105 protein-coding genes, 6 tRNA genes and 3 pseudogenes are annotated in these 110493 nt (G+C 62.9%); 56 read left to right on the forward strand and 58 right to left on the reverse strand.

The genetic code is table 11. The features are described 5' to 3' along the window. Window positions 1-88 precede the first annotated feature (88 nt). The 3 genes from tnpA (at window position 89) to tnpC (ending at window position 2513) form a co-directional block, all read left to right on the forward strand. Window positions 89-526: an IS66-like element accessory protein TnpA gene (gene tnpA, locus ACZ7GB_RS18245; RefSeq protein ID WP_472158834.1), complete on the forward strand. Its 438-nt coding sequence runs from the start codon at window positions 89-91 to the stop codon at window positions 524-526. After that, window positions 523-876 carry an IS66 family insertion sequence element accessory protein TnpB gene (gene tnpB / locus ACZ7GB_RS18250; protein ID WP_472158832.1) on the forward strand — a complete coding sequence of 118 codons (354 nt, stop codon included), beginning with the start codon at window positions 523-525 and terminating at the stop codon, window positions 874-876. Before tnpA ends, tnpB begins: the two co-directional genes overlap by 4 nt. 71 nt (window positions 877-947) lie before the next feature. Continuing rightward, window positions 948-2513, forward strand: a complete 1566-nt coding sequence (gene tnpC, locus ACZ7GB_RS18255; RefSeq protein ID WP_472158831.1) for an IS66 family transposase — start codon at window positions 948-950, stop codon at window positions 2511-2513. A 16-nt stretch (window positions 2514-2529) separates the two neighbouring features. On the opposite strand, the gene ACZ7GB_RS18260 is transcribed toward tnpC, so the two are convergent. Both ACZ7GB_RS18260 and ACZ7GB_RS18265 read right to left on the reverse strand, forming a co-directional pair. Further along, the gene (locus ACZ7GB_RS18260) at window positions 2530-3159 is read right to left on the reverse strand and encodes a caspase family protein (protein WP_472159867.1); all 630 of its coding nucleotides are present in this window, start codon (window positions 3157-3159) and stop codon (window positions 2530-2532) included. Then, on the reverse strand, window positions 3156-3731 hold the full coding sequence (locus ACZ7GB_RS18265) for a hypothetical protein (RefSeq protein WP_472159869.1): 576 nt from the start codon (window positions 3729-3731) through the stop codon (window positions 3156-3158). The genes ACZ7GB_RS18260 and ACZ7GB_RS18265 overlap by 4 nt, the downstream gene beginning before the upstream one ends. Window positions 3732-4364: 633 nt before the next feature. Between ACZ7GB_RS18265 and ACZ7GB_RS18270 the strand changes: the two genes are divergently transcribed. Then, window positions 4365-7658: an AAA domain-containing protein gene (locus ACZ7GB_RS18270; protein WP_472159870.1), complete on the forward strand. Its 3294-nt coding sequence runs from the start codon at window positions 4365-4367 to the stop codon at window positions 7656-7658. A gap of 362 nt (window positions 7659-8020) precedes the next feature. On the opposite strand, the gene ACZ7GB_RS18275 is transcribed toward ACZ7GB_RS18270, so the two are convergent. Together ACZ7GB_RS18275 and ACZ7GB_RS18280 are read right to left on the reverse strand one after the other, a co-directional pair. Continuing rightward, complete coding sequence (locus tag ACZ7GB_RS18275; RefSeq protein ID WP_472159872.1) at window positions 8021-8278, reverse strand: hypothetical protein; 258 nt, start codon at window positions 8276-8278, stop codon at window positions 8021-8023. A 26-nt stretch (window positions 8279-8304) separates the two neighbouring features. Next, window positions 8305-8559 carry a hypothetical protein gene (locus ACZ7GB_RS18280; protein WP_472159873.1) on the reverse strand — a complete coding sequence of 85 codons (255 nt, stop codon included), beginning with the start codon at window positions 8557-8559 and terminating at the stop codon, window positions 8305-8307. Window positions 8560-8821: 262 nt separating this feature from the next. Here ACZ7GB_RS18280 and ACZ7GB_RS18285 point away from each other — a divergent pair. Beyond that, a pseudogene (locus ACZ7GB_RS18285) lies at window positions 8822-9127 on the forward strand (transposase); the annotation flags it as partial. 67 nt (window positions 9128-9194) lie between these two features. After that, window positions 9195-10712 (forward strand): hypothetical protein, encoded by a 1518-nt coding sequence (locus ACZ7GB_RS18290; RefSeq protein WP_472159874.1) that lies wholly within the window; start codon window positions 9195-9197, stop codon window positions 10710-10712. Between the two features lie 379 nt (window positions 10713-11091). Here the strand turns inward: ACZ7GB_RS18290 and ACZ7GB_RS18295 are convergent, their stop codons facing one another. The 10 genes from ACZ7GB_RS18295 to dctP all read right to left on the reverse strand — a co-directional run bounded on the left by ACZ7GB_RS18295 (window position 11092) and on the right by dctP (window position 23940). Further along, window positions 11092-13452, reverse strand: a complete 2361-nt coding sequence (locus ACZ7GB_RS18295) for a DUF262 domain-containing protein (RefSeq protein ID WP_472159875.1) — start codon at window positions 13450-13452, stop codon at window positions 11092-11094. Continuing rightward, window positions 13449-15248 (reverse strand): DUF262 domain-containing protein, encoded by a 1800-nt coding sequence (locus ACZ7GB_RS18300; RefSeq protein ID WP_472159876.1) that lies wholly within the window; start codon window positions 15246-15248, stop codon window positions 13449-13451. Before ACZ7GB_RS18300 ends, ACZ7GB_RS18295 begins: the two co-directional genes overlap by 4 nt. A gap of 757 nt (window positions 15249-16005) precedes the next feature. After that, on the reverse strand, window positions 16006-17142 hold the full coding sequence (locus tag ACZ7GB_RS18305) for an ATP-binding protein (RefSeq protein WP_472159877.1): 1137 nt from the start codon (window positions 17140-17142) through the stop codon (window positions 16006-16008). Then, window positions 17139-18149 (reverse strand): ATP-binding SpoIIE family protein phosphatase, encoded by a 1011-nt coding sequence (locus tag ACZ7GB_RS18310; RefSeq protein WP_152845338.1) that lies wholly within the window; start codon window positions 18147-18149, stop codon window positions 17139-17141. The genes ACZ7GB_RS18305 and ACZ7GB_RS18310 overlap by 4 nt, the downstream gene beginning before the upstream one ends. Further along, window positions 18146-18565 carry an ATP-binding protein gene (locus ACZ7GB_RS18315; RefSeq protein ID WP_246832064.1) on the reverse strand — a complete coding sequence of 140 codons (420 nt, stop codon included), beginning with the start codon at window positions 18563-18565 and terminating at the stop codon, window positions 18146-18148. Before ACZ7GB_RS18315 ends, ACZ7GB_RS18310 begins: the two co-directional genes overlap by 4 nt. Continuing rightward, complete coding sequence (locus ACZ7GB_RS18320) at window positions 18558-18902, reverse strand: STAS domain-containing protein (RefSeq protein WP_232621759.1); 345 nt, start codon at window positions 18900-18902, stop codon at window positions 18558-18560. The genes ACZ7GB_RS18315 and ACZ7GB_RS18320 overlap by 8 nt, the downstream gene beginning before the upstream one ends. A 10-nt stretch (window positions 18903-18912) precedes the next feature. Continuing rightward, window positions 18913-19788 (reverse strand): STAS domain-containing protein, encoded by an 876-nt coding sequence (locus ACZ7GB_RS18325; protein WP_078523189.1) that lies wholly within the window; start codon window positions 19786-19788, stop codon window positions 18913-18915. Window positions 19789-20068: 280 nt separating this feature from the next. Beyond that, window positions 20069-21424 (reverse strand): TRAP transporter large permease, encoded by a 1356-nt coding sequence (locus tag ACZ7GB_RS18330; RefSeq protein ID WP_078572209.1) that lies wholly within the window; start codon window positions 21422-21424, stop codon window positions 20069-20071. Between the two features lie 3 nt (window positions 21425-21427). After that, complete coding sequence (locus ACZ7GB_RS18335; protein WP_472159878.1) at window positions 21428-22750, reverse strand: TRAP transporter small permease subunit; 1323 nt, start codon at window positions 22748-22750, stop codon at window positions 21428-21430. A gap of 92 nt (window positions 22751-22842) precedes the next feature. After that, window positions 22843-23940, reverse strand: coding sequence for a TRAP transporter substrate-binding protein DctP (gene dctP / locus ACZ7GB_RS18340; protein WP_472159880.1), 1098 nt, complete (start codon window positions 23938-23940; stop codon window positions 22843-22845). 644 nt (window positions 23941-24584) lie between these two features. Here dctP and ACZ7GB_RS18345 point away from each other — a divergent pair. The 8 genes from ACZ7GB_RS18345 (at window position 24585) to ACZ7GB_RS18380 (ending at window position 35154) form a co-directional block, all read left to right on the forward strand. Further along, on the forward strand, window positions 24585-25688 hold the full coding sequence (locus tag ACZ7GB_RS18345) for a transporter substrate-binding protein (protein WP_472159882.1): 1104 nt from the start codon (window positions 24585-24587) through the stop codon (window positions 25686-25688). Further along, entirely contained in the window at window positions 25685-26293 is a 609-nt protein-coding gene (locus tag ACZ7GB_RS18350) for an ANTAR domain-containing response regulator (protein WP_078541264.1), read from the forward strand. The genes ACZ7GB_RS18345 and ACZ7GB_RS18350 overlap by 4 nt, the downstream gene beginning before the upstream one ends. Then, the gene (locus ACZ7GB_RS18355; protein WP_078550588.1) at window positions 26271-27158 is read left to right on the forward strand and encodes an ABC transporter permease; all 888 of its coding nucleotides are present in this window, start codon (window positions 26271-26273) and stop codon (window positions 27156-27158) included. Before ACZ7GB_RS18350 ends, ACZ7GB_RS18355 begins: the two co-directional genes overlap by 23 nt. Then, window positions 27158-28078, forward strand: coding sequence for an ABC transporter permease (locus ACZ7GB_RS18360; RefSeq protein ID WP_078523182.1), 921 nt, complete (start codon window positions 27158-27160; stop codon window positions 28076-28078). The genes ACZ7GB_RS18355 and ACZ7GB_RS18360 overlap by 1 nt, the downstream gene beginning before the upstream one ends. Before the next feature lie 81 nt (window positions 28079-28159). Continuing rightward, window positions 28160-29791: an ABC transporter substrate-binding protein gene (locus tag ACZ7GB_RS18365; protein ID WP_083077947.1), complete on the forward strand. Its 1632-nt coding sequence runs from the start codon at window positions 28160-28162 to the stop codon at window positions 29789-29791. Between the two features lie 6 nt (window positions 29792-29797). Next, window positions 29798-30757, forward strand: coding sequence for an acetamidase/formamidase family protein (locus ACZ7GB_RS18370; protein ID WP_472159884.1), 960 nt, complete (start codon window positions 29798-29800; stop codon window positions 30755-30757). A gap of 5 nt (window positions 30758-30762) precedes the next feature. Next, the gene (locus ACZ7GB_RS18375; RefSeq protein ID WP_472159885.1) at window positions 30763-32577 is read left to right on the forward strand and encodes an ABC transporter ATP-binding protein; all 1815 of its coding nucleotides are present in this window, start codon (window positions 30763-30765) and stop codon (window positions 32575-32577) included. 357 nt (window positions 32578-32934) lie between these two features. Further along, window positions 32935-35154: a choice-of-anchor F family protein gene (locus ACZ7GB_RS18380; RefSeq protein WP_472159886.1), complete on the forward strand. Its 2220-nt coding sequence runs from the start codon at window positions 32935-32937 to the stop codon at window positions 35152-35154. Window positions 35155-35252: 98 nt separating this feature from the next. Here the strand turns inward: ACZ7GB_RS18380 and ACZ7GB_RS18385 are convergent, their stop codons facing one another. Together ACZ7GB_RS18385 and ACZ7GB_RS18390 are read right to left on the reverse strand one after the other, a co-directional pair. Beyond that, the gene (locus ACZ7GB_RS18385) at window positions 35253-36113 is read right to left on the reverse strand and encodes a polysaccharide deacetylase family protein (RefSeq protein WP_472159888.1); all 861 of its coding nucleotides are present in this window, start codon (window positions 36111-36113) and stop codon (window positions 35253-35255) included. A 12-nt stretch (window positions 36114-36125) separates the two neighbouring features. Next, entirely contained in the window at window positions 36126-36758 is a 633-nt protein-coding gene (locus ACZ7GB_RS18390) for a TetR/AcrR family transcriptional regulator (RefSeq protein ID WP_078523171.1), read from the reverse strand. Between the two features lie 138 nt (window positions 36759-36896). Here ACZ7GB_RS18390 and ACZ7GB_RS18395 point away from each other — a divergent pair, with 138 nt between their 5' ends. Genes ACZ7GB_RS18395 through speB form a run of 6 tightly spaced genes read left to right on the forward strand, consistent with a single transcriptional unit; the run spans window position 36897 to window position 42088 of the window. Next, window positions 36897-37958, forward strand: coding sequence for an ABC transporter substrate-binding protein (locus ACZ7GB_RS18395; RefSeq protein WP_472159889.1), 1062 nt, complete (start codon window positions 36897-36899; stop codon window positions 37956-37958). 58 nt (window positions 37959-38016) lie between these two features. Next, entirely contained in the window at window positions 38017-38817 is an 801-nt protein-coding gene (locus ACZ7GB_RS18400) for an ABC transporter permease (protein WP_078572202.1), read from the forward strand. A 2-nt stretch (window positions 38818-38819) separates the two neighbouring features. Continuing rightward, window positions 38820-39614 carry an ABC transporter ATP-binding protein gene (locus ACZ7GB_RS18405; protein ID WP_078601523.1) on the forward strand — a complete coding sequence of 265 codons (795 nt, stop codon included), beginning with the start codon at window positions 38820-38822 and terminating at the stop codon, window positions 39612-39614. Continuing rightward, window positions 39611-40378 (forward strand): SDR family NAD(P)-dependent oxidoreductase, encoded by a 768-nt coding sequence (locus ACZ7GB_RS18410; RefSeq protein WP_472159891.1) that lies wholly within the window; start codon window positions 39611-39613, stop codon window positions 40376-40378. The genes ACZ7GB_RS18405 and ACZ7GB_RS18410 overlap by 4 nt, the downstream gene beginning before the upstream one ends. Then, on the forward strand, window positions 40375-41106 hold the full coding sequence (locus ACZ7GB_RS18415; protein ID WP_472159892.1) for an SDR family NAD(P)-dependent oxidoreductase: 732 nt from the start codon (window positions 40375-40377) through the stop codon (window positions 41104-41106). Before ACZ7GB_RS18410 ends, ACZ7GB_RS18415 begins: the two co-directional genes overlap by 4 nt. A gap of 13 nt (window positions 41107-41119) precedes the next feature. Next, a complete protein-coding gene (gene speB / locus ACZ7GB_RS18420) occupies window positions 41120-42088 on the forward strand; it encodes an agmatinase (RefSeq protein ID WP_472159893.1) in 969 nt (322 codons plus the stop codon). Between the two features lie 16 nt (window positions 42089-42104). On the opposite strand, the gene ACZ7GB_RS18425 is transcribed toward speB, so the two are convergent. Next, window positions 42105-42428, reverse strand: a complete 324-nt coding sequence (locus ACZ7GB_RS18425; protein ID WP_472159894.1) for a hypothetical protein — start codon at window positions 42426-42428, stop codon at window positions 42105-42107. 650 nt (window positions 42429-43078) lie between these two features. Between ACZ7GB_RS18425 and ACZ7GB_RS18430 the strand changes: the two genes are divergently transcribed. The 3 genes from ACZ7GB_RS18430 to ACZ7GB_RS18440 all read left to right on the forward strand — a co-directional run bounded on the left by ACZ7GB_RS18430 (window position 43079) and on the right by ACZ7GB_RS18440 (window position 46639). After that, entirely contained in the window at window positions 43079-43954 is an 876-nt protein-coding gene (locus ACZ7GB_RS18430) for a Crp/Fnr family transcriptional regulator (RefSeq protein ID WP_472159895.1), read from the forward strand. A gap of 132 nt (window positions 43955-44086) precedes the next feature. After that, the gene (locus ACZ7GB_RS18435; protein WP_152845565.1) at window positions 44087-44521 is read left to right on the forward strand and encodes a hypothetical protein; all 435 of its coding nucleotides are present in this window, start codon (window positions 44087-44089) and stop codon (window positions 44519-44521) included. A gap of 159 nt (window positions 44522-44680) precedes the next feature. Continuing rightward, window positions 44681-46639, forward strand: coding sequence for a hybrid sensor histidine kinase/response regulator (locus ACZ7GB_RS18440; RefSeq protein WP_472159897.1), 1959 nt, complete (start codon window positions 44681-44683; stop codon window positions 46637-46639). Here the strand turns inward: ACZ7GB_RS18440 and ACZ7GB_RS18445 are convergent. From ACZ7GB_RS18445 to ACZ7GB_RS18485, 9 genes are all read right to left on the reverse strand, one after another. Next, the gene (locus ACZ7GB_RS18445) at window positions 46614-47327 is read right to left on the reverse strand and encodes a response regulator transcription factor (RefSeq protein WP_078541291.1); all 714 of its coding nucleotides are present in this window, start codon (window positions 47325-47327) and stop codon (window positions 46614-46616) included. The two genes, ACZ7GB_RS18440 and ACZ7GB_RS18445, sit on opposite strands and share 26 nt — an antisense overlap. Before the next feature lie 132 nt (window positions 47328-47459). After that, window positions 47460-48806, reverse strand: a complete 1347-nt coding sequence (locus ACZ7GB_RS18450) for a hypothetical protein (RefSeq protein ID WP_472159898.1) — start codon at window positions 48804-48806, stop codon at window positions 47460-47462. Beyond that, window positions 48793-49830: a helix-turn-helix transcriptional regulator gene (locus tag ACZ7GB_RS18455; RefSeq protein WP_472159900.1), complete on the reverse strand. Its 1038-nt coding sequence runs from the start codon at window positions 49828-49830 to the stop codon at window positions 48793-48795. The genes ACZ7GB_RS18450 and ACZ7GB_RS18455 overlap by 14 nt, the downstream gene beginning before the upstream one ends. Window positions 49831-50068: 238 nt before the next feature. Further along, window positions 50069-50470: a curli-like amyloid fiber formation chaperone CsgH gene (gene csgH / locus ACZ7GB_RS18460; RefSeq protein ID WP_143593938.1), complete on the reverse strand. Its 402-nt coding sequence runs from the start codon at window positions 50468-50470 to the stop codon at window positions 50069-50071. Window positions 50471-50543: 73 nt separating this feature from the next. Continuing rightward, window positions 50544-50957, reverse strand: coding sequence for a hypothetical protein (locus tag ACZ7GB_RS18465; protein WP_472159901.1), 414 nt, complete (start codon window positions 50955-50957; stop codon window positions 50544-50546). A gap of 93 nt (window positions 50958-51050) precedes the next feature. Next, window positions 51051-51407, reverse strand: a complete 357-nt coding sequence (locus ACZ7GB_RS18470; RefSeq protein ID WP_078550614.1) for a hypothetical protein — start codon at window positions 51405-51407, stop codon at window positions 51051-51053. Between the two features lie 744 nt (window positions 51408-52151). Next, window positions 52152-52517, reverse strand: coding sequence for a hypothetical protein (locus ACZ7GB_RS18475; RefSeq protein WP_078601534.1), 366 nt, complete (start codon window positions 52515-52517; stop codon window positions 52152-52154). A 108-nt stretch (window positions 52518-52625) separates the two neighbouring features. After that, the gene (locus tag ACZ7GB_RS18480; RefSeq protein ID WP_078605148.1) at window positions 52626-53060 is read right to left on the reverse strand and encodes a host attachment protein; all 435 of its coding nucleotides are present in this window, start codon (window positions 53058-53060) and stop codon (window positions 52626-52628) included. 8 nt (window positions 53061-53068) lie between these two features. After that, window positions 53069-53908 (reverse strand): universal stress protein, encoded by an 840-nt coding sequence (locus ACZ7GB_RS18485; RefSeq protein ID WP_472159904.1) that lies wholly within the window; start codon window positions 53906-53908, stop codon window positions 53069-53071. Window positions 53909-54108: 200 nt separating this feature from the next. Here ACZ7GB_RS18485 and ACZ7GB_RS18490 point away from each other — a divergent pair. From ACZ7GB_RS18490 to ACZ7GB_RS18500, 3 genes and pseudogenes are all read left to right on the forward strand, one after another. Continuing rightward, window positions 54109-54198, forward strand: a pseudogene (locus ACZ7GB_RS18490) (hypothetical protein); the annotation flags it as partial. 79 nt (window positions 54199-54277) lie between these two features. Then, entirely contained in the window at window positions 54278-54700 is a 423-nt protein-coding gene (locus ACZ7GB_RS18495; protein WP_472159905.1) for a c-type cytochrome, read from the forward strand. A 38-nt stretch (window positions 54701-54738) separates the two neighbouring features. After that, window positions 54739-55164, forward strand: a complete 426-nt coding sequence (locus tag ACZ7GB_RS18500) for a DUF2267 domain-containing protein (RefSeq protein WP_078523151.1) — start codon at window positions 54739-54741, stop codon at window positions 55162-55164. Window positions 55165-55177: 13 nt separating this feature from the next. On the opposite strand, the gene ACZ7GB_RS18505 is transcribed toward ACZ7GB_RS18500, so the two are convergent. Next, window positions 55178-55849, reverse strand: coding sequence for a phosphoribosyltransferase (locus ACZ7GB_RS18505; RefSeq protein WP_472159907.1), 672 nt, complete (start codon window positions 55847-55849; stop codon window positions 55178-55180). Window positions 55850-56075: 226 nt separating this feature from the next. On the opposite strand from ACZ7GB_RS18505, the gene ACZ7GB_RS18510 reads away from it, so the two are divergent. The 3 genes from ACZ7GB_RS18510 to ACZ7GB_RS18520 all read left to right on the forward strand — a co-directional run bounded on the left by ACZ7GB_RS18510 (window position 56076) and on the right by ACZ7GB_RS18520 (window position 58564). Next, a complete protein-coding gene (locus tag ACZ7GB_RS18510; RefSeq protein ID WP_472159908.1) occupies window positions 56076-56786 on the forward strand; it encodes an SDR family oxidoreductase in 711 nt (236 codons plus the stop codon). A 19-nt stretch (window positions 56787-56805) separates the two neighbouring features. Next, the gene (locus ACZ7GB_RS18515) at window positions 56806-57759 is read left to right on the forward strand and encodes an aldo/keto reductase (protein ID WP_472159909.1); all 954 of its coding nucleotides are present in this window, start codon (window positions 56806-56808) and stop codon (window positions 57757-57759) included. 67 nt (window positions 57760-57826) lie between these two features. Further along, window positions 57827-58564, forward strand: a complete 738-nt coding sequence (locus ACZ7GB_RS18520; RefSeq protein WP_472159911.1) for a sulfite exporter TauE/SafE family protein — start codon at window positions 57827-57829, stop codon at window positions 58562-58564. Here the strand turns inward: ACZ7GB_RS18520 and ACZ7GB_RS18525 are convergent, their stop codons facing one another. The 4 genes from ACZ7GB_RS18525 to ACZ7GB_RS18540 form a co-directional block, all read right to left on the reverse strand. Continuing rightward, the gene (locus ACZ7GB_RS18525) at window positions 58565-59164 is read right to left on the reverse strand and encodes a DUF2927 domain-containing protein (protein ID WP_083077871.1); all 600 of its coding nucleotides are present in this window, start codon (window positions 59162-59164) and stop codon (window positions 58565-58567) included. Window positions 59165-59325: 161 nt separating this feature from the next. After that, entirely contained in the window at window positions 59326-59763 is a 438-nt protein-coding gene (gene aroQ, locus ACZ7GB_RS18530; protein ID WP_472159913.1) for a type II 3-dehydroquinate dehydratase, read from the reverse strand. 64 nt (window positions 59764-59827) lie between these two features. Next, the gene (locus ACZ7GB_RS18535) at window positions 59828-60652 is read right to left on the reverse strand and encodes a glycosyltransferase family 2 protein (RefSeq protein ID WP_472159914.1); all 825 of its coding nucleotides are present in this window, start codon (window positions 60650-60652) and stop codon (window positions 59828-59830) included. Window positions 60653-60795: 143 nt separating this feature from the next. Next, window positions 60796-62454, reverse strand: a complete 1659-nt coding sequence (locus ACZ7GB_RS18540; protein ID WP_472159915.1) for a BCCT family transporter — start codon at window positions 62452-62454, stop codon at window positions 60796-60798. Window positions 62455-62802: 348 nt separating this feature from the next. Here ACZ7GB_RS18540 and ACZ7GB_RS18545 point away from each other — a divergent pair, with 348 nt between their 5' ends. Continuing rightward, window positions 62803-64005, forward strand: a complete 1203-nt coding sequence (locus ACZ7GB_RS18545; protein ID WP_472159917.1) for a M24 family metallopeptidase — start codon at window positions 62803-62805, stop codon at window positions 64003-64005. Window positions 64006-64111: 106 nt separating this feature from the next. Here ACZ7GB_RS18545 and ACZ7GB_RS18550 read toward each other — a convergent pair. Continuing rightward, window positions 64112-64201: transfer RNA gene (locus tag ACZ7GB_RS18550), tRNA-Ser, on the reverse strand. Window positions 64202-64380: 179 nt separating this feature from the next. Between ACZ7GB_RS18550 and ACZ7GB_RS18555 the strand changes: the two genes are divergently transcribed. The 7 genes from ACZ7GB_RS18555 (at window position 64381) to ACZ7GB_RS18585 (ending at window position 71308) form a co-directional block, all read left to right on the forward strand. Then, window positions 64381-65481 carry an AI-2E family transporter gene (locus ACZ7GB_RS18555; protein ID WP_078550739.1) on the forward strand — a complete coding sequence of 367 codons (1101 nt, stop codon included), beginning with the start codon at window positions 64381-64383 and terminating at the stop codon, window positions 65479-65481. Window positions 65482-65550: 69 nt separating this feature from the next. Next, a complete protein-coding gene (locus ACZ7GB_RS18560) occupies window positions 65551-66981 on the forward strand; it encodes a protein adenylyltransferase SelO (protein ID WP_472159918.1) in 1431 nt (476 codons plus the stop codon). A gap of 27 nt (window positions 66982-67008) precedes the next feature. Beyond that, on the forward strand, window positions 67009-67728 hold the full coding sequence (locus ACZ7GB_RS18565; RefSeq protein ID WP_078523140.1) for an endonuclease/exonuclease/phosphatase family protein: 720 nt from the start codon (window positions 67009-67011) through the stop codon (window positions 67726-67728). 64 nt (window positions 67729-67792) lie between these two features. Next, window positions 67793-68689: a DMT family transporter gene (locus ACZ7GB_RS18570; protein ID WP_274962550.1), complete on the forward strand. Its 897-nt coding sequence runs from the start codon at window positions 67793-67795 to the stop codon at window positions 68687-68689. 104 nt (window positions 68690-68793) lie between these two features. Further along, window positions 68794-70068 carry a phosphopyruvate hydratase gene (gene eno, locus ACZ7GB_RS18575; RefSeq protein WP_472159920.1) on the forward strand — a complete coding sequence of 425 codons (1275 nt, stop codon included), beginning with the start codon at window positions 68794-68796 and terminating at the stop codon, window positions 70066-70068. A gap of 140 nt (window positions 70069-70208) precedes the next feature. Then, complete coding sequence (locus ACZ7GB_RS18580) at window positions 70209-70883, forward strand: haloacid dehalogenase type II (protein WP_472159922.1); 675 nt, start codon at window positions 70209-70211, stop codon at window positions 70881-70883. Further along, window positions 70880-71308, forward strand: coding sequence for a cupin domain-containing protein (locus tag ACZ7GB_RS18585; RefSeq protein WP_078541337.1), 429 nt, complete (start codon window positions 70880-70882; stop codon window positions 71306-71308). Before ACZ7GB_RS18580 ends, ACZ7GB_RS18585 begins: the two co-directional genes overlap by 4 nt. On the opposite strand, the gene ACZ7GB_RS18590 is transcribed toward ACZ7GB_RS18585, so the two are convergent. Both ACZ7GB_RS18590 and ACZ7GB_RS18595 read right to left on the reverse strand, forming a co-directional pair. Beyond that, window positions 71309-71755, reverse strand: coding sequence for a DUF4405 domain-containing protein (locus ACZ7GB_RS18590; protein ID WP_472159923.1), 447 nt, complete (start codon window positions 71753-71755; stop codon window positions 71309-71311). A gap of 78 nt (window positions 71756-71833) precedes the next feature. Continuing rightward, window positions 71834-72943 (reverse strand): anhydro-N-acetylmuramic acid kinase, encoded by a 1110-nt coding sequence (locus tag ACZ7GB_RS18595; RefSeq protein ID WP_472159925.1) that lies wholly within the window; start codon window positions 72941-72943, stop codon window positions 71834-71836. Between the two features lie 59 nt (window positions 72944-73002). On the opposite strand from ACZ7GB_RS18595, the gene tyrS reads away from it, so the two are divergent. The 3 genes from tyrS (at window position 73003) to ACZ7GB_RS18610 (ending at window position 74731) form a co-directional block, all read left to right on the forward strand. Next, entirely contained in the window at window positions 73003-74253 is a 1251-nt protein-coding gene (tyrS, locus tag ACZ7GB_RS18600; protein ID WP_472159926.1) for a tyrosine--tRNA ligase, read from the forward strand. Between the two features lie 74 nt (window positions 74254-74327). Further along, window positions 74328-74510, forward strand: a complete 183-nt coding sequence (locus ACZ7GB_RS18605; protein WP_078523133.1) for a DUF4169 family protein — start codon at window positions 74328-74330, stop codon at window positions 74508-74510. Next, window positions 74507-74731, forward strand: coding sequence for a ribbon-helix-helix domain-containing protein (locus ACZ7GB_RS18610; protein ID WP_078523132.1), 225 nt, complete (start codon window positions 74507-74509; stop codon window positions 74729-74731). Before ACZ7GB_RS18605 ends, ACZ7GB_RS18610 begins: the two co-directional genes overlap by 4 nt. On the opposite strand, the gene olsA is transcribed toward ACZ7GB_RS18610, so the two are convergent. From olsA to ACZ7GB_RS18625, 3 genes are all read right to left on the reverse strand, one after another. Next, the gene (gene olsA, locus ACZ7GB_RS18615; protein WP_472159928.1) at window positions 74707-75534 is read right to left on the reverse strand and encodes a lyso-ornithine lipid O-acyltransferase; all 828 of its coding nucleotides are present in this window, start codon (window positions 75532-75534) and stop codon (window positions 74707-74709) included. The genes ACZ7GB_RS18610 and olsA overlap by 25 nt on opposite strands. Next, window positions 75531-76307, reverse strand: coding sequence for an L-ornithine N(alpha)-acyltransferase (olsB, locus tag ACZ7GB_RS18620; RefSeq protein ID WP_246831917.1), 777 nt, complete (start codon window positions 76305-76307; stop codon window positions 75531-75533). Before olsB ends, olsA begins: the two co-directional genes overlap by 4 nt. 165 nt (window positions 76308-76472) lie before the next feature. Continuing rightward, window positions 76473-76652: a DUF3553 domain-containing protein gene (locus ACZ7GB_RS18625; RefSeq protein ID WP_093477165.1), complete on the reverse strand. Its 180-nt coding sequence runs from the start codon at window positions 76650-76652 to the stop codon at window positions 76473-76475. A 25-nt stretch (window positions 76653-76677) separates the two neighbouring features. Here ACZ7GB_RS18625 and ACZ7GB_RS18630 point away from each other — a divergent pair, with 25 nt between their 5' ends. Next, on the forward strand, window positions 76678-77292 hold the full coding sequence (locus tag ACZ7GB_RS18630) for a histidine phosphotransferase family protein (RefSeq protein WP_472159930.1): 615 nt from the start codon (window positions 76678-76680) through the stop codon (window positions 77290-77292). Between the two features lie 24 nt (window positions 77293-77316). Here the strand turns inward: ACZ7GB_RS18630 and ACZ7GB_RS18635 are convergent, their stop codons facing one another. The 11 genes from ACZ7GB_RS18635 to ACZ7GB_RS18685 form a co-directional block, all read right to left on the reverse strand. After that, a complete protein-coding gene (locus tag ACZ7GB_RS18635; RefSeq protein WP_472159932.1) occupies window positions 77317-78582 on the reverse strand; it encodes a glutamate-5-semialdehyde dehydrogenase in 1266 nt (421 codons plus the stop codon). Further along, window positions 78579-78839, reverse strand: coding sequence for an RND transporter (locus ACZ7GB_RS18640; protein ID WP_078541348.1), 261 nt, complete (start codon window positions 78837-78839; stop codon window positions 78579-78581). The genes ACZ7GB_RS18635 and ACZ7GB_RS18640 overlap by 4 nt, the downstream gene beginning before the upstream one ends. Window positions 78840-78921: 82 nt before the next feature. Next, window positions 78922-78998, reverse strand: a tRNA-Asp gene (locus tag ACZ7GB_RS18645). Window positions 78999-79026: 28 nt separating this feature from the next. Further along, a tRNA-Asp gene (locus tag ACZ7GB_RS18650) sits at window positions 79027-79103 on the reverse strand. Between the two features lie 268 nt (window positions 79104-79371). Beyond that, window positions 79372-80313, reverse strand: coding sequence for a pirin family protein (locus tag ACZ7GB_RS18655; RefSeq protein ID WP_078539210.1), 942 nt, complete (start codon window positions 80311-80313; stop codon window positions 79372-79374). Between the two features lie 135 nt (window positions 80314-80448). Then, window positions 80449-80524: transfer RNA gene (locus ACZ7GB_RS18660), tRNA-Val, on the reverse strand. A gap of 42 nt (window positions 80525-80566) precedes the next feature. After that, complete coding sequence (locus tag ACZ7GB_RS18665) at window positions 80567-81280, reverse strand: dimethylsulfonioproprionate lyase family protein (protein ID WP_472159933.1); 714 nt, start codon at window positions 81278-81280, stop codon at window positions 80567-80569. A gap of 137 nt (window positions 81281-81417) precedes the next feature. Beyond that, window positions 81418-81492 (reverse strand) — tRNA-Val (locus ACZ7GB_RS18670). 14 nt (window positions 81493-81506) lie between these two features. After that, on the reverse strand, window positions 81507-81968 hold the full coding sequence (locus tag ACZ7GB_RS18675) for an HU family DNA-binding protein (protein ID WP_472159935.1): 462 nt from the start codon (window positions 81966-81968) through the stop codon (window positions 81507-81509). Window positions 81969-82079: 111 nt separating this feature from the next. After that, the gene (lon, locus tag ACZ7GB_RS18680; protein ID WP_078523364.1) at window positions 82080-84494 is read right to left on the reverse strand and encodes an endopeptidase La; all 2415 of its coding nucleotides are present in this window, start codon (window positions 84492-84494) and stop codon (window positions 82080-82082) included. Between the two features lie 210 nt (window positions 84495-84704). Continuing rightward, complete coding sequence (locus ACZ7GB_RS18685) at window positions 84705-86039, reverse strand: ATP-binding protein (protein ID WP_472159936.1); 1335 nt, start codon at window positions 86037-86039, stop codon at window positions 84705-84707. 36 nt (window positions 86040-86075) lie between these two features. On the opposite strand from ACZ7GB_RS18685, the gene ACZ7GB_RS18690 reads away from it, so the two are divergent. The 3 genes from ACZ7GB_RS18690 to ACZ7GB_RS18700 all read left to right on the forward strand — a co-directional run bounded on the left by ACZ7GB_RS18690 (window position 86076) and on the right by ACZ7GB_RS18700 (window position 88727). Beyond that, window positions 86076-86948, forward strand: coding sequence for an MBL fold metallo-hydrolase (locus ACZ7GB_RS18690; protein ID WP_472159938.1), 873 nt, complete (start codon window positions 86076-86078; stop codon window positions 86946-86948). 71 nt (window positions 86949-87019) lie between these two features. Further along, a tRNA-Asn gene (locus tag ACZ7GB_RS18695) sits at window positions 87020-87094 on the forward strand. Between the two features lie 124 nt (window positions 87095-87218). Further along, window positions 87219-88727 (forward strand): site-specific integrase, encoded by a 1509-nt coding sequence (locus ACZ7GB_RS18700; protein ID WP_472159939.1) that lies wholly within the window; start codon window positions 87219-87221, stop codon window positions 88725-88727. 368 nt (window positions 88728-89095) lie between these two features. Here the strand turns inward: ACZ7GB_RS18700 and ACZ7GB_RS18705 are convergent, their stop codons facing one another. Beyond that, window positions 89096-90388, reverse strand: coding sequence for a hypothetical protein (locus ACZ7GB_RS18705; RefSeq protein WP_472159940.1), 1293 nt, complete (start codon window positions 90386-90388; stop codon window positions 89096-89098). 4 nt (window positions 90389-90392) lie between these two features. Continuing rightward, complete coding sequence (locus tag ACZ7GB_RS18710) at window positions 90393-91910, reverse strand: ShlB/FhaC/HecB family hemolysin secretion/activation protein (protein ID WP_472159942.1); 1518 nt, start codon at window positions 91908-91910, stop codon at window positions 90393-90395. Window positions 91911-92116: 206 nt separating this feature from the next. On the opposite strand from ACZ7GB_RS18710, the gene ACZ7GB_RS18715 reads away from it, so the two are divergent. The 11 genes from ACZ7GB_RS18715 (at window position 92117) to ACZ7GB_RS18765 (ending at window position 100398) form a co-directional block, all read left to right on the forward strand. Further along, window positions 92117-92770, forward strand: coding sequence for a helix-turn-helix domain-containing protein (locus tag ACZ7GB_RS18715; protein WP_472159943.1), 654 nt, complete (start codon window positions 92117-92119; stop codon window positions 92768-92770). 225 nt (window positions 92771-92995) lie between these two features. After that, window positions 92996-93760 carry a hypothetical protein gene (locus tag ACZ7GB_RS18720; RefSeq protein ID WP_472159945.1) on the forward strand — a complete coding sequence of 255 codons (765 nt, stop codon included), beginning with the start codon at window positions 92996-92998 and terminating at the stop codon, window positions 93758-93760. A 25-nt stretch (window positions 93761-93785) separates the two neighbouring features. Then, window positions 93786-94046 carry a hypothetical protein gene (locus ACZ7GB_RS18725; RefSeq protein WP_472159947.1) on the forward strand — a complete coding sequence of 87 codons (261 nt, stop codon included), beginning with the start codon at window positions 93786-93788 and terminating at the stop codon, window positions 94044-94046. Window positions 94047-94318: 272 nt separating this feature from the next. Further along, window positions 94319-95416, forward strand: a complete 1098-nt coding sequence (locus ACZ7GB_RS18730) for an SH3 domain-containing protein (RefSeq protein ID WP_472159949.1) — start codon at window positions 94319-94321, stop codon at window positions 95414-95416. A gap of 42 nt (window positions 95417-95458) precedes the next feature. After that, entirely contained in the window at window positions 95459-95806 is a 348-nt protein-coding gene (locus ACZ7GB_RS18735; RefSeq protein ID WP_472159950.1) for a hypothetical protein, read from the forward strand. Window positions 95807-96117: 311 nt separating this feature from the next. Beyond that, window positions 96118-96465 carry a GlsB/YeaQ/YmgE family stress response membrane protein gene (locus ACZ7GB_RS18740; protein WP_472159951.1) on the forward strand — a complete coding sequence of 116 codons (348 nt, stop codon included), beginning with the start codon at window positions 96118-96120 and terminating at the stop codon, window positions 96463-96465. A gap of 54 nt (window positions 96466-96519) precedes the next feature. After that, window positions 96520-96822: a hypothetical protein gene (locus ACZ7GB_RS18745; protein WP_472159953.1), complete on the forward strand. Its 303-nt coding sequence runs from the start codon at window positions 96520-96522 to the stop codon at window positions 96820-96822. 104 nt (window positions 96823-96926) lie between these two features. Continuing rightward, a complete protein-coding gene (locus tag ACZ7GB_RS18750) occupies window positions 96927-97232 on the forward strand; it encodes a hypothetical protein (RefSeq protein ID WP_078547159.1) in 306 nt (101 codons plus the stop codon). Between the two features lie 553 nt (window positions 97233-97785). Beyond that, window positions 97786-98541, forward strand: a complete 756-nt coding sequence (locus ACZ7GB_RS18755) for a hypothetical protein (protein WP_472159955.1) — start codon at window positions 97786-97788, stop codon at window positions 98539-98541. An 86-nt stretch (window positions 98542-98627) separates the two neighbouring features. Further along, window positions 98628-99461: a hypothetical protein gene (locus ACZ7GB_RS18760; RefSeq protein WP_472159957.1), complete on the forward strand. Its 834-nt coding sequence runs from the start codon at window positions 98628-98630 to the stop codon at window positions 99459-99461. A 148-nt stretch (window positions 99462-99609) separates the two neighbouring features. After that, a complete protein-coding gene (locus ACZ7GB_RS18765; RefSeq protein WP_472159958.1) occupies window positions 99610-100398 on the forward strand; it encodes an outer membrane protein in 789 nt (262 codons plus the stop codon). A 291-nt stretch (window positions 100399-100689) separates the two neighbouring features. Here ACZ7GB_RS18765 and ACZ7GB_RS18770 read toward each other — a convergent pair whose 3' ends face one another. From ACZ7GB_RS18770 to ACZ7GB_RS18800, 7 genes are all read right to left on the reverse strand, one after another. Continuing rightward, window positions 100690-101730, reverse strand: a complete 1041-nt coding sequence (locus ACZ7GB_RS18770) for an aldo/keto reductase (protein ID WP_472159959.1) — start codon at window positions 101728-101730, stop codon at window positions 100690-100692. 8 nt (window positions 101731-101738) lie between these two features. Further along, window positions 101739-102371, reverse strand: a complete 633-nt coding sequence (locus ACZ7GB_RS18775) for a dihydroxyacetone kinase subunit L (RefSeq protein WP_143594644.1) — start codon at window positions 102369-102371, stop codon at window positions 101739-101741. A gap of 8 nt (window positions 102372-102379) precedes the next feature. After that, window positions 102380-103381 carry a dihydroxyacetone kinase subunit DhaK gene (locus ACZ7GB_RS18780; RefSeq protein WP_078547148.1) on the reverse strand — a complete coding sequence of 334 codons (1002 nt, stop codon included), beginning with the start codon at window positions 103379-103381 and terminating at the stop codon, window positions 102380-102382. Between the two features lie 4 nt (window positions 103382-103385). Continuing rightward, window positions 103386-104441 carry an ABC transporter permease gene (locus tag ACZ7GB_RS18785; RefSeq protein ID WP_166504566.1) on the reverse strand — a complete coding sequence of 352 codons (1056 nt, stop codon included), beginning with the start codon at window positions 104439-104441 and terminating at the stop codon, window positions 103386-103388. Then, window positions 104441-105970 carry a sugar ABC transporter ATP-binding protein gene (locus ACZ7GB_RS18790; RefSeq protein WP_472159961.1) on the reverse strand — a complete coding sequence of 510 codons (1530 nt, stop codon included), beginning with the start codon at window positions 105968-105970 and terminating at the stop codon, window positions 104441-104443. The genes ACZ7GB_RS18785 and ACZ7GB_RS18790 overlap by 1 nt, the downstream gene beginning before the upstream one ends. 121 nt (window positions 105971-106091) lie before the next feature. Next, window positions 106092-107099 (reverse strand): substrate-binding domain-containing protein, encoded by a 1008-nt coding sequence (locus ACZ7GB_RS18795; RefSeq protein ID WP_078539248.1) that lies wholly within the window; start codon window positions 107097-107099, stop codon window positions 106092-106094. Between the two features lie 32 nt (window positions 107100-107131). Continuing rightward, the gene (locus tag ACZ7GB_RS18800; RefSeq protein ID WP_472159963.1) at window positions 107132-108145 is read right to left on the reverse strand and encodes an ABC transporter permease; all 1014 of its coding nucleotides are present in this window, start codon (window positions 108143-108145) and stop codon (window positions 107132-107134) included. A gap of 172 nt (window positions 108146-108317) precedes the next feature. Between ACZ7GB_RS18800 and ACZ7GB_RS18805 the strand changes: the two genes are divergently transcribed. Further along, a complete protein-coding gene (locus ACZ7GB_RS18805) occupies window positions 108318-109385 on the forward strand; it encodes a LacI family DNA-binding transcriptional regulator (protein ID WP_208607933.1) in 1068 nt (355 codons plus the stop codon). Between the two features lie 276 nt (window positions 109386-109661). On the opposite strand, the pseudogene ACZ7GB_RS18810 reads toward ACZ7GB_RS18805, so the two are convergent. Continuing rightward, window positions 109662-110476: pseudogene (locus ACZ7GB_RS18810) on the reverse strand (IS5 family transposase); the annotation flags it as partial. Between the last annotated feature and the right edge of the window lie 17 nt (window positions 110477-110493).

Below are 110493 nucleotides of genomic sequence, written 5' to 3' on the forward strand. Positions count from 1 at the left end.
CGTAAGCGCTTTGCCGCCCCCCTCCTGCCGCTCTGGGATCATCTGTGGGAGTCCTGTGCCGAGATGAGGCATAGGAGAGGACGGCAAAATGGACGGCTCTTTAGGCAGCTCAGCGGATGGCTACGCGGGCAGGATCGAGATTTACGAGGGCCGGTCGGGCCGGCGAATGCGGAGCGAGGCGGAACGGGCTCGGATCGCGGCGGAAAGCATGGCGCCCGGAGCGAAGGTGGCGGATGTCGCACGGCGACATGACGTGACCCGCTGGCAGGTCTACGATTGGCGCAAGAAGTTGATGGCCGGGGCGCTGGCTCTGCCCGCTGGGGCAACTGACGAACCGATGTTCGCGGCGCTTGTCGTGGAGCCGAAGCCGGCTCGGCCTGCATCCATCCCGAAAGGGTGCGGCAGTGCGATCAAACCCGGCAGGATCGAGATGGTGGTCGACGGTGTGACCCTGCATGTGCCGCCGGATATCGACGACGCGCAATTAACCCGGATAATCCGCGCGATCCGGGCGGCATCGCAATGATCTCGCCGGCTGGTGGGCTGCGCGTCTATGTGGCCACGCGTCCGACCGATTTCCGAAAGGGCATGGATGGTCTGGCGCTGTTGGTTCAGGAGGCGATGGATCTCGATCCGTTCAGCGGCGCGGCCTTTGTATTCCGCGCCAAGCGCGCGGACCGCATCAAGGTGCTGGTCTGGGACCAGACCGGCATCGTGCTGATCCACAAGCGCCTGGAAGGTGCGAAATTCGTCTGGCCCAAGGCGCAGGAGGGTGTGATCAAGATATCGCCAGCACAGTTCTCGGCATTGTTCGAAGGGCTCGACTGGCGGCTTGTTCGCCCCGAGCGTGTGCGGCGACCAGACTTGGCGGGGTAGGAGCTGCGGCAGAATGACTCGGGGATGATTTGTCGGTGGCAGGGCGCCGCCCCGTGTGCTTGATCGCAGTCATGACCGACACCGCTCTGGCCGAAGAAAACGCACTTCTGAAAGCCCGCCTCGCCGAGACCGAGGCGGCGCTTGTCGATGCGGTCGAGTCGCAGCGACGACTGGAAAGCATCGTCAGCGAACTGCGGCGGGAGAAGTTCGGGCGGAGATCCGAGAAGCTCGATCCGGAGCAGTTCAATTTGCCGCTCGAAGATGTTGAACTGGCGCAGGGTGTGCTGGAGGCGGCGCAGGAGAAGGCGCGACGCGCCCTGAAGGGACAAGGCGCTGCCGAGAGCGGCAGGCCGAACCGAAACCGGGGTCACCTTCCAAAACATCTGCCCCGGATCGAACGGATCATCGAACCCGAAAGCACCCTCTGCCCCTGCGGTTGCGGCGAGATGGCCAGGATCGGCGAGGACGTTTCCGAGCGGCTCGACGTGGTTCCGGCCCAGCTCCGCGTGCTTGTCACCCGCCGGCCCAAATATGCCTGCCGGCGCTGCTCCGGCACGGTAGCGCAGGCCCACGCCCCGGAACATGTCGTGCCCGGCGGGTTGCCCACAGAGGCCCTGATCGCGCAGGTCATGGTGGCCAAGTTCGGCGATCATCTTCCCTTCTACAGGCAGGCCGAAATCTATACCCGGCAGGGGATCACCCTGGACCGGGCCACGCTCGGCAACTGGGTGGGACGCGCCTGTTTCCACCTGCGTCCGATCGCCGATCACCTGAAGGAGCGGCTGAAAGGTGCGGACCGGATCTTCATGGACGAAACAAGAGCACCGGTGCTCGACCCCGGGCGACGGAAGACGAAGACCGGTTACTTCTGGGCCATCGTTGCCGATGATCGGGGGCACGGTGGCGCAGACCCTCCCGTGGTGATGTTCCACTACGCGCCCGGCCGCGGTGCCGTGCATGCACTTCGATTCCTTGAGGGCTATCGCGGGCGGTTCGTGCAATGCGACGGCTATGAAGCCTATGACAAGCTCACCAAGGTCGACCGGCCTGAAGGCCCATGGACGCTCGTCCATTGCTGGACGCATGCGCGTCGGCGGTTCGTGAAGCGTCTGGAAAAAGATGGGTCGCCGATTGCCGAGGAAGCTCTGCGCCAGATCGCCGAGCTCTATGCCGTCGAAAAATCCGTGCGCGGCTTTGCTCCAGACGCCCGACTTGCTGCCCGGCGCGACCTCTCGGCACCGGTCATCGCCGCTTTCCGTCCCTGGCTCGAGGCACAGCTCTCGCGCATCCCGCGTTCATCCAAGTTGGCCGAGGACATCCGTTACACTCTGGCGCGCTGGCCCAGCCTCACGCGTTTCCTTGAAGACGGCCGTCTGGAGCTGGATACCAACCCGGTCGAGAACCAGATCAGGAAGATCGCTCTGACACGGAAAAACGCGCTCTTCGCGGGGCACGAGGTCGGAGCAGAGAACTGGGCATTGCTCGCGAGCCTGATCGCAAACTGCAAGATGTGCGACGTCGATCCGGTCAGCTACCTCTCCGACACCTTGCGCGCCTTGCTCGATGGGCATCCCAAAAGCCGCATCGACGCACTCATGCCCTGGAACTACCAGATCCCGTCAAGCATCGCCGCGTAGGGGATCGGCAAAACGCTTACATGGCAGCGCCCATGTCATCTAGGCTCAAGTACTCCTTTGAGACCTTGCAGTCTTTGGTCCCGTCAATGCAACTAAGCAGATAAGTTGTTCCAATACCTCCAGCGTCTGTCTCGCCCGCAGGACGGTCTGCTGCGCTTGCGGCAAAGATTGATATGCTTGCGCTCTGCGCTTTACCTAGCTGCGATGGCCGTAGAAGGCTTCCAAGGTCTGCGACCATGCCCGCAGCTTGGCACGCGTCAAGAATAATGTTGCTGTGCCTTGGTTGTGCATCGTTAAGTATTTGGAAAACTTCTGTTATTGGAAGCGCGGTCGCCATGAAGCGATCACAGTTGGCGTCAGTTCCACATAGCGCATAGGCCTCGTTGCTAACGCCGCCATGACCCGCAAAAAAGAAGGTGAACGTATCAACGTCACCGCCATAGGCCAGGTCTGCAATCTTTTGCGAGATTTGTTGCCTCGTCGGATCAAGCAGTAGGACAGACTGATCTGGATCGTGTTCACCACGTGAGGGATCAGTGAGCGCCGCAAACATAGACTTGGCATCAAACTCAGCGCCATTTAGCTGTCCAAGCCGCGGGTCAGTGTGGTTGGTCACTCCAACGCAGATACAAACTCTCTTGCTCATCCCTCTCGCCTTTCAAAGCGCCCTTTGCGGTCCGCTTCTTTTTGTGTAGCCTCCTCCAGCTTCTTGGCCTTTATCCCTTCAATTCGCTCGTGCAGCTCAGGCGGCGCTGCTTCAATCTCCTTCATGAGCTTCTCTTGTTGGCTGGGGTGAATGAAGAATGTTGGGAGGTTAAGGTTCCCTTCGTCATCAACCGACATCTCAATGCGCTCAAGCGATGCAGCAAATGCTTCGAGCTGGCTGTTGTGGTCCGCGGCGTTAACCACATTCCCAGTCTTTTGGGTCACCTCATTCATCTTGGAAAAGATCATCTTTTCAACGGACGAGTTCATCGCACGGGCAATTTCATTGGTGTGTTTGAAGGTGAGAGCTGGGTTGCCTTTGACTATGTCCGCTAAGGCAAGCGTGCTTTCCACGCTATGCTGCTCCATCTCGCCTGACTTGTCACCCAAGTCGTTCGCAGGAGACACCCAACGCTGTCCGTGCTGGAACGTCATCGTGTTGCTTGGATCTAGGTAGACTCCCTGTTGGCGCCGCACCAAATCCGCGATTTCTTCCATGAAGGACTTGGCCACCGCATCCTGCAGCCTTCCACTAACGAACGGTGTTCGCGGTTCTGACAAAGCTTGCATCCTCCAACTACTGCATATCGGTGAAGATATAGTGAAGCGTGCCATATTTTGAAGACCGAGGACTTGTTCTGAACGACAAGAAACACCCCAGGCTGTACGCAAATCTGCACACACCCCTATGTATCAGCAACGGTAGCTTCAGTCCGGATAGCCGCCATTCGCCTCGGGTGCAGCGAATGTCCGCTCTCCGCCCAGACCACCGGACCCGTCGCGAACGGCCCACACCGGACCTTCGCAGCAATCGCCATCGCCGAGGCTGCCCCCTCCCCCGGAACCTTACGTTGCCACCCCGCCGACCTGTCGCCCGGACCTCTGGTGAACAATCTTTGTCTGATATGGAACACGGCTGTTCCTCGCTGGTGAGACCAGTACTTGTCCTCCTTTTCCCGAAAGGCCAATAATCAGGGAAACTATGGGCAAGCTTAGGCAACGGCTCAGTTTTCTATCTGAGCAATTGTAACGAGGCGCTTCGTCATGTCTGCATCCCTTTCCAACGTCCTTCGGTATTGGCGGACATCGCTTGCAGATGGCGCACTCGGAGAAGGAACGTTTCGGGCCGCGGACCGAAAGCGCTTCATGGAACTGCCGAACGAGGCGCTTAAGACAGGATGCGTGCCAAATCAGCTTGTGCAGGCGCTGTTCCGTGGCATGGACGGCGCGGGCACCGTATCGGTTCGCTTTTGGCCCTTGGTGACTGCACGGAGGGGCTCGCATGTTGCCTCGCGCGCCGACGGCATGCCGGAGATTGTCGCCCCGGTGGTCACGGAGGGCTTTGTGGATCGGGCAGGACGACTCGTGCCGACGCGCAATGCCATAGCGCGCGATCTGCTGACACCCTTGCCCCGAGGTGCGTTTGCCCTCGGATCGGTGGAGGCGCTTGATGAATTCCTGACGACGACCCCCTTGCCAGAAACGACGACCGCCGACGGCTGGCAAGACTATCGCCAGCATTGCCGGCAGATGGTCGACGCGCTTTCGCCGGGTTGGCCCTCGAGGGAAACCGAATACCTGCCGACCGGGAACGGCTTCATCGAAGTGTCTGAAGGGGCCGATGCAACGGTGCGAGGGATGTTGGATCTCTATGACAGCCTGCTGGCTCAAGAACCGGATACGCCGCTTTTGCACCAGATCGGCTGCCCTGTCAGGTCCCAAAAGGAACCGGATGTGTCCATCGAGCAGGCGTACGCTCGGCGTCTTGGACATTCGAACCCGCATTTTCCGCTGGCCGAACACCAGCGGCAGGTGCTGGCATGGCTCGATGCCGCGGAACCTGGCGAGGTGATCGCGGTAAACGGGCCGCCCGGGACCGGAAAGACAACCATGCTGCTCTCGGCCGTGGCGGGGCTATGGGTGAAAGCCGCGCTCGACGGTGGTAACCCGCCGGTGATCGTGGCGGCATCTTCCAACAACCAGGCGGTCACCAACATCATCGACGCCTTCGGTAAGGATTTTGCCACGAGCGAGGGTGCATTCGCGGGGCGCTGGCTGCCGGACATCATGAGCTACGGGATGTTCCTGCCGTCGCATTTCCGGCGTATGGAAGCCGCGCAGCGCTACCAGACGGAGGCCTTTCAGGCGAAATGCGAGACTGTCGCCTACGTCGACCGCGCGAAAGCCGCGTGGCTGGAGGCCGCGAGAAACGCCTTTCCGGAGACCGAGGGGGCGGATGTCACCGGGTTTGTCGAAAGGCTCCGGCAAAGAATTATCGATAAGGTCAATAAACTCCGAAACCTCGATATGGCATTGGACCGCCGCCAATCCTGCGCTGCCGCCCTCTTGTCGGAACTCGGCGAAGATCCGGAAGCAGAGCAGGCGCGCCGCGCAGATACAGTCACCGTCAACCGCAAAGAAGCCGATCGATTGACGGAGGCACAGACGGCACTCACTCAGTATCTCGCCTCGGAATCCTGGCTCATTAGCACGTTCGGTTTCTTGTCCTCGGTCAAGCGCAAGCGCGGCTTGCGGGCGCGACTGGCCATTGGGGGGGATCTGGACCTGGTGCAGGACGTGACCTGCGTCGAGGATATCGAAACGCGTGTCACGTCTGCCTTGAGAGATCGCAAGAAGGCCCTATCGATCGCCGAACAGAGCCTGTCCCGCGCCGAAAGTCTGAGGGAACAGATGGTGGCAAGCGAATTGGAGTGGCGCAAGGCTGCGCAAAGCTTCGGAGATTCGGAGGACCTGAACGAACTGGAAAAGCAGGCGGACATCGGGACGCGTTTCGACCTCTTCCTGCTCGCGACGCACTATTGGGAAGGACGTTGGCTCATGGCGATGGAGGCCGATCTCGGCACGATCACCACGTCACACGAAAAGACCGGGCGAAAGGCGGTCGAGCCGCGCTGGAAGCGCCGCATGATGCTGACACCTTGCGCCGTGGCCACTTTCGCCAGCCTGCCTGGGAAACTTTCCTGCAGCCGATACCAGGGCGGCAAATTCGCGAGGGAAAGTCTGTACAACTTCATCGACCTCCTTATCGTCGACGAGGCCGGGCAGGTCCTTCCCGAGGTTGCCGGCGCCTCTTTTGCCTTGGCCAAACGGGCGTTGGTCATCGGCGACACGCAGCAGATCGAGCCGATCTCAGCGGTGCCCGGTCCGGTCGATATCGGCAATCTGAAAGACAGCGGATTGACCGATGGTGAGGAGGTGCTGGACGAACTCACCGTCAGTGGGATTCGGTCGACAACCGGCAGCGCCATGCGCCTCGCTCAACAGGCTTGCAAGATCTCCCCCTGGCCTGAACTGGACCGCGGGCTCTACCTGTTCGAACACCGCCGTTGCTATGACGAAATCATCGGGTTCAGTAACGCCCTGTGCTACAAGGGTAAACTGCGCCCGATGCGTGGCGTGGCACCGGCGGATGCGCCGCTTCCTGCCCTTGGCTATCTGCATGTTGAGGGTCGTGCTTTCACAAGTGGCGGAAGCCGCGCCAACCCCGTTGAGGCCCGCACCATCGCCGCATGGCTGGAGGATAGCCGCGCCTTGCTCGAAGGTCGCTACGGCCGCCCACTGGAGCAGGTGGTCGGAGTCGTCACTCCTTTTGGTCAGCAAGTGCGCGCCATCCGCGACGCGTGCGCCGCGCGTGGCATCACCGTCTCGGGACGTGAAGGTATGACAATCGGCACTGTACACGCGCTGCAAGGGGCTGAACGGCCCGTGGTGATCTTCTCGCCCGTCTATTCAAAACACGCCGACGGAGGGTTCATCGACGCCTCGCCCAGCATGCTGAACGTGACCGTCTCGCGCGCCAAGGACAGCTGCCTCGTCTTTGGCGACATGGATGTTCTCGCCACGGCCCGTAGCGGTTCGCCTCGTGCCTTGTTGTCCGAATTCCTGACCGCAAAAAGCAAATCTTTGGATTTTGCCATGGAACCCCGTGAAGACCTGGCACGAGGCGAAGCAGGGATCGAGATGCTACAGCAGGCCGCGGAGCATGACGCTTTCTTGCTGGAAGCTCTTAAAGGCGAAGGTAAGAGATATATGATCGTCAGCCCTTGGGTCGTTGCCGGAACCATCGAGAGGACTGGGCTGCTGGATGCCATGGCGACGGCACGCCAACGTGGAGCCGACATCGAGGTCTTTTCCGACCCGTTGCTGAACACCGGCCCTGCAGCGGGCGGGCTAAGCCAGATGGAAGCCGTCGAGCACAAGCTTGCGGAACTCGGCGTAGCGATGCACAAGGTTCCAAAGCTGCACAGCAAGATTGTGACGGTCGACAAGGAACTCCTTTGCGCCGGATCGTTCAATTGGTTGAGTGCGGATCGGAAAGGGCAATACGCCCGGCACGAAACCTCGTTTGTTTACCGCGGCAAACACCTGGAAGACGAAATCCAAACCATCCGCGACGGCCTCATGCAGCGCGCGAAGTAACTTCCGGCCCAGATGTATGTGTCGGCTGCTGTTCGCAATTGAGAAATTGACACGTTTTCAGAAAACCTCATATGTATCCGGCCTGTTGATCGGCTCGCGGGCCGTGGCCTTGATGCGGTTACGCACGCGCCGCGGTCTCATTAGCGGATAGGTCGTTATTGACCTTTACCGGGTTCTGCTGACCCGCGGGCGTGCCGAGACAGTGATCTACGTCCCAGTTGGCGAGGAGTCGGACGGCACCCGGAAGCCGAAAGAGTTCGGTGGTATTTTTGATGTTCTAGTCGACTCGGGGTGCCGCCAGCTGTCGTGACGATTGAGTCACCAGAAACGACCGCAGTAACCTTTTCGGATCATGATTGTGCCTAGGTCACGCGCATCAGTCTTGCGAGCAGGGCATGATCTTCATCAGTCATCGACGGTTCCGTCGTGATGCGGCCTTGTTTCTTAAGTGTAGAGAGCTCGATAGCAGCGTTCCTCAAGCTCTCGTATTGCTCTCTATCCATGATTGAGACCTCTTTGCCGCTATCGAGAGTGATGTCAAAGCGAAGCGGCTCTTGACTGTGATCTTGAAGTGCGCTGAGCGCTTTTGCGACAGGCTTAAACTGGTCGGGTTTGCACATATGCATCTCCTTTCTCCTAAACGAGATTAGTCCAAGGAGAGGCGTGCGTTCTGTTCTATCAGGGCCGCGAGAATGTCTTCCTCCGACAGATCATCGGACGTGCCGCAGACTTGGCGTGCAAATTCCTGCTCGGTCTCAATTAGGTCATGGTAGCGCGCGGCGCTTATGACAATAGCGCTGCAACCGCCGGGCAAGGGAAGTTCGGATGGATTTCGTGGATATTGTCGCAGGAATTCTTCGATTTGAGCCAGATCGGCGGGTTCATAATCGGAGTTCGACATCTTGGGTCCTTCTTGTCGTTCACTAGGTGGCCGGTGGGCGCCTCTATCCCAAGGCGGACTGCCGATGCTAGTCTATCCGAGGCCATTCATTAGCAAGTCTCTGATCCATTCGTCGATGGCGTTTTTGCTGGGGAGCGCTGTGCGCGATGGGCCGCTTTCTGGGGCGGTCCCGTGCTCAGGTGAACGGTGCGGTCGGCACGGCATCTCTGGTTTTAGACGCATATTCTCTGTATGTTCTTCGGCAGTGTAAACCGGGAAGAACACCGGCGCGGCGGCCCCTCTCGGTGACCTGCCCGCCGCAAAGGGGCTGTTCGCTGATCGAAGTCACGATGCGGACTGGTTCCGAGAGGCCCTGCAGGACAAGGGGATAAGGGCCTGCATCCCTAGTCGCAAGGCGCGCAAGGTCCGCGTCAAAGACGACAAGCGCCGATACAAACGTCGCAACCGGATCGAGATAATGTCCGGCAAGCTTAAGGATTGGCAACGCGTGGCGACCCGCTACGACAGATGCCCGAAGGTCTTTCTCTCTGCCATCGCGTTGGCCGCTACCGTGCTCTTCCGATTATGAGTCCTTAGCCTACGGGAAACACCTTGATCTTCTCCCCACAGTTTAGCAAGTTGCTTTAAAAAATTACTTGACTTGGGTCGACCTGAATAAAGATAAAGTAGCGAAAATGGAAATTCTAAAAAAGTGCATTGATTGGATTGAACTTAAGGAAAAAGCGAGAAAAAGAAAAACTTTAATAAAGATTATAGGGCTTGCATTGCTATCTACCGGAAGCTTCTCGCTAAATAGCCTGATAAAGGCGGGGGTGTTTTCGGGAACTTTATCTGAATTAGAAAAAGGTCTAATTTCTGAAATCTCGAAACACACTCCGACCTTTCTGGTTTCCGCGATGTCAAGTGATCCAATGCTTCTGGTGGCATCCATTTTATTTGTCGTGTGCCTCGTTGTGGTCAGCTGCGTCGCATTTTCTATATTTATTGATTCAATTCGAAATACTCGCCCTTCGCAACTCCCGTTGTCGCAGGCGTGCCGCCCTGGCCCCTTGGCTAGAGAGGCAATGGAAAGAGATGGCTTTTCTATGGGGGACCATGTTGTTTGTGGGGAAATCGTTGAAATCGCCCGAACGGCAAGGCTTTATTCCGACTTGTCAATCAGCGGCTGGAGGTGCTTGCGAGAAGATGGATCGACTGAAGTGTATATCAGAAATCGGCAAGCTACGAAGTTTAATCATAGGCAGATCTCAAACAATAGACAGGCGGAGGTTCAGGAACAAAACAACACGAAGTATAGCTTGATTGAAACCCCAGTAAACTTCTTGGACAGCGACGGATCTTTGATCCTTTCCGTTCAGCCCACTGATTACAATTCAACTAGTGCTGTTCAGAGGGAAATCAGGAAAAACCCTAGGTTTATTACCGAAAACGGTACGTTATTACCTGAGAAGCAAAGACATGCAAGCTCCTTATGCCTACACACATTAATACAGCTTTCAGATGGGCAGCTTCTATGTGTGCTTCGGTCTTCGAGCACTGGATATGCTTCAAACTCGATGAGCGTGACTTGCGAGGAGCAATTATCTCTTGAAGACATGCGACACGGCCCCTGGGAAGTGATGGGTAGCTGGTTTCAGCGCATGCTGTGTGAAGAAATATTTCCACTTGGCAGTTTGGACCAAAAGATAGTTTCCAAGAACTGGGAGAAGATAAAGTCTGTTGTGAACTGCTTTAATGTTATTTCTGTTTTCTATGAAGCAAACTACCTGAACTACTCTCTCTTTGGATACTGCAGCCTTTCACTGACGGAGCAGGGATTTCGTCATTTTTATAGAAGCCTCATTGGTGGCAACTCTCGTCGCGATATGGAGGGGCTGATATGTATCTTAACCGAAACGCAGGCTCTAAACTTTGCCCTAAACGGTGTCGCCAAGGCTAGGGATATATTTGGCGGAAAAGAGATTATCTTCGGCGATGATCAAGAGGTGCTAGCACATCCGTCCACCCTATATCGGCTCGTAATTTTTCTCACTGCCTCTGGCGCGTTACCGGGTAGGCCCGATGAAATCAGCGATAGACGGCTATCGTGTGAAGATCATATTGAAAAATTAAGGTTACAAGTTCAACGCCTTGCAGAGGCACATAATAAATAAGAGAGTTCCAATCTCCAACTCGCTATTTCTCGCGATGCTTCATATGTTAGCTCACGGAGGGTCCGGGCGAAACCCTTGGGAGTACTGACTTAGGCCCGATCCGGGCGTGGCCGCGGCAACATTCAATTGATTGGAAAGCTGAATAGGAATAATTTCTTACATACACCTATCTCCGGCGATCAAGCCGTAGGCTGTCAATCGGCCCGCAATCTTGACCCCCAATCGGCGCCCAAAATTGCCCGCCCTTTGGGACAACGAGTGCTGGCCCGATGTGGTGTCGACCAGGCGCAATCCTTTTCATACTGCTGATGCGTGAGCCTCACCGGGTGAAAGGATACCAATTCCAAATATTTTCATTCCTGACAGAGATTCGCGCCTTTCAATCTTTTTCTTTAAGCCATTCAGCCAACTTAAGGACTTGAGATTTCAGATCGCGAATCTCTCCAATCTTCGTCCAAAAATTCTCCTCATCCTTTTCAAATCCCAATTCCTCGAGAACTTCGCGTAGCTCACCCTTTGCCTTCTTTGGCTCGTGTAAATAGAGTTCATATTGATCAGGCGCTTGATACAAAGTCAGATAGAAAGTCAACGTCAGCCCCCTGAAGTCTCTTATGAAACAAAGTCCGGGCTCGTCATCCGTGGACGTCGATTCGTAATAGGTTGTTGAAAAGCCGTAGGGCATCAGGTTAGACGCTAAGCTGTCGCACAGACAGAAGGTGAAAAGTTCCGCATGCCTCCCGTTCATCTGCGTTTTTCTGAGAAGGTAGATACCCCCATCGTCTGAAAAGCGCATCATTCTGTAACTGCCGTAATCGTAGACCGACGGTGTTGCGAGGATCGCCTCACGCCACGGATCGATTTCCGATCCAGCTTCGATAACGTCGCGAAGATGAGACTGATATGTACCTTGGTCCGCGATATGGTCCCAGAGGGCTTTTAGAACATAGCTTGGTCGACCGCCTGCAGCTGCATTACGAAGCAGTCTCTTCCACCCCCAAGCCTCGTCGGATGACGTGGTCAGCAACGATCGATTTCTGCCGACATCCGGCAGGAAATCTCCGACCGCGAGAAGTGCGCGCTCCCAGAGCCGACCAGATCCAGTCGGATCTTTTACAAGGTCGTCGAACATCTTTGAGGCGCATGCTAGGTAATGTTCAAACGGTTCCACCAGTTCGTTTGCGGTAGCTGTCTCAAGGCGCTCAAGCTCGGCACCTACCTCACCAAGATTCAAGCCGCAGCACCGTAGCAAGAACCCAATTTGCCCCCGAAAATAGGTATGCTGTTCTGCCCGATCGAGCCGTTCTGGCCAGCCGCCGCCGAAACTGATGAGACGAGCTTTGATCCGCTCTTCTGCGACCTGCTCGCGGGAGAACCCTCTCACGTCGCCGTCCGAACTAGCGAGATGGTTTAGGATCTCGTTCATCCATGGCTTGAGGTCCTGGATACCCGCAAAGCTCCGACGCAGGTCTTCGGCGCGATTGTAATCGGTGTTGGTCGCGAGGTTGGAAACGACCCGCATCCATGCATCAAAAGCCGTGGAATCAAGCTCTCCGGGCGAATGGACAAGGAACTGGGTGTAACCGGCAAGCTGAGCAAGCTGTTGGAAGGTAAGGCTGGTCGGCTTGGTGAGTAGGTCCTGAAACAAAGCCTGCTCATTGAGATGCCGCGTATGGGGTAGATAGCAGCAAAACGTTTCGGGCCCCGCGCTCCACCGCTCCAGAAGGGTGATCAGCGCCAAGATCAGCTCCTGATCCAACCATCCCCTGTCGTGAAACCACGTATAGCTGCTAGCGTGTACCATGGAGCGAAGGTCGGCCAAATCAGCTGAGGTCGCAGCAGCTTCGGGATCCCTCGTCACCATGATCACTGCCCGAATTAGATTCATCATGGCGCCGTCGAATGTGGCAGTTTTCTTATTACGAAACGGCCAAAAAAAATCGGACCATCGCGTATCGATCCGATGAGAAAAGAAGTCTGCGAGTGGCGTCCCGTTGCAGAGGTCCGGTGGAGCCTCCTTGAACTGGAGTTCCAGATGCCTTTCGAAGCGTGCCTTGAATGTCTCGAATGGAGTTAGCGGTTTCCCACGCGCATTCATCTTGATGTACAGATCATCAGAGAGCTCAAACTGCTTAAGATCAAGAAGTTGGAATGTGATCGCGGGGGCCGTTTCGTCGATCAATCGGTCATAAAGGCCTGAGGTTTGCTGGAAGACCTCGTGCATCTTCTCCAACATTGATAGCGCAGCACGAACCGTTGGATCGAACCGCCAACTGCGAAAGTACCAAGGCTGATCAGTTATCATCTCTGCAAGCGCTTGGCATTCCCCGGCTGAGATATCCGGCACATAGTTAGCAAGGGCGTTGATGAAATCTCGACTACTGGGACGCACTTCGTAGCTAAAGCGGGACCGTCCTGATGTGACGATCCGACTGCGGAAATCTTCGCTGCAGCCGTCGACCCAAGCGAGATACCAGTGCAGCAGAAACAAAGTCGTGAGCCGCTGTTGACCGTCTAGCGGTTGGAAGGAGTCGTTTACTACGCTTCCGTAGACAAAGTCGAGATCGAGGGGCAGTGTCGGGTCTTCTCTAGGCAGGCATAGCGCATCATAAAGTGATTTGAGGAAATCGTCTCGGACGATGTGCTGGTCCGCCCGCCCTTGCGCGTAGTCTCGTTGGATGACAGGGATCTCGACACGTCCGTGACGTTCGATCAGCTTGCCGAAGGTGGTTCGCGAAGTCATCGGCTTGTCCCTGCTTGCCCAAGGAAGAATCGCGTCAGCGTTTCACTGATCGCATCTAGGTAGTCTTGTCCGTCTTGTTTGGTCCAAAACATGACATTGCCAACCGTGCAGCTGTAGCATTTTAGGAAGACGTTCCGAGTGCAGAGAGGGACGAAAATCCCGGACCTGTCGTTTTCCAGCAAAATGCTGCGCTTTACCGCAAAGACCGCATTTCGATAGCCGCGGTTTGTCCTCGAATCCAGCAGTGTCAGGTTTGCGAGGTCGTGGTCAGGGCCGTCCGTCGACTCGCTAAAGAACGATAGAATCTTGCCGTCGACTTCCTCGAAACTAGCCTGGCTCCCAGGATCAGAATCTGGGTCGAGGTAGGCTTTAATACTTTTTGCAAGCGCTTGCTCATCGTCTTCCTTGGCAGTGTCCAGGAATTTTAAGCAGTGGCGCAGCCATTCTTCCTGCTCTCGGGGGCGTGAAGGCCGTTCGTCGCTCACTGAGCGTATGTGTTCAATATCCCAAGACTCTCGCTTGAAACTATCGAACTGAAAACGGATGTTTGATCGCGGATTTTCAAGCAGCGTTGCCAAATTGAACAAAAGGAGCAAGCTCCGCACCTTGGGTGCATTTGCGTAGTCGACTGTACGGCAGAGATTGGTGATCTCTTCGTCAAGTTCATCCGCGGAAGCGGCCGATCGACCACTTCCAAGGACCAACCGATAGACTCGATCGCGAAGACGTTCGGAAAAATCGCGTTTGCTAAGTGCCCGGCTATCTGCGAGAAGTTCGCTAATCGTAGAAATACCACCACCGGTTTGATTCAGAACAAAACCGAGGACGTGGAAGAGGTACCGGTCTTCGTACCATTCCTCCAGCGCCATGAATATTTCCTTCACTTTGCGCCATTCGATCTCGGCACTTGGTTCTGCGCTCAACAGGTCTGAAAAATGGGAAAACACCGCGTAGTCTTCCCTGTTCAACGCATGGCCTTCCATCCTGGCAGCGAGACAAAAGATAAGGCTGATCCGGTTTGCGTCATCGAGGTCAGCGTTCTGCAGGAAGTACCAGACTGCATTATCCTGCAGCCGTTTTTCGATCTGATCCCACTCGTAAGCAATTCGTAATGAGAGATTGCCGGTGGCATCGTCCTGGGCGGCGCGGCGCAAAAACAAGGCGCGGATCAGTTCAGCCTCGGTGAGCGGTATCTTGCCTATGTTCAGTCGGGTAAAAGCCGCGACCGGGTCGTCATTGGGTGCCAGCTCGTACCAGATAACCTTCACGTTCCGACCGGCCTCATCATCGTTGAGCAGATGCTGCAGCAGCTTTAGGGCATGCATTTGATCTCGGCCGACAAGCCATTCCTCAATCGCTCGCCAAGCTTGGCAAATGTGGTAAAAATCTACGTTCTCGTTGGATCGCTCGAGATCAATTTCATCGAGAAAGGCACGGTCGCGCGTCTCGTAGTCAATGGAGAAGCGTTGTTTGCCAAGTAGTGTGAGGATTTCACTGCGGTGGGACAGCAGGATAAAGAGGGTTGTCAACCGCTGCTGCCCATCCACGACCTCGTATCGCCCGTCATCCAACTTCCGTACAACCAATGGCTGCAGACAGTAAAAGGATGTTCGGGGTTTCTCCTCACTGGCTTGGATAAAACCCCAAATATCATCAAGAAGTTGGGTAACCTGTAGTCGGTCCCAGCGATATCCACGCTGGTACGCGGGTATCCAGTAGCTCGCAGGGGAGCCGTCTTCATCAACGAGTAGCCTGCTGATTGATCTCAGCTCAATCGCCGCACTCTCAGACTGCATGATGCCCCACTCAAATTAATCCCTAATCAATAAGAATAAACGTACTGTACCGTCACGTTCATATCACTCGTATCAAGATGCCCGACCATCTGATCAAGGTCCAGCATCAAGCAATTTGGAACAGCCGCCATCCGGTTCGGCCTTCTGACACACGCCTAATTTTTTGACCGAGGCGTAAGGAAGCTAAAAGGTCTGAGTTATGAAATGTGCGTCCGCTTCTGCTCGCAGCCGAAGCCCTGCTACGTCCCTGCGAAGGACAGTTATCTTCGATCCACGGCAATTCATGCGCGGTGCAGCGAAGCCCCCCCCCCGATCCTAGCAGCCCGCAACTTCCTGTTCGTAAATGCACGCTTGCCCACTTACCCTCTACCAATCGACACAAAAGCTCAGCGTTTCGATCGAACGTGAAACCTTTCCAAAGAGCGTGTCACCAACTTCAACAAGTTATCAATAAGAGCAGCAAATTGTGCAGCAAGTTGAGCAGCAAATTGTGCAGAAAAATGAGCCACGAGGGACATTTCTCCACCCAACTATCTGATATATATAGGATCTAAGTTTGGCACATTAGCCCGAAATGGCTCCCTGTCTCTCCGCCACTTTCCTTTGTTGATCGACACATCAACACTCTGAAAGTGCGCAATCCCTAAAAATGCGTCTTTAATCGGACCCTCGGGCCACCCCTGCGCGGCTCATGCTCCTGCGTCCTTCGCCGTGCACCCTTCTGCACCGCGCGCGTCCCTGCGCCATGCCGCGACTGTCAGGCCTGCGCGGGGAACTCGATGCACACGCGCAGCCCATCGGTGCCATCCACGGTCAGGGTCGCGTCGTGCTGGAAGGTCAGCGTTCGGATCAATCGCCAACCCAGAGAATTCGACCGCTCCGGCCGCTCCGCATCCGAAGGCAAGCCGATGCCGTTGTCGGACACCACCAAGGCAATACCGCTTTGCACATCGCCGGAGACTTGGACGCGGATGGTCCCGCTATCCCTGCCGACAAAAGCATATTTGAACGCATTGGTGATGAGCTCGCCGATGATGAGCCCGATGTCGATGGCAAGCTTGCTGTCGAGTTGCAGCTCTGCGCAGCTCACCTCGATATTGGCGTCGAGGCTTCCGCCGCTGAAGGCGCGCTCCGAGGTCCTTGCGACTTCCGCCGCCATCTCGGCCAGATCGACCTTGCCGGTGTCGGTTCCGCGTTGCATCAACTCGTGGGCCTTGGAGAGCGCCCCGACGCGGACTTCGAGCTCGGTCAGAACCTGATGGGTTTCGTCCTGTTTGGCCCGCGACTTGCTCATGCGAATGAGCGCGGCGATGAGCGCCAGATTGTTGCCCGTGCGGTGGTGAAGCTCCTGCATCAGCAGGTCGCGTTCCGTGATCTCCTCGCTCAGCTCGCGGTTCTGCTCGTTAAGGGCCGCCGTCGGATCCTTAGCGCTGAGGGCGTCGAGCGCCTCGGTCGCCTGATCTACGAGCTGGGCGCCCGCTGGCAACACGGCTGAGGATAGGAAAACCGCATCGATGCGCGTGCCCTCATGGCCGGTCTGGACATCGAAACGCGTGGCGATCCGCTGCACGCCGCGAAGCCCCAGCCCCATCCCCGTCGCGGAAGACGGTGCGCCATCGGGCTGAAGGTGCTCCTTCGGGATGCCCCGCCCCTGATCGGTCACCAGAAGACCGAGCGCCGGTTTGCCGCTCGCCTCGGTGAGCGAGAAGGTCGCGCGGCCTTTCTGGCCATGCTCGATCGCGTTGCGCCCAAGCTCGACGACGGCTGTGACGGTCCTTGTGCGCTCGAAGGAGCTGAACTGCAGCACGCTGGTCAATGTCATTGCGACATCGCGCAACCGGGCGACGTCGGTGCTTTTCTCGAGGGTCACGGTGGTGAGCTTCGTCGTTTTCACTGCTCGCGCTCCCGGTTGATGCGCAAGACGACGATGCTGGCGTCGTCGCGTCCGCGGAAGGCCCGATCCAGCAGAAACCCGGCAATCAAGAGCGGGCTTTTCTTCAGCAGTCCGGGCGGAAAATGCGCCTCCCGCAGGGTTTTCAAACCGTCGCTATGCAGGATCACCATGTCCCCCGCCTCCAGTTGCACGACTTCCTCGTAGCCATGGGTCGCCGCGCCACCGATGCGGCCGTCCCGCACCGCCATCCGGCGAATGCCATTCGCGCCGACCAGCAAGGAAGAGATATTGCCAAGCGCCGCGTAGCGCAGCTCCATCTGCGGCTGGGCGATATGCATCAGCGCAGCCACCGCGCCGCGCCGCCCGACCAGCCGCTCGGTGATCTGGCGCATCAGTTTGCCCGGCTCGGACGAGAGCCCGCCCGCAGCGCCGGCGGCCTCGATGACTTCGCTGGCGGCTTCGGCGGCGGCTGGGCCATGCCCGAGGCCATCGCAGAGCAACACATCGGTCGCCCGCGGTGTCTGCCGGATCTGAAAGTCGTCGCCGCAGGTGACTTCATTCGGGTGGCAGACGCGCAGCCCCACCGCGTCGACGCCGCAATCAGCCCCGTCGCGTCGCCCGCCGAAAGTGCACACGATCGTCGTTCCGGTGTCGGGCGAGCTGAAGATGTCGAAGGTATCCGACAGGCGCACGATCGCCCCGAGCCCGAGCCCGGCGGAATCGGTGGAGCTTTCGCCGTCTTGGAACATCCGGTCGATATCCGCGATCCCCGGCCCGCGATCGGTGAAGATCATGTTGATGACATCGGCGCCGGGCTGCCGCACGAGTTCGATCAGGGCGCGACCGCGCTCTGCGTAGCGCAGGATGTTCGTCGCGGCCTCCGTGGCCACGATCGCGAGTTCGCCGACGCGTGTCTCGGGAAGACCGATCTCGACGCCATGACGTCGCGCAAGCCGCCGCACGACGGCCACGGCGCTGCGATCATCAATTTCGACCCACTGGTTCATAGCTTCACGCTCATGGAAACGGTTGTTCCTTTCCCGGGCGCTGAGTGGACCTCGAACCCATGTGAGAGGCGTTTGGCACCGCCAAGACCTTTGCCGAGCCCGCCCGCGGTCGTATAGCCCTCGGACATGGCCAGCGTCACATTTTCGATCCCCGGTCCCTCGTCCCGGCATTCGACGCGCAGATACTCGTTACGACCGTCGAGATAAATTGAAATCTTGCCGCCGCCACCGTGGACGATGGCGTTGCGGGTGATTTCGCTCACAGCCGTCGCGAACCGGGTGATCCGCACCGCCGACAGCCCGCGTTCCTTGAGAATTCGGGCGACCGCCTGGCGCGCGGCGACGACATCGCGACTGGTCGCGAGCGTTATCTCCGCAACCGCGGGTCTGCTGGATGTTTCGTTTGGATCAGGCACGCCGCAACTGAGTGAGTGCATGGGTCAGGCTGAGCGCCGTACGGGTCTCGGGCAGATACATGCCCAGCTCCACCAAGGTCACCGCAACCGCGGGCCGCATTCCCACAACGTAGGTTTCCGCGGCCAGCAGCTTGGAAATGCCAGCGAGCTGGGCAATGACGCGGCCGACGAAGGTATCGACGATCTCCAGCGAACTGATATCGAGGATCACGCCTTTGACGTTTTCCTTGGCGATCCGGTTCGACAACGTGTCCTGCAGCTCAACGATTTCCGTATCGGTGACGTCGTCCTGAATGGAGACGAGAAGCGCGTTCTCGACCAGGTTTATGGACGTCACACCCGACACGTCAGGAAACCTCGCTGGTTTTGATGACGTAGCCGACCTTCTGCAGGGCATCGGCCAGAGCCGTGCGGATGCTGGACCGGGTGGACACCGTGCCCACGTCGATGCCGAGCTGCACCATGGTCTGCGCGATCATCGGGCTGATGCCGCTGATGATGCATTCCGCACCCATCAGGCGCACGGCGGCCGCAGCCCGCAAAAGGTGCTGCGCCACCTGCGTGTCGACCGTGCCGACACCGGTGATGTCCATGATCACCACTTCGGCCTGCCGCTCGAGGATGGTCTCCAGCAGGTTCTCCATGACCTCCTGCGCGCGGGCGGAATCCAGCGTGCCGATCAGCGGTAGCGTGAGGACGCGGTCCCAAAGCTCGACGACCGGCGTCGAGAGTTCAAGCATTTCCTGGCGCTGGCGCTCTATGATCTGGTCGCGCTCGCCGATGAAGATCTCGTTGGTGTAGATCGCGAAGGCATCGACGAGACGCGTCACCATCAGCACGTCGCTGATGAGCTTGCCGCTTTCGATATCCGTCATCGCCTCGAGCCGTGTGAACAGCGGGGCTTTGAGGGCCAGAACGAAAGTCGCCATTTCGGTCGGCGTCACACCACGCCCGACGCGTTCCTTGCTCACATCTGCAAGGACGGCGCGCAGGTCTTCCCATTCGTCGTCGTCCAGGCTGAACTCTTCATTCACGACGCCCGCGCGGACACCTTTGGTGAAGGCTTTCAGAAGTTCCTGGTTCTGCGCACGGCTCTCGGAGTCGGAGAACAGGTCAGAGCGTTTCACGCCCTCTTTCACCTGAGTGCCAAGCCACTCCTCCACGACGCCGGAGAAATCGGATTCGAGGATGTTCAGGATATTTGCCGTCGCTGTTTGCGGCATGTGCAGGCACTCCAGTTCTTTTCAATACTGCAGGTAAGCCAATTAGCCGCGGTAAAGTCAACGGCTTGGACGGGTCGGTTGCCGCAACGGAGATTGATCCGGAGAAGTATCGCTCAAGATCCGAAAGTTGGTGGCAGACTTTCGCAGACGGTGATTTTCCTGCGTGAGGATACCCCGGGGCGCCCTACCGAGGCTGACGGCACGAACCTGAACCGACAGGCAAAAAAAGCCCCGCGCAGTGCGCGGGGCTTGTCATTTCTTCCGGTCCGGGTGCGAGCGATCAACCGTAGACCAGTTTCGGCAGCCAGATGATGATCTCCGGGAAGAACATGCACAGCAGCAAGCCCACCACCTGAAGCGCTAGGAACGGCAGCGCCGAGCGGAAGATGTCGCCCATCGGGATTTCCGGCGGCGCCACTCCGCGCAGATAGAACAGCGCATAGCCGAAAGGCGGCGACAGGAAGCTCATCTGCATGTTCACGAGGTAGAGCACCCCGAACCACAGCACGAGATCGTCGGGATCGCTCAGCCCGAAGGCCTCCGCCCCGAGCGCCTTCACGATCGGCACGAAGATCGGCACGCAGAGCAGCAGAATGCCGACCCAGTCGAGGAACATGCCGAGTATGATCAGCACGAGCTGCATGATGATCAGGATGCCCCACGGTCCGAGCCCGGTCGCCTGCAGCGCGTTCTGCACGAATTGCTGACCGCCTTCGAGCACGTAGAGCCCGACAAAGATCGTCGCGCCGAACATGATCCAGATGACCATCGCCGAGGCCTTGAGCGTGGTGACCGCGGCCTCGCGGATCGTCTGCCAGTCGAGCTTGCGGTGGATCGCCGCCACGATGATCGCGCCAAAGGTGCCGATGCCAGCCGCTTCCACCGGCGTCGCGACACCGGTGAAGATCACGCCCAGCACGATCACGATCAGCGAGATCGGCGCCGACATATTGCTCATCAGGCGGATCTTCTCCCGCCCCGTGATGCGTTCTTCCGGCGGGATCGGCGGACCCATCTCGGGGTTGATCGCGCAGCGGATCAGCACATAGGCCACATACATTCCCGACAGGAGAAGGCCGGGAATGACCGCGCCGATGAACAGCTCGCCCACCGATTGCTCGGCCACCACCGCGTAGATGATCGCGAGGATCGACGGCGGGATCAGGATGCCGAGCGTGCCGCCCGCCATGATCGAGCCCATCGCGATCTTCGCGTTATATCCGCGATCGAGCATCGCCGGCAGCGCGATGATCCCCATCGTCACCACCGCCGCCCCGATCACGCCCACCATCGCAGCCAGCACGGTCGAGGCAATGATCGTGGCCGCAGCGAGACCGCCGCGCACCCCGCCCAGCACCTTGTAGATGACGTCGAACATCTCGTTGATGATCCCTGCCCTCTCCAGCATTGACGCCATGAAGATGAACAAGGGGATCGCCGAGAGCTGATAGTTCGTCATCAGCGGGAAGATGCGGCTCGGCACGATGTTGAGCGCGCGTTCGTCGCCCAGCACGAACAGGAAGACACAGGCCAGACCGCCCGTGACGAAGGCCAGTGGAAGCCCTGCCATCAGCAGGACGACCAGCGAGCCGAACATGATGAGTGTCAGCCACTCAATTCCAATTTCAAGTCCCATCTATCAGCCCCTGCCCATTACGATCCGCAGATCTTGTGCGAATTTCGAAATGCCCTGCAGAACAAGCAGCAGAGCGCCGATCACCATGACCCATTTCATCGGCCACAGAGGCACCTCCCATTCATTGAAGCTGATCTCGCCCCAGCGGACATTCGCGTCGGTCCACTGTGCGAAGTTCCAGTTTGCCAGCATCTCGCCGGTCGGAATCTCGCCGCGCGCCCATTGCGAGATGAGCCCGTTGCCCGTGGGCACTGCGATCGCGTCCATCGCGAAGATCCACGACGTCACCAGCAATGTGCCCGCGAAGATGAAGAAGAAGACCGAAGTGAGCAGATCGACCCACGCTTTGCGCGGTTTCGACAGCGGCGCGTAGAAGATGTCGACACGCACATGGCTCTCGGTCAGCATCGCATAGGCGCCCGAGATCAGGTATTGCATCCCGAACATCAGATACATCGCCTCATGCGCCCAGTTGGTGGGGCTGTTGAAGACGTAGCGGCTGATGACCTCGAAATAGTAGACGAAGACCGCGATGATCGCCCAATAGCTGACGAATTCGCCAGCCTTGAGGGAGAGCCGGTCGATCCAGCCAGTCCAGCCCGACGAGATATGACGGGAGTCGTCTTTCATCTCCTCGTCTTCGAGCGCTTCTAGGCGCCGCTCGACCTCGCTTTCCTCCTCGTGCTCGGGCAGCGCGGCATTCGCGCGCCGCACCAGCATCGGAAGCAGAAGCGCATCGATGACGATCCCTGCGAGCAGGACCCAGAAGGCATATTTCGAAATGCTGCGCCATTTCGCGAGCACGGCAGCTGCGGCGTCCCTCTTCGGGCGCGCCTCGACGAGATCGGCCTGCGCCTGTTCGATCACGGCCTCGCCATCCGTGACCCGCTTCTCGGCGCGATCGACATTTCGCTGCGCGCGCTTCTGCGCGAAGCTGCCTTCCTTTGCGGCAGCCAGTTCGTCGCGCAGCTTGGGCAGATCGGCCTTTGCAGTGTCGACGCGTTCCTGTTCGCGCTCCAGCGAGCGCTCGGCCATGCGCACCACGTTCGACATGTCGGAAACCGTGCCGCGCGCGTCGTGGCCTTGCGCATTCGCGTAGAGAATGGCGATGAAGACCGGGATGAAGAGAAAGCCCAGCAGGCTTTTCACGTAGAAGCGATGCAGTCCCAGCATCCCCCCGGTCACGAGAATGAAATAGCCCAAGGAGAGCGAATAACGCCGCTCCGTCTTGCGTGGCCGGTTGGCCAGCGTGGCCGCAATGATCGGGAAGAGGATCAGCCCCGCCCAATAGGCCCAATGCGGTAGAGTAAAGTCGATACTGGGCATTGCCCACCCCCTGTTGCCGGGTCATGCCCGGCCATCAGTTGAACCGGGCCCGCGCCAAAGGGCGGGCCCGTCACACTGTCTGTCGGATCAAATCAGAGCTTCAGTTCCAGACCATCGACCAGATCGGGCGTCACATAGCCGAGCGAGCCGGACATCATGTAATCGAGCTGGGTCTTGAAGATCCGCGCGCTGTCCTTGTCGCGATTGGCATATTTGAACCAGATCGGAACGGCGACTTCGGTCATCAACTCCACATCGTCCTGGCTGAGGCGCGTGACCTCGGTGCCGTCGGCCTCGAATTTGGCCCAGGCCTCCTGGTCGGCCTTCTGGATCGCCGCGTGATGCATGTCGGAATAGACATGGGTCTCCATTTCGACGAACTGCTTCATCTCGGGGCTGAGCTTGTTCCACGCGTCCATGCCGACGGTGATGTCCATGATATCCACCGGCTGGTAGAGCGACATCATGCCGGGCGGGCCCATCGAGATGTAGCTGGTCACCTGGCTGAAGCCGAGCGCGTAGTTCACCGCCGGGCCCACATAGTCGGCCACGTCGATCGTGCCCTTCTCGAGTGCCGGGAAGATCTCCGAGCCCGGAAGCACGGTGGTCTCCGCGCCGATCTCGCCGAAGACATCGGCGACCATGCCGCCCGGAAGGCGCATCTTGCGACCGCGGAAGTCATCGATCGAGCGGATCGGCACTTTCGAGTGGATGATGTTCGGGCCGTGATGGACCGGACCCACGAAATACATGCCCTGCGCCGCATAAAGCTCGCGCGCCATCTCCAGCCCGCCGAGGCCGTAATAGAACACGTCGAATTCATGCGGGTTGCGCAGACCGAGCGGATAGGACGTCAGGAACACACCCGCCGGGATGATGCCCTGCACGTAGATGGTGAACGGGTTGACCGCGTCGAGCACGCCGTTCTTCACCGCGTCGTAAAGCTGGAAGTCGCCCACGACGTCATTCGCGCCGAAGGGCTGGAAGGCCAGCTCGCCGCCGGTCTTTTCCTGAATCGTGGCGCACCAGTCCTTGAAGGTCTGGAGACCGACGCCGCCCGGCCACGAGGTCTGGATCTTCCAAGTCGTGCCATTGGCTTGGGCCGAGGCGATATGCGGCGCAGCAAGGCTGGCAGCGCCCGCCGCGGCAAGAGTGCGTAACGCATATCTGCGAGTGGTCAGATTTTTCATGGTTCCTCCCCGTTTGGTTGCGACCCCGACAGATGCGGGATCGAAGTGAGCGGGAGGTCGAAAACACGCGACAGCACTCCTCCAAGCGAATCGCGGCTTCGTGAGTCGGCGTGAACGCCAAGCTTCCGGCTTCTCCTCAAAAGCGGAAACTCTCTTTCCTCCCCCTGTGTGTGCGAGGTTTGCACGGGTTATGTCATTTCGCAAGTATTCACGAATTTGCGTGCGTCCGTGATCCCGGGAAAGGCGAACGTCCTGTCTCACCCCCGGAACTGCTGCGACGGAGCAGGTCGCAATCCGAAACTCCGGTCGCCATCAGGACCCGGGCGCCCTTCGATCTGGACCGTCATTGCAGACGATTTTTGAGAAATCGCCACGCGCGATTCTCACTGCAGTGTGAGACTAATCCGCGCTCACATGACGCTTTTGTGCACAAATTTTATGCAACTCACCCCGAAAATCCCGCTCAGCCTCCCGATCCCGGCGCGGTTTCGCAATTTGCGCTTGTCGGCTGACGGGCGCGCTGCAAACCTTAAGACACATCGGAATAACCTGAACGGCATTCGCGCCTCGCTTTGACACCGCACGTTAGCGGCAAGTCAGCGGGGCGTTTTGCGTTTTGGCTCAAAGGGTCTGCAAGAGTGGAAATGAAGAAACGGATTGAACTTGGCCTGCTGTATTCCCGCTCGGGAAGCTATTCGTTGATCTCCGAAGCCTGCCGGACCGGGGCGCTCAGCGCGATTGCCGAGATCAATTCGATGCCCGATCTCCCGATCACCTTCGCCCCGATCGAGCGCGACCCGCAGGGCAATATCGACGCCTACGGACCGCTCTGCGAGGAGATCCTGCGCGACAGCGACGCCCGCCATGTCGTCGGTTGCGTCACCTCGTGGAGCCGCAAGGAGGTGATCCCGACGCTCGAGAAGGCGGGCGGGACGCTTTGGTATGCGGTGCCCTACGAGGGGTTCGAGGCCTCCGATCATGTCGTCTACACCCATGCCTGCCCGAACCAGCATTTGCTGCCGCTGCTTGGCTGGGCCTTTGCACGGCTCGGGCGGCGGGGCTTCCTGACCGGCTCGAATTACATCTGGGGCTGGGAGATGAACCGGCTCGCGCGGGACGTGATCCTCAGCGCCGGTGGCGAGGTTCTGGGCGAGCGTTACCTGCCGCTCGGCTCGCTCGACGTCGACCGGATGATCAATGAGATCCGCGCGACCCGGCCCGACTTCATTCTCAACAACCTGATCGGCCCGTCGCAATACGCCTTCCTTGAAGCCTATCACAAGCTCGGACAGGAAGACGCGCATTTCCGCCCCGAGACCTGCCCGATCCTGTCGTGCAATCTGACCGAATGCGAGTTGCCCGCCATTCATCCCGCCGCGATCGAAGGGTTGGTCGCTGCCGGGCCCTATTTCCGGGGCGCGACCGGCTGGCCGCAGGCGCAGCGCAATTTCGGCTCCTCGCATGAAGCAGCCGCATGGTCGTCGGTCTATCGCCTCGCGATTTTGCTGTCGGGGCATGAAGACGCCGCCGAGCAGAGCCTCGCGCAGCTGTTGCACGATGCGCCGCAGGGCTCGGAAGGGATCGACCTGTCGACCCATCACACCGCCCTGCCCGTCCTGATCGCGCAGGTCGAGAACGGCGCCTTCGCGGTTCGTGAGCGGTTCGAGGCCGTCGCGGGCGATCCCTATCTCGCACGCGGCCGCAATCCGATCGCGCCCGGAGCGCCCCGGCTGAAGGTGGTCTCATGAAGCGCAAGATCCGCATCCCCGATCTCGGCGGCGCGCGCGCCTATATCCTGCACCGCCCCCACGCGACCGTGCAGGCGCTCGAGCGGCAATTGCGCGCAATCGGCCTGACGGTCGTCCATTGCTGGCCCGAACTGCCCGCCGAGGCCCTGTCGGGGGATTTCGTCTTTTTCGATGCCGATCAGGGCTATGACGAGCAATTTCCGTGGAAGCCGGGCGAAAGCCCGATGCCGATGATCGCCTTGATCGGCACCGAAGCACCGGGCCGGATCGAATGGTCGCTGGAGGCCGGCGCGCATGCGCAGATCCTCAAACCCGTGGGCGATGGCGGGGTCTATTCGGCGCTGCTGATCGCGCAGCTCGCCTTCGAGGCGCGGGCGCAGCTCTCGGGCGAGATCGCGGATCTGCGTCGCAGGCTCGATGAGCGCCAGACGGTGGTGCGGGCGGTCACGCTGCTCGCCGCGCGCGGCAAGAGCGAGGCCGAGGCCTATGACCAGCTGCGCCAGATGGCGATGGCATGGCGCGTGACGTTCGAAGATGCCGCGCGCCGCATCGTCGCCAACCATGACGAACAAAGGAAGAGTGATGACCGACGCGACCTTGGCTGAGGGACCGGCCCGACCGCAAAGCGCCCTGCGCCGCCTGATGCGCCGCAAGCTCGCGCTGCTGGGCTTCGCGATCATCGCGATCGTGACGCTCGGTGCGATCTTCGCGCCGTGGATCGCGCCATTCGAGCCGCAGGAGCAGATGTTCGACGGGCTGACGCTGGAAGGCTCGCCCATGCCGCCGGGCGAGAAGTTCTGGCTGGGCACCGACCTGCTGGGCCGCGACCTGTTCTCGCGCATCCTTTATGGCGCGCGGACCTCGCTGATCATCGGCGTCGTCGCGAATGGCCTCGCGCTGATCATCGGCACGCTGATCGGCGTCACCGCGGGCTATTTCCGCGGCTGGATCGGCGCGGTGCTGATGCGCTTCACCGATCTGATGATGGCGTTTCCGGCGCTTCTGCTGGCGATCTGTCTTGCCGCGATCTTCACGCCGTCGCTTTGGATCGTCGCGATGGTGATCGCGCTGGTGAACTGGGTGCAGACGGCGCGCGTGGTCTTCACCGAGACCTCCGCGCTGGCCGAGCGCGAATTCGTCGCCGCCGAGCGCACTCTGGGCGCAGGCACGGTGCGCATCCTGTTCCGCCATATCCTGCCGCATCTGGTGCCGATGATCATCGTCTGGGGCACGCTGGGGATTTCGACCACGGTGCTGCTGGAGGCGACGTTGTCCTATCTCGGCGTGGGCGTTCAGCCGCCGACGCCGAGCTGGGGCAACATCATCTTCGAGAACCAGACCTATTTCCAGGCGGCCCCGTGGCTCGTCTTCATCCCGGGCGCTGCGATCTTGCTGCTGGCGCTGTCCTTCAACCTCGTGGGCGACGCGCTGCGCGACGTGCTCGACCCGACGCAGAGAGGGCGTGAGTGATGCTGGCCTATCTGATCCGCCGCCTGATCCAGGCCGCCCTGATCCTGCTGGGCGTGTCCTTCATCACCTTCTTCCTGCTCTTCGTGCTGCCGGCCGATCCGGTGCGCCAGATCGCGGGCCGCTCGGCCACGCCCGAGACCGTGGCCAATATCCGCCACCAGCTTGGCCTCGATCAGCCCTTCATCGTGCAATACTGGCACTATCTGACCGGGCTGGTCCAAGGCGATATGGGGCGCAGCTATCTGCAGAAGACCGAAGTCGCGACCCTGATTGCCGCGCGTCTGCCCGCGACACTTCTCTTGATGCTGGGCGCGATCGTGGCCGAGCTGATCATGGGCCTCACGCTGGGGATCGTCGCCGCGATCCGGCGCGGCGGCGCGCTCGATCAGTCGCTGATGATCACCTCTTTCGTCGCGGTTTCGGCGCCGCAATTCGTGGTCGGCCTGCTCCTGCTTTACGTCTTCGCGGTCAAGCTGAGCTGGTTCCCGATCGGCGGCTACGGCAGCTTCTCGAACCTCGTGCTGCCTGCGCTGACGCTCGGGATCATGGGCTCGGGCTGGTATAGCCGGATGATGCGCTCGAGCATGATCGACGTGCTGCGTTCGGATTATATCCGCACCGCACGCGCCAAGGGTCTGCGGCGTTTCCGGGTGCTGGCACTGCACGCGATGCCCAACGCCATCCTGCCGATCATCGCGATGATCGGGATCGATATCGGCATCTTCATGTCCGGCATCGTCGTCGTGGAAAGCGTCTTCGGCTGGCCCGGTATCGGGCAGCTCGCCTGGCAGGCGATCCAGCGCGTCGACATTCCGATCATCATGGGCGTCACGCTCGTTTCCGCCTGCGCGATCGTGCTGGGCAACCTGCTCGCCGACCTAATCACCCCTTTCATCGATCCGCGCATCAAGCTGCGCTGATCGCAATCAGATACCCCGGGCCAACCGGGGAGCGAACCAAAAGAAAAGTCCAACTGACGGAGAACACCTCAAATGAGCCTGATGAAAAACATCCTTGCCACAAGCGCGCTGTCGCTCTCGCTGGGTCTTGCCAGCTTCGCCTCGGCGCAGGACTACCAGCCCGATCCGAACGCCAAGCCCGGCGGCAATATCATAGTGACCTACAAGGACGATGTGGCCACGCTCGACCCGGCAATCGGCTATGACTGGCAGAACTGGTCGATGATCAAATCCGTCTTCGACGGTCTGATGGATTACGTCCCCGGCACCACCGAGCTGCGCCCGGGTCTTGCCGAGAGCTACGAGATTTCCGACGACGGCACGACCTTCACCTTCAAGCTGCGCAAGGGCGTGAAATTCCACAACGGTCGCGAGATGACGGCCGAAGACGTGAAATACTCGCTCGACCGCGTCACCACCCCCGCGACCCAGTCGCCGGGTGCCGGCTTCTTCGGCTCGATCAAGGGCTATGACGCGATGGCGGACGGCTCGGCCACCAGCCTCGAAGGCGTCACCGTCGTCGATCCCTACACCGTCAAGATCGAGCTTTCGCGCCCCGACGCGACCTTCCTGCACGTGATGGCGCTGAACTTCGCCTCGGTCGTGCCGAAGGAAGCGGTGGACGAATACGGCACCGATTTCGGCAAGCATCCCGTCGGCACTGGCGCGTTCAAGCTGTCTGACTGGACCATCGGTCAGCAGCTCGTGTTCGAGAAGAACGCCGACTACTGGCGCGAGGGTGTGCCCTATCTCGATAGCATCACTTTTGAGGTCGGTCAGGAGCCGATCGTGGCGCTGCTGCGGCTGCAGCAGGGAGAGGTGGACGTGCCCGGCGACGGCATCCCGCCGGCGAAGTTCAACGAGGTGATGGACAATCCCGACGAGGCCAAGCGGGTCGTCGTGGGTGGCCAGCTGCATACCGGCTACATCACGCTCAACGTCCAGATGGAGCCCTTCGACAAGGTCGAGGTGCGTCAGGCGATGAACATGGCGATCAACAAGGACCGCATCGTGCAGATGATCAACGGCCGCGCCACGCCCGCCAACCAGCCGCTGCCGCCGTCGATGCCGGGCTATACCAAGGATTACGAGGGCTACCCCTTCGATCAGGAAAAGGCCAAGCAGATGCTCGCGGATGCGGGCTATCCCGACGGGTTCGAGACCGAGCTCTACGTGATGAACACCGACCCGAACCCGCGCATCGCTCAGGCGATCCAGCAGGACCTGTCGCAGATCGGCGTGAAGGTCGACATCAAGGCGCTGGCGCAGGCCAACGTGATCGAAGCAGGCGGCACGCCGAAGACCGCGCCGATGATCTGGTCGGGCGGCATGGCGTGGATCGCCGACTTCCCCGATCCGTCCAACTTCTACGGTCCGATCCTGGGCTGCGCGGGCGCGGTCGAGGGCGGCTGGAACTGGTCGTGGTATTGCAACGAGGAACTCGACGCGATGGCCACCGAGGCGGACTCGATCACCGACCCGGCCAAGCAGGACGAGCGCCTGCAGAAATGGTCCGACGTCTACATGAAGGTCATGGAAGACGCCCCGTGGGTCCCGGTGTTCAACGAGAACCGCTACACCATGAAGTCGGGCCGTATGGGTGGCGCGGATGCGCTCTATGTCGACCCGGTCTCGATCCCGGTGAACTACGACTACGTGTACGTGACGGAGTAAGCGCGCATGTGCAAAGCCTGTGACTATACGATCCATGGCGCACAGCACCATTTCGGCTGGGACAACTCGTTTGTCCCGGCCGAGACGGTGGCCCCGGGATCGACCATCGAATTCCACTGCCACGACAGCTCGGCCGGACAGCTCGGGCCGTCCTCGACGGTGGAAGACGTGAAGACCCTCGATTTCGGCAAGATCAACCCGGTTTCCGGGCCGATCTATGTCGAAGGGGCGAAGCCCGGTGACGTGCTCAAGGTCACCATCGACAGCTTCAGCCCGCGCGAGCAGGAAGGCTCCGCATGGGGCTGGACCGCGAATATCCCGGGCTTCGGCCTGCTGGCGGATCAGTTCGAAGATCCGGCGCTGACGATCTGGAAATACGACGCGGCCTCGCCCGACAAAGCGCTTTGGGGCAGCGAGGGCAAGGTCGGCCTCAAGCCGTTTTGCGGCACCATCGGCGTCGCCCCGGCCGAAAAAGGCCTGCATTCCATCGTGCCCCCGCGCCGCGTGGGCGGCAATCTCGACATTCGCGATCTGGCGGCGGGCACAACGCTCTATCTGCCGGTCGAGGTCGACGGCGCGCTGTTCTCGGTGGGCGACACCCATGCCGCCCAAGGCGATGGCGAGGTCTGCGGCACCGCGATCGAGAGCCCGATGAACTGCGTGCTCAGCTTCGATCTGATCAAGAACGAGACGCTGAAATTCCCGCGCTTCACCACGCCGGGGCCGGTCACGCGCCACCTCGACACGGCGGGCTACGAGGTCACGACGGGCATCGGTCCGGACCTGATGTCGGGCGCGCGCGATGCGGTCTCCGGTATGATCGACCTTCTGTGCGCGCAACGCGGCATGTCGGCGGTCGACGCCTATATGCTGGTCTCGACCTGTGGCGATCTGCGCATTTCCGAGATCGTCGATATGCCCAACTGGGTCGTCAGCTTCTATTTCCCGAGAAACGTGTTCGAATGATCGAAATGAAACAAACGCAAGCCGGGGCTGTCACGGCCCCGGAGCCCGCCCAGCCGGTGCTGTCCGTCGAGGGTCTCACGATCTCCGTGCGTTCCGAGGGGCACGAGCGGGCGCTGGTCAGCGATCTGAGCTTCACGCTGGCGCGCGGCGAGACCATCGCGATCGCGGGCGAGAGCGGCTCGGGCAAATCGCTGACCTCTCTGGCCATCATGGGGCTGTTGCCGCCCCCTGCCCTGCGGGTCAGTTCGGGCGCGATCCGCTTCCAGGGCGAAGACCTCACGCGCCTGCCCGAAAGCCGGATGCGCGCCATGCGCGGCAACCGCATCGCGATGATCTTCCAAGAGCCGATGACGTCGCTCAACCCGGTGCTGAGCATCGGCCTGCAACTCTCAGAGGCGATCCGCGCGCATGAGCCGGTCTCGAAACGCGAGGCCCGCGCCCGCGCGCTCGAGGCGCTGCGCCGCGTGCGCATCTCCGAACCCGAGCGCCGGATGACCCAATATCCGCACGAGCTGTCCGGCGGCATGCGGCAGCGCGTGATGATCGCGATGGCGCTGGCGCTGCGCCCCGACGTGCTGATCGCGGACGAGCCGACCACCGCGCTCGATGTGACGGTGCAGCGCGAGGTGCTCGACCTGCTGCGCGATCTGCAAAGCGAGATGGGCACCGCAATCATCCTGATCACCCATGACATGGGCGTGGTGGCCGAGATGGCCGAGCGCGTCATCGTCATGAAACAGGGTCAGGCGGTCGAGACGGGCGCTGTCTCGCAGATTTTCACCGCCCCGCGCGAGGCCTATACGCAAGATCTTCTGGCTGCCGTTCCGCGCATGGGCGATGGCAGCGGCGCTGCGGGCGCGTCGACGGATGCGAAACCCGTGGCGCGGCTGCGCGACGTGAAGGTGCATTTCGACATTCGCGGCGGGATTCTGTCGCAGGTCACGCATCGCGTCCACGCGGTCGAGGGTGTCAGCTTCGACATCATGGAGGGCGAGACTTTCTCGCTCGTCGGTGAAAGCGGCTGCGGCAAATCCACTATCGCGAAAGCGCTGACCGGCCTCGTACCGCATCAGGGCCGCATCGAGGTCGCAGGCCACACGATGGGCGGGCTGAGCGGCGCGAAGATGAAAGAGATGCGCCGCGACGTGCAGATCGTGTTTCAGGACCCGATGGCGGCGCTCGATCCGCGGATGCGCGTGGGCGAACTGGTGGCCGAGCCGCTGGTGATCCACGGGATCGGCACGCCCGAGGAACAGCGCGAGAAAGTCGCGGGCCTCTTCGAGCGCGTGGGGCTCACCCGCGATCAGCTCGACCGCTATCCTCACGAGTTCTCGGGCGGTCAGCGTCAGCGGATCTGCATCGCCCGCGCGCTGGCGCTGCAGCCGAAGCTGATCATCGCGGATGAAAGCGTCTCAGCGCTGGATGTGTCGGTGCAGGCGCGGGTGCTGGACCTTCTGGAGGCGCTGAAACGCGAGTTCGGCATCGCGTATCTCTTCATCAGCCACGACATGGCGGTGGTCGAGAATATCTCGGACCGGATCGCGGTGATGTATATGGGCCAGATCGTGGAGATGGGCACGCGCGCGCAGATTTTCGGCGCGCCGCAACATCCCTACACGAAACGCCTGAGGGCCGCCGTGCCGATCCCCGACCCCGACAAGGTCCGCGAGCCCACCCCGCGCCTGTCCGGCGAGGTGCCGAGCCCGGTCTACAAGCTGGGCACGGGCCCGCAGCGCCTGATGCTGCGCAATCTCGGAGACGGGCATCTCGTGGCAGATAGTGACCTGCCCGCGATGCCGACCGAGACGGCGGCGGAATAGCACGAAATCGCGCACAGGGCGGGCGGCCAATCTCCGCGCCGCCCTGTGCTTTCAAGGCCGTTTTCGGGCTGCAAACCGCAGCCCCTTCTCAAGGCCATTCATAGGCGGCAAAGCAAAACCGACATCCACCCCGTCTCTTTTCCGCAACACCCCGAACACCCCACCAAATCATTGATACAAATCAAAGAAAGCTTCCGGGCCGAAGCTTAGCGCGGTGGCTGAAGTCCGTGCGAGGGAACTTCTGAAACGCGCCGAGGCAAACGCACGGACAGGTTGTCAGTTCAATTACGTAAAGAGTGGCTCGATTGACGTACGATTTCTTGTCGTAGCGTTTGCCTTGGGGAATGGGGACAAAGAATGTCGAACACACTACTCACCAATTTGAAACGCACCGTAGCGCCCGCCGCTTTGCTGCTGTGCCTCGGGACTCCGGCCTGGTCGGGCACATTTGATGACGCACCCGTCATCAGCGTGACCGGCGATGGCCTCATCTTCTCCGATCCGGCGGAAGGCGTGCAGCCGCCCGGCCTCAAAGCCGTGACGGGGGAGGTCAACGCCGACTTTCCCAACACGAACAATCCGAAGGACATCACCAACTGCCTGATGGCGAACACGCCGGATTTCACCTGTACGGCCCCTCCCGGCTCGGGCAAACGGGTGAAGACGCAGCTGACCGGCCCGACGCCGATGGATATCATGCTCTCGACGCAATCGAGCGGCGGCATCACGGAATACTATACCTACGGCAAGACCTCGAACCTCACCGGCGCCCGCATTATCGCCTTCAAGGTGCAGCTCGGCACCGGCTCGGGTGACAGCTTCACCCCCTTCGACCCGAGCGACCCCCAGACCGCGGCACTCTTCGATCCCGATTACATCTCGAAGTTCAACCTGCCCGACGGGCTCTTCGGCGATGGCGGTCAGGAAGAGGCAGGCATCGGCTTCTTCGACAGCACCTCCGCCGAGATGACCATTGCGAACACCGCCAACACGCTCGACGCGACGAACCTGTCGAATAGCGTTCTGGCCACCTATTTCGGCAACTCGCTGATCGACAACAGCATGCTGCCGAAAGCGATTTTCTGGGACGCGACCGGCACGGCCGTCGCCTCGGACGAGGCCCAGCTCATCGCGTGGTACAACCTGAGCGCCGGTCAGTGGCAATACGGCAATCTGGGCGTCGACAGCTCGACCTATCTGGACAGCAAGCTACAGGCGATGGCCGACTCGCTGGGCGTGACGGTCGCGGATCTCGGCTATACCGGCGGCGGCGCGGTGCCCGCCGATATCGTCGCGGCGATGCAGGCCAATGGCCTCTACACGCAGGACGTGGTCGAGGATCTTCGCAACCTCAACCTGAACTACATCATCGATCTCGGCGATGTCGCAGGCAGCAATGTCACGATGCGCATCGCGCCGATCTTCGCGCCGATCGTGGAGCAAACGGCGACCCCCTACCAGTTCGCGACCGCCGGTCGCCTCGATGCGGCAGCCAACATCCCCTATCTCGATATCGGGAACGCAGGAACCTATCAGAGCGCGATCAGCGACATCATGGCGATCACGGATCCGGTCGCGCGCAACGACATGCTCGAGACGACGGGCTACAGCTTCCTGCCCGCCTTCAGCGCTGTCGGCTTCGAGTTCGGGCAAAACATCACGAAAGGGATCGGTCGTCCCGTTGCGCAGACGCAGAACGGATCGGTCACGCTTTCGACGATGGGCGGGCCGACCTCGTGGAAGATCGGCGACGACACCTATGCCTTCGTCTCGGCGGGCGCGCAGAAAGCCAATTACGACCGCACCACCAATGCGATCGGCTACGACGTCAAATCGCATTACATGATGCTGGGCGGCGAGAAATTCGTCGGCAATCAAGTCTCGGTCGGCGTCTTCGGCGGCTACTCGGACGGCACCTCCGATGCCGATCAGAGCCGCGGCAGCATCGATGGCTCCGGCGGCTTCGTCGGTGGATTCGTGCGGACGGCCTTCGGCAATGGCGGCGCGGCGCAGTTCATGATCGGCTATCAGGATCTCTCCTACGACATGAGCCGCAATGTCATGGGATCGACCGCGCGGGCGAGCACGGATGGCCATCAGGTCTTCGGCGCAATCGATGCCGAGTACATGTTCGGCCAAGATCGTCTTCGCTTCGGCCCGACGGGTTCGCTCGAAATGTATCACCTCTCGGTGGACGGCTTCGACGAAACCGGCGCAGGCGCGTGGAACCTGTCCGTCGGGGATCAATCCGGCACCGTGACCGTCGCCTCCGCCGGGATGCGTGGCCAATATGCGCTGTCTTCGAGCGCACAGGCCCCGACCCTGTCCGGTGCGATCAAGTACAACAAGGTCAGCGGCGACGATCAGCTCGTTCAGACCGCTTTCGTCGGGCTGCCCTCCAGCGCAACCCCGGTCGATGGCTTCGACATGAACTGGGTGACTGCGGATGTCGGGATCGACGTGCCGCTCGGCCAGACCGGGACGTTCTCCTCCAGCCTGCATGCCGGGATCTCGGGGACCTTCTCGAGCGACTATGAGAGCCACGCGCTGCAGCTTTCCTTCAACGCGAAGTTCTGAGCGCTCACAGGCCTAAACGAAGACACCGCGGCGCTTTTCGGCGCCGCGGTGCATCTATATTCGCAGGTCGATAACGGTTTTCCCCGGCCGATCGGGCGTTACCCCTCCATCCCGATCCGTTCCCGGCGCAGCGTCGACGCCCCGGATTTCGCATGGCTGGCGATCTCTTCCATCGGGGCGAACCAGACGTCGCCCGCCTCCACCGCGCGCTCCAGCAGCCGCTCCATCTCGCGCCAGCGCGCCAGACGGCCCGTCAGGAACGGGTGCAGAACCGGCATCCAGAACCCGCCCGCCTCGTGCATCGCGTCGAATTCCTCGGCGAAGGCACGGATACCATCGGAGGGCGCGCGGATCGGCATCAGGTAGTCGATCTCGCCGAAATGCGCGAAGGGCGGCCAGTCGTCGGTGCCCCAATGCGGCGGGACCTCAATCAGGCTGCCTTTCGGCGTCTCGACCAGATAGGGCAACTCGTCGGCCATCATCGAACTGTCATAGAGAAACCCGTGCTCGATCAACCGGTTGAGCATCGCGGGCGTGAAGGAATAGACCGGAGCGCGATAGCCACGCGGCTTCCGGCCCGTCATCGTAACATGGACCTCCAGCGCGCGTTCGAACAGCTCCGCCTCGCGTTCGTCGGAATGCTCCATCGGGTCTTCGTGCATCCACGAATGATGACCGATCTCGTGTCCCGCTTTCAGGATCGTCTCGACCGTCTCGGGGTAATTCTGCATCACCCAGGCGGGCATGAAGAAGGTCTGGGTCAGCCCCAGACGGCGATAGGTCTCGAGGATGCGCGGCACCGCGACCGTCGGCCCGTAACGGCCCATCGAGATCGGCTGCAGACGCAGCTCGGCATCCTCAGGCCGCGCCGTGCGGATCAGCGAATCCGCGTCGATATCGAAGGTCACGCAGGCGGCGCTGCGCTTGCCCTCGGGCCAGGTGATCGGGTTGAGAAGCATGTCACTCTCCGCTCAGGAAGGATCGGCGGGCACCGGGAGCGTCACCGAGAACAGCGCCACGAGATCGTTGCGCAGCCAGGTCTCGATCTCGTCCCGGCGCGCGGCGTCGGTGGAAATGAACTGGATGAAACGGGCGTTTTGCAGCTGGAAGAGCGCCCGGCCCAGATGGAGCGGGTTCAGATCGGCACTGAGCCGCCCGTCCCGCTGCATCGCCTCGATCCGGCGCACCAGCACCGAGGCAAGCTGTTCGTCGAGCTTGAAATAGGCCTTGGAGAGCTGCGTCCCCGCCTCGATCGTCACCGCCGCGATGACCTGACGCCAGATGTCTTTCTCCAGAGTCTGCATCGCGTGAACCATGATCTCGTGCGCGAACGCCACCGTCAGCTCGACGAGCTCGGCCTCCGGCCCGGGCAGCGTCGAATCGAGCCGTTCCAGCAGTTGCTTGTCGCTTTCGATCACCAGCGCGAGCAGCACCCCGGCCTTGGTTCCGTAGTAGTTATGGACCGTCACGCCCGAGACGCCGGCCGCCACCGCGATCGCCTCGATCGTCGTCTTGTCATAGCCCTTCTCGCGAAAAAGCTCTTTGGCCGATGTGACGATGCGGTTGCGACGGTCTTGTTTTTGTTGGGCGCGCAGGTTGCTCACTAAGTCCTCCTAGGGTTGCGGACAGTTTTCGGCAATTGCTCATCTTTGGTCAAGACAAATTTTTTATTGCATAAAAGTTTTTATCGAATAAAGTTTTTGTACAAGATCAAGAATCCATACCAACAGCGAGGTCCGCTTATGCGCTCCGTACTCAAACTCGCCGCCGCTTCCGCGGTCGCCCTCTCCGCGGGCAGCCTCTCCGCTGCCGCCGCTGAAACCGTCAATGTCGGGGTCTGCGTCTCCTGGCCGGGCTATGCCATGCTCGAAGTCGCCAAGGAAGAGAACCTGATCCCCGATTACGACCTGAACATCACGATTTTCGAAGATCCGCTGGGCGGTCATGCTGCCCTCGCCGCGGGTCAGCTCGACGTCTATGGCTGCACCGCCGATTACACGCCTCTCGTCGTGGATCGCGGCACCGATGTGGTGAACGTGGCCCAGCTCAACCCCTCCTACGGGGTCGATCACGTCATTCTCGCGCCCGACACCGAGCCCGCCGATCTGCCCGGCAAGAAGGTCTCGGCCCCGCAGGCCTATATCGGTCAGCTGCTGATGGGGATCTGGCTCGATTCCGAGGGCATCACCCCCGATCAGGTCGAGTGGGTGAACCTCAATGCCGATGAAGCCGTCGGTCCGATGATGTCGGGCGATCTGTCGGCTGCCTACATGTACGAGCCGTGGATCTCCAAGGTCCTCGAAGCCAAACCCGGCGCGCGGTCCATCGTGAACACCGCCGATCCGGAGATGCTGAAGACCGGGATCTTCATGGACGCTCTGTATATGAACAAGAACTTCATCGCCAACGACCGCGAGGCGGCGCTGGCCGTGCTTAAAGCGCGTTGGGAAGGGCTGGCCTACTGGAACCAGCACACCGAAGAGACCAACAAGATGCTCGCGTCGTTCCTGCAGTGGCCCGAGGAAGATATCGGCTACGTCATCGGGACCAACGGCAAGTCCTTCGAGGGCGGCATCTACATGATGGACTTCGACGAATCCGCCCGCCTGTGCGGCGTGCTCGACGGCGAAGGCCCGCTCGGCATGGCGAACGGTTCGATGGTCGACTCGATCGCGATGACCAATGACTGGTGGATCAAGCTCGGTCTGATGGAAAACAAGATCGACGCGTCGAAAGGCATCGACTGCTCGCTGATGGGCGATCTGGTCGAAGCCGGTTACCGCCAGAGCCTGACCGCACACTAAACCCCTCGGGAAGCGCCGATCCCCGGCGCTTCCCTTCCCCCAAGCCGGAGCATCTACCTTGAGCGCCCGACCCACTCCCTTTCTCCAGCTGCGCAAGCCCGTGAGCCGCCGTCAGAAGCTGCTTTCCGCGCTCGCCATCTGGGTGCTGTTCTTCGGCATCTGGATCGTCGCCTCGGCCAGCGGTCTGGTGAACCCGCTTCTTGTCCCAGCCCCGCAGCAGGTCTTCGCGACCACTTTCGACCTGTTCTTCAGCCGCGGGTTCGGCAGCGACGTCCTGATCTCCATCAGCCGCGTGCTGATCGCCTTCGCGCTGGCCAGCGCCGTGGCGGTGCCGCTGGGTGTGATGATGGGGTCCTTCCCCGCGATCGAGGCCTTCTTCGCCCCCTTCGTCTCGGCCTGGCGCTACCTCCCCGCGCCGTCCTTCATCCCGATCCTACTGATGTGGTTCGGGACCGGCGAGGCGCCGAAACTGGCGTTGCTGTTCCTCGGCGTGATCTTCTTCCTGATCACCCTGATCATGGATCACACCAAGAATGTGCGCGAGGAGCTGGTCGAGACCGCCCTGACGCTCGGTGCACCGCGCCACAAGGTCGTGGCCCGGGTGATCTTCCCCGCCGTGCTGCCCGATATCGTGACCGCGATGCGCCAGATGCTGGCGATGACCTGGACCTATCTGGTGATCGCCGAGATCGTCGCCTCTACCACCGGTATCGGTGCGATGATGATGCGCGCGCGACGCTTCCTGAACACCGATGAGATCCTGTCGGGGATCGTCGTGATCGGGGTACTGGGGCTGCTCTTCGACCTCACTTTCTCCGCCCTGCACCGCTGGGCCTTCCCCTATCTGAGAAAGGCGTGACCATGAGTGCCGAAACCGCATTGGAAATCCGCGAGATCTCGAAGGAATTCGAACTCTCGGGCGGGCGCAAGCTGGTCGCCGTCGAGGGCGCGGGCTTCACCGTCGAACGCAACTCCATCTGTGTCCTGCTAGGCCCATCGGGCTGCGGGAAATCGACGATCCTGCGCATGATCGCAGGGCTCGAGACCCCGAGCGGCGGCGAGATCGTCATCGGCGGCCGCCGCGTCGAGGGACCGGGTCGCGACCGAGGCATGGTCTTTCAGGCCTATACCTCCTTCGACTGGCTGACGGTGCGCAAGAATGTCGAGTTCGGGATGCAGATCAACGGCGTCCCGGCCGCCGAGCGTCGCGAACGCGCGGAACGCTTCATCAACCTCGTGGGGCTCGGGAAATTCGCCGAGGCCTACCCATCGCAGCTCTCGGGCGGGATGCGTCAGCGCGTGGCGATCGCCCGCACGCTGGCCAACGACCCGGAAGTGCTGCTGATGGACGAGCCCTTCGGCGCGCTCGATGCCGAGACCCGCTGGCTGATGCAGGAGCTGATGATCGACGTCGCCGAGAAGACCAACACGACGATGGTGATCGTCACCCACGATCTGGAGGAGGCGATCTTCCTCGCCGACAAGATCGTTTTCCTGTCGAGCCATCCGGGCCGCGTGAAAGAGGTGATCGTGCCCGAGTTCAAGCAAGGCGCACGGATCGCCGACAAGGAAAGGGCCGTGAAACTCGACGGCTACTCCGATCTGGAAGCCCATCTGATGCGGCTGATGCGAGAGGAAGGACGCGGCAAGGAATGAGCGTGACATTCGACTTCACCGGCAAGACCGTTCTGGTCACCGGCGCTTCGAGCGGGATCGGCTATGGCATTGCCGAAGGCTTCGCGCGCGCGGGCGCCGACCTGATCATCCTGTCCGAGACCGAGACTATCCATGACGCCGCCGAAAGCCTGCCCGGCGAGGTCCGCGCGATCCGCTGCGACATCGCAGACGCCGCGATGGTGACCGAAGCGCTGGCCGATATCGAACGCGTCGATGTGCTGGTGAACAATGCAGGCCTCGAGCGCCCCACCCCGCTCAACGGTGCGAACCCGTTGGGCAATGCGACCTTCGAGCGGATCGTGGCGATCAACATCACCGGCACGCAGAACGTGACCGACGCGCTGATCTCGCGCATCCCCGAGGGTGGGCGTATATTGAACACGGCTTCGATCTGGGCGCGCACCGCCGTGCCGGGCTTCTCGGCCTATGTCGCGAGCAAACACGCGCTTCTGGGCCTGACCCGGACATGGGCGCAGGAGTTGGGCCCCCGCGGCATCCGCGTCAACGCGATCTGCCCCGGCTGGGTGAAAACCGGACCGGCGGCCAATTCTCTGCGGGAACTGGCGGAATCCAGCGGCCGCAGCGAGGCCGAGGTCGAAGCCGAGATCATGGCCGCGCAAGCGATCGACGGGCTGATGGTACCCGCCGATATGGCCGACCCTTACATGTTCCTCGCGTCCGAGGCTGGCGCGAATATCACCGGTCAGGCGCTCAACGTCGACCGCGGCGAGGTAATGTCATGAGCCTTCAGGGAAAAGTCGCACTGGTCACCGGCGGCTCGCGCGGGATCGGGCGCGCCATCGCGCTGGCGCTGGCCGAACAGGGCGCGAAAGTCGCCTTCTGCCATCCCGACGATGCACAGGCGCATGACACGCTGGCCGAGCTTCAAAAGCTGACGGAGGCGGAATCCCTGCCCGCCGATGTCTCCGACGAGGCACAGGTCGAGGGGATGTTCGACGCCGTCATGTCCCGGTTCGGGCGGATCGACATTCTCGTGAACAACGCGGGCATCCTGCGCGAAAGCCCAATTACCGAGACGAAGATCGACGAATTCGACCGGGTGATCGCGGTGAACCTGCGCGGCACTTTCCTTGCGTCGCGCGCCTTCGTGCGCCGGGCCGAGGAAGGCCGGATCATCAATATCGCGAGTGATCTGGGCTTTCTGGGGCGCGAGGAAATGTCCGCCTACACCGCCTCGAAAGGCGCGATCATCGCGCTGACCCGGACGCTGGCGCGCGAGCTTGCGCCGAAGATCCTCGTCAACGCCATCGCGCCCGGCTCGATCGAGACCGATATGACGAGCCCCGCCTCGATGAGCCCCGAACAGCTGGCAATCGACATGGCGACGCCGCTCGCCCGGTTCGGTCAGCCCGAAGATATCGCCGCGATGGCCTGCTATCTCGCAGGCCCGCAGAGCAATTTCATCACCGGTCAATGCTTCGGCGTGAACGGTGGCAGTGTCATGACCTGACAGGAGCGACCCCATGTCCAGCGATTCCTATTTCCACCCGGTTTCCGGCTTCGATCTGCCGCGCTTTGCGGGCGTGCCGACCTTCATGCGCCTGCCGCATGTCGAACTCGACGACCCGCGCCTGAAAGATGTGCAGGTCGGGTTCATCGGCAGCCCCTGGGATTCCGGCACCACCAACCGTCCCGGCCCGCGCCACGGGCCGCGCCAGCTGCGCGATCTCTCGACGATGATCCGGGCGCAGAACGGTGCGACCGGCGTGCGCCCCTTCGAGATAGTCAATTGTGCCGATCTCGGCGACGTGGCCCCGAACCCCGCCGATATTCAGGATGCGATGGACCGGATCACCCGGTTCTTCGAGACCGTCCGCGCGCATGGCATCCGCCCGATCACGGCAGGCGGCGACCACCTCAACTCGCTGCCGATCCTGCGCGCGTTGGGCACGCCCGAGCCGCTCGGCATGGTGCATTTCGACAGCCATACCGACCTGTTCCACAGCTATTTCGGCGGCAACATGTACACCCACGGCACGCCGTTCCGCCGCGCCATCGAAGAGGGTCTCCTGGACCCGAAACGCGTGGTGCAGATCGGCATTCGCGGCTCGACCTATGACAGCGAGGACCGCGATTTCGCCGATAGCGTCGGCGTGCGCGTGATCCCGATCGAGGAATTCCATGCCCGCGGCGTCGAGGATGTGATGGCCGAGGCGCGCGAGATCGTCGGCACCAAGCCCACCTATCTCTCCTACGATATCGACTTCATCGACCCGGCCTTCGCCCCCGGCACCGGCACACCCGAAGTCGGCGGCCCCAATTCCTATCAGGCGCTGCAGGTGATCCGCCTGCTCGACGGGGTCAACATCGTCGGCGCCGATCTGGTCGAGGTCTCCCCGCCCTTCGACGCCTCCGGCGCGACCGCCTTCCTCGGCGTCTCGGTGATGTTCGAGATCCTCTGCCAGATGGCGGTGACCATGACCCGCCGTTGATCGCCGAGCTGCCCGCTCAGCCCACGCGGCGCATCCCGTCCGCGTGGGTGCGATAGACCGGGGTCATGTTGTTGTCGAGGCTTGCGCCAAGGTCGAGATCCGCCTCTTGCAGCCGGGCGACTTCCTGCAGGGCGAGGCCGAGATAGCGCGCGATCTCCTGCGTCGAGAGGCCGAGGTCGCTCAGCGCAGAGACTTCCAGCGCGCGATCCGGTCCCGTTTTCTCAGCGCGCGCTCCCGACAAAGGCCAGGGAATGGTCTTCGTCGCGCGGCTGTCCTGCCGTGGCTTACGCGGCAGCGGGAGAAGGTCAGGGCTGTTTTCTGGGGTGATCCAACGAAACATCCGCACACTCCTTCGAGCTTGGCTATGAGGCCCGTTCAGCTAAACCGCATCCGGCCCGCCGCGCCATTGACCGCCGTCAATGCGAACCGCGCAGACCCGGTTCGGTGCGCTCTCTGGGCAGGGTTTTGCCAATCCACGCAGGGCGCCCGGAGGGGCAACACGTCTTTTCACACTTCAGGCACTGAACTGGGTCGGAGCGCGGACCGAAACCCGAGCGCTGATGCGCAACCTGACGAAGGGCCGCAGCCTGCGCGGTCATGGCTGCGATTGACGCCCAATAATGCCACGCGCGCCGCGCGGGGGTATACTTGGATATTCGCGGAGGGTTGGGGCTACCTCACCCGTTCGAGTCCGCTCGAAGAGCCTTTCGCGAAACCCGCCGGCCACCGCGCGTCTGTCCCCAAGGCTCGGCCGGCGGGGCCGTTTTCATGCGCATTTCAAAACTCCGCCGATGGCACACCGCAGGTCAGTCAGCGCGCCACGATACGCAATATTATTGCGCAAAATGCCTCTCATATTTCGGAAATCTACATTTCTCTACAATTTCTCGCCTGACAGATGGCCCCTGAGGCGGCAAGATTCCTGCAGTCACAAAAGACGCGTGTTGCCCGACCACTGCCATCGATCGGGGGGCATAAAGGGGGGGGAATATGTTCAACACTCAGGCCATACGGCCGCAAGTCGACGCGAAATGCGAGGACTGCATCGCGCGCCAGACAGGACTTTGTAGCGCCTTCGATAGCGAGGCGCTCCTCGATTTTGCTCATCGCAGCTACCGTGAAACCTATCACCAGGGCGCCGAGATTGCGGCTCAGGGCGAAGTGGCGGAACGGGTCGGCATCGTCGCCTCCGGGCTGGTGAAGGTCGTCGTTCTGACCGAAGGCGGGGACGAATACGTTCTGCAAATTCTACGCGCGGGGCACCTGATCGGGGATCCGGACCGCGAGGTGAACGGGTTTTCCAGCGAGGCCGCCACCGAAACCGCGATCTGCTGGATGCCACGCCAAACATGGCACAATTTCCTGCAAACGCATCCGCAGATCTTCCGCGGCTGTCTGTCGGCGCTGAACCGGCAGTTCGAAGAACTGCAGTTGAGCGTCGTGAAAATGCGCGGGCGCAGCACCGTGCAGCGGCTCGCGCTTTGGCTGATCGAACAACTCCCCGGTGCGCCCGACGGAAGCACACCGCAAATTCGCATCGTGCTGACCCGGCGCGATCTGGCGTCGCTGTTGGACATGACGGTGGAGACCCTGTGCCGGGCGCTGCACCAGATCGAAGAGCGCGGCGCGATCCGCCTGCTTGCGCCCGACCATCTCGAAGTCAGGGATCTCGGACGACTGCGTCGGCTTGCGAAATACCAGAATGAGCGGATCGGCGCGGCCCTTGCCGAGCCCGATTCCGCACCGCGCCTGTCTCAACGCGAGACATGGTCCAGGGGCGGAAAAGCACCCGTCTCAAAACTCGGGTCCGAGGGACATGCGCCCGGGCGCACACCGGACTTTGCCACACGCGGAGGGCAGCGATAGAACGAGGACGCGCCGGCCCGGAATGTCTCGGTGGATCACACATCGCGCAACCTGCATTGATCGTGGTCAATGCGCGCGGCCTCACGCGCGGCAAAGCTCGCGATGTGTCAGATCACATCCCGGGAGGCCCCTATGCCACGCAAATCCGACGCGATCGCCCGCACCAACGCGGGCTATGCTGACCTCGTGAAACGCCTGCTACCGCCAGACGGGCCGGACCCGGCACTGCTTGGCCCGATCGTCGCGATGCAAACTCAGGCGGCCGATCGCATGTTGCAGCTCAATCAGGAATGGCTGCGCTTCACCACCGATCGGATCACCTGCGACCGCGCCCTGCTCGCCAGTCTGTCCAATCCCGGCGATCCCGCCGCAATCGCCTCCGCCTGGTCGGAGTTCTACTCCGGCGCGATCGACGATTATTCCGCGCTCTATCGCCGCCTCTGGGGGCAATATGCCGAGGAGATGACGGAGGCGGTATTCGACAGCCAGAAGCAGGTGCAGGACCTGTTCATGACCTCCCTGCAAGGGGCGGGTTTCGGCGAGCACCGCCACGCGACCCCGGTCTGAGCGACCGCAATTGGAAGGCCGGATCTGCCTCTCAGCGGCGGGCCCGGCAGGTATAGTTTTGTGCGTTTTTTCGTCTTTCCTCCACGGCGGGACACGAAACCGAGTATGATTTCATGAGTGATCAGGGCGTGGTGCCAAGCGCGAAATGAGGTGGCGCCAGTGGTAAATTCCAAACGCGAAGACACCGGGCCGAAGACGCGTGCCTCGCGCGCGGCGCTTGCCGATGGTGTGGGAGACATGATCTCTCTGATGCCGATCCCGGTCGCGGTGTTCGACACCGCGATGCGTCTGGTTGCGACCTCGGCGGCGTTTCAGGAGACCTACGGCGTCGATCTCTCCGGCGCGAGCGAACCGGGTGACGGCGACCTGCTGCCCTGGCTGCCAGAGGGCTACCCCGCCGCGCGCGATAAGGCGCTCGCCGGAGAGGTTGTGCAATGCGACGAGACCCGGACGACGCTCCCCGATGGGCGTGTGATCCGGAACCGCTGGATTACCGCACCGATCCACCGCGACGGCGGCGTCGCGGGGATTATCCTCATCATCGAGGATATCAGCGCCGGGAAGGGCTCGCAGCCGCCGACCGCCCTGCGCGCGGAACGGATCGCCGAGGCGATGGATGCCGCCGGGATCGCCCTGTTCGAGGTGGATTTCGACCGTGATGCATTCCTCGCGACCGGATCCGCCCGGCAGCTTCTGGAGACGCAGGAGGTGCCCGACAGCTACGACAAATGGCTCGCCCTCGCCGCGCCGGAGGATCGTGCGCAGTTCGACGCGCTCTATCGCGCGGCGCTGGACCCCACCGGCAGTCGGAAATTCTCGATCGAGTTCAAACTTGCCGAGAGCCGCGAGCCCAAAGTGATCGAGTTGCGCGGCAATATCCGGTTTGATGAGACCTGCGATCCGCCCCGTCCGCTGGGCGTCGTCGGCGCGATCCTCGATCGCACGGAACGCGCGCGGATATCGGAGGCGTTGGTACAGGCGCAGCGGCTGGAAACCGTGGGCCGAATGGAGGGCCTGATTGCACATGATTTCAACAACTTGCTGACCGTCATCCTTTCCAATCTGGAGCTCGCATCGTGCGCCGAGATGGCCGAGATCGCGCGTGACCATCTGGAACGCGCGATCGACGCGACGCAGATCGGCGCTGGGTTCAATCAGCGGCTTCTGGCGCTTGCCGGAGCGCGGACGCCGAAACCGGTGTGCTTCGACCTCGATGCGCAGCTCGCCGAGACATGGACGCTGCTGGAGCGTGTGCTGGGCGAACAGGTGCATCTGCGTCTCTTGCCCGGCGCCGATCATGGCCAGATCTACATGGATCGCGGAGAGTTGGACGGCGCGCTGCTCAATCTCGTCATCAATGCGCGCGACGCGATGACGGCCACCGGTACGATCACCATTCAGACCGGCTGCGCGCGGTTTGACGCGCATCAGGCCGCCGAGATCGACGGCGCGCGGCCGGGCTGCTTCCTCACGGTGAGCGTGACCGATACCGGGCAAGGCATGACCCCGGACGTGCGCAGGCAGGCTCTCGATCCGTTTTTCACCACCAAGGATGCGCAGGTCGGGAACGGGCTCGGTCTGACCAGCGTGGCGAGTTCGGTCGCGCGGGCGGGCGGATTCCTGCATATCGACACGGCACCCGACAAAGGCACCACGATCACGCTCTATCTGCCCGAGACCGAGGGGGAGCCCACGCCCGCGCCTGCCGACCATCACGACACGCTGCGAATGGGCGATGGTCAGCTGGTGCTGGTGGTCGAGGACGATCCGCTCGTACGCGAGGCGGTTCTCGACCGGCTGGAGGCTCTGGGCTACGCGGTGATCGAGGCCGCGAACGCATCCGAGGCGCTGGAGCAGATCGAGGCGGGCGAGCCGGTCGAGCTGCTGTTTTCCGACGTCGTATTGCCCGGCACCTTTTCGGGCTTCGACCTCATCGATCGAGCCCGCGCCCGCGATCCCGCATTGCCCGTGCTTCTGACTTCTGGCCATACGTCAGAGCACTTCTCCGGGCGCCCCGAAGCCGAACGCGAGGTGGAATTGCTCACGAAGCCCTATTCCCTCTCGACATTGAGTGCGGCGGTCGCGCGTGCGCTCAAGCCGGAGGGACCTCCCCCGTGATCTGGCCGGTGAAGACATAGCCCACGCCGCGCACGGATCGGATCATCCGATTGGCATCATCCGCCGGTTCGATCTTGCGCCGAAGCCGGGCGATATGGGTGTCGATAGTCCGGTCATAGGGCGACCAGTCGCGCCCGTGGAGCACCCGGTTGATGTCGTCGCGCGAGAGCACCTGCTCCGGACGGCTGAGGAACAACTCAAGCAGTTTCGCCTCCGTTCCGGTCAGATCCTCACGGCGACCGTCATTATGCTCGATCACGCCGTGACGCAGGTCGATACTGCTGTGATCGATGCGCAGCCGCTCGCGCGGCACGTTGCGGGTCCGATAGCCATCGAGCACCCTGCGGATGCGGATCGCGACCTCGCGCGCGGCGAAGGGTTTGACGATGTAGTCATCCGCCCCCGCTTCCAGACCGCGCACCCGGTCGAGCGGTTGCCCTTGCCCGGTGATGAAGATGACGGGAATATTGCTGCGCCCGCGCAGGACACGCGCGAGTGCGAGCCCGTCATCCGCGCCCAACCCCAGATCGAGCGTCACGAGATCGACGTCGCCCGCTTCGATCTCCTGCATCATACCAGTGGCGTCCGATGCCTCGCGCACCGCCCAGCCTTCCGCCTCAAGGCAGTCCCGTAGCGCGCCGCGTACGCAAGGATCATCTTCGACGACGAGAATTGTCTGCTGTTCCACAGGCGCGACCTCCTATCCCCTCCGCACCTATCGGGAGCGCCGCCGCGCTTTTGATGGCGCCGCAAAACCCTTTCCCGAATTATGTCATGATCGGCGCCCCCTGTCCGCCCTGTCTTTGATGGTGATCAAGGGTCAGAAACGGTAGAGGAAATTAAACGTTATCGTTCCCTCAAACCCGTGCCGCCACCGAATTTCGTCATGCCGGATGGTCTCGCCCGCGGTCGAGAGCGCCGCCGCCGAGACCGAACCGGAGCCGACCGTCGTCGTCCCCGAAGAGCGCGAAATGAGCGACGCCTGCCCCGTCTCCTGCACCCCCAGAGAGACGGCGAAGGCGCTGTTCCGGCCGATTTGCTGCTCGAAGACCATGCCCGCCCGCAGGACCGGTTCCACATGGGAATATCGGGACCGCTCGGGCGCGTTGCTGGCCGAGGCGAGCCCCGGGATCGAGAGGGTTTCCTCGCTGCGCCCGCTTGCCGACACCGCCTTTGCGCCGAGATCGAGATAGAGGCCGAAGGACAGGTCGCTGGTCACGAGACGCCGCCCGCCCAGCCCCAAGGTGAGGCTCTGGCTGCGCTCGTGCAGGCGCGTGCGGCGCGCGCTCTCGATGGCCGGGATGGCCCGGCTCGCCGTGAGAGAGGCCGTCGTCGTGTAGGTCTCGCCCGTGTGGCGCGACAGATCCCCGAAGCCGAGACGCGGGCCCCAGCTCCAGTCGCGGCTGTGACCCAGCGGGCTCGCGATCACGCCGCCCAGCTCGCGCACACGGCTATGGGCGCTGACCCGTTGCGCGACCTTCACGCTGTCCGGCGCCCCGAGACCGATAACGGAAAACCCGCCCGGATCGAACACGGCCGCCAGAGCTGTGGCCTCTCCGGTAGCGCCATCGAGACTGAGCGCCGCGAAGCCGCCCCCGCCTGCGCCGGGCGAAAACGCGTAGGTCTCGATGCGATTGCCAGTGACTGCGGGCGAGAAGGATTGTTGCTCGATATGAACGGTGCCGCCATGCCCGTCGGGAAGGGACAGCGAGGCTGTCGCATTCGCCCCCGACAGCGTGCCCCCCGCGCCAAGCATCGGGTTCAGATCGATCGCGATATTGCCCTGCCCCGTGCGCGGCCCCGTCAGAAGGAGCGTGCCGGAACTCGGCAGACCCGAGACAGCTTGCGCCTGCGCGAAACCGGAGCCGCGCCCGAAGCTCAGACCGAGCTGAGGCCGGGTCGAGAAATCCGGGGTCCAGCCCGCCTGCGGAAGGATTTGCAAAGGGCGCACGGGGCCTTGCAGCCCGAACTCCACGCCGCGCCCCTCCTCTCCGGTGATCTGAGAGCCCAGCCCCGGCACGAACGGTCCGCGTTGGGGCGGCGCGAGCGACCAGCCTTGCCACATCGAGGGCGGCTGCGCGAGCGCCGGGGGCGTCAGCGTGGCCAGCGCGACCAGCCCGCCAAGGGCGCAGCCGATGGGGCGGACTATGCCGTCACGCCGTCGCATTGATCGTAGCAAGGCGGCTCAGAAGGGCCACCAGCTCCTGTTGGCGCGACGTTTCGGTCTTGCGCATCACCGCCGCGAGCTGATTGCGCAAGGTTTCCTTCGACATCCGCCGGCGCAAAGCCAGTTCGCCGATCGACTCCCCCGCCAGCAGCGCCAAGGCGAGATCGGCCTCCTTCGCGTTCATGCCGAAGAGCCGCCAGAGAAAATCCTGATCCAGTTCGAGCGGCATATCGAGGTCTTCGTAGATCACCGCGAAATTCGGCCCGGCGCCCGGCAGGCCAACCGCCTCGCCCGCGGCCAGCCGGATGATTGTCAGGATCTCGCGCGGCTCACCGCGATTTCGCGGCACGGACATGATCGCGACGCGCTGACGGAGGCTGCCTTGCAGCGATTGGATCTGCGTCGCGAATTCGTCATCCACGATGGGATCGGACAGCCGCAGCGTCCCATCTGGCGAGACCTGCAGCGCGCGGCCATTGCGCAGGATTGCCCGCGCCCGCCCGTTCATCCGCGAGACGTTGCGCCGCTCGTTGCACAGCACCACCGAGAAGGGCAGAATTTCCAGAAGATTACCGCTCAGACGCTCGGCCGCGTCGAGCCGCTGGCGCACCTCCATGATCCGCGTCGCCACATCGAGCTGCCGGGCGAGCCGGGTCAGAAAGTCCTTCAAAGGCCGCCGCAGCTCCGCCTCCAGATGGCGCGGATAGCGCAGTTCGATCCCCAGAAGATGACGCTCGCCACGATCGAACAGGACCCCGGCGAGACAGGTCTTGGGCGGGCTCGTCCGGCGCAGCACCTGCCCCATCGGCCCGCCATTCACCGTCTCCGCACCGAGATCGCCGTCGTCATAGACCCGGCCGATCTCCTGCCCGTGCAGACTGTGCACCCAGCCGTCGGGGGCGCGCATCTCCTCGGCAAAGGCCCGGCGCAGTTCCGGGTTCGGCGTATCGAGAAGCAGGAAGTTCCCTGCGCCCTGCATCCGTTCCAGCCCGACAATCATCGGCGTCGCTTCGGGAAAATTCATCGCGACGACCGCGAGCACGGACCGAAATAGATCCCCTTCGATGGCAGATGTGAAAATTTGCTCGACCGCTGCGCCGTTCTCAGCGTGCATGCTCAAAGACATGGCGAAATCCCCTTAACCCTCTGATTAAGGAAATCCTCCGCCACGGAGAAATTTCGACAATGACAGTCATCAAGCCTGCCTATGCGCGCCGACAATGTGCGGCGCGGACAGAGGCGGAATCAGCGGGTCCCGACGATCACTTTTTTGCACTGCAGGTCACGCCACCCTCGCCTTCGACGTCCAGTCGCGCCGAGACGACGGCATGTGGACCGGCGGAGACATAGACCTTGGACAGCGTCTGCGCCTCGTCCGCGCGGGTGGCGAAAGCGCCGCCCTGCGTGGTGCTGGAGGTGCCGCCCGCACCGCTCGAGATCACGGTGAAGGAGTAGCGCCCGCGCATTGCGCGCGCCGATTGCACCCGCGCGGTCAGCTCGAGATGCGGAGCTGCGGGGCGCTCCGCGATCTCGCAGCTGAGAGGGGCTGCGCCTTGTGAGGTTTGCGCGCTCATCGCGAGCGCCATTCCGAATGGCATCCCTCCGATGAGGACAAGCAGGCCTCCGCGACGCAGGTAGTCGAGCATTTGTAGGTTCCGAGGCATGGTGTGCCTCCTTTCTCGTCCCCCTGCCCCGCACGCGTTGCGACGGGCGGGGCTAAACGGACGGCTATCGGTTTCATTTCAGCTCGAACTGAATGCCGATCGAGCCGTTTCCGCCCACGCTGGTCCCGCTGCGGGTCACACCCAGCCGGGTCTCACCCTGGAAATGGGTCTCCGTCTGGTAGTTGCCGAGCTGAGAGATCGAGCTGCCGAAACCAGAGCCCGATTGGACGGTGCCCGCGACATTGTTGTGGCCGCTCTGCGTGGTGGAGGCGTCATTAAAGCTGCCCTGCTGCTGCGTGACGGCCACATTGCCGCGTGAAGGTTGCGGGGCGATGGATGCGATGGGGGCGCTACTCGGATCATAGAAAGGCCGGCTCTGCGCCGCAGCTTCCTTCGCGAAAACGCCCAATGCCAGAGCGGCCAAAAGCCCGGTCGCGAGGATCGCGGGGGGCGCCGTGGGGGCTCTCATCTGTGTTGCGAAACTCATAACCTTTCTCCTTGTTGCTGTCGCGACGGCACAGCAGCCGCCTTCAAGACGTTGATCGGGCGGATCGCAGCCCGCCCGATCAACCATGGGACGTCAGTTCTGAACGGTGCTCGACACGTTGCCGACACCGGTCTGGACCGTGGCCGACGAGTTGCCGACATTGCCCTGAATGGTGGACGAGTAGTTCCCGAGGCCCAGCTGATCGGTGATCGAGTTGTTGAACGCGCCGGTCTGACCGGTGCCCGAGAAGTTGGCGATCCCACGTTGCACCGTGGTGCTGGTGTTGCCGTAGTCGCGCTGCACGGTGATGGCCGCGTTGTTCATACCGAGCTGCGTCGTGCTCGACCCGTTGAACCAACCCATCTGGTCGGTGAGCGACACGTTACCGCCTGCGAGGGCGGCTCCGGCGCCGGAGAGAACGACAGCGGTGGCGAGAAGCAGATGTTTCATGGTGATGGTCTCCAGACTAAAGAATGTTGATCGATCCGGATCCGCGTCCCGATCGTTCCTCCACGCTACGCCGGAGCTGCGCCGGGATCGGGGACGCAAACATCATCGAGGACGCCCCGATCGCCATGCGCTTTGGCCTGAACGCTGCTCCTTCGGCACCGCCCGACCGCGGACCGCCCGCGATAGTTCACCCACCGGCGCAAGTGGTGCGCCAGACGCGATATCCTTGCCCACTGCGCGCATATGGCCGCGCAGCTGCCCCGAACGGGCCAGCGCGTGACGCAGGCGTGCGGAGCGTTGCAGCGGATGGGGTGCGGGCGATGGTAGTCTCGCTTGCGCCCGCGCAATGACGAAATGCCATTTGGGTGAGACGCAGGCCGCCAAACGGAGGCAGATCGGCGGCGACGCTGCCCCCGCATATCAGCGCATTGACGCGCGACAAGACACGGTCGAAAAACCGCACTGCCTAGATCGACGCGAAGCCGGAAATTGCGAATATCTCGGAGCTGTTCGGTTGATACCGGCGGGTCTTGGCCGTGCTTAAGGAGAGAGCCGCGCGACTCGGGCCGGAGGGAACTGGGGAAGACCGACACGGACCACGCGGCGACGCGCCCCCGAAATGCGCAGCGCGCGCTCCCGATACGGAAACGCGCGCCACTCCCCCCTGACGGACACTACGAGCGGTGTCTCATTATCGACCCCTACCGCCCGTGCGTCCTGCCCCCACACACATGCCAGTTCCCCTCAATTGCGACGCTCCATCAGCAGCGCGACCAGCAGGCCGGTTCCGACCATGCCCAGAAGCACTCCGGCCCAGGGCACGGGATGGCTGCGCACGCTTCGACGCAAGTCATGCTGCGCCTCTGCCAGCGAGTGGCGCATTTCGAGAACCGCGTCGCGGGTATCCTCCACGAGATCGTGACCCCGCCGCGTCGCCTCCGCGCCAAGATCGCTGGCCCGCAGCCGACCATGACGTCGCAACGCCTGCGCCAACTCCGTCACATCGTCGCGCAGCTCTTCGAGATCGGCGCGTATCGCCTCGACGGCGTGGCGCTCGCGATCCTCGATATCGGCGCGTTCGTGTGCTGCGTCGCTGGATGTCTTGGCCATGGCGTTTCTCCTCTGATCCGATTTTGAACCGTGCGACAGGTTGGCAGGATGCAAAGCCGCAACACGTCGCGCATTGATCGCCGTCACTGCAAAATGCAAACGCGCGGCTCACGTGACCTTGAGTGCCTCTTGCAGCTTTTCGCGGAAATGGCGCGGCGAGAGGCTCGCGAGGTTGGAGTGGATCTCCCGGCTCACCCGCGCGGCCAGAGCCGCGGACATGGCATCCCGCATCGCGCCCAGCATCCGCGGCGGCGCGACGAGGACCAGCGTGTCGAATTGCTCTCGCCCGAGGCGCTCTTCGAGACGTTCACACAGCTGATGCGCGAAAGCGATCTCCGGCGCGTGGTCCGGATCGCCATGCGGCGCCATCGTGGCCCGCCGCCCGGGCGACCCGCTCGAGAAGCTGCGACCCGCCTTATCGCGCGGGCTCTCATGCGGCGCTTTCAGCTCGAAGACCGCCTTGCTTCCCTCGGCATCGGCCAGCACATGCGCGCTGGCGGCGTTCATCACCACAATCCATTCGGTTTTCTTCGGCTGTCGCATCGGCTCACCTATTTTGAGAACAGCACCGGCAGGTGGGATTTTTCCAACAGGCGCGTGGTCACCGCGCCGATCACGAAGTCATAGAGCCGCGAATGGCCGTAAGCGCCGACGGCGATCATCTCGGCCCCGCGTTCGCGCGCGGTATGGAGCAACGCATCGCCCGCTTCCGAGGTCGTCTTCATCCGGTCCAGAAGCGTCACGTCGAAGCCGCGCCGGTCCAGCGCCGCCGCGAGGTCGTCGCGCAGATCGTCCACGGCCTCCCGCTCGCCTTCCGACGGAGAGACGGAAAGCAGATCGATCCGCGCGCCGTGCGCCGCAAGATAGAGCATGTCATGCACCGCCCGCATCGCCTCGCGGCTGCACGAAACCCCGACGAGGATATGTTGCGCGGGCTTATCGAGCTGCGCAGCCTCGCTCACCACCAGAACCGGACGCCCGGCCTGGCGGATCAGTTGCTCTTGCATACGCACATCGCCCGCGCGCCCGGAATGGGCCGGCACCTGCGCGGACAGGACGAGATCGGCGGCCCGACAACTATCGACGAGAAAATCGATCAGCGCGTCACGCGCACCGCGCGGGCTACGAAATTCGCCCTGCACATCCTCGGCCTTGAGCGCATGCTCAAACGTCTCGCGGATCGCGGCCGCCTCCTTGCGCTGCCAGTCGACGAATTCGGGATAGACGATCGGATCGCTCGCAAGATCGCCGCCCAACAGCGGCAGCGGCTCCACGCCATGCGCCCCGATCAGATGCGCCTCGAAGCGGCGACACAGCGAGGCCGCCATCGGAGCGAGCCAGCGGGCTTCGTCTGTGTCGAGAAAGGCTGCGGCGAGGGTTCGCGGAATCATCTTGGGGCTCCTGAGTGGGTGGCATCGCGCCAAGACTGCGCCGCTGCGCGCGCGGCAGCATTGATCACGCGCAACGTCCAAGCGGTTCATGCGCCTCGGGCCGCTCGCCGCCGCTATGCGCGCCGTCAATGCGGGTGCCGCGCCGGACGTGAGAGGCTTGAACTCGTTCCACCGAGACATTTCTCACGGGAGTTTCTGCATGTCTGAGCGACGGGGTCCTGACCGTGGCCCTGCCGAAAACCGTCGAAGCGCGCGAGAAAGATCGCCGCATCGACGTCAAGGCGCGATGAGCGCGCATCACCCGGGCGGCCCTTCGCGCCCTGAACTGTCAGCGCGACGGGCCGCCCCCTGAACCGGAAGGACAGTCCGATGACCAGACCCGTATTTGCAACCCTCGCAGCCCTCGCATGGGCCTTGCCCGTCAGCGCGGAAGAGGCCTCCAGCAGCCCGATGACCGCCGCGCAGATGGGGGCAGATCTTTACCAGAATTACTGCGCCACCTGCCACGGCAAGAGCGCTGCGGGCGACGGGCCGCTCAGCGAATATTTCACCACGCACGTGCCGGCGCTGACCCAGCTTTCGGCGAAGAACGGTGGGGAATTCCCGCTCGCGCGGGTCGTGCATCTTATCGACGGCGGCCAGCAGATGCCCTTCCACCGGGGCGCGATGCCCAGCTTCGGCCCGACGATGATGGAGGATACCGCAGGGACGGTCGGCGCGCTCAACGCGGAGGTCTACACGCGCGGGCAAATCCTGCTGATCGCGGAATATCTCGCAAGCATCCAAAGCTGAGGCAGCGTCCTCAGCCATCCATCCGGGAGGTTTGACCGATGAAAGTGACCGGCCTGAGTGCCATCGACCACGCCCCGCAGATCGTGGCGGAATGGCTCAACGATCTGGAATATCGCTTGGACAACAAGGACCGCAGCCACGCTTATCTGCTGTTGCGCACGACCTTGCATGCGATCCGCGATTTCCTGACCACCGCGGAAGCTGCCGATCTCGGGGCGCAACTTCCGGTGCTGCTGCGCGGGATTTACTACGACGGCTTCGTGCCCTCGCGCCAGCCCGCCCATCCGCGCAATCGCGACGCCTTTGTCGGACGGGTGGCGGAGGCGTTTGCCGACCGCCCGCTCGACGATCCCGAAGCGGAAGTGGCGGCGGTGTTCGATCTGCTGCATGAACGGATTTCCGAGGGGGAATATCGGCAGGTGACGCAAGCGATGCGCCACTCGCTGCGCAGCCTGCTCGCTTGACCGAGAGGGACTGCTAGGCCTGATCCTTGCGCGGCGGTCGCGCCTGCGCCGTGGCGAGGATTTGCGCGACCTCCGCATCGGGAACTTGCCCGAAATAGGTGTAATAGGCCCCGACCGCCCCGAAGAACGACGGCACCAGCGGGCAGATCACGCGGTCGGCCTCGGTGCGGATCGCCTCCAGAGCGTCCTCTGACGCGACCGGGATCGCGCAGACCAGCTCTTCGGGACCGGCGGCCCGCACCGCGCGCAATGCCGCGCGCATCGTGGCCCCCGTCGCCACCCCGTCATCCACGAGGATCGCGACCCGCCCGGCCAGCGGCAGCCCCGGTGCGCCGTAGCGCTTGATACGGTCCGCGATCACCTCGCGCTCCCGGGCGGCAAGGTTTTCCAGCGTGGCCGCATCGCAGCCGCTGGCGCGGATCACATCGGCGTTGCGCACCAGCACCTCGCCACGCAGCCCCGCGATCGCCGCAAGCGCCACTTCGGGATTGCTGGGCGCGCCGAGCTTGCGCACGAAGACAAGATCCAGCGGCAGATCGAGGCGCTCGGCCACCTCCCACGCGACCGGCACTCCGCCACGCGGCAGCGCAAGCACCACCGCGTCGCGCCCGCGATAGGCCTCAAGCTGACGCGCGAGGACGATCCCCGCCTCGGCCCGGTCGGTATAGCCTTCGAGATCGCTCATGCGGGCCTCCCCTGCCCATGGGTGCAGTCGGAAGCCAGCGTGCCGCGCCATCGAGGGCGCGGCATTGATCTTCAACAACGGGACATCGACGCAATCGCCGCCTAACCGCGCCGCGCTCCGCAAAAAGTGAAAAGAAATTCGGGACCGCCGAAGCCCTGGCCCTATGTCGATCTGGAGCGGCTGCGGCGTGTTCGAACGCTGCCGGGCCAAGCAGGAGACCTTCGCCATGAGTTTGAAAGACAACCGCATTCTCGTCGTGGGCGGCTCGTCCGGGATCGGCTTCGGCGTGGCACAGACGGCGTTGGACCGCGGAGCGCAAGTCACTATCGCCTCACGCGCGGCGCAGAAGGTCGACGAGGCCTGCGCGTGGCTTGGTGGCGCGGTCGAGGGCGTGACGCTCGACACCGGCGATGCGCCCGCGTTGGAGGCCTTCTTCGCGGAGCGCGAACCGTGGGACCATGTCTATTGCTCGGCGGCCAGCACCAAGGTCGCCGCCGTGAAAGAGTTGCCGCTGGAAGATGCGCAAGCCTCTTTCGACTCGAAATTCTGGGGTGCCTATCGCCTCGCCCGCGCGGCGAAGATCGCGGATGGCGGCTCGCTCACCTTCACCTCGGGTTTTCTGTCGCAACGGCCCAAATCCGGCGCGGCGATCCAGGGTGCGATCAATGCAGGCCTCGAGGGGTTGACCCGTGGCCTCGCGCTGGAATTCGCGCCGGTGCGGATTAACTGCATCTCCCCCGGGCTGGTGAAAACCGAGATGTACGACACGCTCGAGGGCGATGGACGCCGCGCGATGTTCGACAATGCGGCCGAGCGTCTGCCCGTGGGCCAGGTCGGCCTGCCCGAACATATCGCCATTCAGGCGCTCGCCCTGATGGACAACCCTTACATGACCGGCTCCACCGTCTTTGTCGAAGGCGGCGGGTTGCTGATCTGAGAAAGCGAAAGGACCTCCCATGAAACGCACCCCCCTCGGCACGACAGGCTTCGAGATCGCCCCCATCGTCTTTGGCGGCAACGTGTTCGGCTGGACGCTGGACGAGACCGAGAGCTTTCGCATCCTCGACGCCTTCATCGACCACGGGTTCGATGCGATCGACACCGCCGATGTCTATTCGAAATGGGCCGAGGGCAATTCGGGCGGCGAATCCGAGACGGTTCTGGGCCGCTGGTTCGAGGCGCGACCGGGCATGCGTGACAAGGTGAAGCTGTTCACCAAGGTCGGCTCGGATATGGGCGGACCGGGCGAGAAAGGTCTGGGGGCGGAGTGGATTTCCAAGGCCATCGACCGTTCGCTGAAGCGGCTCAAGACCGACCATGTCGATCTCTATTTCTCGCATTGGCCCGATGACAGCGTCAGCCATGCGGAGACGCTGGGCGCCTATGACACGCTGCTGAAGGCAGGCAAAGTCCGCGCGATCGGCGCGTCGAATTACGACGCCGAGCTGCTGACGGCGGCGCTGGAGACCGCGGATAAAGAGGGGCTGCCGCGCTATCAGGTGATCCAGCCGGAATATAACCTTTATGACCGTGACGGCTTCGACGGGCCGCTGCGCGATCTGTGCCGGCGGGAGAATATCGGCGTGGTCACCTATTTCTCGCTCGCCGCCGGGTTCCTGTCGGGCAAATACCGCTCGAAAGCCGATCTGGAAGGCCGCAAGCGTGGCGGGATGGTCGAGAAATACCTGACCGATCGCGGCATGGCGATCCTCGACGTGCTCGAAGACGTCGCCAGCCAGAAAGGTGCAAAACCGGCCGAGGTCGCGACGGCATGGTTGATCAACCGCGAGGGCGTCAGCGCCCCGATCGCGAGCGCCACGAGTCTGTCGCAGGTCGAGAGCTTCGCGAAGGCCGTGGAGATGAACCTGACCGACGAAGAAATGCGCCGCCTGACCGACGCGGGCGCTTAATATCTCCTAACTCCCGGGTGGCCCGCCGGGCCACCCGATCCTCCCCTCCCGACCGGACCCCATTTACATGTATGAAACCGTTTTGCTGATCGTGGCGGCCTTGATCGTCGGGATGTCGAAGGGTGGGCTTTCGACCGCTGCGGCCATCGCGGTGCCGATGCTGGCGCTGTTCATGAACCCGGTGAAAGCGGCGGCGACGCTGCTGCCGGTCTATATCGTGACCGATTGGGTGGGCGTCTGGCTCTACCGCCACCATTTCTCGAAGCGGAACCTGTTCATCCTCGTGCCTGCGATCCTCGCGGGCGTCGCCATCGCGACCCTCATCACGCCCTACACGCCCGAATGGGCGCTGCTGGTCTTCACCGGGTTGATCGGGATCTGGCATGTCGCGCGGGCCTGGCTGAAACGCCATGACGACAGCCAAGCCGAGGCGAAAGTCGTCCCGGGTCTGTTCTGGGGCACGCTGACCGGCATCGCGAGCTTCATCACCCATTCCGGCGCGCCGCCGGTGCAGGCTTACCTCCTGCCGCAGAAACTGCCGAAGCTGGAATTCGCGGGCACCATCGCCATCGCCTTCGCGATCGGCAATATCGTGAAACTGCCCGCCTATTGGGTGATCGGCCAGCTCGTCGGGCTGAACTGGTCGCTCGTCGCGGGGCTTGCGGTGGCGGGCATCGCGGGCACCGTCGCGGGGCGTTGGCTGACCGCGCGGCTGTCGCAGCAGCTCTACATGCGGGTCATCCAGATCATGCTGGCGCTGCTGTCGGTTCTGCTGCTGATCCGCGGCGGGATGCAGGTGATGTGATCAGCGCGGCGGGTAATGGCTGCGCAGCGTCATCGCGTCCTGCCCGATCAGTCGCGTGACCGAATTCCCATTCTCCGAGAAGATCGAGCTTTGCGTATAGTACGGGTCTTCCAGATCGGTCGAGAAGCCCAGCGACTGCACGATTTCCTCGAGTACGACCGAGCGGATGTCGCGCATCTGGATGTCGCGACTGAAGGCGATATCGGCATCGGTGATCCGGCCCGTATTCGTCTGCCAATAGAACGTCACCTTCGCGACCGTGCCCGGTCCTAACCGCCTGCCGTTGAGACGCATCGACGGCGTTCCCCGCACGGTGCCGCCCACGGGCGTGTCGGTCAGATAGAGATTGATATCCGCGGGACGCGCCCCGGCGTAGCTCAGATGTAGCGCGGCGCCGGTCTTGTTGATCTGGTCGATCGCCGCGCGGGCGGCCTCTTCGATGGCATGGGCGCGCTTCGCGGGGAAATGCTTTGAGCGGAATGCAAGGCCCACCGTCAGGTCGCGGCACTTGCTGGCGGCCCATCGGCGATAGGGCAAGGTGCAGGCGCCCCCGGGTCGCGCGGCGCAGGCCATCGCCCGGTAGAAGTCGCGATCGCTCATCTTGCCGGAATTGGCGATGTTGCGATCGGCGGCGGTGTCGCGCGCCTGCGCGGGGAGCGCGAGGCTGAGTGCAAGCGCAAGGCAGGTCGCGCCGGGGGCGACGCCGCGGGCAATACTTATTGATTTCTCTAATAGTTGCAGACCGATCTTAAAGCCCCCTCTTAACTCAGAACCGAACAGGCGCGGCGGGTGGCGAGGGCGTAACCCTCGATCCCGAAGCCCGCCAGAACCCCCTCCGCCCGCTGCGAGATGAAGGAATGATGGCGGAAGCTTTCGCGTTTGTGAACATTCGAAATATGCACTTCGAAGACCGGCCCCTCGAACGTGTTGAGCGCATCGAGGATCGCGACGGAGGTGTGGGTATAGGCGCCGGCGTTGATCACGATCGCGCAGGCCGCGTCGCGCGCACGGTGGATCTGCTCGACGATTTCGCCTTCGAAATTCGACTGGAACAGCTCGACCTCGAAGCCCCTGGACTGCGCCTCCTCGCGGCAGATCCGCTCCACGTCCTCGAGCGTGTCCGAGCCGTAAATCTCGGGCTGGCGCTTGCCCAGAAGGTTCAGGTTCGGGCCGTTGAGGATATGGATGGTCTTCGACATTCTGCGCTCCGGATGGCGCGTGGGACGGGCGCGCCCTGCCCCCAGCGCGGATCATTTCCCCAAGCTATAGGGCCTTGCGCGGGTTCACGTCCAGCAAAAGGGCGTGATCGGCGGGCGTGGTGGCGCCTTGGTCACGCTCGACGAACTGGCGCAGCTTGGAGAGGTTCTTGCGCGCGAGCACGCCGAGCGCCGAGACAGGCCCGCCCAGATGATTGGTGCGGATCGCCCGATAATCTTCGACCATCTTGCAGCGCAGGTGCGCCAGAGAGCGGTTGCTGACGCCGCCCAGCCGCATCTTGTAGAGAAGCTCGGGCAGGTAGACCGCGCGACCTTGGAGCGCGCTGAAGACACGCAGCATGAAGTCATAATCCGCCGCGATCCGGTAAGAGGTGTTAAAGCCTCCCAGCCGCGCATAGGTGGCGCGGCGCAGGTAGAGCGTGGGATGCGCGGGCGCCCAGCCCCGGCGCAGCTTGGCCGGGGTGAAGCCGCCATTGGCCCAATGCCGGATAACAGTATCCGGATCGCCGCGCAGGACATAATCGAGATTGGCGAAGACGGCCTCGACCTGCGGATCGGCAAAGGCGGCGGCGACATGGGCCAGCGCATCGCGATGAGCCAGCATGTCATCGGCATGAACGAAGCCCACGACCTCACCCGTCGCCCGCGCGATGCCCTTGTTGAGCGCATCGTAGAGGCCCCCATCGGCCTCGCTGAAAGCTATCATCCGAGAATGGCGCGCAGCCTCGATCGCCGCGAGAGAGCCGTCGTGCGAGCGCCCCTCGATGATAAGATGCTCGAGATTACGGTGGCTCTGCCGCGCGACCGAGGCGATGGCATCGCCGACGGTGTCCTCAGCGTCATAGACCGCAGTAATCAGGGAAATCTTCATCGACCTTACCCGTCCGTTAGGAACTCCACTAACGCTGCGTCAACACGATTAAGAAATCCCTAACGCCACTCTGGCCCCGCCAACGCGCCGCATGGAAAGGCCGGGCGCTGCGGCCCGGCCTTCTCTCGTCATGGGTCTTGCGATCACTCCGCAGGGTTGGCCTGCGCCCCTTGCGGTGCCGGCGGCGGGGTCGGATCGGCCCCGTAGAGATCGCCCGGCAACTCGGAGGGCATCGCGTGATCGGCCTCTTCGTCGCTCTGGTAGCGCTGGTTGTGGCGATAGAGCATCAAGGGGTCCCATCGCAGCGCCTTCAGCAATCCGACGAGGATGAAGAAGCACACGATTGCGAAGGGGAAGCCCGCGACGACCGCCGCCGCCTGCAGCGCGTTCAGCCCGCCTGCGAGCAGCAGCACCGAAGCCACCGCGCCTTCCGTGACCGCCCAGAAGATCCGCTGCACCTTCGGCGGATCGGCATCGCCGCCCGCGGTCAGCATGTCGATCACGAAGGAGCCCGAATCCGAGGAGGTCACGAACCACATCACGATCAGGATCACCGCGAAGCCCGACATCAGGCTCGCCAGCGGGAAATGCTCGAGCAGCGCGAACATCGCGTCGCCATAGGCGTTCTTCGTCGCATCCACGATAGTGCTGTCACCGCCCAGCGAGATGTCGAGCGCGGTGCCGCCAAAGGCGCAGAACCAGAAGAACATGATCGTCGTCGGCAGCAGCATCACGCCCACCACGAATTCGCGGATCGTGCGCCCTTTCGAGATGCGCGCGATGAAGACGCCCACGAAGGGCGACCAGGAAATCCACCACGCCCAGTAGAAGATGGTCCAGCTATTCTGCCACGAGCCGTCCTTCTGCCACGCCTCGGTCCAGGAGCCCCAGCTGACGAGCTCCGCAATGTAATCGCCATAGCTTTGGACGAAGAGGTCGAAGATGAAGATGGTCGGGCCGACGATCACCATGAAGGCGAGGAAGACTATCGACAGGCCGATATTGAGGTTCGACAGTCGCTTGATCCCACCATCGAGGCCCGCCACGACCGACAGGGTCGCAGCCGCGGTGATGCAGGCGATGATGATGATCTGCACGAAGGGCGATTGGTCGATGCCGAAGACGGTGCCGAGGCCCGAATTGATTTGCATCGCGCCCAGACCCAGCGAGGTCACGATGCCGAACATGGTGCCGAAGACCGCGAGAATATCGACCGCGGAGCCCCACGGCCCGTAGATTTTCTCGCCCAGAAGCGGATAGAGCGCCGAGCGGATCGTCAGCGGCAGGCCCTTGCGGAAGTGGAAATAGGCCAGCGCCAGCGCCACGACCGCATAGATCGCCCAGGCCTGGAAGCCCCAGTGCATGAAGGCGATGGTCATCGCTTGCCGGGCGGAGGCTTGGGTTTCCGCCTCACCGACGGGCGGGGCGAAGAAGTGATACAGAGGCTCGGCCACGCCCCAGTAGATCAGTCCGATCCCGATCCCGGCCGAGAACAGCATCGCCGTCCATGAAAAAAGCCCGTAAGCGGGCTTGTCGGTCATGCGACCCAGTCGGATATCGCCATAAGGTCCGAAGGCGAGAAAGACGGTTGCGGCGAGGAATAGGTTCACCTCGACGATCAGCGCCCAACCTAGATTCGTCGCGAGCCAGTCCTGCAAACCGGTGAAGAGCGCCTTGGCCTGATCGCTGAACATGGCGCCGAAGATGATGAACCCGATGATGAGGACCGCAGAGACGAGGAACACCGTCTTGTGGACCTTGGGGAATATGAACAGCCGTTCTTGCGGCATCTTATCGTGCATTGGTCTCCCTTTCTGTTGGTGCGCCGGATCGCGTCGGTTGACGAGACTGGGCGCCCAATCCCCGCACGTCTCGGCAGGGTTCCCTCGGATCGATCAATGTTTCATGCGTGCGCCGGGTTCCGCCGATTTGTGAAAAAGCAAATCGCACGCGACGGAATGAGGGGACTTGGCAGCGAGGAGATTTTCGCCCAATCTGCCGCGCAGGGCTGAAGGCGATGGCGTCGCCGGCGCAGCTTGCGCCCGCCCTGTCTCACCCATCCTGCACGCCGGGATCTTGCTTTGTCGCAGCGCGCGACGGGGGAAGATCGTCCCTCGGCGCGCTGTGGCCTCTGATAAGGAAGAGTGCCGATGGACCGTCCTGCTTTTTACCGCTTTCACCAAGGCGAGCGCATCCTGCCCTTCGCCGCCACCGAATACGACGCACGGCTCGCGGGTCTGCGCGCGGCGATGACCGAAGCGGGCATTGAGGCCTGCCTGTTCACCTCGATGCATAATATCGCCTATTACTCGGGCTTTCTGTACTGCGCTTTCGGGCGGCCTTACGCGCTGGTCGTGACACCGACCGACAGCGTGACGATCTCGGCGGGGATCGATGCCGCGCATCCGTGGCGGCGCTGCCATGGCGATAACATCACCTATACCGACTGGGCGCGGAACAATTACTGGCGCGCGATTGCCTCGGTGACGGGCAAACGCCGCGTTCTGGGCGTCGAATCCGATCACCTGACGCTGGCGCAGGCGGCGCTCCTGCAGGATTTCCTCGAGCCCTCGCAGACCCATGACATCGCCCCGGCCACGATGCGGCAACGGATGCACAAATCCCCCGCCGAGATCGCGCTGATCCGGCAAGGCGCGGCCGTCGCCGATGTGGGTGGCTACGCGATCCGCGAGGCGATCCGCGAAGGTGTGCGCGAAATCGACGTGGCGATGGCGGGCCGCGACGCAATGGAGCTGGAGATCGCCAAGCGCTTTCCCGAGGCCGAGTATCGCGACACCTGGGTCTGGTTCCAGTCCGGCATCAACACCGACGGCGCGCATAACCCGGTGACGGGGCGCGTGTTGCAGCGTGGCGATATCCTGTCGCTGAACACCTTCCCGATGATCTCGGGCTATTACACGGCACTGGAGCGGACGCTCTTCGTGGGCGAGGTCGACGACGCCTCGCGCGCGATCTGGGAGGCGAATGTCGCCGCCCATGAATACGGGATGAGCCTGTTGAAGCCCGGTGCGAGCTGCGCGGAGGTGACGGAGAAGATCAACGCTTTCTTCGCCGAGCGTGATCTGCTGCAATACCGCACCTTCGGCTATGGCCACAGCTTCGGGGTGCTGTCGCATTACTACGGGCGCGAAGCGGGGCTGGAGCTGCGCGAGGATATCGACACGGTGCTGGAGCCCGGCATGGTGATCTCGATGGAGCCGATGCTCACAATCCCCGAGGGCCAGCCCGGCGCAGGCGGCTACCGCGAGCACGACATCCTCGTGATCACTGAAGACGGCGGCGAGGACATCACCGGCTATCCCTACGGCCCCGCGTTCAACGTGGTGGGCTGACGTGACCCGAACACGCGGGCGGCGTGCCTGCCCGCGTGGACATGACCGAAAAGAGGTCACGCGCGGCCTGCGCAAAGCGGGTATAATTGGAGAAAACTGGGGTTAATGGCGGAGCGGAAGGGATTCGAACCCTCGAGACGGTTCCCCGCCTACACACTTTCCAGGCGTGCGCCTTCGACCACTCGGCCACCGCTCCGCCGGCGGGTTTATCCGCAAATCCGGGCGGGATGCAAGACCCGATCCGGAATAATGCGCAGGTCATGAAAAAGCCCTGAAATCACGCGGGTTCGGCGCTTGCGCGCCTGCGCGGCGGCTCCTAGCATAAGAAAAACCGGTTACGGCCCCGTCAGGGTCAGGCACAGGAAGATGATGAAGATGAAGGACACTCCCGATGAGGGCCGCCCTGCCCTGATCGATGGGCGCGCGTTCGAGCCGCGTGCGCTCACCAATGTGCTTCTGGGCATCATCGCCTTCGCGCTGGCGCTGTTCCTGATGGTGCAGGCGAAGTTCATCCTGATCTCTCTGGCCATTGCGATCATCCTGTTTTCGCTGACCTCCGAGGCGATCAACGCGGTCGGACGGTTGCGGATCGGGCCGGTCTCGATTCCGCCGCGTCTGGCGTCGCTGGTGGCGCTGGCGCTGATCGCGGGCGGGCTGCTGACGCTGAGCGCGGTGCTCATCTCTCAGGTGAACACGGTCGTGACGATGGTGCTGAACTATGCGGGTCCGGCGCAGCAGGCAATCGCGCAGCTCTTCGGCTGGATGGGCCCCGAGGTCGAGCAATCGGTGCTGGAATCGATGCAGAGCATTCAGGTGGCGGGCTATCTGACCACCTTGGCCGGTCAGGCCTCGAACCTGCTGTCGGCCACGATCCTGATCATTCTCTTCGTGGGCTTCCTGTTCGCCGAGCGGATCTGGTTCGACGCCAAGCTCAACTCGCTGATGGGCGATTCCGAGAGCGCCGAGCGGATCGCGCGAATGGTCGGCACGATCATGCGCCGGGTGAACCACTACCTTCTGGTGAAAGCCATCGTCAGCGCGGTCACCGCCGTCGCGGTCTATGGCGTCTTCACCGTGGGCGGGTTCGATCTGGCGCTACCCGTCGCGATCATCACCTTCGCGCTGAACTTCATCCCTTCGATCGGCTCGATCATCGCAACCGTCATCGCGACGCTCGCGGTTTATGTGCTGACGCAGAACCCCTACACCGCAGGCACCGTGCTGGTCGCGGTCGGCATCCTGCAATTCGTGATCGGCAACGTGATCGACCCGATGCTGATGGGCCATGCGCTGCGGCTGTCGAGCTTCGGGATCATCATCTCGCTCGCCTTCTGGGGCGCGGTCTGGGGGCTGCCGGGGATGTTCCTCGCCGTGCCGATCATGGTGGCGCTGATGATCATCTGTGCGCAAAGCCCGCGCCTGCGACCATTGGCGGTGCTGCTGTCGCGCGAAGGTCTGCCCGATATGGACCATTGAGAGCTGCGGGTCGTGCGCGGGGATTGGATTGACGGGCACACGGCTTAGATAGGGAGGCAAGGAGACCCCATGACCATTCCCTTCGATAACAGCTATGCCCGCCTGCCCGACAGCTTCTTCGAGCGTCAGCCGCCCCAACCGGTGAAAGCGCCGGAACTGGTGATCCTGAACCGCGACCTTGCCGAGCGTTTGGGGCTCGATGCCGATTGGCTGGAAAGCCCCGAGGGGCTCGCGATGCTGGCGGGCAACACGATGCCCGAGGGTGCCGAGCCGATCGCGCAAGCGTATGCGGGCCACCAGTTCGGCGGCTTCGTGCCGCGTCTGGGCGACGGGCGTGCGGTGCTGCTGGGCGAGATCGTGGCGCCGGACGGCGCGAGGTTCGATCTGCAATTGAAAGGCGCGGGACGCACGCCGTTTTCGCGCGGCCGCTCTGACGGGCGGGCGTGGATCGGCCCGGTGCTGCGTGAATATGTTCTCAGCGAAGCGATGGCGAAGCTGGGCGTGCCGACGACGCGCGCACTGGCCGCCGTGCGCACGGGCGAGACGGTGGTGCGCGACGCCTCGGGGCGTCCCGGTGCGATCCTGACCCGCGTCGCGCGCAGCCATATCCGCGTCGGCACCTTCCAGTATTTCGCGGCGCGCAATGACAAAGATGGATTAAGAACGCTTCTCAATACGCTGAAAGAGCGACATTATCCAGATTGCGAAACGCCGCTTGAGGTGTTGCACGCGGTCGCGGCGAAGCAAGGCGAGTTGGTCGCGAAATGGATGGCGATCGGCTTCATCCACGGCGTGATGAACACCGACAATATGGCGCTTTCGGGCGAGACGATCGACTATGGCCCCTGCGCGTTCATGGACCACTACCATCCGGGGCGCGTGTTCTCCTCCATCGACCAGCAAGGGCGTTATGCCTATGCGCGCCAGCCGCAGGTGGCGGTCTGGAACCTCGCGCAATTCGCGACCTGCTTGATGCCGCTCATCGGGGACGACGATGCCGCCATCGAACAGGCGAGCGCCGCGGTCGACAGCTTCATCGACGTCTATCAGCGCGAGTGGCTGCGACTGATGGGCCGCAAGATCGGCATCGCGGAAGCGACCGAGGACGATCTGCCACTGATCGAGGATCTGCTGAACCGCATGTCGACCGAGAAAGCCGATTTCACGCGCGTGTTCAGTGCGTTGCGGCGCGATCCTAAGACAGCGAGCAAGGAATTCACCGAGCCGATGGCCTTCGATCTCTGGCGCGAGGGCTGGGAAAAGCGGATCGCCAGTGAGGACGATCCGCGCTCCGTCATGGCCGCGGCGAACCCGCTGCGCATCCCGCGCAATCACCGGATCGAGGAAATGATCGCCGCGGCGGTCGATGGCGATGACGGCCCGCTTCACACTCTCATGGGCGCGCTTGCGGACCCCTATGCGGAAGATCCGCGTTACGCCGCATATGAAGCCGCGCCGAAATCCGATGAACGGGTGTATCGGACTTTCTGCGGCACATGAAGATCACCCTGTAAGGCACTCATAAAAATGACACTTCGGATCGCTTCCTACAATCTGCACAAATGCGTGGGGACCGACCGCAAGCATGATCCGGCGCGGGTCGTGAATGTCATCAACGCGCTGCATGCCGATGTGATCGCCTTGCAGGAGGTCGACAAACGCATGGGCGAGCGCCCGGCGGCGCTGCCGCAAAAGCTGATCGAGGAAGAGACCGACTTCATCCGCCACGACATGCCGCGGACCACCGCCGCCTCGCTGGGCTGGCATGGGCAGGTCGTGCTGGTGCGGCGCGGCTCACGGGTGCTGGGGGTCGAGCCGGTCACCCTGCCCGGTCTCGAGCCACGCGGCGCCATCGCGGTGAATATCGCGCCCGACAGCGGCGCACCCTTCTTGCTGATCGCGGCGCATCTGGGGCTGCGGCGCACGGATCGGCGCGCACAATGGGCGCGGATCGCGGAGATCATGGCCGGGGTGAAGCCGCACCCCGCCCTCGCCATCGGCGATTTCAACGAATGGCGCGCGCGGCACGGGTTCGAGGCGCTGACCGGGTTTCACATCCACGCGCCGGGCGCGACCTACCCCTCGCGCGCGCCGATCGGCCAGCTCGACCGGATCGTGACCTCGCCGGGGCTGCGGGTGGTACGCAAGGGCGTGCTGGATACGCCGCTGGCGCGGGTGGCCTCGGATCACCTGCCGATCTGGGCCGATATCGGCGGCATCGTCACCCGGGCGCATCCCAGTTCGTGACGCGCCTTGAAGGCCGATCACGCCCGCGCTAGGTGGGCCTTGACCATCCGGTCAGGAGCGCCCCATGACACCCGAACCCACCGACCACGACAACCTGCGCGGCTCGATGCTGATGATCCTCGCGATGGCGGGGTTCGCGCTTGAGGATATGTTCATCAAGATGCTCGCGGGCGACTGGCCGGTGGGGCAAATTCTCGCCGCCGTAGGGCTTGGCGGCGCGACGATCTTCGCGGTGCTCGCCAAGCTCAAAGGCGAACGGATATTCACCCGCTCGCTGCTGTCCTCGGCGCTCTGGCTGCGCAATCTGGGCGAGATCGTCGGCACCGGCTTCTTCGTCTCCGCCGTGGCCTTCACGCCGCTGGCCCAGGCGACCGCGATCCATCAGGCGACGCCGCTTGCGACCACGCTTGGCGCGGCGATCTTCCTCAAGGAGCGGGTCGGCTGGCGCAGGCTCTCCGCCATTCTGATCGGTTTTCTGGGCGTGTTGGTCGTGATCCGCCCCGGCACGGACGAATTCTCGATGCTCTCGCTTCTCGCGGTCGGCGCGGTCATCGGCCTGTCGATGCGCGACGTGACCACGCGACGCGTGCCGCGTGATGTGACCTCGCTGCAGGTGGCGACGCTGGGCTTCTTCTGCGTGCTGCCACTGGGGTTGGTGCTGTTGGCGGTCCTGCCCGAGCCGATCGTCACGCCCGAGCCGATGGATTGGCTCTACCTTGCGGGCGCGCTCGCAATCGGGCCGGTCGGTTACTACGCGCTGATCGCCTCCGTGCGGCTGGGCGAGATCGCGGTCATCATGCCGTTCCGCTATTCGCGCCTCGCCTTCGCCGTCGTGATTTCGACCCTCGTTTTCGCCGAGCCGCCGGATCGCTGGACGCTCATTGGCGGGGCGGTGATCGTGGGCTCGGGCCTCTACGCGCTGTGGCGGCAGGCCAAACTGCGCCGGGAAGGCCGCCGTTAGCGGTAACATTTCTTCCAGAAATTGCCCTTACGGCCTTTTCGCAGGCGCAGCACGGGTGTATGCACCTAGCCAAGCATCAACCGGAGCCCGAGGAGAGCGCCCCCATGAGCACCATCATCGACATCCACGCCCGCGAGATTCTCGACAGCCGTGGCAACCCCACCGTCGAAGTCGACGTGATCCTCGAAGACGGCACGATGGGCCGGGCGGCCGTGCCCTCGGGCGCATCCACCGGCGCGCATGAGGCGGTCGAACGCCGCGACGGCGACAAGGCCCGCTACATGGGTAAAGGCGTTCTGGAAGCCGTGATGGCCGTGAACGGCGAGATCGCGGAGAACCTCGTCGGCGAAGACGTCACCGAGCAGGTCGAGATCGACCGCGCGATGATCGAACTCGACGGCACCGAGAACAAAGGCCGCCTCGGCGCCAACGCGATCCTCGGCGTCTCGCTCGCCTGCGCGAAAGCGGCTGCCGATTTCTCGACCCTGCCGCTTTATCGCTATGTCGGCGGCACCTCGGCCCGCGTCCTGCCGGTGCCGATGATGAACATCATCAATGGCGGCGAGCATGCCGACAACCCGATCGACATCCAGGAATTCATGATCATGCCGGTCTCGGCGGGCAATATCCGCGACGCGGTGCGCATGGGTTCGGAAGTGTTCCACACGCTGAAGAAAGAGCTCTCGGCGGCAGGCATGACGACGGGTCTGGGCGATGAAGGCGGCTTCGCGCCGGAACTCAGCTCGACCACCGCCGCGCTCGACATCATCCTGAAATCGATCGAAAAAGCGGGCTACAAGCCGGGCGAGGACATCTACCTCGCGATGGATTGCGCCTCGACCGAATATTACAAGAACGGCAAATACGAGATGAAGGGCGAAGGCCTGTCGCTGAGCTCGGAAGAGAATGTCGACTATCTCGAGAAGCTGCTGGGCGCCTATCCGATCATCTCGATCGAAGACGGCATGGCGGAAGACGACTGGGAAGGCTGGAAGCTCCTGACCGAGCGTCTGGGCGACAAGGTGCAACTGGTGGGCGACGATCTCTTCGTGACCAACCCGACGCGTCTGGCCGATGGCATCAAGCAGGGCGTCGCGAATTCGATGCTGGTGAAGGTCAACCAGATCGGCACCCTGACCGAGACGCTACAGGCTGTCGATATGGCGCATCGCGCGGGCTACACCAACGTGATGAGCCACCGTTCGGGCGAGACCGAAGACGCGACCATCGCCGATCTCGCGGTCGCCACGAACTGCGGTCAGATCAAGACCGGCTCGCTGGCCCGTTCGGACCGGCTCGCAAAATACAACCAGCTGATCCGTATCGAGGAATCGCTGGGCGAGACTGCGGAATATGCGGGGCGCTCGATCCTGCGCTAAGCGCGTTTTGAAATGAGATACCCAAGCCCCCGGCGGAGCACGCGCTTCGCCGGGGGTTTTCGTTTCGCCTTCGGCGAGGATATTTGAGCCAAGCCGAAGGGGCGATTGCGCCGCGCCGCGATCCGCGTCACTGTCGAGCCATGATCAAGGCTCTGATTTTCGATGTGTTCGGCACCTGTGTCGATTGGCGCAACTCGGTCGCGCATGAGGTGGAAATTGCCTTTCCCGGGATCGATTCCCTCGCCTTCGCCGATGCGTGGCGCGCCGAATACGATCCTGCGATGCGGCGTATCCGCGACGGCGGGCGCGGCTATGTGGCGCTCGACGATCTGCATCGCGAGAACCTGCACCGGGTGGCCAAGCGCTTCGCGGTCTCGGCGCCCGATAGCCTCTCGCATGTCTGGGAGCGGCTGAACCCGTGGCCCGATGTGGTCGGCGGCCTTCACGCGCTGAAGCGTCATGCGATCATCGCGCCCTGCTCCAACGGGTCCATCGCGCTGATGACGCGGCTTGCGCGCCATGCGGAGCTGCCGTGGGATTGCATCCTCGGCGCAGATATCGCCCGCGACTACAAGCCGAAGCCCGAGGTCTATCTGGCCTCCTGCGCCGCGCTGCGACTGCCGCCCGAAGAGGTGATGATGGTGGCCGCCCATAACGACGATCTCGCAGCCGCCCGGCCCTTGGGGCTGAAGACCGCTTTCGTGCCGCGTCCCACCGAATACGGGCCCGCTCAGGACAAGGACCTTGTGGCGAGCGAGGAATGGGACGCGATCGCGCCCGATTTCGAGACGCTGGCGAAGGAGCTTTTCGCATGAGTGAGGCCGACGCGATCATCGAAGCCCTCGGCCTCGCGCCCCATCCCGAGGGCGGGCATTACCGCCAGACTTGGGAAGCCGAGGCCGCAGACGGCGCGCGTCCTTCGGGCACCTGCATCTACTTCCTGCTCAAAGCGGGCGAGCGTAGCCATTGGCACCGGGTGGACGCGACCGAGATCTGGCATTTCCACGCAGGCGCGCCGGTGCAGCTCGATATCGCGCCGCAGGAGGCGGGGCCGGTGCTGGAACTGCTGTTGGGCCCCGACGTGCTGGGCGGCGATCAACCGCAGGGGATCGTGCCCGCGGGCCAGTGGCAATCGGCGCGCTCGACCGGGGCGTGGAGCCTTGTCAGCTGCACCGTCTCGCCGGGCTTTCGCTTCGAGGGGTTCGAGCTGGCCCCGAGAGGCTTCGACATCCCCCGCTGATCACCAGAGCCCGATGCTCGCCCAACGCGAGAGCTGATCGAGCCAGCTAATCGGCGGCCACCAGAGCAGCGTCAGCACGATCACCGCACCCACCAGCCCGACCGCCAGCGCCAGTTCGCGCCGGTGACACAGCGTCTGCGCCGCTGCCGACCACAGCAGGTTGCGGATCACAGGCCAGTGCAGCTTGATGTGCCAGATACCGGCGAAGATGAAGAGCACCCCCATCGCGAAGTGCAAAAGCTCCCAGTCGGCGCGGTTCAGCGCGAGGAGCGACCAGTCGATATCCCGCGCCACCCGGCCCGAGGGCGCGATGCTGACGACGAGGCCGGAAATGACCATGACGACGAAGCTGAGCCCCGCGAGGAAGACCGCGGCGGCCCGGTTCGAAAACGGGGCCTGCTTGCGCGCCTGCGGCGTAGGACAGGGATCGGTTGGAGTTTGAGACATATAATTACCCTCTGCGTTGAGGCTAATCCTAGCGCCGTCCGCCGCGGCGCGGCATGATCGGCGTCAAGTGATGTGAATTTAGCCGGGGCGCGAGACCTTGCCGCCGCCGATCAGCGCCGGAACCCCGGTCGTGGAGGGCCCTGAGGTCGCCATGCCGCGCGCGACCCGCACCGCGAGATAGGCGAAGGCCTGCGCCTCAAGCATGTCGCCGTCGAGCCCGATATCCTCGACCGGCTGCACCGGCACGTTCATGCGCCGCTGCAATGCCACCATAAGCGCGGTGTTGAGCCGCCCGCCGCCGCAGACATAGATAGCCTTGGGCGGCGTCGGGTAATGCTCGCCCGCGCGCGCGACCGAAGCGGCCGCGCAGGCTGTCAGGGTGGCCGCGGCATCCGCGTCATCGAGTTCCGCGACGCGGGTCAGGATGTCGTGGAAATCGTTCCGATCGAGCGATTTCGGCGGCATTTTCAGGAAATAGGGATGCGTCAGGAAGGCCTCGACCATGGCCTCGTCGACCGTGCCCGCGAGCGCCAATTCCCCGCCCGCATCGAACTCGGCCTTGCGCCGGAGCCGCATCAAGTCGTTGATCGGCGCGTTGGCGGGGCCGGTGTCGAAAGCCAGCACCGCGCCGGGCACCTCTGCCGAGGGTTGGCGCGGATCGACCCAGGTGACATTGCCGACGCCGCCGAGGTTCAGAAACACAGCCGGCGCGTCGAGCTTGGCGTATTTCGCGCAGGCGAAATGGAAGAACGGCGCGAGCGGCGCGCCCTGCCCGCCCATCTCCACGTCGGTGGAGCGGAAATCCCAGACCACGGGGCGCGACAGCACCTCGGCCAGAACCGAGCCGTCGCCTGCCTGATGGGTGCGGCGCGGGCCCTGCATCCCGTAGGGATCATGGGCGAGCGTCTGGCCGTGAAAGCCCACGACTTGCGCCTCTCCCAATCCGCTGAGCAGTTCGGCATGGGCGGTCTCGACCACCTCGCAGGCGTCCTCCACCCCCGGCTCGCCGGGCCAATGCCCAAGAGCTGCGTGGAGCGTCGCGCGCTCGGCCTCGGTATAGGGGCGATAGTCGCTGCGGCCGAAATCGAGAATGCGGGTTCCGTCGGTCAAAACGAGCGCCGCGTCCACCCCGTCCAAGGACGTGCCCGACATGGCGCCAACTGCCCAGACCGGCCCGGATTTCAACATGGCTTCCCTCTCGTCGCCTGCCCCGATATACGCACGCTCAGACGAAAGGAACAAGCACGATGACCTACCATCCGAAATCAGACTTCATGCGCGTGATGATCGAGCGGGGCTTTCTGGCCGACTGCACGGATTATCAGGGGCTGGACGAGGCTTTGGCGAAGGGGGTCGTGCCGACTTATATCGGCTATGATGCGACGGCGAAGTCGTTGCATGTCGGCCACCTGCTGAACATCATGATGCTGCGCTGGCTGCAAAAGACCGGCCACAAGCCGATTACCCTGATGGGCGGCGGCACCACGAAGGTCGGCGACCCGTCGTTCCGCTCCGATGAGCGCCCGCTGCTGACGCCCGAAGCGATCGATGAAAACATCGCCGGGATGAAGCAGGTCTTCGCGAAATACCTCGATTACGGCGACGGACCGACCGATGCGCTCATGCTGAACAACGCGGAATGGCTCGACGGGCTGAACTACCTCGAATTTCTACGCGATATCGGGCGGCATTTCTCGGTCAACCGGATGCTGTCCTTCGAGAGCGTGAAATCGCGGCTCGATCGCGAGCAATCGCTGTCCTTCCTCGAATTCAACTACATGATCCTGCAGGCCTATGACTTCCTCGAACTGAACCGCCGCTACGGCTGCCTGCTGCAGATGGGCGGATCGGACCAGTGGGGCAATATCGTCAACGGGATCGACCTGACGCGCCGTGTGCTCGATCACGAGATCTACGGGTTGACCTCGCCGCTTCTGACCACCTCGGACGGCCGCAAGATGGGCAAGAGCCAGGGCGGCGCGATCTGGCTGAACTCGGACATGCTGAGCCCTTACGAGTTCTGGCAGTTCTGGCGCAACACGACCGACGCCGATGTGGGCCGCTTCCTGAAGCTCTATACCGAGCTGCCGGTGGCGGAATGCGAGCGTCTGGGTGCGCTGGAAGGCTCCGAGATCAACGCGGCGAAGGTGCGTCTGGCCAACGAGGTCACAGCGCTCTGCCACGGCTGGGACGCGGCGCATGCCGCCGAGGCGACCGCGCGCGAGGTCTTCGAGAAGGGCGGCGTGGGCGACGATCTGCCCACCCTGACGCTGACGGTCGAGGAGCTGGGCGACGGGATCAGCCTTGCGCAGCTCGTCGTGCGCTCGGGGCTTGCGAAATCGGGCAAGGACGGCAAGCGGCTGATCGCGGAAGGCGCGCTCAAGGTCGATGACGAGACCTGCGCCGATCCGGGCCGCATGTTCACCGCCGCCGATCTGGAGACCCCGGTGAAGCTGAGCGCGGGCAAGAAGCGCCACGCGCTGGTCGAAGTCGAATAAACCTTTCGGGCGCGCCTCATGCGGGCGCGCCCAAGCCCCTTTCCCGATCCGGTCGGCTGTGGCACTCTTTGCTTATGAGCAAGGTTACCAATCTCAACCAGTTTCGCAAACAGCAGGCCCGCGTGAAGAAACGCGAGCAAGGCTCTGTGAACGCTGAGAAATTCGGACGTAGCAAGGCCGAGAAGACGCTGCAGGAAAGCCGTGCCACGAAAGAGCGGCGCGATCTCGACGGGCATCAGCGCGAGCATGACGAATGAGCAGACCGAAGAAACGCTCCCTGACGCTGGGCGGGCACCGCACTTCGGTCACGCTGGAGGACGAATTCTGGCGCGCCTTCCGCGACATCGCGACCGAAAAAAACCTTGGCCTCAACGAGTTGGCAGCCGAAATTGATGTGGATCGCGGCACCGAGACGGGCCTTGCCACGGCAATCCGCCTCTACGTTCTGGCCTATTACCGGGCGCGCGCGATCTCGTAAGGCAGGCCGCGGCGCACGGCGCTTTCCGCCGCCCATGCAAGCTCCTTGCGCGAGCGATAGTCGGAGACCGAAAGCGGCATGTGGAACACCACCTCGACCGATCCTTGCCGCTTCTGGGCCAACACTTTTATCAGATGCGGCCCGAAGCCCATATCGCCCCACCAGCCGTAGAACCGCACGTCCTCGCCCGCGGGGGGCGTGTAGACGACGGTGACCGGCTGGATCTGCATCACGCGCTCCAGCCCGTGGCTGTAGAAGGCCTGAAACAGCGTCGGCTTGAAGGGTAGCACCCGGCGCGCATCGGTCGACGTGCCTTCGGGGAAGAACAGCAGGTGATGGCCCGCGCGGATGCGATCCTCGAACAGGCCCTGCTGCGTCTTGGCCTCACGCGGGTCGCGCTTGATGAAGACCGTACCCGTTGCGCGGGCGAGCCAGCCGACGAAGGGCCAATTGGCGACCTCGGCCTTGGAGACGAAATAAATCCGCTGGCAGGCGTTGAGCGCAAAGATATCGAGCCACGATCCGTGATTGGCGACCACCGCGCCGATCTTGGTCATCGGACGCCCGGTAACGCTGTACGAGAGCCCAAGGATCGGGAAGCTCATCCGGCAGACCGCCTGCGTGATCCACGGCGTCCAGGGCCGCGCCGGCCCGTGAACCGGGCGCTCCACCAGCCGCACCAGTAGCAGCACGATCAGCCCGATCAGCAGCATCAACCCCCAGAACAGACCGCGCAACACAGCCCGCGTCCAATCGAGCGCGCCAAGCGGTTTGGGATCGGGCTCGTCCTCGATCCAGCTCACGCGCGGCCCTCGAAACGGCGGGTGTAGAAGCTGCGATGCTTGTCGCTCATCGCCTTGGTATCCATCAGCAAAAGGACATCGGTGGTGTTGAAGGGACGGTCGATGAACGCGCCCTCGCCCACGAAACCGCCAAGCCGCAGATAGGCCTTGATCAGATTGGGCATCTGAGCCAGAGCCGCGCGCCGATCCAGCGCCTCCTCGGGCACGAGGTCCATCGGCTGATAGGCTTCGGGCCGTGCGCGCGGGCGCATATGTTCGGGCGCAAGATGATGGTGATGCAACCAGGAGAGCGGCGCTTTAAGCATCTCGGCATCGGTGCCGTGGAAGGAGGCCACGCCGAAGAGAATCTCGATGTCATGGGCCAGCACGTAATCGGCGAGCGCGTTCCACAAAAGCAGCATCGCCGCCCCGCCGCGATAGTCCGGATCGACGCAGGAGCGGCCCAGCTCCAAGAGTTTGCGCCCCGTGCCGATCAGCGGCGCGAGGTCATATTCACTGTCGCAATAGAACTGCCCCGCCCGTTCCAGCCGATCGGAGGGCAGAAGCCGATAGGCCCCCACCACATGCTCGCCTTCCGCGCGTGCCGGATCGACCAGCAGCAGGTGATCGTAGACCGGGTCGAGCCGGTCGCTTTCCAGACGGTTTTCGTGATCGACCGTTTCACCGCCGCCGCCGAGCTCTTCGACGAAAACGCGATAACGGAGCCGCTGCGACGCCACGAGATCGGCGGCATCACGGGCCAGCCTGATTTCGAATGCGGCGCTGTCGATCACGGGCGTCCTCCTGCCGATCTTCGCTGGCCCGGTTTAGAAAGCCGCGCCCGGATTGGCAATATCGCGCGGTGCGCGCCGTGTCATCGGCGCATCACGGAGGGTTCAATCGCCACATCCCAAGGTTGAAGGTTTCCCACACGACCTCACGAAGCTGTTAACCATTCGTCAACTTTGTTCAGAGAAAACCAATTCCAGCGCGACCCGCCGCCCGTCCAGGACAAGCTTGCCTTGATGCTCGAAATTTACCGTCACTTTTTCGCCGATACGCGATTGAACCTGTCCGGTGCCCCAGTCGGGCTGGGCCGGGTTTCTGACCAGCATGCCGGGTTCGAGAATTTCATAGATCACATTTCACCTATTGGAGAGTTTAATGCCATTCGAGACCGCCAATGCCGGTACGGACGACGATGATTTGACCGCCCTTGTGGGCTCGCGCCTGTGTCATGACCTTATCAGCCCGATCGGGGCGATCGGCAATGGGGTCGAATTGCTCACCATGACGAGCGATGCGCCCGGGCCCGAGGTCGAGTTGATCGCCCAAAGCGTGGCGGCGGCGAATGCGCGCGTCAAGTTCTTCCGGGTGGCTTTCGGGCGGGCAGGCGCTGAACAGCAGCTTGGCGAGGCGGAAGTCTCCGGTTTGTTGGGCGAATTATCGGCGCAGAGCCGTCTGGACTACGAGTGGAAAGTGCCGGGCGATGCGCCGCGCACCGAGGTGAAGCTGGCGTTTCTCGCGATGCTCTGCCTGGAGACCGCGCTGCCCTTCGGCGGCACGCTGCGCGCGCTGCCCTGCGGCGATGGCTGGATGATCACCGCGCGGTCCGAAAAAGCACGGCCTAACCGGGAATTTTTCGCCGTGCTCGATGGCGCCCAGATGGAGCTGACGCCCGCGCGGGTGCAATTCGCGATGCTGCCGCGCGAGGCGGCGCGGCAGGGTCGCAGGCTCGACTGGTCGGTCGACACCGAGGGCGGCACGATCGCGTTCTGAGCGCTCAGGGATGTTCGGTGCGCCTTAGGGGCGCACCGTGCCATGCCCCGTCACAAGATATTTGAACGAGGTCAGTTGCTCGGCGCCCACCGGGCCCCGCGCATGCATCTTGCCGGTCGCAATCCCGATCTCTGCGCCCATCCCGAACTCGCCACCATCGGCGAACTGGGTCGAGGCGTTGCGCATCAGGATCGCGCTGTCGAGCCGCTCAAAGAAGCGGTCGGCGGCGGCGTCATTTTCGGTCAGGATCGATTCCGTATGCTGGCTGCCATAGCGGCGGATATGTTCGATCGCGCCATCCACGCCGTCCACGATCTTCGCCGCGCAGATCATATCGAGGAATTCGCGCCCGAAATCTTCCGCGCTCGCCTCGGTGACGCCCTCGATCGACAAGAGCTCCCCGGTGCCGCGCACCTCGACGCCTGCCTTGAGCAGATCCTCGATCAGTACGCCGCCATGGGTGTCCCAGAAGGCGCGGTCGATCAGCAGACATTCCATCGCACCGCAAATCCCGGTGCGCCGGGTCTTGGCGTTCACCACCACGGCCCGCGCCTGCTCCAGATCGGCAGCCCCGTCGGCATAGATATGGCAGATGCCTTCGAGATGCGCGAAGACCGGCACGCGCGCCTCCGCCTGCACCAACCCGACGAGCCCCTTGCCGCCGCGCGGCACGATCACGTCGATGAATTCGGTCGCGCGCAGCATCTCGGCCACGGCGGCGCGGTCTCGGGTCGGCACAAGCTGGACCGCCGCTTCGGGCAGGCCCGCGGCGCGCAGACCTTCGAGCAGGCAGGCATGGATCGCGCGGCTGGAATGGAAGCTCTCCGAGCCGCCGCGCAGGATCACCGCATTGCCCGATTTCAGACAGAGCGCGCCAGCATCCGCCGTCACATTGGGCCGCGATTCATAGATCACGCCGATCACACCGAGCGGCGTGCGCACGCGCTTGATATGCAGCCCCGAGGGCATGTCCCATTCCGCGATCGTGTCGCCCACCGGATCGCGCTGCGCAGCCACCGCCCGCAAACCCTTGGCAATCGCCTCGATCCGCGCGTCGTCCAGCATCAGCCGGTCCATCATCGCAGGGCTCAGCCCCTTCTCGGCGCCGTAGGCCATATCCTCGCCATTGGCGGTGATGATGTCGCCCTTGCGCGCGAGCACCGCATCGGCGGCCGCTTCCAGCGCCTTTTGCTTCACCTCGGCGCTGGCGAAGGCCAGCTCCGCGCTCGCCGCACGCGCGGCCGCGCCCATCGTCTCGATCAGCCCCTTGGCGTCCATGTCGTCTTTCATTGCGCACCTCTACCGGATTTCCCGGTCTGTCCCGTCTTCACCCATTGCGCCAGCTTCACCGCCAGCACGATCCACGGCAGCCCATGCATCACCAGATCGAACCAGTCGATCGGACGCACCAGCGTGCCCGCCACCAACATTTTCAGCTTTTCCCAGATATGTGGCTCTGGGGTGAATGGCGCGAGACCGAGCAGTGCTGCGAAAAGCACCGCCTGCAGAAGAGTGATGTGGTCGAAAACCTGTTTGATCCAGCGCATGCGCTCCTCCCGAAACTTCGCCCGGATATAAGCGATGGTAGCGCGGTTCACAAACGCAACTTTACCGTAAAGGAGGGGAAAGTGGCGCGGTTGACGGGGCTCGAACCCGCGACCCCCGGCGTGACAGGCCGGTACTCTAACCAACTGAGCTACAACCGCGCATCTGCGCTCGGGGCGATCCGGATGATGGCGCGGTTGACGGGGCTCGAACCCGCGACCCCCGGCGTGACAGGCCGGTACTCTAACCAACTGAGCTACAACCGCTCGCATCATCTGCCCGGATCGCCGTCCGAGCGTGGGGAGGGTATTACGCGGGCGACCTGCCCCCGTCAAGCGGCCTGAGAGCAAAAAACCGACGAATTTTCACCTGCCGTTCGGGCAAGCAAATCGCGGCTCCTCAGTGCGCGCCCGCGACCCTTATTTATCGCGCCCGCACGCGCCCCGATGAGATGCGCTTTCTGCTTCCTCTTGGCAGAAATATCCCGGGGGAAACCGAAGGTCGGGGGCAGAGCCCCCTCTTCAACGGCTGCAATCACCGCTCCGGCGCGGGAATGAACTCCGCATCGTCGGCAGGCGGCAGCTGGAAACGGCCATGCGCCCAGTCGCCCGCGCGCCATGCCTCTTTTGCGGCGTCGATCTTGTCGCGCGACGAGGCCACGAAATTCCACCAGATATAGCGCGGACCGCCCATGGTTGCGCCACCCAACACGATCAGCCGCGCTCCCTGCCCGCCCGCCTTGAGCGACACCCGGTCGCCGGGGCGGAAGACCAGCATCCGGCCTTCCTCATAGGTTTCGCCCGCCACGGTGACAGAGCCCTGCAGCACATAGACGCCGCGATCTTCGTGATTGTCGGGCAGCGGGAGCTGCGCGCCCGGATCGAGATTCGCATCGGCGTAGAACATCTCGGAGGGCAGATCGATCGGCGCATGCGCGCCCCAGGCATCGCCAAGCACGAGCCGAACGGTCTTGCCCTCGGCCTGCAGTTCGGGAAGGGCCTCGGCGCCCACATGTTTGAACGCCGCCTGCCCCTCTTCCTGTTCCTCGGGCAGCGCGACCCAGGTCTGGATGCCCGCGAGATGCTGGCCGGTGTCGCGGACCTTGCCGTCGGTGCGCTCGGAATGGGTGATGCCATAGCCCGCATTCATCCAGTTCACCGCGCCCGGCGTGATCCATTGATCGGTGCCCAGCGAATCGCGGTGATGCAGGCGGCCTTGCAGAAGGTAGGTCACGGTCGCGAGGCCGATATGCGGATGCGGGCGGATGTCGATGCCGCGTTGGCCCGAGAGGAATTCGACCGGGCCGATCTGGTCGAAGAAGATGAAGGGGCCGATCATCTGCCGCGCGGCGGACGGGAGCGCGCGGCGCACCTCGAATCCGCCAAGGTCACGCGCCCGCGGCGCGATGACGGTTTCAATGGCGTCGACGGCGTCGCCAATCGGAATTTCGGGGTCGAGGGCGGGGTTCCAGCTCATTGAGGCGCTCCTTTCCTGTGGTTGAGGGAAAGGTAGCATCGTGGCGCGCATATCATAGAGCCATGCGCGAACAGAATCTGAGCGCGGCCGCGCAACGAGGCGCAAGACTTTGATATCGTTATACTTAAGGGGGAATGGTGGGCGGTGAGGGGCTCGAACCCCCGACATCTTCGGTGTAAACGAAGCGCTCTACCAACTGAGCTAACCGCCCCCGGCCCTTCCTCTAGCTCCGCCTTGCGCGGGGATCAAGACCTCAGATGCCCTCGCGCATCCGCGCCTTGCGGTTCGACGAAAGTTTCATCCCCGGCGCGGTCAGCCGCGCTTCCGGTCCGACCCAGGCATAGGCCAGCAGGCAGGGGTCGAGATCGGCGGTGGTGATGCGGTGTTCATGATCGGGACGGTTCAGGATCAGCGAGCCGGGGGCATGCACGGCGGTATCGTTCTCCGACCACGGACCCGCGACCGAGATATAGCTCTCCTCGATCTCCTTATGGCTGTGCTGCGGATAGGTCGTGCGCGGCGCAAAGAGGACGAATCCGAGCACTAGCCGATCGGAAGCCACCGGTCCGCGCGGGCCCAGCACCTCGCAATAGGCATATTTGCGCGCCAGCGCCTTCGGCACTTTCTCGTAGCCGTATTCCCAAGTCAGCTGCCCCGTCACGCGCGAGAGCGCCCGCGCCATTCCCGCGACCGCGCCGCGCTCGCCCAGATCGAGCGCCCGCGACAGATGTGCTGTCACCGGTTTCGGCTGCGGCTGGCGCGGCGTCACCGGGGGATTGGTGTCGATGATCTGCGAGAGCGTATCGCGCACCCGTTTGCGATGGCTGCGGATCAGGCGGCTGCCGCCTGCCGAGCCGTGCCGGTAGAGCGTGTCGAATTCCCGCAGCAGATACAGCCAGTCCGGGCAATCGGAGACGCGCAGCACCTCGTCGGGCCGGGCGTCGGACATCGGCGTGGTCTCGGTCATCGCATCCTCCGCATCTTGCGCATGGGGCGCGCATCTCTGGCGTGCTGTCTGGCCCATAATCTGACGCCGCAGGGCGCAGAAAACTAACCGGAAAACGACAAAGGCGCGTCTATTCAAGACGCGCCTTCGTAGGAAGATGGTGGGCGATGAGGGATTTGAACCCCCGACATCATCGATGTGAACGATGCGCTCTACCACTGAGCTAATCGCCCTCCGTGGCGGGCTTTTAGCGCCCCTCTTCTGGCTCCGCAAGAGGGTTTTCGTCGAAATCTCCAGCGTCCTGCGCGGGGTCATTTTCCGCCGGGCTGGCCTCTGCCGCGACCGCTTCGAGCATGCCCGAGGGGCGGCGCAGTTTGACCACGAGGATCTCGTCGCCGTTCTTCTCGAACTGGCGGTTGATCTTCAGCTTGCCGAGCGGCGGGATGCTGAGTTCCTCGCCTTCCGAGAGCGCCTCGCCCAGAACCTTGAGGACCGATTCCGACATGTCCTTCGCCTCGCCGCGCTTCACGCCGGCCTCGACCATCACCCGATCCACGAAGCTCCTCTTGCGCACGAGCGCCTTCGCCTCGCTCGGCTCAGGCGCCGGATGAGGCGTGGAGGGCGTGAGCGTCGCGGCGGAGGCCGGCGGCGCCTCGGGCGTCGCGATGGGCGGCTTGCGGGTCGATTTCGGTTTCTGGCTCTTGGCCATGGCGGCTCCTTTTTTGATCGCAATACGAAGAGGTTAAGGGCAAACCTGTTCAAATGCAAAAACGCCCGCCGCGATATGCGACGGGCGTTCTCGTTTTCAATTCGAAGGCGATCAGTGCGCGGTTGCGCCCTGCCCGTCCGATTTGGCCGCGGCGGCGGCAGCGGCTGCTGCCTCTTCGGCCTCTTCGTCCCAATCGACCGGCTCAGGCTGGCGAACCAGCGCCCGGGCGAGGACTTCGCGAACGTGAGTGACCGGCACAATCTCCAGCCCCTCCTTCACGTTGTCCGGGATATCCGCGAGGTCTTTTTCATTCTCCTCGGGGATGAAGACGGTCGTGATCCCGCCGCGCAGCGCCGCAAGCAGTTTCTCTTTCAGGCCGCCGATCGGCATCGCGTTCCCGCGCAGGGAGACTTCGCCGGTCATGGCGATATCCTTGCGCACCGGGATCCCGGTCAACACCGACACGATGGAGGTCACCATCGCCAGACCCGCCGAGGGCCCGTCTTTCGGCGTCGCACCATCCGGGACGTGGACGTGGATGTCCCACTTCTCGAAGCGCGGCGGCTTGATGCCGAATTGCGGCGCAACCGACCGGACGTAGCTGGATGCCGCGTCGATCGATTCCTTCATCACGTCGCCCAGCTTACCGGTGGTCTTCATCCGACCTTTACCCGGCAGGCGCAGTGCTTCGATCTGCAGCAGGTCGCCGCCCACGGAGGTCCAGGCAAGGCCGGTCACGACGCCCACCTGATCTTCCTTCTCGGCCAGACCGTAGCGGAACTTCTTGACGCCCAGGTAATCGCCCACCTTCGCCTCATCGACGGTGATGTGCTTGGTCGCACCCTTCGACTTGATGATCTCGGTCACCGCTTTCCGGGCGAGCTTCGCGATATCGCGCTCGAGATTCCGTACGCCCGCTTCGCGGGTGTAGTAGCGGATCACGTCGGTCAGCGCGCCGTCGGTCAGTTCGAATTCGTTCTTCTTCAGCCCGTGACCCTTGATCTGCTTCGGGATCAGGTGCTGCTTGGCGATCTCGGCCTTCTCGTCCTCGGTGTAGCCCGCGAGCGGAATGATCTCCATCCGGTCCAGAAGCGGGCCCGGCATGTTGTAGGAGTTCGCCGTCGTCAGGAACATCACGTTCGAGAGGTCGTATTCCACTTCGAGATAGTGGTCCACGAAGGTCGCATTCTGCTCGGGGTCGAGCACTTCAAGCATCGCCGAAGCCGGGTCGCCACGGAAGTCCTGACCCATCTTGTCGATCTCGTCGAGCAGGATGAGCGGGTTCGTGGTTTTCGCCTTCTTCAGCGCCTGAATGATCTTGCCGGGCATCGAGCCGATATAGGTCCGACGGTGGCCGCGGATCTCGGATTCGTCGCGCACGCCGCCCAGCGAGATGCGGATGAATTCGCGCCCCGTTGCCTTGGCGACAGACCGGCCGAGCGAGGTCTTACCCACGCCGGGCGGACCCACGAGGCACATGATCGGGCCTTTGAGCTTGGCCGAGCGCGCCTGCACCGCGAGATATTCGACGATGCGTTCCTTGACCTTCTCGAGACCGTAGTGATCGGCATCGAGCACGGCCTCCGCCTTGCTGAGGTCTTTCTTCACGCGGGATTTGGTGCCCCACGGGATCGACAGCATCCAGTCGAGATAGTTGCGCACGACGGTGGCTTCCGCCGACATCGGCGACATCGACTTGAGCTTCTTCAGCTCGGCCTCGGCCTTTTCCTTGGCCTCTTTCGAGAGCTTGGTGTTCTCGATGCGCTCTTCGAGCTCGAGGATCTCGTTCTGGCCGTCTTCGCCATCGCCGAGTTCCTTCTGAATGGCCTTCATCTGCTCATTCAGGTAGTACTCGCGCTGGGTCTTCTCCATCTGCGTTTTCACGCGGGATTTGATCTTCTTCTCCACCTGGAGAACCGAGACCTCACCCTGCATGAGCCCGTAGACCCGCTCCAGCCGTTCGGAGACGTCGAGCGTTTCCAGAAGCTCCTGCTTCTGGGCCACTTCCAGCCCCAGATGGCCCGAGACGAGATCGGCCAGCTTGTCCGCTTCGGTCGCATCGGCCACGGCCGACAGCGCCTCTTCGGGGATGTTCTTCTTGATCTTCGCGTAGCGCTCGAACTCCTCGGCGACCGAGCGCAGCAGAGCGCGGATGGTCTCCACGTCGCCCTCGGTTTCGATCAGAGGTTCGGCATTCGCCTCGAAATAGTCGTCATTCTCGACGAAATCGGTGATGCGCACGCGGCTCTTGCCCTCGACCAGCACCTTCACGGTGCCATCGGGCAGTTTCAGCAGTTGCAGCACGTTGGCGAGCACACCAACGCGGAAAATCCCGTCCGTATCGGGGTCGTCTTGCGACGGATCGACCTGGCTTGCGAGCAAGATCTGACGGTCTTCCGCCATCACCTCTTCCAGTGCGCGCACGGATTTCTCGCGCCCGACGAAGAGCGGCACGATCATGTGGGGGAAAACCACGATGTCGCGCAGCGGCAGGACCGGATGGGTGACAGAGCTAAATTCGGTCATCGGCGTTCCTCTCTTGGCAGGAGGGTCCGGCCCCGTTTTCGGCGACCACGTCCCTCCCCTGTTCAACCCAATATCTAGGAGCCGTGAAGCATCCATTCAACTAGGGCATGTCACTCACCCGTCACAATGCGTAGCCCCGGGACAGGCCGCAAGAGGCGATCTCGTTGCCGTGAGCGGTTCGTGCGCGAGCGTGATCGAATGTGTAGCCGATCACCGGGGCAGGATCATCTCGGCCATCAAGCCGCCAAGCCGTTCGGATCGCCCGAGTTTCAGCGATCCACCGTGGCGGCGCAGGATGTCGGCGGTGATCGAAAGCCCCAATCCGACGCCCTGCCCGCGATCTTGATTGCGCGCCGGGTCGAGCCGGGTAAATGGCCGGATCGCCTCCTCGCGGCGTTCGGGCGGGATGCCCGGCCCGTCATCATGCACCGCGATTCGCCACCCCGTGCGCGCGATAGAGACAGTGATCTCCGCGCGCGTGCCGTAGCGCACCGCGTTGCCGATCAGATTCGCCAAGGCGCGTTTGAGCGCATCGGGGCGGAAGGTCGCGTCCTCCTCGCTGTCGCAATCGACCAGCGTCACATCGCGCCCCATCCGCCGCATGTCCTCCACCACGCCTGCAACGAAGCCGCAGATCGGCAGCGTCTCCGGCTCGCCATGCGACGCCCCGTCGCGCGAGAATTCGAGAAACGCATCGACAAGGCGCCCCATCTCGTCGACGTCGCGCTCCATCGCGCGGACCTCGTCATTCTCCTCCATCATCGACAGCCCGAGCCGCAGACGCGTGAGCGGCGTGCGCAGATCGTGGCTGACACCGGACAGCATCAGCGTGCGCTGCTCGATCTGCCGCTCGATCCGGTTGCGCATATCGAGGAAGGCGCGGCCTGCGGCGCGCACCTCCGTCGCCCCCGAGACGCGGTAATTCAGGTTACGCCCCTTGCCGAATTCCTCCGCCGCATGGCTCAGCCTGCGGATCGGGCGCAGCTGATTGCGCAGGAAGATATAGGCGATCAGTGTCATCAGGATGGAAACAAAGACCATTAGAACCAGCAATTGGTGCGGATTCGACGCCGAAACCCGGCTGCGCGCGAAGGTCACCGCGAGCGGCCCGTTCGGCGTCTCCTGCACCACCCGCACGGAATTGGTGTTGTTGTCGAGATCGATGGAGCGGATCTGCGACAGGTTCGCCCGCAGCGTCGAAATCACCACGATTCCGGTCAGATCGAAGAAACTGCGTGTATCGCCCCGCTGCGACGCAAGATTCGCGGGCGCCGGGAATTGCGAGGCGAAGTTCAGCGTCTTGTCGAGCACGTCGAGCCGTTCGCGCGCGACCTCTGCCGTCGGCGCATTGGTCGCGACCTGATCGAGCAGAGCGATCTCGCGCACCATCCCTTCGGTCATCTGCTGCGTAACGCGTTCGAAATGGCGCTGAATGAAGACGACCGAAACCACGAGCTGGATCGTCACCACCGGCAGAATCAGGATCAGCGCGGCCCGCCCATAAAGCCCGCGCGGCATCATCTGTTTCAGCCAGCGAAATTTCATGCCAGAACCCTAACGATGGCCGCGATGGAGGGAAAGATGGAAGAATTGCAGCCCGGCTTGCGTCGGATCGTGGCTCCGAACCCGTCCCCCATGACTTATACCGGCACCTGCACCTATGTCATCGGCACAGGCGAGGTCGCGGTGGTCGATCCCGGCCCCGCCGATCCTGCCCATCTGCAGGCGCTGCTCGACGCGCTCGCACCGGGTGAACGTGTCAGCCATATCCTCGTCACCCATGCGCATCTCGACCATTCCCCCGGCGCACGGCTCTTGGCCGAGGCCACGGGCGCGCCGATCCTCGCCTTCGGCCCGCCCGAATCCGGGCGCGCACCTGTAATGGCGGAACTCGCGGCGCGCGGCCATGCGGGCGGCGGCGAAGGGGTCGATCACGCCTTCGACCCCGACATCCTCATTGAGGACGGCGAGACGCTGAGCCATGGCGACTGGTCGCTCACCGCGCTGCACACGCCCGGCCATTTCTGCAACCATCTGAGCTTCGCGATGGGCGATGCGCTTCTGACCGGCGACGTCGTTATGGGCTGGTCCTCGACGCTGATCTCGCCGCCCGACGGCGATCTGGGCGACTATTACCGCTCGCTCGCGCGGATCGAGGCGGAGAGTCCGCGCATCCTTTATCCCGGCCACGGCGACCCGGTGACCGCCCCCCAGCCCCTGATCGCGAGTCAGCGCGCGCATCGCGACGCCCGCACCGAACAGATCCGAAGCGCCCTCACCGAGCGTCCGGCCACCCCGCAGGGCCTCACCCGCGCGATCTACACCGACGTCCCCGCAGCCCTCCTGCCCGCGGCCGAACGCAACGTCTTCGCGCATCTCGTTGAAATGTCAGTGCAAAACCAAGTCATCGCCGCGCCCGACCTGCGCCCAGAGGCGCTATTTTCGCTGACGTGACGAAAGCCTGAATTTTTTCGCCAGAACCCTCTGGACATCCCAATTCGAGATTCATATACACCCTCACATGTTCCGGCGTAGCTCAGCGGTAGAGCAGTTGACTGTTAATCAATTGGTCGTAGGTTCGATCCCTACCGCCGGAGCCATCCTCCCCTCTAGGGTGTTGATTTAGCTACAAAAAGCCATTCATGGCTTCGTAGGTGTGGCATAGGGGTGTTCCATCACCCGAGTTTTGCGTGGGTCCGTCCGAAACAAGGGCGACGCAAGACCATGCACGGCCAACCCCATCTCTCCCGTCGCGGCGCTGCCTATCAATGGCGCTGTCGGATCCGGGTGTTTTCCACAAAATTCGTTGACCTGAAGCTCTCCTTGGGGACGATGGATCGCCGCGTTGCGATTATCTTAGCCCGCAAGATTAGTGCGGAGAGCGATACATTTATGGACGGCATCATCCGGACCGAGATCTCCCCTCAAGAGGCGCGCGTCTGGCTGGCGGATGTAATCAAGCGCGAGCGGGCGAAGATCGAAAAGCTGCAGATGCTGCGCCGGTTCGACTCCCTCGATCCGCTTGATGATGTGCGCCACGACGAGGCCACGCGGGACGCTTGGGTACATCTGGCACGGTCGGGCATGAATGCTGAGGCACCCGAAGATGCTTCTGAACTTTTGAGCTCGACGATAGATCTATATCGCCGCGACCTTACGAGCGAGAGCCGCAGGCGCATTATCGCAAGGGAGTTTCAGGATCTGACCGGGCGTCCAACAAGTTCTGCTTTTGAAATCGTGACCCTCATGAGCCTGCTGATCTCGGGCAAGCGGGCCGCGTGGAGCGGCGAGGATGCAGCGCTTGAGCCGATCGACGCCCTGGCCGACACGTTGGCCGCTCAGACACCGTCCGACCTGCTGGGGCCCGAACCGCCTTGCCCGGCGCCTAATTTTTCTCCAGACAATGCGGCGCGAACGCCCCCGGCCGTGTCGCTGCCCGCCGATAAGGTTGGCCTCTCGACCGGCACGATCAATCGTCACCTCGATCATCTCGGTCAGGTCACGAACTGGGCCGCCGATGAGGGCTTCCTGATCGACCCGCGCCTCGATCCGGGCAAGCTGCGCTGCAAGGAAACTGTGCGCGAGAGCGAAAAGAAGGATGCGTTCACCCTGCCGCAACTCAAGGCGCTGTTCCAAAGCCCGGTCTGGACGGGTTCTGAGACAGAGTATTACCAGACCCGTCCGGGCAAATCGATCTATCGCAACGGCATCTATTGGTGCCTGCTGATCGGCGGCGTGACGGGAGCGCGGCGCGAAGAGATCGCAGGCGCGTCGCCCGAGGACATCATCGAGGTCGACGGCATGTCTTGCATTTCGATCCGTGAAACCGAGCAGCGCCACGTCAAAACGCTCTCCTCTTGTCGTATCGTGCCGATCCATGCGCGCCTGATCGAGCTCGGGTTTCTCGACCATGTGACGAAGATGAAGCGTGCCGGGCACCCTGATCTGTTTCCGGACCTTCGGGAGCCCAAGAGCGGGAAGCACGGCAAGAAACTCGGACGCCGGATGAGACAGATCATCGATGACACGCTGGGCGCCGGCGGCGCGGCAATATCTTTCCACAGCTTCCGCCACTACGTTCAGAACGCGCTCGAACACGCGGCAATCGACGATAAGATCATTCGCGACATCGTGGGCCATGAAGGGCGCGATATTCACGAGAAGACTTACCACAAACCGACCCCACCCAACCTGATGCGCCCGGCGATCGATGCTCTGCCACTTTGGGTATGACGGGGATGTGTCAGGCGTTTTTTGGACGGGAAGCAGACATTCGCTGCGCTTCTGCCGAATGTCGGCTTTCTGCTGTTCAGCGACATCTCGTTCTTCTGGCTGCGACGCGGTTATTCGCTGCGTGGTGCGCAAATCGCCGGAAGCACCGGGACGATCGTCACGACATCAACCAAGAAAGCATTAATGGGCTGTAAGAAAGCTCCGCAAAGCACGCGACGGAGCGCAGAGGCGCGGCCGCCCTTCACTCTTTGGGCATTACATTCGCGCCCCGATAGCTCCGGCCATGCAGCGAAAGAGGGTAGCAGAGAAACGCAGCGCAAGCCTCTGGAATGCGGCGTGCACCGTGAGATCACGGGGCCCGATTGTGATCACCGCTCTTTGCGACGCCTGACGGACACGATGCAGTCGGAATGATCGGGGTGCAAGGCGGGCAAATCGCGCCCGAGCACATCGACCGCGCCGACATGGCGGAGCGCTCCGCTGACCGCGACCTCGCCGTCGATAAAGCGTTTGCGCTTGCCGTGGCCGCTCGCGATGCAATTCCACGAACCGCCTCCGTCAGCGGACGCAAAGCGCGGCGGATCGTGCGGCGCCTGGCGACCGGCCGTGTGTGTGACGTGCTGCTTGCCAAGGGCGGGCTGCTGCACCGACGGGGCATGCGTGACCTTTCCGGCCGTCGAACTGGTCATCATCACGCCAACCGGGCGCGGCTTCGGGCGCGGCACCATCACCGGCACGGCCTGCGGCGTGGCTGTGGGCACTTGGCCGGGCACCAACTGCGGCGAGGCGACCGGCGTTGCGACCTTGCTCGGCGCCAGCACCGGCGTGGATTGTCGCATCGGCGTCGGAACGGCATAGGGCGCCTGTTGGGGGATCGCCTGCGGCGTGGGCTGCGGAACCCGGCCGTAGCCGCTGAAGGTTTGCCCCGGGTTCGCCTGCACGATGATCGAGGCGGGCACTCGGCCATAGCCGCCAAAGGTCGTGGGCGGGTTCGGCACCACGATGATAATGGGCATCCCCTGCCCGGTGAAGGACGGCGTCGCAATCGGCTGAATGGTCGGCACCGGAGAGACACCGGTGACGGTCGTAGGCGGCAGCGGCTGGATAACGTAGGGCAACTGGCCCGTTCCGGTGAAGGACGGGGTCTGCAAAGCCTGAGGCGGGTTCACCGGGCCGACGCCCGTCAGCACAGTTTGCGGCACAGGCTTGATCACAGTCGGCAACTGCCCCGTGCCGGTGAAGGACGGTGTCTGCAAAGGTTGAGCCGGGTTCACCGGGCCGACACCAGTCAGGACGGGTTGCGGCACTGGCTTGATCACGATCGGCAACTGACCGGTGCCGACGATCGGCGTGCCCGGCTGTCCCTGCACGGTCGGAACCGGACCATACCCCGTCGTCACTGTCGGCTTTGTGGGCACGACATTGATGATCGCGGGAACGGTGGGAAGGGTTGGTTGAGTGCCCGTCGTCGGAAGCTGGGTGGTCGTCGGGATTGTCCCCGGTGTTCCCGTGCCGGTGCCAGTCCCGCTCGGCCCGCAATCTGCCGCCCCGTGCTTGTTTCCCACACCATTGCAGAACCCGAAGTGATTGCCTTCGCCGAAGGCAGACACCGCTGGAAGCGTGAACAGGACGACAGTCAGAGCAAGAGACGGTTTACGCATGAGATCACCAGCTTTTCGTCAGACCAAGGTAGAAGGCAGGATCGCCCGCACCGGTGGACGGCCCGTCGGTCAAGGGCGCTGCCACATAGCTTCGCACGAAGACGCCCGCCGGGAATTCGGCATCGACCCCTAGACCGAGGGACGCGAAGGTTTCCTCCCCCAGCTCGTCCACCGAGGGACTATTGTTTTTCACATAGCCAAGATCGAGGAAGCCGAAAGGCCGAACGCGCCGGACCTGCCCCGCACTCGGGAAGAGATCGCGACCGACTTCGAGGGTCGCGGACACGCCGCTGTCTCCTTGCGCCTCTGCAAACCGGTAACCGCGTTCATCCTCGCGTCCGCCGATATAGAATTCCTCGATGCTCGGCAGGCGATCGGGGGAGTATTGCCCCCACAGCTCGGCGCGCACGGCGCTTTCTGGGCCGAACCATGAGACCGGGTGCTGGTAGCCCAATCCGACACGCAAATGCGAGAAATGCTTGTCGCCGTCATCGAAACCCGCAGCATCCGATGTGCGCTCGCCGACAGAGAGGTTCAGCGCATATTCATAGGCCCCGCCGCCCGGAAGCGCCTTGCCGAAGATCCAGGAGGCCCCGACGACATCGACCGCGCTGTCGAATTTCGTGCCAGAGACATCCACGTTGGATTCGACCCGCTTCGCCTCGAGAAGCGCATAGCCATAGGTATCCACATCGCGCAGGACCGGATAGCCGAAGGCGAGCATGGCCGTGTTGCCCTCGATGTCGGTGGACAGAAGCGTGCCACGCGCATCCCGGCGTGCGGTGACCGAGCCCAGATAGACCTCGCCGAACCCACCGCCCCCGCCAAGGGGCATGCGATAGGCGAGAGCGCCCCAGACGCTGTCGCCACCGCCATCGAATTCGGACGAGCCGGACAGCTCGAACCGCAACCGGTCGCCCGGGGTCAGCGCGCTCAGGAATTCCTGATGGACGCTCAGGATCGCGCTTTCGCCGAAATCGCGCGAGGGGTGATCGAGGCTCACATATCCCGAGGCCCGATCCTCCGGCGTCGTGATGACGCGGACCCGTGCTGCGGAGGCGCCTTCCGGATAGTCGACCTCTGCCGTGGCCGAGACCGCTTCGATATCCTCCACGAGCATGATCGCGCGCTCGAATTCCTTCTGGGTGACGGCGCGGCGCCCGACGATCGGCTCCACATAGCTTCGGATCAGGCGATAGGTCGGCTCATCCACCCCTTCGATAGACACATCGCCGATCTGCCCCTCGTCGACCACGAGCGTCTGACCATCATCTGCGACGAACACTTCGGCGAGGAAATACCCGTCCTCGCGATACATGATCTCGAGCGTCTGAGCGAGATCCTCGGCCGTAACGGTCCCGGTGCGTTGCACGACGACCTGCGCGGCATATCCGAGGATTTCCGCCGTATCGTAAACGGTTACGCCGGTGAGGTTGAATTGGGTGCCTTGCGCCGAAACAGGAGCCGCGGCCAGCGCCAGAGCGAGGCTCAGCGCGATTGGTTTCACTCGAAAAATACCCACGGAAACATCCTGAAAAACCGCTCGATCACAAATAGTTTACCCAAGGTCAGCCGCTTGTCTAGCCTGAACAGTTCTCGCTAAGGTTGTGCGTGACATCTGAGCCGCACGGCGCACCTCGCCCTGCGCCGATCACGCAAGTTCGTGTCTTCCCAGATACAACGCCCCCGGGTAACGTAAGGTAAGCTTTGATTTCGGGAGAGGCTGAGTTGGAAGGTTCTGCGATCCGGGACATTCGGCGCCGCTTGGGCATCACCCAGATCGAACTGGGCGAAAGGCTCGGGGTCGATCAGGGCACGGTGAGCCGGTGGGAGCGCCAAGTGGAAAATCCGCGCCCTGCAACGCTCGCGCGTCTGAGATCACTTCTCGAGCGCGATGAGGAGCGGCGAGCCTTCAACAGAAGCCTCGCGATTGTGCGGTGTGACCTGCGCCCCGCGTCACTCCTCGATCAGAACCTGCGGCTCGTCGAAATTTCGGCCTCCGGCAAGAAGGCCTTCACCGAGCGCGGACAGGATCCCTTCAAGCTCATGGGAACGTCCTTCGAGACCTACTCTAATCGCATCGGGGCGCCGCATCTTCGGGATCACCTGCTGGAATCGGGTTTTCTCGACGGGGCGGCGCTTCTGTTCAGCTTTACGGTGAATGCGCGCGGAAATGGAAATGTCACGATTTGGGAGCCTCTGACGGAGGACGGGCAGTTTGTCGGGGCACTCAACTACATCACCTCTTTCTTCGACTTCCCCGCCAATGACGAGTTCACGATCGAGAAGATCGGCTTCGTCGCGACCGACAATCCCGGAACCTTTCATGTCACCCATGCGGGGCAGCGCGCCCATCTGATCGACGGCGCGTCCTTCTACTGACGGGGACCGGGGCGGCCGCAACGCTTGGATGATCGGCCCCTCGCCGCGCAATTCATCGAACCCGGCAAAACGCATATTTCCGCCCTCCCACCGATCACCGCTTCGTGATCAAATGCGAAGAATGACGACGGCGCACGACTTTAGCGGGAGCGGCCACCCTTCTGCATTTTGGCGGCGCGCCGCTCTGCTCACCCCTTGCGCAACGCATTCAGAGAGGTCTTCAAAATGAACAAGCTCGTTCTCAGCGCCATGCTCGTCTTCGCGCTTTCGGCATGTCAGGAAGAGGAAGACAAGGCGGAGGAGACCGGCTCGGCGACCACCTCGACGACGCAGAGCGCGGAGCCCGCAAAGGAAGATACCGCGACGGCCGATGACGGCGGCGGCGCAATGGATGAGGCCCCGAAAGCTGCAGCGCAGGAGCCGGCCGCGACGCAAGCGGCGACCTCGTCCGAAGTCAGCCAGGAGGCAATCGACGCCTGCATCGACGCGGTGCGCGCGGCGCATGGCGAGATGGGCGGCACGGTTTTGAGCACCGAGTTCTCCGAGGCGAACTCGCTTGTCATGCTGAAAAGCGCCGACGATGCCGAATGGCGTTGTCTCGTCTCGAATGACGGAAGCGGCGCGAGCGTGGAACAGGTCAGCGCTCCGACGTCTACGGAAGACAGCGCCACGGCCGACGACGGTGGCGGTGCGATGGACGGTGCCCCTGCGGAAGATCCGGCGACGGCGGATGACGGTGGCGGCGCCATGGATGGCGCGCCGCAGGAAAGCGGCATGCCGACAGTCGGTAGTCCGACCGATCTGACCGATTTCGTCGGCGCGCCTGCGGGTCAGGCAGAGGGCGGACTTCAGGCCCTTGGCTTCGAGTCTATTCGATCGGAAGGCCTGACGACCTTCTGGTTCAACCGGGCGACCGGTGCCTGCGCGAAGATCACAACCTCAGATGGGAAATTCGCTGACATCACGATGCTTCCTGCGGAAGATTGCTGAAGGGGTAAGGGGTAGAACCAACGAGATGAAGCTCTGTCGGATCCTCATCGGCCTCTTCGTGCTCCTCTGGATCGCGGCGCTGCTGCTGCTCGCAATCGGCACGTTTGGTTGGTTCGGACAGGAGCGCGATCCACTTTCTGGCGTCTTTCTGATGCCGCTTGGCCTGCCGTGGAACATGATCCTTCCCGTGCCGGACAGTGCGGCCGCTCTTTGGGCGGTTGCCGCGCCCGGCGTAAATCTCGCCCTGCTTGTTATCGCTTGCAGAGTGCTGCGCCGTCGCAACTGAGCGGCCCGAACCACCACGTCGTCTCTGCTTATGTGCGTCGGCGCGTCCCGGAAAACGGCACCGCCTTGCCCTTAGGTCAACGGATTCTTCCAAAACGCATATTTTCGCCCTCCCCAAACTCACGCCCGCGTGATCTGATTTGCTAAAGCATGGTCTGAAAAGAAATTTTTAGCCCGGACGTCGCTCACCCCGATCGGGAACGAGCGAATTTATGCGCGCGCGTGGTCCATTCCAAGGCCGCGCGGCCTGTCCGAACCGAGAGGAGATACGTCATGTTCCAAGCGGCCCCGTTCCTGCACTCGCTTCGCACCGCCTCGGCCGCTGCGCTCTGTGCGTTTTCCCTCGCGCTCGGCGCGCCCCAAGCGGCTGCGCAGGAGAGCGTGCCGATCAGCTTCCCGCGCGGACAGTCGAGCGTGACCATCAACGGCGCAGTGATCGGTAGGGACTACATCGACTATGTGCTGCGCGGGAACGCCGGCCAACGGATGAATGTCGATCTCAGGGTCACGGGCACGAATGGCAATGGAATCGCCTACTTCAACATCCTGCCCGCAGGCATGGACTACAATGGCCTGTTCGTCGGCTCGAACGAAGGCAACTCGGCCAGCGTGATCCTCCCCGAAACCCGTGACTGGGCGATCCGCGTCTACCTTATGGGCAATGACAGGGATACCGGCAAGACGGTCGGCTTCTCGATCAAGGTCTCGATCACCGGGCAAGGCAGCGGCGGCTCGACCTCGGGCGGCAGTCAGAGTGGCGGGATGCTTCCCGAAGAGGATTTCTTCGTCGTGACGCTCCGCACGCCGGGCGACACGCTCAATATCCGCAACGCACCGCGGCCAAGCGGTCGCCTGCTGGGCAAGCTGCCCAACGGCACAGTCGTTCGCAATGTCGGCGGCTGCACGATGTCGGACGGTCGGCAATGGTGCAAGGTTCAGGACGCGCAAGGTGGTGTGCACGGTTGGGTCGCGGCTCGCTTCCTGCGCCTTCCCGGACCGGGTGGCGCAGAGAACAGCGCAACCGCCGATGACGGCGGCGGGGCAATGGCCGGCAGCGGGTCGGCAGACATCCGTGTGCAGTTCGCGCCCGGTTCGAGCGGCGCGGAACTCTCCGGTCAGCTGCTTCCGCAGAGATCGCAGCGATATATCCTCGGCGCGGCCAACGGGCAGAACCTGTATTTCCGGCTCGCCGCCAACGGGCCCGGGATGACCTACGTGATCTACAACCCGGAGGGGTCCGTCCTGCTCGACGAAATGCCCGCGGCGCAGGAATACCGTGGCCAACTCTTTCAGTCGGGCGACCACATGATCGACGTCTACAACACGGCCAACGGCGCGCAATCCTACAGGGTCATCTTCGGTATCGACTGACATCCGAACTGCCCTCTCGACCTCAACAGAAAGGAAGAAGACATGCCCAGACTGATCGGAATCATGGCCGGGCTCGGTGCGCTCGCGGCGCTTTCGGCCTGCGTCGAGGACACCGGCGGATCGGCAGCCCGAATGCCGGTCGCGCCCGGCAGCCCGCCTTTCATCACCAGCATGTCTCCGGATGTCAGCCAGGCCGCGATCGACTCCTGCCGATCGGCCCTGGCGGCTCAGACGGCGGGTGGCGTGACCGTGGTCGGTGGAGAGACGTCGCAGGCCGCAACCGCCATCTACATGCGGGTCGGCGCAAACGGCGCTCCGTGGCGCTGTCTCGTCGGCGCGGATGGAAGCAACCCGCAAACCATGTTCATGGGCAGCGAAGGCTACCTCTGATCGGCACCGACCTTCGGGAGCGGCGTATGGCCCCTGCCCCGAAAGCCTCAACACGTGGAGACAGCCTTGCTCGATACTCTCGGCACGCCCGTCAAATACGGACTCATTGGCTGCGTCGCCCTGATCATCGGGTGGTTCATTTCACGCACCTTGGGCTTCGGAGGCACGTCTTGGTGGTCCTCCGCTCTCGCCGGGGCCGTGGGCGGCTACATCGGCGGAATGCTCCGGGAGAGACGGGGGGAAATCCTGATCGGGGTCGAGACCCGCTCGTCTGGCGCAAGAGATTTCACAGCAATCTTGGGGATCCAGTGATGAAACAGAGACTACTCATGGCCTTCGCGGCCACCGCTTTCGCAGCGCCCGCCTTTGCGCAACAAGGCCCCGCGAACGCGGTCGGCGCCGGGATGGGGCTGATCATCGGCATCCTGATTGCCGTCGTCGTCGGCGGGCTCGTCGGCTGGCTTGCGAGCCTGCTCGTGAAGGGGACCGGTTCCGGTATCGGGCTCGACATCCTGATCGGGATCGGCGGCTCGATCCTCGCGAGCGTTCTGCTCCGGCTGTTCGGAATTCAGATCGCGAGCGCGCTCGGCTCGCTGATCGTGATGTTCCTCGGAGCGGTGCTTCTGCTGCTGATCGTGAAGATGGTCCGCAAGGCCTGAGCCCTGCGGAAGACGCCCGAACTCACCGGTGACCAAACTGGAGGGAGAAGAACCATGAAGACCACTCAGACCATCGCAGGCCTGTTCGTGGCCTCGGCCCTGCTCGCAGGCTGCGTCGAGACCGGAGGCTCGGACCCTGCGCTCAGCGGCACCGATGCCCAGTTCGAAGCCATGACCAGTCCCTGTATCGCGCAGGCTGCGACCCTGACCGGCACCAGCGCGGGTTCGGTCACCATCCTCGATCGCATCCAGACCGGCGGCGGCCCGATCGTCACGCTCATGGCGGGCGGGAGCAAATACACCTGCCGCCTTGAAGCGAACGGCAGCGTCACAGTCTTCAGCGAATACGCGAACTGACGCGCCTCCTGCGGCCCCGCCCCCCCTCATAGCGGGGCCGCAGCCAAGATTTTCCAACCGCGCATTGATCTGAACTGGCGCACAAACTGTCGAAGGAGACAAACATGAAGACGAAACTGATCTGGACCTGTGCCGCGGCCCTTCCGCTTGCCGCCTGCGTGGAGACCGGCGACACGAGCATGCCCGAGCAAGGTCGCCCAGCGGTCGGCAGCGAATACGACCTCTCCTCCTTCGAGGGCGCTCGCGCGGGTCAAGCCGAAGGCGGGATCATGGCGCTCGGCTATGAGCGTATTCGCTCCGAAGGGCTGACCTCGTGGTATTTCAATCGCTCCACTGGCGCCTGCGCACGCATCACGACCTCGGACGGTCGTTACTCCGACGTGACCATGCTGCCGGCTGAGGATTGCTGACGGAAGCTACGGTTTCCCGGTCCGTTAGCTCGTGAGCAGTCTGCATTCGCGCTACGCCGCTTTTTGCAGAGCTGCCTCAGTGCCGGTTTTGAACTGTGTGGTCCTGAAAGACAGATGCGGGGCTGCACATCGTGCAGCCCCAAGCTCAACATCCTATCACGTGAAGCTTTCGCGGGAGGGCAGCTTCCGAGCGAAAGTGATTGGGGACCGAACGTCCTTTTTTGATTGGAAATAGCAGACATTGGTTGGGGCTAGGGTCTACGACAGCAAAGGGCCGACCGCGACGCTCTGATGGAAATCGGCAGGAAACGGACGTCCGCTTCGCCAGACACGACCGGCAGCGACGCAGGCTCGCTGCCGGTCGCGGCGCGCGCCCGGATCACCGGTCCCGTGCCCTCTGCCAATGCGTCACGACGGTGACGACGCGACTTCTCAGGTGGTGTGAGAGGCATCCGGAAACATACATCTCGTTGATTACGATCAAAGAGGAATCTCTCCTCCTATGTTCTTCTTGCTTCGACGCGAAGGCGTCAACACGGAGGAGGATATGGAAATGCGTAATTCAATGTTCACGAACAAGTCTCGCGTATCGCTCGTCGCTCTTGCTGCGGCATTGGGACTTGCGATCGCATGGCAAGCACCGGTCACCGGTCCGTTCAGCTTCGCGGCCAATGCACAGGAGTCCGGCGGCCAAGGGACCGGCAAGGGAAATCAAGGCGGTCAGGGTCAGGGCAGTAAAGGCGCCCAGACCGGACAGTCTCAGGGTCAGGGCCAAGGCGGGCCGGGCGAAGATTCCGACGGCAAGGGGCCGCAAGCAGGCGCGCCCTCCTCCTCCGGCGGCGGCAAACCGACCTGGTCGCAGGAAGGGATTCCGGAAGTCGAACTGGGGCGTCTGAACGTCGCGCGCTCGCCGGAACATGTGCTCGATCAGGCCTATGAAGAAGCGCTCGCATCGATTTCGCCCGAGATGGTTTCGTTCTACAACCTTTCGCTCGACCAGGCGATCGAGGAGCTCTCCCTGAACTGGGACAACGTGAGCTTCATAGACTCCCCGTTGCAGAACCTCGGCCTTCTGCAGGCGACGCTTGAGGGGTCGACCCCGCTGTCTAGCCTTGGCGTCTCGAATGATGCCGACACGCTCGCGGCTATCTTCCTCGGCGCGGCTTCGGACAAGACCGTTCCGATCACGACCGATACGGTGATCGCCGTCACGCAAATCCTCGGGGTACCGGTCACGGGGGCTGCGGCCGCGTCTCTTGCAGCCGATGCCGAAGCTGTGCGCATCGCGATCCTCGCCGGACATGGCTGATCGCATCTGACGAACATCGACCCGGACCCGCCTCTGCCGCAGGGTCCGGGTCAAGACGACCAACATCTCATAACAAGGAGGCAGTCATGACACGCAAGACTGCAAAGAGCGCAACTGCCGTGGCAGGAATTGCGCTGATCGCTGGGCTGGGTCTCACCGTGCAGCTTGGCCCGAAATCCGGGACGTTCCATCTGTCCGTGCCGCGCGCCTTTGCGCAAGACAGCGGCTCGCATACCGATGGGGACCACACGGATGGTGGCCAACAGAAGGGCAAGACCGGAGAGGCCGGGCATGGCTCGAGCAACGGCGGTCATGAGGACAACGGCTCGCATGAGGAGAGCGGCGGCCATGGCGGCGCCAGCGGGTCTTCCGGGCAGGGTCAGGGCGGCCCGGGCGCGGATTCCGAGGGCAAGGGCCCGCAAGCCGGTACCCCGTCCGGCACCCGCGGCACCAAGCCGGTCTGGTCCAAAGAGGGTATCCCGGAGGTCGAGCTCGGGCGGCTGAACGTGGCCCGTTCGCCCGATCACGTGCTGCAGCGCGCCTATGAGGAAGCGCTGGCAACGATTTCGCCGACCATGGTCTCGTTCTACAACCTGCCGCTCGATCAGGCGATCGACCAGCTGTCGCTGAATTGGGACAACGTCTCCTTCATCGACTCGCCGCTGCAGAACCTCGCCCTTCTCAAGGACACGCTGGATGGCAGCTCGGCGCTCTCCAGTCTCGGAGTGACGAACAACACCGCAACGCTCGAGGCGATTTTCCTGGGCACCGCCTCGGATAAAACCGTGCCGATCACGGCGGCTACGGTGACGGCGGTGACGACCATTCTTGGCCAGCCGGTGACGGGCGCGGCGGCGACCAGCCTCGCCGCGCAAGCCGAAGCAGTGCGTATCGCGGTTCTCGCAGGTCACGACGGCTGAGAACCTATGGAACCGAAGCAACACTCTGCCCTTGCGTGAAGCGGGGGCAGAAGTTTCTTCTTCAACGCGCGCAGCCAGAGATCCATTATGTCGCGGAACAGGACCATCCGGTCAGGCGGATGGATGAGGCGGACGGAGAGTCATCGAAATGGTTTTTTCAATCAAGCGGGCCGCAGCCTGCGCCCTTGTCTTCAGTCTTGCAGTTCCGGGGGTAGCCGCGGCGCAGGACTCGGCCAGTATCTTCAAGGTCGGCACGGCGAGTGTCACTTATGGACCTTACGTGCGCTTCGGGCTCGGGGCAGCAAACACCCGACCGTCCGACGAGCACTGGCTGCCGCCCGGCTACCCGTCCGATCCGCGGATCGATTTCAACCTGAGCAACGACACGACTGGCTTCGGAGAGATCGCCTTCGGCTATGACTGGATGAACGGCTTCCGCGGCGATGTCAGCTTCCTCACGACTGGCGCCGCCCATACCACCGGTCCGCACACGACCAGCGGCGACCATGCCGACATCACCGCGGCTTCGGTTTCGACCACTGCGGTGATGGGGAACCTCTACTATTCCCCGTTCGAGCAGATGGGCGTCAATTCCCGCCTTCATCCCTTCGTCGTGGCGGGGCTTGGTTACGCGAACAACAAGGTCAGCGACTGGACGCGGACGAACCCCGCATCGGACACCGAAAACCGCACCTTCTCGGGCGACACCCATGGCGATTTCGCCTATTCGCTCGGCATCGGCATGGCCTACCAGCTGACGCCTCCCGGCAAGCACCCGGCGATCCTCGAGATGTCCTATCGCTATTACAGCTTCGGGACCGCGAAGGGTGGCAGCACGCCGGTGACCGGTGGCGATGAGCCGGTTGCTCCGCTGAGCTTCGAAAACGACGCCCATGTGCTCTCGATTAGTCTGCGCATCCCGCTGCAGCGGCTCTGAGGCGGACTTGGACGTTACAAAATCACTGCCGGCCCGATAGACGAACGCTGACATTCGCTGCCGTCAGCGTTCGTCGGCTCTGGGCCGTTCGCGACGGGTCCGTAGGTCTGGGCGGTGCGCGGCCGTTCGCTTCGTTCGGTCCCTATTCCTGCTATGCGCCCAAGTATTCGCTTGCTACCGACCTTAGCGGCAACTGCGAAACCACACAAAAGCGTCAGTAGTCGTCTTAGGCTTCATCGACCGGAGCGACTTACTGCGACCGACCTCGTGCACCAGCTTCAACCGGTCATTTCAGCGCGTCACGATCCCGTCCGCCGGGCTGAAGCGCGGTTTGGCGAATTGCTCTTGATGCCATAGCGGGTAGATCAGCGGCGGGCGGCTCACCTGGTCCAGGCGGGCTAGCTCGTCAGCCGAGAGCGCTACTTCGAGCGCGCGGAAATTGCGCTCGAACTGCTCCACCGTGCTGCCGCCCACCACCAGCGAAGCGACGCCTGGACGCGTAAGCAGCCATGCCAGCGCGATCTGAGCGGCCTCGACGCCATGCGCCTCGCCCAATTCGTTGAGGACATCGACGATCTTCCACAGCTGCTCCTGATCGCGGATCGGCGGCTCGGTCCAGCCTTTCGCCTGACGGCTGCCCTCGGCCACCGGGTTGTCGCGGGTGTGTTTGCCCGACAGCAGCCCTGCGGCAAGCGGGCTCCAGACGGTCGCGCCGACGCCCTGATCGACCGCGATCGGCAAAAGCTCGTATTCCGCCTCGCGCGCCTCGAGCGTGTAGTGGATCTGCTGGGTGACGAAGCGCGCCCGACCCGGCTTGTCCGAGGCCATGAGCGATTTCATCACCTGCCAGCCGGTATAGTTCGAGCAGCCCGCATAGCGGATCTTGCCCTGATCGATCAGCATTTGCAGGGCTTCGAGCGTTTCCTCGACCGGGGTTTGGCCGTCCCATTCGTGGATGTGGTAGATGTCGATGTGATCGGTGCGCAGGCGCTTCAGGCTGCGCTCGCATTCGCGGATCAGATGCCAGCGGCTCGCGCCCTCGCCATTAGGACCGTCATCGATCGGCATCCGGGCTTTTGACGAGATCAGCACCTTGTCGCGGCGGCCTTCCAGCGCCTCGCCCACGATCTCTTCGGCCGTGCCGGTGGAATACATGTTCGCGGTGTCGATCAGGTTCACCCCGTGGTCGATCACGCAATCGAACAGATCGCGCGCCTCGGCCACGCCCTGACTGCCGACCATCGCGAAGGGCCCCTCGCCACCGAAGGTAAAAGTCCCCATCGCGAGGGCTGAAACCTTCAGCCCGCTCCGTCCCAGCGTATTGTAGTGCATACCCTCTCCTACGCGCCGAAAGCGGCGCTTGTCTCTTCGATGAGGATGCAGGCGACGGTGCCGCCCGCGTCCTGAATGCCTTTGGATTTCTCGCCAAACGCGGCAGCCTTGCCGTGCTGGGCTTCCATGTCCTTGGTCGCCTCCAACGCCTCTTTCGCGGCTTGGGCCGCCGCGCGTGATGCCTCCGCGGGCGATGCGCCTGCCTGCGCCTGCGCGGCGATGGTCTCGGCCATCGGGTGCAGCACGTCGAGCACGGTCTTGTCGCCCAGCTGCGCCTTGCCGCGCTGCGCGATCCCGTCGCGGAAGGCCGCCCAGAAATCTGCAAGCGCCGCGGTATCCATCACGTCCACACCGTCGAGCGCCTTCGCGCCGCGCAGGAAGCCCGTCGCCATCAGTGTGCCCATGGTCGAGGGGGCAGCTTTCGCGATCGCAGCGCCTGCAGTTTTCATTCCGTCCGCCAGCGTCTCGGGCGCTTTCTCCTCAAGCGCGGTCGCCGCAGCGGTGAAGCCCTTCGCCATGGTCAGTCCCAGATCGCTGTCCCCGACCTTGCCGTCGAGCTCGATCAGCGCCTGCTTCTCGGCGGCGAACCGGTCCCGGTAACGGTTGAACAGGTCCGGCAGTGCCTTCGCATCCATCGTCATGGCAACCCTCACTTCGCGATATGTTTGAAGAACGGCGTCGTCGCGCCGCGAGCGATCAGCGGTTTCAACTCGTCATCGAGATGCAGCACCGAGATCGAGGCGCCCGCCATCTCCATCGAGGTCGCGAATTCGCCGATCCAGACCTGCGCGACGCTCACGTTGCGCTCTGCGAACAGCTGCGAGATGCGACGGTAGAAGATGTAGAGCTCTTCCATCGGCGTCGCGCCCAACCCGTTGACGATGATCGCCACCTCGTCGCCTGCCGCGTAGTCCTGCTCGGCGAAGATGCGCTCCATCATTTCGTCCACGACGGCATCTGCGGGCTCGAGCGTCTTGCGGGTGATCCCCGGCTCGCCATGGATGCCCATGCCGATTTCCATCTCATCCTCGCCAAGCGTGAAGCTCGGTTTGCCAACCTCGGGAACGATACAGGGCGTCAGCGCGACACCCATGGTGCGCGTGCGCGCCTTCGCCTTCTCGGTCAGGCGGACGACTTCGGCGAGCGGCTTCATCTCGGCGGCAGCGGCACCCGCGACCTTGTAGAGGAAGACAATCCCGGCCACGCCGCGTCGCTTGTGCTCTTCGCCCGGCTTGGAGGAGGCGACATCATCATTGCCGACCACGGTGGCGGTCTCGATATCGTCGACCTCGGCCAATTCCCCGGCGAGGTCGAAATTCATGATGTCGCCGCTGTAGTTGCCGTAGAGATAGAGGACACCCGCCCCCTGATCGACATGCTTGGTCACTTCGAGGATCTGGTCCGAGCTGGGCGACTGGAACACCCCGCCAACGCCCGCACCGTCGAGCATCCCATCGCCGACATAGCCAAGGAATAGCGGTAGGTGGCCGGAGCCGCCCCCCGTCACGATCCCGACCTTGCCGGGGACCGGGTTGGCCGTCACGAAGCAATGCAGATCGTCCGCGACATGGGTCACTTCCGGATGGGCGGCGTAAATCCCCTCCAGCATCTCTTCGACGAAATCTTCGGGTTTGTTGAGAAATTTCTTCATCGGATCACTCTGCTTTGCGTTGCTTGGGTTTTTGCTTGCGGCGCACGAAGAAGGCCGCTGCGAGAAGGATGAACGCGCCCACGACGAGGCGCTGCCAGGTGCTGGGGATTCCCACCAGAACCAGGGTGTTGCTGACGACGGTGATCAGGAGAACACCGGCCACGGTGCCCAGCACCGAACCCGTGCCGCCGGTGATCCGCGCCCCGCCCAGAACGACGGCGGCGATCACTTCGATCTCGGTGCCGACCAGATCGAACGGGTTGGCCATGCGGGTCGCGCTGACATGGATGATGCCAGCCAGACCTGCGAGCGCGCCCGCGAAGGCGAAGACGAAGACATGCACCACGCGCTGGCCATAGCCGAGCCGTGCCGCGACCTCCGGATTGCCGCCAGTGGCGAAGATCGCCCGGCCCATCAGCGTGCGGTCGAACAGGAACCACGCCAGCCCGACGACGACGGGGAAAATCAGGAAATAGGCGGGCAGATCGACCGTCACGCCATTTGCGCCCTGAAACTGATAGAGCGCGGCCTTGCCGAAGGCGGTCATCTGCGGCGGAAGCTCCATCAGCCACACCGTGCCGACGAAAGCCAGCAGGATCCCGCGGAACAAGTATTGGGTCCCGATCGTCACGATCAGCGAGGGCACGCGCAGACCGTGGACCAATAGGCCGTTCACCGCCCCCAGAAGCGCCCCGGCCACGACGGCAATCGCGATGATCGCGGCCATCGGCAGATCGGGCGCCACGGTGATCACGAATTTCGTCAGCGAATACATCGTCAGCGCCGCGATCGCGGTGAAGGAGACGTCGATCCCCCCTGCCGCAAGAATGGCAAAGACGCCGAGTGCGAAGAGGCCGGTCACCACGCTCGCGCGGCCCATGTCGATGAGCGAGCCCGGCTGCAGGAAGTTGGGGTTGATAATCGACACCGCCACGCAGATCACGACGAGGATGGTCAGTGTCACCATCTCGGGTCGGCGTCGCAGGGTCTCCCAAATCGTCAGTTTGTCCTCGGGACGTTTGGGCGTTGATCGGTCATTCATCTCTTGCACCATGGTCATCAGGCAGCCTCGTTCGCCGAGCCGAGCATCGATTGGTAAATACGGTTCTCGTCGGTGGTCGCGGCGTCGAGTTCGTCGACGAGGCGACCGCGGTTCATCACGAGGATCCGGTCGCAGTTCTGCAGCAGTTCCGGCAGGTCGTCGGAGACGATGATCAGCCCAATCCCGCGCTCCGCCATCGCCTGGATCGCGCGGTAGATCGTGTCCTTGGAGCCGACATCGACGCCGACCGTCGGGCCGTGCAGCACCAGCAGCTTCGGCTCGATGCTGAGCCACCGGCCGATCAGCACACGTTGCTGGTTGCCGCCAGACAAAGCGGACACCGGCAGATCGATATTGCCGGTATTGAGGTTCATCGCCTCGGAGATCTTGCTCGCCGCCTCGCGGCCCTTGCGCTTGTCGACGATGCCGCCGCGACCGCGCAGCCGGTCGAGGATCAGCGTCACCTCGTTCTGGTAGATCGATTTCTGCAGGAACAGACCCTCGGAGAGGCGGTCCTCGGGGACATAGCCGATGCCGCGCGCAATCGCGTCCGCGGGAGAGTCGAGATGCACCCGGGCGCCCGAAATCTCGAAATGACCGGAACTCAGCGGCTGGTGACCAGCCAGCGCGAGGGCGACCTCGTTGCGCCCGGAATCCGAGAGCCCCGTGATCCCCAGCACCTCGCCCGCTTTCAGCGAAAAGGCGACATCTTCAAAGGCCGCGCCGGAGCTCGCGCCCTCGACGCGAAGCACTTCCTCGGCCTGCGGCATGCCCTTGCGATAGCGCATCGTGTCCAGCTCGCGCCCGGTCATCAGATGCGACAGTTCGGCCCGCGAATAGTCCGCGATCGGGCCCTGCGAGATACATTCGCCGTCGCGGAAGATGATCGCCTGCCCGCCGATGCGGTAGCACTCCTCCAGCTTGTGGGTGACGAACAGCACCGCCACGTCGCGTTCGAGCAACTTGCCGACCAGCTCGATCAGCGCGTCCACCTCGTGACGCGTGAGCGAGGTTGTCGGCTCGTCCATGATCACCAGCCGCGCGTCGGCGGCGATAGCGCGCGCGATGGCGACGCGCTGACGGATCGCAAGCGGCAGGTCTCCGACCATCGTGCCGAGGAGTTTCGCCGTCGGCTCCAGCCCGACATTGCGGATCGCCGCGCGCGCCGTCTCGCGCAGGCGGCGGCGGTTCAACAGACGCATCAAGCGCCCGTTGCCCCTTACCAGCTGGTCGCCAAGCGCGACGTTTTCCACGACGGAGAGGTTCGGCAGCAGGGAGAGGTCCTGATAGACCGTCTCGATCCCCGCTTCGAGCGACTGGATCGGCGACAACTCGTTATGCGCCTGCCCGTCCAGTATGATCTCGCCTTCGCTGGGCGCGTGGGCACCCGAAATAATCTTGATGAAGGTGCTCTTGCCGCAGCCATTCTCGCCCAGCAGGTGATAGGCGACGCCGGTATCGATCGTCACATCGACGCCACGCAGCGCGTGAACACCGCCAAAGCGCTTATGGATGCCGCGCAGCTCCAGAAAATGTCCGTCTGACATCTGATTGCTCCCCCCTGAACACCGGTCGCTTCCATCCCATGCGCCAAAGCTCCTCCAGCCTGGGCACGGGCGGTCTGACAGTCGGCCGGGGCTGCCCCCGACCGACCAGTTTTTTCACGCCTTAGAAAAGGGTCTCTTTGTAGGTGTCCTTGTCGACGAGAACCATGCCGTTGCCCACGACGAGCACGCCGTCGCCGGCGCCGGGGCGCACGCTGACACTGTGGTAGCCGTCGACTCCCAGATCCATGCCGTCGGTGATCTCCTCACCCGCGAGAATCTTCGTGGCCAGCGAGTTCATCGCCATGCCGGCCTTCTGGGGATCCCAGAACCCGATCGCGGTGATTGCGCCGCTGTCGAGATAGGCCGCCGAAGGGTTCGGCAGACCGGTGCCCACGAGGCAGACCTTACCGGCCAGACCCGCTTCTTCGATCGCGCGGCCGACGCCGAGAACGTCATTGCCCGCCGAGGTCTGGAAGCCCTTGATATCCGGATGCTTGCGCAGGATTTCCTTGGCTTTCTCATAGGTGCCCTGGGCGTCGTCGAAGCTTTCGTTATTCGGATCGACGAGTTCCATGTCGGGATATTTCTTCGCGTTCTCCTCGCCCGCGCCGACCCATTGCATATGGGTGCGGCTGCCCAGCGAGCCGACGAAGGTCGTCCACTTGCCCTTGCCGTCCATGCACTTGGCCAGACGCTCGTTCAGGGCCGCACCGTATTCGGCGTTATCGAAGGCTTCGACATCGGCCATGGTGTTCTTCTGGTTATCGGCCTCATGGGTCACGACGACGATGCCGCGATCCATCGCGCGCTTGAGCACGCCTTCGAGGATCGCCGGATCCATCGGCACGACGGCCAGCGCATCGACGCCGCGTGCCACGAGATCCTGAACGATCTGCAGCTGCTGCGCGGAATCCGCCGTAGCAGGGCCGACTTGCTCGATCTTCATGTCGGAATGTTCCTGCGCGTATTTCTCGACGCCGGTCTTCATCCGGTCGAACCACGGAATGCCGCTGATCTTGACGACCGTGGTGATCGACTTGCCCTCTTGCGCCGCGACCCCTTGCGCACCGGCCAGCATCGCTGCTGTTGTCGCGGCCAACAGGCCGATTTTAAGTCCTTTGAATGCCATGATGATCTCCTCCCTGGATTACATTCTTCGGCTCAGTTTTTCGGAGCGCGCGCCGCGCGCCCCAGCGAAAAGCGTGTGATGAACTGGTCGACCAGCTCGAAGCGGTTCACCGCGAGGAAGCACAGCAGCAGCGCGCCCCAGGCGAAATCCCGCACGAAATTCGAGAACCCGACGAAGTTCAGCAGACTCGACAGGAGCTGCAGAGTGATCGCCGAAAGCACCACGTTGACGACGCGGCCATACCCGCCATCAGGACGCACCCCCGCCATCACCGCGACGAGGATCGCGATCAGCAGGTAGGAGGTGCCGTAGTCCCATTTCACGTTGATGTTGCGTGCCGCGATGATCACCCCGGCAAGCCCGGCCATCAGCCCCGACAGCGCGTAGGTCGTGATCAGAATGCGGTCGCGGTTGAACCCGCTGAAGAGCGCCGCTTTCGGGTTTGCCCCGGTGAGCATCAGCTTCATCCCGTAGGGCGTAAACCGCAGGACGCCCCCCAAGATCAAAGCCGCGCCGAGGAAGATCAGGAAGCTCGCCGGAACTCCGAAGATCAGGCCGTTGCCCAGATCATAGAGCGCGGGCGGCGACCCGATCATGACCGAGCGCCCTTCCGAGAACACGACCGCCGCACCGGCAAAGGCCATCTGGGTGCCCAAGGTGCACAGGATCGGCGTGATCTCGAAGCGCGAGATCAGAAATCCGTTCAGCGCGCCCCCCAGCATGCCGATCAGCAGGCAGCCCCCAGCGAAAGTGATGGTGAACAGCACCGGGGCCTCGTCCACCGGGAAAATCGAAAGAGCCACAAGCCCCGAGGCCACCCCCGAAAGGTTCGCCAGCGCGATCCCCGACAGGTCGATCCCGCCATTGCCCGAGCACATCGCGAGCATCACGCCGATGGCGAGCAACCCGATCTCGGGCACTTGGTTCGCCATCGACTGCAAATTGTAGATCGAAAGGTAATTTCCGCCGGATGCCGCGCCACCGACTGCGAGAAGCAGCACGATGAGCACGGACAACACAAACAGATTCCCGTCCAGTTTCGACATCTCCTCCCCCGTGTCGTTTACTGAATAATTATCTTATTTACTAAATTGCTACTATTATGTTTACTAAAGTCAACCCCGTTTGTTCACTAGCCCCTCTCGGCGCGTGAGATTAAAAGGACCGTGCGTTCCGCCCATGTGCGGCACAGACAAATCGCGATGAAATGAAGGTGGGATGAGCGAGACCATGGAAGTTCAGCCGAAGAAACCGGTCACTTTACGCGAAGTTGCCGGGCATGCGGGGGTCTCCGCTGCCACCGTGTCGTTGGTTCTGAACGATAAGGGCGATATCTCAGAGGCCACCCGCGCCCGCGTCCTGCAGGCAGTGGAAGCGCTGAACTACACGCCGCGTTCGAATCGGCCACGGCAGGAAGCCACCAACACGATCCGGTTCCTGAAAATCGCGCGGCACGGCCAGACGGTGAACCGCGACCACAACCACTTCATCTCGGATTATATCGACGGCATGTCCTTCGAGGCGCTGCGGCGCGACTACGCCTTGCAGGTCGTAAGCTACGAGCAGGAATCTCTTCAGCAGATGCTGTCCGACTTGGAGGGGACGGAGCCGCGCGGAATCGTCGTGCTCGGCACCGAACTGTCGCGCGAGGATATCGAGACGATCATTGAATACGCGCCGCTCCCCACGGTGCTCATCGACACCTACCACCCGTTCCTGAAGGCGAATTTCGTCGACATGGATAACGATCAACTCGTCCACGACGCGCTCTCACATCTGATAGCGCGAGGCTTCCGCAAGATCGGCTATGTCGGGAGCTACAGCGAGGTGATGAACTTCCGACTGCGTCAAAGGGCATTCCAGACTGCGGCCGCGGCACTCGGATTGCAGGGCGAGGATGCGCAGGAACTTTCGGTGATGTCGACGCTGGAGGGGGCCTATAAAGAGACCCTGACTCAGTTGCGCGACCAGCCCGTCGCGGATGCCTATTTCTGCGCGAACGACATAATCGCCTTCGGCTTCGTCCGGGCCTTGCGCGAATTGGGCCATCGCGTGCCAGAGGATGTCTCCGTGGTCGGCTTCGACAACCTGCCTACCTCGAGCGTGTTCGACCCGCCCCTGACCTCGGTCGACGTGCCGAAAGCGCGCATCGGCGCAATGGCGATCCGCCTGCTCGACGACCTCATAGCGGCGGACGACCGCGACCAATCTCCCGTCAAGGTTCTGATGACGGGGGAACTGGTCGTGCGCGACAGCGTCGCAAAGGCGCAAGACAGGAAGCGCTAACCGCGTATGCTCCTGCTATCGTGCAGCCAGAGGACGGGCGTCAACTTCGGTCATTGCCGCGCGTAGCGGAAACCTGCCGCGTTCGGAAAGGTTGCTTCAGACCAGCGGGCGACACTCACTGGTCATGGGAAACGTTCGGCTGGGCGCCCGTGGTTCAAATGCCCGTTGCCGAAAGACTTTCCAGCCGACAGCCTTGACGACGGGCATGGGCGGAGAGCCGACCTTCGCTGCACCATAGATGAACGACTGTTCCGTAGACTCCAGACTCGTTAATGTTCAAAGCCAGAAGATGACAGTTGCGGAGAGGGCTACGGCGGACAGAAAGACCTTCGGGCACCTGTCGTAACGGGTCGCAACGCGGCGCCAGCCCTTGAGCTTACCGAACATGATTTCGATACGGTTGCGCCGCTTGTAGCGGCGCCTGTCGTATTTAATGGGCTTGCCTCGGGACTTCCGGCCCGGGATGAAGGGCTTGATGCCCTTGTCCGGCAAGCCTTCACGATACCAGTCGGCGTCATAGCCCCGATCGGCCAACAGCCATTCGGCCTCGGGCAGGCTTGCTCAGCAGGGCCGCCGCACCGGTGTAGTCGCTGACCTGGCCGGCTGTCATGAAGAACTTGATCGGGCGGCCGTTCGCGTCCATGACGGCATGCAACTTGGTGTTCATGCCACCTGTTCTCCGGAAAACGATCCCCCGGATCGTTTTCTGATCTTCGAACTCCGCCCAATCAGCCGGCCACGCCCCCCTTATTCAACCGCAGGCTCGAAGCCGTGCGGTGCGCCTTGAGATACTTGCGCAGGCTCACTCGAACGCATGGCGTTCGCTTGCTCACATCGATCATCACTGTCTTCCGGTCGGCGGCCTCGGAAGCAAGCCCCTCCATCATCCGGGCGAAAATACCCCGTTCGTGGCTTCTCTCGGACCAGTGGCGTTCAGCCACTCACCTCCAGCGCTTCCATCGGTTTTAGAGGGTCTTCTGTGGACCATACTCTGGCGGCGCATCGGACCAACGCAAGCCATTACGATTGATGAAGACTATTCCGCTCACGACCCGCCGGTCATCGATCCGCGGTTTGCCATGGCTCTTTGGAAGTCAGGAAGGTCAGA

This window comes from Thioclava sp. PTB-PU3-1 (genome assembly GCF_055666785.1).

Excerpts from the sequence above, each read along its gene's own strand:
- tnpA (WP_472158834.1), top strand. The coding sequence starts at position 89 with ATGGACGGCTCTTTAGGCAGCTCAGCGGATGGCTACGCGGGCAGGATC.
- tnpB (WP_472158832.1), top strand. The coding sequence starts at position 523 with ATGATCTCGCCGGCTGGTGGGCTGCGCGTCTATGTGGCCACGCGTCCG.
- tnpC (WP_472158831.1), top strand. The coding sequence starts at position 948 with ATGACCGACACCGCTCTGGCCGAAGAAAACGCACTTCTGAAAGCCCGC.
- ACZ7GB_RS18260 (WP_472159867.1), bottom strand. The coding sequence starts at position 3,159 with ATGAGCAAGAGAGTTTGTATCTGCGTTGGAGTGACCAACCACACTGAC.
- ACZ7GB_RS18270 (WP_472159870.1), top strand. The coding sequence starts at position 4,365 with ATGGAACTGCCGAACGAGGCGCTTAAGACAGGATGCGTGCCAAATCAG.
- ACZ7GB_RS18275 (WP_472159872.1), bottom strand. The coding sequence starts at position 8,278 with ATGTGCAAACCCGACCAGTTTAAGCCTGTCGCAAAAGCGCTCAGCGCA.
- ACZ7GB_RS18280 (WP_472159873.1), bottom strand. The coding sequence starts at position 8,559 with ATGTCGAACTCCGATTATGAACCCGCCGATCTGGCTCAAATCGAAGAA.
- ACZ7GB_RS18295 (WP_472159875.1), bottom strand. The coding sequence starts at position 13,452 with ATGACTTCGCGAACCACCTTCGGCAAGCTGATCGAACGTCACGGACGT.
- ACZ7GB_RS18300 (WP_472159876.1), bottom strand. The coding sequence starts at position 15,248 with ATGCAGTCTGAGAGTGCGGCGATTGAGCTGAGATCAATCAGCAGGCTA.
- ACZ7GB_RS18310 (WP_152845338.1), bottom strand. The coding sequence starts at position 18,149 with ATGAACCAGTGGGTCGAAATTGATGATCGCAGCGCCGTGGCCGTCGTG.
- ACZ7GB_RS18325 (WP_078523189.1), bottom strand. The coding sequence starts at position 19,788 with ATGCCGCAAACAGCGACGGCAAATATCCTGAACATCCTCGAATCCGAT.
- ACZ7GB_RS18330 (WP_078572209.1), bottom strand. The coding sequence starts at position 21,424 with ATGGGACTTGAAATTGGAATTGAGTGGCTGACACTCATCATGTTCGGC.
- ACZ7GB_RS18335 (WP_472159878.1), bottom strand. The coding sequence starts at position 22,750 with ATGCCCAGTATCGACTTTACTCTACCGCATTGGGCCTATTGGGCGGGG.
- dctP (WP_472159880.1), bottom strand. The coding sequence starts at position 23,940 with ATGAAAAATCTGACCACTCGCAGATATGCGTTACGCACTCTTGCCGCG.
- ACZ7GB_RS18345 (WP_472159882.1), top strand. The coding sequence starts at position 24,585 with ATGAAGAAACGGATTGAACTTGGCCTGCTGTATTCCCGCTCGGGAAGC.
- ACZ7GB_RS18350 (WP_078541264.1), top strand. The coding sequence starts at position 25,685 with ATGAAGCGCAAGATCCGCATCCCCGATCTCGGCGGCGCGCGCGCCTAT.
- ACZ7GB_RS18355 (WP_078550588.1), top strand. The coding sequence starts at position 26,271 with ATGACCGACGCGACCTTGGCTGAGGGACCGGCCCGACCGCAAAGCGCC.
- ACZ7GB_RS18360 (WP_078523182.1), top strand. The coding sequence starts at position 27,158 with ATGCTGGCCTATCTGATCCGCCGCCTGATCCAGGCCGCCCTGATCCTG.
- ACZ7GB_RS18365 (WP_083077947.1), top strand. The coding sequence starts at position 28,160 with ATGAAAAACATCCTTGCCACAAGCGCGCTGTCGCTCTCGCTGGGTCTT.
- ACZ7GB_RS18370 (WP_472159884.1), top strand. The coding sequence starts at position 29,798 with ATGTGCAAAGCCTGTGACTATACGATCCATGGCGCACAGCACCATTTC.
- ACZ7GB_RS18375 (WP_472159885.1), top strand. The coding sequence starts at position 30,763 with ATGAAACAAACGCAAGCCGGGGCTGTCACGGCCCCGGAGCCCGCCCAG.
- ACZ7GB_RS18380 (WP_472159886.1), top strand. The coding sequence starts at position 32,935 with ATGTCGAACACACTACTCACCAATTTGAAACGCACCGTAGCGCCCGCC.
- ACZ7GB_RS18385 (WP_472159888.1), bottom strand. The coding sequence starts at position 36,113 with ATGCTTCTCAACCCGATCACCTGGCCCGAGGGCAAGCGCAGCGCCGCC.
- ACZ7GB_RS18395 (WP_472159889.1), top strand. The coding sequence starts at position 36,897 with ATGCGCTCCGTACTCAAACTCGCCGCCGCTTCCGCGGTCGCCCTCTCC.
- ACZ7GB_RS18405 (WP_078601523.1), top strand. The coding sequence starts at position 38,820 with ATGAGTGCCGAAACCGCATTGGAAATCCGCGAGATCTCGAAGGAATTC.
- ACZ7GB_RS18410 (WP_472159891.1), top strand. The coding sequence starts at position 39,611 with ATGAGCGTGACATTCGACTTCACCGGCAAGACCGTTCTGGTCACCGGC.
- ACZ7GB_RS18415 (WP_472159892.1), top strand. The coding sequence starts at position 40,375 with ATGAGCCTTCAGGGAAAAGTCGCACTGGTCACCGGCGGCTCGCGCGGG.
- speB (WP_472159893.1), top strand. The coding sequence starts at position 41,120 with ATGTCCAGCGATTCCTATTTCCACCCGGTTTCCGGCTTCGATCTGCCG.
- ACZ7GB_RS18425 (WP_472159894.1), bottom strand. The coding sequence starts at position 42,428 with ATGTTTCGTTGGATCACCCCAGAAAACAGCCCTGACCTTCTCCCGCTG.
- ACZ7GB_RS18430 (WP_472159895.1), top strand. The coding sequence starts at position 43,079 with ATGTTCAACACTCAGGCCATACGGCCGCAAGTCGACGCGAAATGCGAG.
- ACZ7GB_RS18435 (WP_152845565.1), top strand. The coding sequence starts at position 44,087 with ATGCCACGCAAATCCGACGCGATCGCCCGCACCAACGCGGGCTATGCT.
- ACZ7GB_RS18450 (WP_472159898.1), bottom strand. The coding sequence starts at position 48,806 with ATGCGACGGCGTGACGGCATAGTCCGCCCCATCGGCTGCGCCCTTGGC.
- ACZ7GB_RS18455 (WP_472159900.1), bottom strand. The coding sequence starts at position 49,830 with ATGAATTTTCCCGAAGCGACGCCGATGATTGTCGGGCTGGAACGGATG.
- csgH (WP_143593938.1), bottom strand. The coding sequence starts at position 50,470 with ATGCCTCGGAACCTACAAATGCTCGACTACCTGCGTCGCGGAGGCCTG.
- ACZ7GB_RS18465 (WP_472159901.1), bottom strand. The coding sequence starts at position 50,957 with ATGAGTTTCGCAACACAGATGAGAGCCCCCACGGCGCCCCCCGCGATC.
- ACZ7GB_RS18470 (WP_078550614.1), bottom strand. The coding sequence starts at position 51,407 with ATGAAACATCTGCTTCTCGCCACCGCTGTCGTTCTCTCCGGCGCCGGA.
- ACZ7GB_RS18475 (WP_078601534.1), bottom strand. The coding sequence starts at position 52,517 with ATGGCCAAGACATCCAGCGACGCAGCACACGAACGCGCCGATATCGAG.
- ACZ7GB_RS18480 (WP_078605148.1), bottom strand. The coding sequence starts at position 53,060 with ATGCGACAGCCGAAGAAAACCGAATGGATTGTGGTGATGAACGCCGCC.
- ACZ7GB_RS18485 (WP_472159904.1), bottom strand. The coding sequence starts at position 53,908 with ATGATTCCGCGAACCCTCGCCGCAGCCTTTCTCGACACAGACGAAGCC.
- ACZ7GB_RS18495 (WP_472159905.1), top strand. The coding sequence starts at position 54,278 with ATGACCAGACCCGTATTTGCAACCCTCGCAGCCCTCGCATGGGCCTTG.
- ACZ7GB_RS18500 (WP_078523151.1), top strand. The coding sequence starts at position 54,739 with ATGAAAGTGACCGGCCTGAGTGCCATCGACCACGCCCCGCAGATCGTG.
- ACZ7GB_RS18505 (WP_472159907.1), bottom strand. The coding sequence starts at position 55,849 with ATGAGCGATCTCGAAGGCTATACCGACCGGGCCGAGGCGGGGATCGTC.
- ACZ7GB_RS18510 (WP_472159908.1), top strand. The coding sequence starts at position 56,076 with ATGAGTTTGAAAGACAACCGCATTCTCGTCGTGGGCGGCTCGTCCGGG.
- ACZ7GB_RS18515 (WP_472159909.1), top strand. The coding sequence starts at position 56,806 with ATGAAACGCACCCCCCTCGGCACGACAGGCTTCGAGATCGCCCCCATC.
- ACZ7GB_RS18520 (WP_472159911.1), top strand. The coding sequence starts at position 57,827 with ATGTATGAAACCGTTTTGCTGATCGTGGCGGCCTTGATCGTCGGGATG.
- ACZ7GB_RS18525 (WP_083077871.1), bottom strand. The coding sequence starts at position 59,164 with ATGAGCGATCGCGACTTCTACCGGGCGATGGCCTGCGCCGCGCGACCC.
- aroQ (WP_472159913.1), bottom strand. The coding sequence starts at position 59,763 with ATGTCGAAGACCATCCATATCCTCAACGGCCCGAACCTGAACCTTCTG.
- ACZ7GB_RS18535 (WP_472159914.1), bottom strand. The coding sequence starts at position 60,652 with ATGAAGATTTCCCTGATTACTGCGGTCTATGACGCTGAGGACACCGTC.
- ACZ7GB_RS18540 (WP_472159915.1), bottom strand. The coding sequence starts at position 62,454 with ATGCACGATAAGATGCCGCAAGAACGGCTGTTCATATTCCCCAAGGTC.
- ACZ7GB_RS18545 (WP_472159917.1), top strand. The coding sequence starts at position 62,803 with ATGGACCGTCCTGCTTTTTACCGCTTTCACCAAGGCGAGCGCATCCTG.
- ACZ7GB_RS18555 (WP_078550739.1), top strand. The coding sequence starts at position 64,381 with ATGAAGGACACTCCCGATGAGGGCCGCCCTGCCCTGATCGATGGGCGC.
- ACZ7GB_RS18560 (WP_472159918.1), top strand. The coding sequence starts at position 65,551 with ATGACCATTCCCTTCGATAACAGCTATGCCCGCCTGCCCGACAGCTTC.
- ACZ7GB_RS18565 (WP_078523140.1), top strand. The coding sequence starts at position 67,009 with ATGACACTTCGGATCGCTTCCTACAATCTGCACAAATGCGTGGGGACC.
- ACZ7GB_RS18570 (WP_274962550.1), top strand. The coding sequence starts at position 67,793 with ATGACACCCGAACCCACCGACCACGACAACCTGCGCGGCTCGATGCTG.
- eno (WP_472159920.1), top strand. The coding sequence starts at position 68,794 with ATGAGCACCATCATCGACATCCACGCCCGCGAGATTCTCGACAGCCGT.
- ACZ7GB_RS18580 (WP_472159922.1), top strand. The coding sequence starts at position 70,209 with ATGATCAAGGCTCTGATTTTCGATGTGTTCGGCACCTGTGTCGATTGG.
- ACZ7GB_RS18585 (WP_078541337.1), top strand. The coding sequence starts at position 70,880 with ATGAGTGAGGCCGACGCGATCATCGAAGCCCTCGGCCTCGCGCCCCAT.
- ACZ7GB_RS18590 (WP_472159923.1), bottom strand. The coding sequence starts at position 71,755 with ATGTCTCAAACTCCAACCGATCCCTGTCCTACGCCGCAGGCGCGCAAG.
- ACZ7GB_RS18595 (WP_472159925.1), bottom strand. The coding sequence starts at position 72,943 with ATGTTGAAATCCGGGCCGGTCTGGGCAGTTGGCGCCATGTCGGGCACG.
- tyrS (WP_472159926.1), top strand. The coding sequence starts at position 73,003 with ATGACCTACCATCCGAAATCAGACTTCATGCGCGTGATGATCGAGCGG.
- ACZ7GB_RS18605 (WP_078523133.1), top strand. The coding sequence starts at position 74,328 with ATGAGCAAGGTTACCAATCTCAACCAGTTTCGCAAACAGCAGGCCCGC.
- ACZ7GB_RS18610 (WP_078523132.1), top strand. The coding sequence starts at position 74,507 with ATGAGCAGACCGAAGAAACGCTCCCTGACGCTGGGCGGGCACCGCACT.
- ACZ7GB_RS18630 (WP_472159930.1), top strand. The coding sequence starts at position 76,678 with ATGCCATTCGAGACCGCCAATGCCGGTACGGACGACGATGATTTGACC.
- ACZ7GB_RS18635 (WP_472159932.1), bottom strand. The coding sequence starts at position 78,582 with ATGAAAGACGACATGGACGCCAAGGGGCTGATCGAGACGATGGGCGCG.
- ACZ7GB_RS18640 (WP_078541348.1), bottom strand. The coding sequence starts at position 78,839 with ATGCGCTGGATCAAACAGGTTTTCGACCACATCACTCTTCTGCAGGCG.
- ACZ7GB_RS18655 (WP_078539210.1), bottom strand. The coding sequence starts at position 80,313 with ATGAGCTGGAACCCCGCCCTCGACCCCGAAATTCCGATTGGCGACGCC.
- ACZ7GB_RS18665 (WP_472159933.1), bottom strand. The coding sequence starts at position 81,280 with ATGACCGAGACCACGCCGATGTCCGACGCCCGGCCCGACGAGGTGCTG.
- ACZ7GB_RS18675 (WP_472159935.1), bottom strand. The coding sequence starts at position 81,968 with ATGGCCAAGAGCCAGAAACCGAAATCGACCCGCAAGCCGCCCATCGCG.
- lon (WP_078523364.1), bottom strand. The coding sequence starts at position 84,494 with ATGACCGAATTTAGCTCTGTCACCCATCCGGTCCTGCCGCTGCGCGAC.
- ACZ7GB_RS18685 (WP_472159936.1), bottom strand. The coding sequence starts at position 86,039 with ATGAAATTTCGCTGGCTGAAACAGATGATGCCGCGCGGGCTTTATGGG.
- ACZ7GB_RS18690 (WP_472159938.1), top strand. The coding sequence starts at position 86,076 with ATGGAAGAATTGCAGCCCGGCTTGCGTCGGATCGTGGCTCCGAACCCG.
- ACZ7GB_RS18700 (WP_472159939.1), top strand. The coding sequence starts at position 87,219 with ATGCACGGCCAACCCCATCTCTCCCGTCGCGGCGCTGCCTATCAATGG.
- ACZ7GB_RS18705 (WP_472159940.1), bottom strand. The coding sequence starts at position 90,388 with ATGCGTAAACCGTCTCTTGCTCTGACTGTCGTCCTGTTCACGCTTCCA.
- ACZ7GB_RS18720 (WP_472159945.1), top strand. The coding sequence starts at position 92,996 with ATGAACAAGCTCGTTCTCAGCGCCATGCTCGTCTTCGCGCTTTCGGCA.
- ACZ7GB_RS18725 (WP_472159947.1), top strand. The coding sequence starts at position 93,786 with ATGAAGCTCTGTCGGATCCTCATCGGCCTCTTCGTGCTCCTCTGGATC.
- ACZ7GB_RS18730 (WP_472159949.1), top strand. The coding sequence starts at position 94,319 with ATGTTCCAAGCGGCCCCGTTCCTGCACTCGCTTCGCACCGCCTCGGCC.
- ACZ7GB_RS18735 (WP_472159950.1), top strand. The coding sequence starts at position 95,459 with ATGCCCAGACTGATCGGAATCATGGCCGGGCTCGGTGCGCTCGCGGCG.
- ACZ7GB_RS18740 (WP_472159951.1), top strand. The coding sequence starts at position 96,118 with ATGAAACAGAGACTACTCATGGCCTTCGCGGCCACCGCTTTCGCAGCG.
- ACZ7GB_RS18745 (WP_472159953.1), top strand. The coding sequence starts at position 96,520 with ATGAAGACCACTCAGACCATCGCAGGCCTGTTCGTGGCCTCGGCCCTG.
- ACZ7GB_RS18750 (WP_078547159.1), top strand. The coding sequence starts at position 96,927 with ATGAAGACGAAACTGATCTGGACCTGTGCCGCGGCCCTTCCGCTTGCC.
- ACZ7GB_RS18755 (WP_472159955.1), top strand. The coding sequence starts at position 97,786 with ATGCGTAATTCAATGTTCACGAACAAGTCTCGCGTATCGCTCGTCGCT.
- ACZ7GB_RS18760 (WP_472159957.1), top strand. The coding sequence starts at position 98,628 with ATGACACGCAAGACTGCAAAGAGCGCAACTGCCGTGGCAGGAATTGCG.
- ACZ7GB_RS18765 (WP_472159958.1), top strand. The coding sequence starts at position 99,610 with ATGGTTTTTTCAATCAAGCGGGCCGCAGCCTGCGCCCTTGTCTTCAGT.
- ACZ7GB_RS18770 (WP_472159959.1), bottom strand. The coding sequence starts at position 101,730 with ATGCACTACAATACGCTGGGACGGAGCGGGCTGAAGGTTTCAGCCCTC.
- ACZ7GB_RS18775 (WP_143594644.1), bottom strand. The coding sequence starts at position 102,371 with ATGACGATGGATGCGAAGGCACTGCCGGACCTGTTCAACCGTTACCGG.
- ACZ7GB_RS18780 (WP_078547148.1), bottom strand. The coding sequence starts at position 103,381 with ATGAAGAAATTTCTCAACAAACCCGAAGATTTCGTCGAAGAGATGCTG.
- ACZ7GB_RS18785 (WP_166504566.1), bottom strand. The coding sequence starts at position 104,441 with ATGACCATGGTGCAAGAGATGAATGACCGATCAACGCCCAAACGTCCC.
- ACZ7GB_RS18790 (WP_472159961.1), bottom strand. The coding sequence starts at position 105,970 with ATGTCAGACGGACATTTTCTGGAGCTGCGCGGCATCCATAAGCGCTTT.
- ACZ7GB_RS18795 (WP_078539248.1), bottom strand. The coding sequence starts at position 107,099 with ATGGCATTCAAAGGACTTAAAATCGGCCTGTTGGCCGCGACAACAGCA.
- ACZ7GB_RS18800 (WP_472159963.1), bottom strand. The coding sequence starts at position 108,145 with ATGTCGAAACTGGACGGGAATCTGTTTGTGTTGTCCGTGCTCATCGTG.
- ACZ7GB_RS18805 (WP_208607933.1), top strand. The coding sequence starts at position 108,318 with ATGAGCGAGACCATGGAAGTTCAGCCGAAGAAACCGGTCACTTTACGC.